Origin of the sequence: Rhodococcus sp. P14 (genome assembly GCF_000256505.1) — a bacterium.
In the GTDB taxonomy this organism is placed as follows: domain Bacteria; phylum Actinomycetota; class Actinomycetes; order Mycobacteriales; family Mycobacteriaceae; genus Rhodococcus; species Rhodococcus ruber.
The window spans coordinates 1-81,293 of sequence record NZ_AJFC01000114.1; the positions used below are offsets into that span (position 1 = coordinate 1).

An 81,293-nucleotide genomic window follows, 5' to 3' on the forward strand; every position below is an offset into this window, starting at 1 on the left:
GATGGGGGGTAACCGGCTCGCGAGTTGTCGCCTTCGCAGGGGGACAGGAAGGCGACACAGAGACACTAGTCCGATAGATAGTTACTCGCGAGTACAAATGATCTTGTGCCGGTCGGGGCCGTTCCGCGGGTCAGGACTGGGCGCTGTGACGGTCGCGTTCGCGCTCGGCGCGCTGGATCTCGACGAGGGATTCCTCGGTGTCGGCCACGCGCAGCACCTTGCCCAGCACCAGGCCGATCGCCACCGAGACGATCAGCCAGGCGACGAGGATCGCCGCAACCCACCACCACATACACCCAGTGTGTACGAAGTTCGTCGCCGATGGGTAACGCGGACGCAAGTGTGACCGATATTGCGTCGCCTAAGGCGAGGTGGTGAAGTATGCCCGCACGACCCCGACCACGTTCGGTGCGGGGAAAACCTCGTCGGGGTTGCCTAGTCCCCCTACCTTGACGGTCCACTGCCGGGTTCCGGTGTCGACCGCGGGGCCATCTGCGGCGAGGACGTAATAATCCGCGCCTTCGCAGTGATACGCGCCGACCATACCGTCGGCTCGCCCGCCCCACGCGCCGCCGTGTCTGCGGAAGCAGTGGGTGCCGTCGTCGAGTTCGATCCACTCGGGCGCCACATCTGTCGCGGCAGGCACTGGGCCGAGGGGCTCTTCGAGCCGGTACTGTAAGAACTCCTGCTTCCATACGTCGATCCCGCAGGTCAGAGATCTGCGGTCTGGATGGATCCAGCAGGTGTGTGCGCTGTCTGCAGTGGAACCGCAGGACACGATATCGGCGCCGCGCGAGGATACCGACGGATAGGGGTACTGGCAGTCGATGACCGTCCGTCGCGGGTTGCGCGCGCTCCACCCGGGCAGTGGGGTACCGGTGCGGTCGACGGCAACGACATCGATGACCTCCGTGTCTGCCACCGGACGGCTCACGATGATTTGGTAGCCGTTGTGATCTATGCTTTCCACCGCGCCGACAATGCCATCGATGACGGTGCGCACCCCGTCCACCACCCACAGGACCGGGGCTACGATGGTCGACAGGATCGGGCCCAGATCCGCTTCCTCGAGTGCAAGTTCGGCACAGTCCAGAGCCATGTTCAATGCGGTGGCGAAGAACTGCGTCAGCTCGCCCGCACCGGCGGGATCCGAGGCCGCCAGTTTGCTGAACGAGCTCAAGCAGGTAGCGCCCTTCATCGCCTCGAGGAACTTCTCGGCGCCGGCGCGCCCGCCCACCCGCTCGATCGCCATCGCGTAGGTGCCGACGCCGAAGTCGAGCGCAGTCAGCAGGTAGCTCGCCGGGTCCGGCTTGATCATCACGCCGTCGGATGCCCGGCGCCCGACGAGGTCGAACTCGATCTCACTGCCCGCGGGTAGCAGCTCGACGCGATTGCCCAATCGGCTCGGTGCGGGACGTAGCAAGTCGGCGGCGTGCCCGATCCAGTCCTTACGGTCCGTGCCGGTGAACTCCAGGCCGGGAGTGTATTCCACCGAGACGCCGTAACCGCGCGCATTCACCGCCTTCAACAGCGGCGACTCCTTGTCCTGGCCGAGACACCAGTACACGCGCTTGCCCTGATCGCTGGTCACATCGAAGCCTGCCTTACGGACCTCGTTCTCGCCGGGGCATGTGGGCGGTGACCCGTATCCGAGGCTCGCGATGTCGTCGAATCGTCCGCGCAGCCACGTAGCCGCCGACGCGCGCACGTCGTTCCAGCGGTCGACCAGCCAGAACGAGAAATGATCGGTCGTGACGATGATTTCGCCGTTTTCATAGCGCACGGCGGTAGCCACGGTCGGTTCGGACTCCGGGCTCTCGGCATAGGTGACCGTCGGAACCGGTTCACCTGGTTCGAGTTCGCCCACCGGAAAACGCAGGGTAGCGTCACCGGTCAGCTCGGCCCCGTCGAGTTCGATCGACCAACCGCTGCGGCCGTCCGGCGTGGTGGCCGCGTCGATGCGCAGCTCGCCGTCCGAGTCGACCGAGGAGCCTGGAATTTCGACCGTCACGCCGCCATCGACAGAACGCCACGTCGTCTGCTGTTCCGGCGAGACCTCGATCTTCTCGACCTCGGGTTTGCCCGAGCAACCGGAGATCACGAGAAACGAACACAGCGCGGCGCCCAATACTGCCCGGAAACCGGTTCGACCCCACTTCATTTCGGGGAGACTAGCCGAAATGTTGCCACCCAGTCTCAAATGAGACGGTCAAGAGTTCTCAACCGCGTCGATTCCGACGAGTTCTACCGACTCCTCGGGGGTGAGGTCATCTATGACGCGAACCTGGTCGCCGAGCGCCTCCAACAGTGTGGGGCCACTACAACTACGATCGAGTCCACCGTGCCCTGGCCGGTCGAGCACCTTACGAATGCCTCCGCAAGAAGACACGAGACCTGCTGTCGTAGGTCTCCGTCAGAAACACGCCCAAGCGCGATGTTGCTCCACTTGTCCCACATTTCGTACCGATCAACCGTAAAGTCCCCGACGTGCCGACCCAGACAATTCGCCGTGCCGGACACGCACTCCTCGTTCCCGCCCTCGCCGCGCTGACCGTGCTGGCCGCAGGTCCTGCCGCCGCGCAGGACCCCGTCGCGCCGCCCGGCGACGTCGTCTTCGGCACGCAGACCCTGGGATTCGGCGACACCGTCGCCTTCCGCGGCCACAGCGACACCGCGACCCTCACCGTCCCGGTGCCGGACGGGCTGCGGCCCGCCGCGTTCGACACGACGGTGCAGATGCCCGCCAACGTCTCCCGCGGCTGGATCGACGTCCAGTCGCAGGGCCTGCTGCTGGCCCGCATCGACCTGCCCGCCGCCGGAACCCTGGTGCCGGTCTCGCTGCCCCTGGAGGCGGCACCGGTCGTGGACCGGGCCGTCACCGTCACCCTCACCGTCCACCTGCTGCCGTTCGACGGCATCTGCCCCGAGGACTGGACGGATCGGTCGGTGGTGCTGCGCGACGGGCGCGTCCGCTACACCGGGGCCCCGACCCCGCCGGCCGTGGTCGCCGACTTCCTGCCGCCGATCCTCGAGTCGCTGGAACTGTCGCTGCCCGCCGACCCCACCCCTGCCGAGTCGGCCACCGCACTCGATCTCACCGCGGCCGTCACCGCCCAGTACACGGGCCGGCCGCTGCGGGTGACCGTGCAGACCCTGCCCGGCGACGACGCGGTGCCGCCCGCCCCGGCCGGGCCGTTCACCCGGCAGATCGCGATCGTCGAAACCGACGGCGCCGGTGCCGCCGCCCTCGTCGACGTGCCCGGCGGCGTCCCGGCCCTGGCGGTGACGGGCAACGCCGACGCGCTGCGCAACCAGGCCCGCCTCGTCACGAGCGACATCTCGTCGGTCGCGGTGGCCTCGGCCGCCACCGTCGGCACGCTGGGTCTGCCGCCGCGGCTGTCCCCCGACGCGACGACCCTCGGCGAACTGGGTCTCGGGGCCCTCACCGACACCGGCGTCGGCGTGGTGGAGGTGCCGCTCGGCATCGACCAGACCCGTCTGGGACGGCCGTCCCACAATCTGCGGATCAACCTGCAGGGCTCCTACACCCCGCTGCCCACGACCGAGGGCGGCCTGGTGTCGGTGACGGTCGGCGACACGGTCGTCGACTCGTGGCCCGCCGACGCGACGGGCCGGCTGGATCGGTGGATCACCGTGCCGGACACCGTGCTCGGCCGGGTCACCGACGTGGTGGTGTCGCTGCGCTCCACCGGCGGCACCCACCAGTGCGGCCTGCAGCAGCCGATGACCCTGACCGTCGACGCCGGCAGCCGCGTCACCACCGAACCCGCCGATCCGCCGCAGCCCGGCGGGTTCCGGTCGCTGCCGCAGGCGCTGCTGCCGAAGGTGAACGTCGCCGCCACCGAGGCCGGGATCGCCGACACCGCCCGGGCCGTCGCGCTCGTGGCCGGCCTGCAGGGTCTGACGTCGGTGCCGCTCGACCCCGAGTGGGTGAGCCTCGACGAGGCCGCCACCGGCAGCACCCCCGCGATCGTCGTCGCCGCGGACGGCCGCGTCCCCGAGCAGCTCGAACTGCCGCTGACCGGCACGCAGGGCCGCACCCTCGACCTCGTCGACCCGGCCACCGGCGACGCCACCACCGTCACCTTCCCGACCGACGTCGAGTTCGCGTCGCTGCAGGTGGCGCGCGACGGCGAGCGCGCCGTCCTCGTCGCCGCCGCCACCGACGTGCCCGCCGAACTCGACCGCACCCTCGGCTGGCTCGCCGCGCAGCCGCAACGCTGGGCCGAGCTCGACGGCGACGTGCTGTTCACCACCGCGGACCGCGACCCCGTCGAACTCGCGCTCACCGACCCCGCCACCGAGTCCACCTCGCAGCAGTCCCTCGCCGCGTCGACGACGTGGGTGCTCGTCGGGGGCGGCATCGTCCTTGCCGCCGGCCTCGCCGCGGCTGTGATCGGCGCGCTGCGATGGCGTCGCGGCCGGCCGCGCCCGCACTGATCGGACCCGCCATGAGCACCGTGACGACCACCGAGCGCGCCGCACTGTTCGCGCACACCAGCGCCCGCTGGGCGATCATCGTCGCCGCGACCCTGATCGGCTACCGGACCACGTGGCTGGCGCTGTCCGAGGAGGTCGCCCGCGGCACCGGCGGCGGCTACGTGGCGCTCGTGCCGCCGTTCGCGGTGCTGGCCGCCGAGGGCGTCACCCGCCGACGGCGCGGCGAACTGCCGATCCACGACCGGCAGACCGACCGGATCGTCGGCGGTGCCGTCCTGCTCATCGCGATCGCCGTCAAGTGGCTCCTGCTGCCGCGCTACGGGCCGAACTACCAGATGATGCACCTCGACGTGCTGTCCGCGTGGCTGTTCGTGATCGGCATGTGCGTGCTGCTGTTCGGGCTGCGGGTCGCCTCCCGCTACTGGCCGGTGTGGCTGCTGCTGGTGGGCACCTCACCGCTGGCCTACCGGGCGATGCTCGTGCAGCTCGGGGGCAGCAAGTTCGCCGCCGGGTTCCTGATGGTGCTGCTGGGTTCGGTCGCGATCGCCGTCGCGGTCGGCCGCACCCGGCGCCGCGCGCTGATCGGCTTCGGCGCGACGATGCTGCTCGGCCTGGCGCTGCTGGTCGTGGTGACCACCCGCTTCCCGGATGCGCGGGTCGCCGTCGCGCAGATCGTGCCGTCGGCGGTGGCCGCGCTCGTCATCGGCGCCGCGTTCTACCTGTACCGGTACCGGGGCCTCGCGCCGCGGACCCTGCCGCCGAACCCGGTGTCGCCGCGGGAGGCGGCCCGCGCGCTGCTGCTCATCGTGCCCGCGACCGTCGTGCTGGCCGCGGCGCCGCTGCCCGATCAGCAGCTCACGCCCGTGTCGGTGGGTCCGCCGCCGAGCGGCACCGTCAGCCAGGTCGTCCCCGTCGGCTGGTATCAGATCGGGTCCGTCGACTACGACTGGCCGCGAAGGTATTTCGGGTCGACGGCACAGCTGCGCCGGCAGATGATCCGCGCCGTCGAGCCGCGCGCCGACTGGGACCGGCTCTCGCGCCCGCGGACCGTCGCGGTGCAGACCCTGCAGGTGCGGCGGGTGGGGGTGTTCGAGGTGTATCCGGTCCACACCATGTACGACCTCGGGCAGGCGCGGGTGAGCCCGAAGATCCGGGTGGACCTCGGCCGGGGTGTGCAGGCCGACTTCTTCACCGTCGTCGACGACGAGCTGCTGCTGACGTGGAGCCTGATGAGTTTCGTGTGGACGCGGGGCGACGCCCTCGCGCAGCGGGTGAGCCTGCTGACCGTCGACAATCACGAGCTCGACGCCCCGTTCCCCCAGCCCACCCCGAACATGGCGTCGAACGCGAGCGCGCTGCTGTCGGTGTTCCTGCGCGGCCGGGCGTCGGTGGAGGATTCCGACCCCGAGTACAAGGACCTGGACATGCTCACCGAGGTGGGCCGTGAACTGGTGGAGGCGCAGTGGCGCGGCATCTAGTCGACGACGAGTTCAAGGCCGCGGCGCTGCACGACGCGGTGTACGGGCTGCGGGAGAAGCGGCCGCTGTCGTCGGCGTCGGTGGCGTTCGTGCCGTGGCAGAAGTGGCTGACCCTCGGCTTGGTCGCGGTGGTGATCCTGGCGCTGGTGTTCGTGACGATCCCGACGCTGACCGTGCTCACGGCGGTGTGCACGGCCGGGTACATCGCCACCCTCGCCGACCGGTTGCTGCTGTTCTCCCGCGGCCTGGCGCGCGACGCGATCTTCACCGTCGACGACGACGAGGCCCGGGCCGTGCCCGAGCAGGACCTGCCGACGTACACGGTGCTGGTGCCCGCCTACAACGAGCCGGAGGTGGTGGGCGATCTGATCGCGGCGATGACCGCGATCGACTATCCGGCCGAGAAGCTGCAGGTGCTGCTGCTGCTCGAGGAGGACGACGCCGTCACCATCGCCGCGGCGCGGGAGGCGGGCCTCGGCGAGATCGTGGAGATCCTGCTGGTGCCGGCGGCGGACCCGCGGACCAAGCCGAAGGCGTGCAACTACGGGCTGCACTTCGCCACCGGCGACGTCGTCACCATCTTCGACGCCGAGGACCTGCCCGAGCCGTTGCAGTTGCGGCGGGTGGCGGTGGCGTTCGACCGGCTCGGCGACGACGTCGCGTGCGTGCAGGCGAAGCTGGCGTTCCACAACGGCACCCAGAACATGCTCACCGGGTGGTTCACCGCCGACTACGCGCTGTGGTTCAACTTCGTGCTGCCCGGACTCATGCGCTCGAATTCGCCGATTCCGCTGGGCGGTACGTCGAACCACATCCGGCGCAGCGTGTTCGACGAGATCGGCGCGTGGGATCCGTACAACGTCACCGAGGACGCCGACCTGGGGGTGCGCATCGCCGAGTCGGGCTACCGTACGGCCGTATTGGACTCGACGACGCTCGAGGAGGCCAACAGCGATCCGATCAACTGGATCCGGCAGCGTTCCCGCTGGTACAAGGGCTATCTGCAGACGTGGCTGGTGCACGTGCGCCGGCCCGTACAACTGTGGCGGGGCATCGGCACCGTGGGGATGCTCCGGTTCACGACCCTGCTCGCCGGGACGCCGATCATCGCGTGCCTGAACATGGTGTTCTGGCTGATCACCATCTCCTGGCTGCTGGGCCAGCCGTTCCTGGTCGAGGAGATCTTCCCCTGGTACGTGTACTTCCCGGCGCTGATCTCCCTGGTGTTCGGTAACTCCGCGGTGCTGTACATGAACCTGGTCGCGTGCCGGGAGACCGGCAACTCGGCGCTGTGGCTCGCGTGCCTGACGGTGCCGCTGTACTGGCTGATGATGTCGGTCGCCGCGATCAAGGGCACCTACCAGCTGATCCGCAATCCCTCCTACTGGGAGAAGACCTTCCACGGGCTGTCCTCATGAGGGGCAGCACCGCCCGGGTGTTCTGGCTGTCCTGCCTGCTGTACGCGGCGGTGGGCCTGTACCTCGCGCTGGATGTGGCCTATTTCCAAGGCGATTCGCTCAGTCGCGTGGCGGCCGCGCGCAGCGCCCTGCACAGCCGCGACCCGCACCTGGCGGCGATCGGATTCGTGTTCACTCCCCTCACGGCGCTGCTGCAGCTGCCGCTGGTGGCGCTGTCGGACTGGTGGCCCGCGCTGACCCGGTGGGGCATCACGGCGGTGGCGCTGTCGGCGCCGTTCATGGCCGGGGCGGTCACCCAGGTGCACCTGTTCGCCCGCGACCGCGGCGCGTCGCCGTGGCTGGTGTGGACGGTGACGGTGCTGTTCGCGCTGAACCCGATGATCGTGTACTACGGCGCCAACGGCATGAGCGAGGCGCCGTTCCTGATGCTGCTGTGCTGGGCGACGCGCCGGCTGGTGCGGTGGATCGGCACCGACGACGTGCACGACCTCGCCGTCGCCGGGATCGCCGTGGGCCTGGCGTATCTGGCGCGGTACGACGCGCTCGCCGTCGGCGCGGCCGTCACCGTCCTCGTCGTCGCGGTGACGCGGTGGCGCACGGGCGGCTGGCGTCCGGCGCTGCTCGACGCGATCCTCGTCGCGTCGCCGGTGGCGTTGTCGTTCCTGGTGTGGGCGGCGACGAGCTGGCTGATCACCGGCGAAGCGCTGCAGCAGTTCTCGTCGTCGTATGGCAACGCGGCGATCCTCGAGCAGAGCGGCGGCGGTTCGGCCGGGGGTCTGGCGGCGCTGGCGTTCTCCGTCGCCGAGATCCTGGTGCTGGGGCCGGCGCTGCCGCTGCTCGCGCCGGTCGTCGCGGTGCTGGCGTGGCGCCGCCGGGACTTCGAGCCGGTCGTGCCGTTCGTGGTGCTGGGGGCGGTGCTGGCGTTCGCGGCCCTGTCGTACTTCCGGGGCATGACGTTCCCGTTCCTGCGGTTCTACCTGGCCGCGGTGCCGCTGGCGGCGATGTGGGTGGTGCAGCTCGCGCCCCGTCGCGGGCAGCTGCGGGCGCGCCGGCTCGGCGCCCACGCGACGGTGCGCCCGCAGGACCGCGGCTCCCTCGCGCCGGTCGGGGCGCTCGCGCTCGCGGTGTCGGTGCCGGTCACGTTCGTCGCGATGGGCGATGCGAACCTCTCGCAGGAGCAGCATGCGCTGCGCACCGTGCTGTTTCCCGACCCGGACGACACGTCGGAGCTGCGGGACCAGGAGAACCGGATCATCGCCTCGTTCGGCACGGAACGCCGCGTCGCCGACTATCTCGACGACCTCGACCTGCCCGACGGCTCGGTGGTGATGGACACCGTGTACGGGTTCGCGGTGCTCACCGCCACCGACCGGCCCGAGCAGTTCGTCGTCCCCTCCGACGCCGACTTCACCCGCATCCTCAACGACCCCGCCGCGAACGGCGTGCGCTATCTGCTGACCGTGCCGAACGAGGGCCGTGGCGTCTCGGATGCGGTGAACCGCCGCTACCCCACCGTTTTCGAGAACGGCGCCGACATCGCGACCCTCGATCTGGAGATCCCCAACGACGGCGACAACCAGCCGACCTGGCGTCTGTACCGGATCGGTTGACGCGCGGCGGGCAGCGTGCCACCATCGCTGCACCGACCCCGAAAACGGGGCGACCCCGGCCGGTGCGCCAACACCGAACCGGGGTCTGGGCACAAGACAGTAGGAGCTGTCATGCACCGTGAGGTGGATTGTATCCACACGCCGATTCCCGGCGCGTATCCCCGCAAGTGGCCGCGTGCCACACGCCCCGACGTGGCGTCGTCCGCTGCGCTGACCTGCGCGAGCCCGCCGACGACCTGATCTGCACCCCGCCCCGCACCCGACCGCCGGGTCCGGGGCCATCGGTGTTTCCCTGCGTGCGTGCGAGGGCCGTTCCGGTGACCGAGGCGCACGCGGTCACGTCGTTTTCCGTGCGGGTCCGACGCTAACCAACCGCATCCGGCAATCCTTCGTCCCGGTGAACGGCACCGGGCACCCGATCGAGTACGGGTCGACACGTCCGACCGGGTCCAGCTCAGCCGCTTGTCTTTTCGGCAGGCGGCCACACGTGCTGGCCGAGACGCGGTATCGGGGCATGGTCCGTGGGTTTGCTTGGGGAAGGGGCCGACGAGTCAGGGACCCGAAGGGTCTCCGTCTGCTTTGCCGTCCCGAAATCTTCTCTGCCGCGCCCGAACACGTGTACTCGATCCGGCGACGCGCACCGGCACGGATCCCCAGTGCCGGGTCTACAGCACCGGGATCAGCGCGGGCTCGGCGGCAGCTCGTGCAATGCGCGCACCAACGGCGCCAGCTCCGGGATCTCGCACGCCTCGCCGAGGGCGGCTTCGAGGGTGGCATCGTGCGTCGGACGCGCACTGTCCAGCAGCTCGCGCCCGGAGGCGGTCAGTTCGGTGTAGATGCCGCGGCGATCGTCCTCGCACAGGATCCGCGTGAGCAATCCGCGCTTCTCGAGACGATTGACGAGCCGGGTCGTCGCGCTGCTGCTCAGCGCGGCCGCACGGGCGAGCTGCGCCATCCGCATGTGCCAGCCGTCCTGCCGGCTCAGCGCGTCGAGCACGGTGTACTCGACCACCGAGAGCTGGTGCCGCTGCTGGAGGGCGCGTTCGAGCTCGGTGTCGAGCGCCCCGTGCAGCGCGGCCAGCGTGCGCCAACCTTGCGCGCGGATCTCCACCGCGTCGTCCGCAATGCCCACGTCGCCTCCTCGCTTCCTGCCCTCGCCGATACTACCCGCTTGCGCATGTATAGAGCGCGTGCAACTATTTATGAGGCGTCTGCAACTACTGCACACGCGCTCTATGCGCTGACGCGCAGACCTTCGAAAGGAACTCGACGTGCCTTCAGGCCTCATCGCCCTCGCCATGGGCGGATTCGGGATCGGTCTCACCGAATTCGTGATCATGGGATTACTACCGGAGGTCGCTGCGGACTTCGCCGTAAGCGAGTCCGTCGCCGGCTACCTCATCTCCGGGTACGCGCTCTCGGTCGCCCTCGGCGCGATCCTGCTCACCGCCGCCCTCACCCGCTTCGACCGGAAACGGGCCCTGCTGTCCCTGATGGTGCTGTTCATCGTCGGCAACCTGCTGTCGGCCCTCGCTCCGTCGTACGAGGTCATGATGGGCGGACGCATCGTCGCGGCCCTGTGCCACGGCGCGTTCTTCGGCATCGGATCGGTCGTGGCTGCGGACATGGTCGCACCCTCCAAGCGCGCCGGCGCCATCGCCATCATGTTCGCCGGCCTCACCATCGCCAACGTCCTCGGAGTTCCGTTCGGCACCCTGCTCGGTCAGCAACTGGGGTGGCGCTCGACCTTCTGGGCGATCACCGCAATCGGCGTGGCGGCGCTCGTCGGTATCACCGCCCTGGTGCCGGCCACTCCCCCTGCCGCCACGCACGGCGGCCTGCGCGGCGAGCTCCACGCGTTCCGCAACAAGCAGGTCTGGTTCTCGATCGCGCTGACCGTCCTCGGCTACGGCGGCATGTTCGGCGCCTTCACCTACATCGCCTTCACCCTGACCGAGGTCAGCGGTTTCGCCACGTCCAGCGTGCCGTGGCTGCTCATCGTCTTCGGCTCCGGCCTGTTCGTCGGAAACTACCTGGGCGGCAAGGCAGCCGACCGAGCCCTCACCCCGGCGCTGACCTGGATCCTCGTCCTGGTGACCGCCGTCCTGGTCGTCTTCGCCGCCACCGCCGACAACCGGACCATGACGATCGTCTCGCTGTTCCTCATGGGCGCCTTCGGTTTTGCGACAGTTCCCGGCCTGCAGATGCGAATCATGAACTACGCCTCCGCCGCCCCCACCATGGCCTCAGGCGCCAACATCGCCGCCTTCAACGTGGGCAACGCCCTCGGTGCCTGGCTCGGCGGACTGACCATCGCAGCCGGCCTGGGCTTCACCTCCCCGATCTGGATGGGTGCAGTCGTCACAGCCGCCGGCCTCGTCGTGCTGCGGATCGCCACGGCGATGGATCGGCCGAGTGCCGAAGCGCCGGCGGACTCGACGCTCGTGAACATCTGACCCTCGCCCGCTGACCTCGCGTCCACCGGCCCGCCGAGGCTCGCCGATCGGACTGGCGTAGCGGTCTTTCAGGCTCTGGAAGAACGACTTCGCCAGAGCGTTCTCGTAACTCCGCGCGGCCGCCGTCCAGCAGCAGTAATTGCGGGCCGCTCGAGTCGTGTATCGCGTAGTGCATCCGCACCTCGCCTGGCGGTGTATGGCCGATCAGTCGTGTTTCGCCTCGTAGCGCAGCAGGACCGTGCCACCCGGGAAGGTGCGGTTCTCCAACAGTCGCAGCGAGATCCATGACGGCAGTGTCGGAAAGAACGGGGTGCCGCCACCCACGGCGGTGGGGGCGACCACGAGCCGGTACTCGTCTACCAGTCCCGCCCGCACGATCGGTGCGGCCAGCGTCGCGCCGGCCACCTCCAGCGTCCCGTCGGTTTCGGCTTTCAGCTTCGTCACCACCTCGACCGGGTCACCGCGTTCCAGGCGGGAGTTCCACTCGACGGACTCCAGGGTGTGCGAGAACACGACCTTGGGCATGTCGCGCCAGATGCGGGCGAAGTCGACGATCAGAGGGGTGGCGTCCGGGGCCTTGTCGGCAGTCGGCCAGTAGGCAGCCATCAGTTCGTAGAGCCGCCGCCCGTAGAACGACAGGGCGGTCTCCCGCTCGAAGTCGTTCCAGTACTGGTGCAGTTCTTCGCTCGGATCGCTCCAGTCGATGTTCCCTTGCGCATCGGCGATGTACCCGTCCACCGACACGTTGAAGCCATAGATGAGTTTGCCCATGCAGATCAGACTGCCCCGGAGGGCGAAACTCATCGCGACGCCGCACAAGTTATTGCCGAATCGTTGTGGACGAACGAGCGTCAGGCGACCTCCTCCCACTTGCAGGCCGGAAGCGCCGCCTCCGGTTCATCGCCGACCGATGCCGGAGTGGCACCGGCGGCAGCGCCGGCTGACCGGACTCGACGAGATCGTGCTCTCGTTCGGTGTCAGAGGATTGGGGCGACCGGCTGTCGGAGTATGGTGCGCAGTCGGTCGGGCGCGGTCCTGCGGAAGTCGGTGAGATAGATCTCGTGATGCTTTCCGGTCAGGCGCAATTCGTTGTCCGGGACGAACTCTTCGTGAAGTTGCGCGAGTACGTCAGCTTCGTCGTCGAAGGGGCCGACGTGCAGTGTCTGCACGCATCGGCCTTCGCGAAGCGTCTCGAGGCGGACGTCGTCGAGGCCCTGCGGCCGATTCCCGGCCCCGGCGCGTTCGACGGCCGCGGCGAACATCGCGTGGTCGATCCAGTCCGGCGTCATTATCATCATGGTCCAGTCCCATCGTGATTTGTCCCGCGCCGCGGTAAACGAATCCATGTCGTCCGCCCACCACAATCCCTCGAGTGGCGGAACGACGTAGTCCTGGTCCAGATCGCGCTTGCTGGCGAACTTCAGCTTGTACGCCACGGGGTACAGAGCGCGGACTGCCCGGTCGAAGTCGGGCGAGGTATTGGGGTCGCCACGGCCATCGACCATGAGGTATTGCATCGTCGGTACGTCGACCAGGCGGAACTTGCCCCGTCGTGCCTGATAGGCGTCGAGGGTCCTTTTGAAATCAGTCTTCTCCGTCATCGGGTACCCGGACTCGCGCTGCGAGCCACGTCCTTTCCGCCTCGAGCAGGCTGAGTGAGTGCGAGAACACCTCGCGCGCGGGCGGCGGAAGATGCGGATCCGCTCTCTGGACCGCGGGCAGCGCGGCGATTCGATCGTCGATCTGGGCTGGTCGAGCGGTCTGGAGAGTTGCGGCGTCAGGTGGAGAGGGTCAAGGGGGCGTGCTGCAACTGTTCCGCCGTGATGAAGGTCAGGAGAATTTGCGTCGGTAGATCATGACCGCTGCGGTGTACGAGGCGACCAGGATGCCGGCACACCAGGCGAGGGCCACCCACAGGTCGCCGGCCACTGGCTGGCCTGTGAGCAGGTCGCGGACCGCGTTCACGATCGACGTCACGGGCTGGTTGTCGGCGAATGCCCGCACCGGGCCCGGCATCGACTCGGTGGGCACGAAGGCGGAGCTGACGAACGGCAGGAAGATGAGCGGGTAGGCAAATGCCCCCGCGCCGTCGACGGTGCTCGCCGACAGGCCGGCGATGACCGCGAGCCAGGTCAGCGCCAGCGTGAACAGGGTGAGGATTGCGGCGACCGTGAGCCATTCGAGGATGTTTGCCCCGGAACGGAACCCCATGAGGACGGCGAACCCGACGACGATGGCCAGTGCGGTCAGGTTGGCGACCAGTGAGGTCAGGACGTGTGACCACAACACCGAGGACCGGGAGATCGGCATCGACTGGAATCGTTCCACGATGCCGCCCTGCAGGTCGTTGAACAGTCGCACCGAGGTGTACGCAACACCCGAGGCGACGGTGATGAGCAGGATGCCGGGCAGCAGGTAGCTCACGTACGCGGCTGTGCCCGTTCCGGCGCCGGTGTAGGCCTGCGCGAACGTCTCGGCGAACTCGACGGGGTCTTCGCCGACGATCTCCCGGAGCGGAGTTCCGTCGGCCGCGGCGCGCTCCCACAGGTCGGCGGAGTCGCCGAGCATCGTCACGAGGGTGCCGCCGTCGGTGAGGCCACCGTAGTAGGTGAGGTACCGCTGGAAGGCCTTCGCGGTGCTTGCGTAGGGTTCCGGCAGCTTCTCGATCCGAGCCTTGTACCGCCTGAACTGCTTCTTCTGCTCGAGTGATCCGGTGAGGAATTCGATCCATCTGGCGGCCATGATCACTTCTCTCCTTCGTGCAGCTGTTCGATACGTTCTGCGAGGAAGCTCCAGTTCCTCCAGAATTCGCTGAGTTGGTCTCGCCCCCGCGCGTTGAGGGTGTACACCTTGCGCGGCGGGCCTTTCTCGGATGGAACCTTTTCCACGTCGACGAGGTCTCGCTGCTCGACCCGGACGAGTAGGGCGTAGACGGTGCCCTCCGCGATGTCCGTGAAGCCCTGCTCGCGTAACTGTGCGGTGATCTCGTACCCGTAGGCGGGCCGTGTCGCGAGGATCGCGAGCACGATGCCCTCGAGGACTCCCTTGAGCATCTCGGTCGCCTGCTTGCCCATCACTCTCTCCCGGTACCTGGTGTCGCTGACTACCGGTACAAAGTAACACTGAGTACTGGTAGGTGACAACACTCAGTAGTGGGAGAATTTTCGACCCTGCCGGACACGCGGAACCTGCCACTGAGGACGACGTGGAGGGGTAGTGAGCTGTTGCGGCTGTTGCGGCACAGGAAGTTCGATCCGAAGCGCCTCGTTCGTTGCGGTCCGGGCCCTGGGTGTGATGGCACACTGGCCGCATGCCGACATCACGTGGGCCCGTCCGTCCGCACCGGACGCTGTCGGTGCTGGTGACAGAGCTGGCGATCTGCGATGGAGAGGTCGCGCCACCTGAAGTCGGGGAGATCGGACAGTACTGGTTGCTGTTCGCCGAGACACCACCGGACGCAGGAGATCCGAGCATCGTCACCGTCGAGGTCGAGGTCGAACCACTCGACGACGGTGTCCCGCTACGACAACCCGCTCCCTCGCCGGCATTTCCCGATGAGGAACGGTGGTGGGAATGGCGACTGTTCCTACGCGGTGACGGGTGGACGGCCACCTGGTACAGCCGACGCCCCACGGTCGGCAGGCAGCGACTGACCGGCCGGTTGTTCGGGGATCTCGGCTATGCCACCACCGGCTCCGCCACGGGCCGGATCCTTCGAGCACGAGTGGTCTCCGACAATTACCAGATGCTCGAACAACCTCCCACCGAACCGAAACGTCACCCACGGTGGATCCCGATCCCCGGCACCCGGACATTCCGGGAAGTGGAGGCGGCGACCGGAGTGTTCCGCGACGACACCAACCCGACGGCAGCCGAGTCACCCACGGAGGACGCGGTTCGCGAATGCGGGGTGCTGGTCGACCTCGATCTCGACGATGTGCCGCCACCACCGGTACGGCCGACCATCGTCCCGGCCGCAGTGTCCGCCCATGACCGTGATGTGTGGGTGGTCGATCGCGAACTGCCCACCGTGATCCGACTGCGAGAACCGAGCACTGTGCGCGAATACCGCTTTCCGGGTGCGATTCTGGCCGGGCTTGCACACCGCCCCCGCTGGGTACATGCCGACGACGACGGATGTTGGGTGGTCGGACGGGACGGAATCTTCCGCTGCAGTCTCGACGGATCCGTCGTCCGGATCGACGAGCAACCAATCATCGGCTCTGCCGCATACAACGGAGTGTTGCTGTCATGGCGACGCACCGGCGAGCACACCTCGGTGAGCCTGCAGTGGCCCGGTGGACGGCATCAGGAGCTCGAGCCGCTCGACGGCCGGATAGGCGCCGTGGACCCTGGCAGAGACGGATTTATGGGTGTGCTGCACCCCGGAACGGACACCGATACCGACGGCGACTTCTCGAGGCTGTTCGTCATCGATGCGGACGGGCACACCCGACTCGGCCCCCCGCTCACCCGGCTGACGGGCACGTTCTTCGTCGGGAACGATCCGCGACGATTGGTCGACCCGCGAGGACGACAGGTACCGATCCGGCCGGATCTGACAGCCGGTGAGGTCGAGAGTGTTCCGATCAGGGGATCTGTGGGCGGAACGGCCGGGCCGTGGGTATGGGTCGTGCATCCCGGGGGTGACCTGAGTGTCGAACCGAACCCCCTCAGTGATTGGCACTGCCTGCTGTCGGTGCTCGACCCGGTCACCTTTGCATTGAAGTGCCGTCTGGCTGTCTTCTCGCCGTACCCGGAGGTGTCGTACGACGGCGAAGGACGAATGTGGATCGTCGCAGGTGGGATGTGGCTGGTCGATCCATCGTCACGAAATCCGGTGCAACGAGTACACCTCGCCTGAATCGTGGGCGTCACCACCCGCGATACGGTCTCGTCGTGATCCAACACGGAATCGTCATCGCGGACCACCACCAATTCGTGCTCGGCACACCCACCGGAGAAACGTACCTGCCGGAGGAAACCGGCAGCGTCATCGAAGTTGGCCCGAATTTCGCTACGGTTATGACCGGCATCGCCTCGGGACCGGTCCGGTTGACCGTCGATGTCCTCGACAGCGAACCCGAGGCCCCGGTCGGTATCGAAGGATGGGGCGTCATTGAGGAAGCCACAGTCGAGTTCACCGCCTCGGCACACGTGCTCACCCTGGACGGAATGAAAGCTCCGGACTTCCGGAAACTGCCGATCAAACGAGGTCCGCATCGATTCCGGGTTTTCGGCCGCGGACGTGATTCCTACACCGGGCAATCCGTCACCGAACCGACGGAAGACTACCTGGTTCAGGTTTGGCAGACGACGCAACCGCGAGAGATGGCGCGGTTGCACAAGTGCGATGCCGCGTGGGACCAGAGCATCGTCACCCATCCCAAGCGCAACTGGTGGGATCCCGATCCGGCCGGCGACGCCACTCTCTATGTCAAGTACGGATACGACCGGATGGCCCAGTGGGCGAAGGACGAAGCCATCCGATGGGGTGGGCGGCCGCCATCGGACAAGCTCCGCGCCAACTACTACGCGATGGGCATCGCCGGTCTCGACCGCCCCCTGGCCGATGCGATCACCCGTGCTCGGTCCCCGAAACTGCGTCGCATCGCGGCCTGGGCAGCACGCCGGGCATATACCACTGCAGGCATCGCAGAGATCGAATGGATTCGCCCGGCACTGGCCGCCTTGGATCGGGACGAGCCATTACCGCACCCTTTCGGGGAACACGAGTCCCAGGCACTGCGGCAGGCATTCGACGACGATCCGGCTATCGACACGACCGTCACCGGCAATGATGTCGAGAATGCCGAGGTATCTGCCGCTCTACGGGGGATGCACGTTGTTTCCACAGCGGTGAAGCCTGATCCGTTGAATGCCGCGTTCCACTGTTTGGACATCGCCGCAAAGACTGAAGACTCGAACTATGCATCGTTGATCAAGGATCTGCGACGTGAGTTCTTCCCGAAGTTGATGCCGGTGGAGCAGTACAAGCGGTGGATCTGACGACAGTCGGGGTGACGCTCAGGCAAAGAGTCGACACTGGTGTGCACCAACCGAGACTCTTTCGCGGCCGAGCTTTCCAATTCTCCTACGCCTCACGTCGCGCCCTCGGGTGCCGATCACCGACCTGCTCGATAGGCCGGCGGTTACGCGTACGGCGGGTCCAGGTATGTCGTCACCGCGAGAATGACGATGACCAGCCCGAAGATGAAAACGTCCCGGCGACGGCTGCGCGTGTTCACCGGGCCTCCATAGGTGGGTTGTTCGAGTGCGTCTCGGTACGCGCTCAGGTGTCGCGGGACGGCATAGGGTTGTAGTCCCGGGCTGAGGATCGCGGTGACGCCGGGCAGGCTGAAGGGTCAGGTGAACGCAGCGCGTTCCGGCACGTCGGCTGCCGGTCGGCGGAGCAGGACGTAGCCGCCGACCCCGAGCAGGGCCGCGGTGACGGTGACGACGCCCAGCGGCACCGCGGTCCCCGGACCGGCGAGGCCGACGAGGGGTGCGGTGAGGCCGCCGAATGCGAAGCGGGCCAGCCCGAGCAGTGAGGCGGCCGAACCGGCGACGTCGGGATAGTTTTCCAGTGCAAGGGAAGTCGACGGCGGTGTCGCGACCGCCACCCCACTGACCATCATGAGCAGTGAGACGACCATCGCGGCCAGGGGCAGATCCGCAGCGGCGGTGAGCAACACCCCACCGGCGCCGGCCACCACCATGATCAGACCGGCGACCAGGGTGCCCCGGACGGACCACCGCTCCGCGGTGCGTCCGGCGAGGAAGCCGAAGACCATGAATCCCAACGAGTTCAGACCGAAAGCGTACGAATAGCCCTGCGGTGACAGGCCGTAGATGCCCTGGAGCACGAAGGTGGCGCCGCTGAGATAGGCGAACAGTGCGGCGTTGACGAACCCCGTGACGAGGACTGCGCCGAGGAACACCCGGTCGGCCAGCAACCGGCGGAACACTCGCCCGGTGTCGGCCACGCCACCGGTTCGCCGGCTGCCGGACGGCAGCGTCTCACGCAGCACAACGGCACTCGCGACGAGGATGACCACACCCACGACGGCCAGGAACACGAAGGTGCCCCGCCAGTCGGTGACCGTCGCCAGCTGTCCACCGATGACCGGGCCGACGATAGCGGCCAGGCCGCCGAGGATCGTCAGCCGGCCGTAGTAGCGCAGCAGCCGGGCGCCGGAATACAGATCCCGGCCGGCGGCCTGGGCGATGACGATGCCGACCGCGCCGGTCAACCCCTGAACCAGGCGCGCCGCGACGAGCATCTCGATGGTCGGGCTCACCGCGCACCAGGCGGACGCCACGATGTAGGCAGCGACGCCGAGCAGCAGCGGGCGACGGCGGCCGAACCGGTCCGAGAGCGGACCCGCGACGACCTGCCCGAGCGCGAGCCCGAGCAGGCACGCGGTGACGGTCAGCTGCGCGGCCGACGTGCTCGCCCCGAGGTCGGCGGTGAGCGCGGGCAGGACCGGCAGGTACAGGTCCATCGAGATCGGGCCGAAGACGGTGAGCAGGCTCAGCACGACGCCCAGCGCCCGACCTCCGGTTCCGGGGCCCGAAACGCTGCCGACCTTGCCCACGGCGACCCGGTGGTCGTCGTGGCGGTCCGAGGTCAGGGAGGCAGGCATGAACGAACGGCTCCTGATGAGTTGTGAGTCGGCCGTGCGGCAGACTCGAGGTGGTGGCCGCCGGTCGGTGGCGGTCGGGGTCAGGGGCGGAGCAGGACCTTGATGGCGCTTCGCTCGTCCATGGCCTTGTAGCCTTCGGCGGCCTTCCCGAGTGGCAACTCGAGGTCGAACACCTTGCCCGGATCGATCTTTCGGTTCCAGATCAGGTCGACGAGTTCGGGCAGGTACTGCCGGACCGGGGCCGGACCGCCGTGCAGGTGCACGTGGGAGAAGAACAGCTCGTCGCCGGGCAGCTGCACGTCGTGCGCGACACCGACGTAGCCGACGTGCCCGCCGGGCCGAGTGGACCGGATGGCCTGCATCATCGACTCCTGGGTGCCGACGGCCTCGATCACCGAGTGCGCCCCCAGCCCGCCGGTGAGCTCCTTGACCCGGGCGACGCCCGCGTCGCCGCGCTCGACGACGATGTCGGTGGCACCGAACTCGCGGGCCAGCCGCTGGCGCGGTTCGTGGCGGCTCATCGCGATGATCCGCTCGGCACCCAGCTGCTTCGCCGCGAGCACCGCGAGCAGGCCGACGGCGCCATCGCCGACGACCGCGACGGTCTTGCCCGGTCCGGCTTCGGCGGCGACCGCACCGAACCATCCGGTGCCGAGGACGTCCGAGGCAGCCAGCAGCGACGGGATCAGGTCGGGGTCGGGCATGCCCGGTGTGGCCACCAGCGTCCCGTCCGCGAGCGGAACCCGCAGGAACTCGGCCTGGGACCCGAGCATGCCCATGATCACCCGGTGGACGCACGAACTCTGATAGCCGGCGCGGCAGATCTCGCAGGTGTTGTCGGACGCGAAGAACGACCCGACGACGAAGTCGCCGACCTCGATGCTGGTGACGTCCTCGCCGATCTCCTCGACGACGCCGACGTACTCGTGGCCCATGGGGATCGGGCCGTCGTAGGTCTCGACCCCGCGGTAGGGCCACAGGTCCGAGCCGCACACGCAGGTCGCGGACAGCCGGATGATCGCGTCGGTGGGTTCGACGAGGGACGGACGGTCGCGTTCCTCGACGCGGACGTCGCCGGGGGCGTGCAGGACTGCTCCTCGCATGACGGTGCTCCTTGATGGTCGAACTCGAGGTCCGGCATGTCTCCGGGCCGACTTCCATGAAACCCCGTGCACCGCCCGCGCGGGAGGTCGCGTTCATGGGGGGTACAAGCGCAACCTCCCTCGGCGACGCACCGGACGTACCGTGGACGGCGTGGACAACCGCGCCGACATCCGCAGCTTCCTCGCCACCCGGCGGGCCCGGCTGACCCCGCAGCAGGTCGGGCTGCCCGCCGGCGGCGGGCGCCGCCGGGTCCCCGGGCTGCGGCGCGAGGAGGTGGCCGTGCTGGCCGGGGTGAGCACCGAGTGGTACACCCGCCTGGAGAAGGGTCACATCGGCGGCGTCTCCGAAGACGTCCTCGAGGCGGTCGCCCGGGCACTGCAGCTCGACGAGGCCGAACGCACCTACCTGTTCGACCTCGCCCGCGCCGCCCGGCCCACCCACCGCGCACCCCGCGCCCGCAAGCAGGCCCAGGTGCGGCCGCGGGTGCAGTGGATGCTCGACTCGATGACCGCCTCCGCCGCATTCGTCCGCAACGGACGCATGGACATCCTCGCCACCAACGCGCTCGGCCGTGCCCTGTACTCGCCGCTGTTCACCGACGACCGCAGACCCGCCAACATCGCCCGGTTCCAGTTCCTCGACCCCGGCGCCCAGGACTACTTCCCGGACTGGGACGGCGCCGCCAACGTCACCGTCGCACTGCTGCGTGCCGAAGCCGGCCGCGACCCCCACAACAAGGACCTGCGCCACCTCGTCGGCGAACTGTCCACGCTCAGCGAGGAATTCCGCACCCGGTGGGCGGCCCACGATGTCCGCATCCACCACGCCGGGAGCAAGCAGTTCAACCATCCCGTGGTCGGGCCGCTCGACCTCGTCTACCACTCCCTCGACCTGGCCGCGGACGACCACTGGGTCCTGGACCTGACCATCTACACCGCCGAACCCGCAACCGCATCCGAGGACCGGCTCAAGGTTCTCGCCAGCTGGGCCGCCACGCACCTCCCGGCCCACCCGGCGACCGAAGCATCCAGCTGACCCGAGCCGTCGCGTCGAGTGCGTCGCCTTGTCTCACCGCTCGACGGTGAACGTCGACTCCGCGCTCAGACCGGTGACGACATCCTGCAGCCGCAGCGTGTACTGGCCCGGGGTGGTTACCCGAAACTTCGTCAGTCCACCGAACGACGACGCGTACCCGTCGGAGCAGCGGGCAGACTTGTGGTCCTCGTGACGCTCCCCCTCCGGCCCGGTGAGGGTGACGGTGATCTGGCAGTGCTCCCCGCCGTACCGTTCGTCGCCGGTACGGGCCGACCACCCGTACGACACTTCGACGGCCGGGTCCGCACCGGTCGACAGTTGATACAGGTACGGTCCGATCTTGCGGCCCGCGCGGACCGGTTCGGTCATCTGGTTGTCGAGTTCGAAGCGGTCGATGGCGTACACCTCCTCGGGCACGTCCGACATGTCCACCGCATCGCCGCCGCGGGCGCGGAGGACGACCGTCGCCGAGTTGCGGCCGGTGAATTCGCCGCCCAGCCCCTCCACCATGGACCCCAGCAAGCCGGCGCTCTTCGGCAGCGAACCGATCCCGGTGACGAAGCTGCCCAACGCCTCCCGCGCGGTGCCGGCCGGCGAGAAGCTGGGTGATTTGACGGCCCACCCACCGGCGGTGGTGGTGCACTCGATCGCCTTGCGGCTCAGGTCCCCTGCCTCCCGGTCGCTCGCCGACACGATGCCTTCCATCGTGATCGGATCGCCCATGCAGTCCAAGGTGGCGACGATGTCGCCGGGGTTGGTCATGTCGAGCAGTGTGTTCCCGCCCCACACCATCGACAGGCCGTGCGCGGCGGCGTCGACCAGCGACATCGCGGCGTGCACGCGCAGGTCGATCGTCCGTGGCACGTCGGAAGTGTCGTACACCAGATCGGTGACGCCCCGCGGGTGCAGCAGAGCACCGTCGCCGACGTCGGACGCGAGGATCGATCCGTAGACGATCGAGTTGCCGGCTGCGCCCACCGACAGTTCGGTGGTCTCCGCCCGCTCCGTGGGCGGCGGCGTCGACCGGGCGATCCAGCCGAGGGAAGAGTTCGAGTGCAGCGACACCACGAGCTTGCCGTCCTCCTCGGCCAGGCAGGGGTAGACGACTTTCTCACCTGGGGTGATCGCATCGTAGGTGACGTCGCCGATCGTCACCGGTTCACCGTGGCACGCTGGTTCGTCGATCGACGTGCCGAAGAAGCCCTCCACGTTTTCCTCGACGGTCTGCCGCATGTCGGAGAAGTCGACGACTCCGCCGCGGAACTCCGACAGGTGGGTCGTCTCGGCGGAGAGTGTTCGGGTTGCCTCGTCCCACGTTGCGGGCAGCAGCTCGGAGACGTCCGGGTTGCGGTCACTGCGCGCGACCACCACGGGCTGCTGATCGTCGGTCAGATCGTCGAACGTGTCCTCACCGTCCGGGATCCGGAACCGGACGGTGAGCGCCGACTCGGGCTGCTGCCCGCCTCCGAGGGTGATCGACGCGGCAGGCCGGCTCAAACGCAATGCCGCGCCGTCGCCGGTGTCGACGGGGTCGAGCGGATCGACGACCAACTCGGTGCCGACCGGCGCCACCCCCGCTGCCCCCTCGACCGTGACCGCCCCCTCCGGTAGTTGCACGGTGAGCTCGACCCCGCCGGCCTCCACCGGCGCCGACGCGACGTGCGCCGGTGCGGAATCGGGGGCCGCCGGTTCGGACGGCGGCGACTCGGTGGAGCATGCCGACATCGACACGGCCAGGACCGTCGCCACCGACCATAATCCCTGGGATCGCCTCATACCGCAGTTCCTCCCCTTCACCGGAGCACCGCGGCCGCGGGCCCTCCGTCGCGCGGGTCTCGGACGTATCCGTTTGGCGGACACGTACGTTCGAACGAACCGACGCACGGTGGCTCGATGTTAGATGACGGCCGGGCGCACGTCCGTGCACTCGCGGGACGACACGGCACATTTCAGCGGCTCCGTGCCGGGAAGCACGCCCCGCACCGGATCGCCGGGCCGCTGTCGGATCGGGGACGTCTCATTCACCCCTCGAACACCTCGTACTTGTTCTGACAAATATTTCCCGTGCCCGAAATGGCGGTCATCCGGTAGCCCGCGGCACTCACCGGGAGACCCTCGGGGAACATCTTCTTCATGACATCCCCTACAGGGACCCTGTTGAAATCCCAGCACCCCGCCTTGTTTTGCCCCAAGAAGGGATTATCCCAGAAGATCTGCGCCCAACACTGAGGGTCCGAGCCATTGATGCTGTATGTCAGCCACCCTTTTGTTCCTGTCATGAAGCCCTTGTCTCTCACCGAGAACAGGGAGGCTTCTCCTGGCGGAACCATCTGATCCGGCGGTTCTGCCCATCCGCCGTGGTCGAATGAAGTCCAGGCAATTTCGAGCTCATGCGACGTGTGATTTGCAACTGCGATAGCGACGCCCCGGTCGCCGTCCAGGACGCCGTAAACGGTTCTCAGCGACTCCGCCATCTGCTTGATCGCAACTGCCACAGCCGCGATTGCCACGATACTCATTGGATTTTTCCTTCCGGGTCCGAGCCTAGGTGTCGACTGCAGGGTCGAATATCCATGTAGTCGCGCGTCTCTCCGATATCGATCCTCGGGCCCGAAGTCCACCGATGTCGATCCCACGTCTGAGGGATTGCGGTCCGGGCTGACATAGTTCGCACGGCTCGGCAGACGACAAGGTCCATCCGCCGTGAAGTAGCCGGACCACTGCAGGAAGGGTGCGGGCTCGCCAGGACGACCGGTCAGGAACGAAAGGCGTCCGCTGTCGAGCACATTTCCGCTCGGATCAGCTGAATTCGGCTCCGGCATAGCCTCTTCGACCCCGAGAGGTCGATGGCCAGGACTCGACCAACTGCTCGACGGCCCAGGTCAGCGGCTCCCGTGTCGCGCCAGCACGTCACGCACCGGATCGCCGGGGCCGACGTCGTAGGTGCACTGGTCACCGCGCGGATCGGGCACGAACGCCCACAGCAGCGCACCGGCGGCACCGGCCTCGCGGTAGCCGGTCAGCGCCTCGTCCACCCGCTGGGCGCGCTCGGTGAGCGACAGGCAACTCCCGGCTTCGATGCCGAGTTCGGCCACCAGGATCGGCTTGGTCACCTGGCCGAGGCGCACCGGCAGCCACGCCGCGTCGTCGTAGTCGTGGTACTGCAGCACGTCGAGGTAGGGCGACTGTGCGAGCTGCGCGTAGCCGTCCCCGGCACTGCCGCACTGATCCCCGCCGATCAGGCCGAGGGTGATCGGGTGCCGCGGATCGGTCTCGCGCACGATGCGGCCGACCGCGTCGATCCACGACCGCAGCAGCTGCGCCGAGTCGGCCGGGCACGAACGTCGGGGCAGGCTGCACACCTCGTCGCCGCACACGCCCGGCTCGGGCTCACCCAGCAGGTCCCATGCGGCGAGCGCGGGTGAGACCCGCCATCGGTCCACGGCCAGCCGCACCCAGTCCGCGAAGCTCACCGCGTACGGCGCCCGGCGCACGGTCCAGCCGTGCTCGTACCAGGCGCGATCCTTGTACAGCTCGTTGCCGCACGCGCCGTCCTGCGGGGACAGCACCGGCATCACCAGCTGCCCGTTCCGTTCCGCGGCGGCGAACACGGCGTCGATCGCGGAGAAGTCCAGGGTCCCCGTGACCCGGTTCAGCGCGAGCGCCTGGAAGGCGTTGAACCGGGTCAGCGACGTCGGCGGCAGGGACGAGAAGTACGCATCCAGATCCACCTGCGCGCCGCAGCCGCCATTGACGTCCCAGTCGGAGGCGAGCTGGTACGCGTTGAGCCCGGCCGGCCACCACGGTTTTGCGTCCAGGGTCAGGCCGCGGTGGTCGACGGCGACGCGCGGCGGTGGCGGCGGCTCCGGCGACTCGGACGGCGGTGGTGGCGCGCACGCGGTCGCCGCGATCAGGCAGGCCACGACCACGGCTGCGCGCATGCGCGAACGGTAGCCCCTTGCCGGCCCGGCAGGAAGACCGTCCGCTGTGTCGACGGCAGGTGAAGACCGGTTCGGGTCCACTTGCCGCGCGAGCCGTCCGCCGGTGGTCGAAACAGAGCTCTGCAATCCGGCACTCGCCACGCACGAAGTCGAAGTCCATAAGTAGCATTAGTGCTACCATCGGGTATGGAGAGTGTGGGGTTGAAGGAACTGCGCCAGCACGCCAGCGACTACGTCAAGCGTGCCGAAGCGGGAGAGACGATGCTGATCACAGTCGCCGGCCGCCCGAGTGCGATCCTCGGCCCGGCCGGCCGGAAGACGTGGTGTGCCTTCGACGAGGTCGCCGGCATCTTTCGAACCGACACCGATCCGACGTGGGAGGCAGACCGCAACCTGATCGACGACCCGATCGCGGACCCGTGGGCATCGCGGTGAGGACGGTACTCGATACGAGCATCCTGATCGCGAGGGATGTTCCGCCCATTGACGGCGAGGTCGCGATCAGCGCCGTGAGTCTGGCGGAACTGCACTTCGGAGTCCTGGTCGCGACCACCGCGCAGCAGCGCGCTCAGCGGTTGCAGCGCCTGGTCGCCGTGGAGCGCGCGTTCGAGCCACTCCCTGTCGACGCCAGTGTCGCTCGAAGTTACGGACAGCTTGCCGCGGCCGTGCACGCGTACGGTCGCAAACCTCGGCCTCGAGCACTCGATCTGATGATTGCCGCCACCGCGCACGCGAACAACGCCCGACTCGTCACCCGCAACGCGGACGATCTCCGCGGCATCGAACACCTACTGGAGGTCGACACCATCTGAAGGACAACCTGCGATCGCTGCAGGCTCCGATCACCGGGACTCGCTCAGTTCAGGAAGCTCCGCAGGCATGCCGGCGTCCTGCAGCGACGAGGACCGACACCGAAATCGGTGGATTGCGGAGTTCGTGTCGACAGCGCGACCGATGCGGCAGCATGTCGACCATGTGTTCCGATGTGGCGGCGAACCTGCTCGACACCGTGCCGGGCCGCATGCTCGTCCAGTGGCACCTGCGCGCCTACCGCACCGCGGATCCACAGCCGTCCGTCACCGAGTTCGTCGAGGCCGACTCGCTCGAGGACTTCGTCGAGAATGCGCTGCGGATCGTCGGCGAGTACCTCTACGGCAACGGCGCCAACGAGATCCTGGATCTGCCCGTCACCTCCCCCGCCGTCCGTGAGATGAGCGAGGCGATCTGCGACGCCCTGCGTGCGCCGAGTCGCGACACGCTGGTCAACCCGCAGGTGCATCAGGGCGCCGTCACCGAACTGAGCGTGCCGCGGGTGCGCAACCGCGCGCGGCCCGGGGCGCTGCCCGACGGCGCGTTCTGGACCGCGACGCCCCTCGACGACGGGACGTCCGACACGTGGGGTGCCAGCGGCGAGAACCTGCGCAGCGCGACCGACCCCGCCCGCTACACGGTGCACTTCGACCCGGACGTCGCACGGATCGTCCGGATCGACACCGCCGACGACTGGGCCGAGCTGATCGCCGCGCACCCGCTCGAATACCGCGGGGCGCACGTCCCGGACTGGCCGTCGATCGCCGAGCGGTGGGACGCCGTGCACCTGTCTGCGCTCGGCCTGCTGTGCGCCCATCCGCGGCTGTCGGAGGTGCCGTACGACCGGTACGAGGCGGGCGGCTACCGCCACAGCCAGTCCGGACCGTGGCCCGGCGTCGGGGACTGGTCGACGGTGAGCACCGCGTGGCTGCGGATCCCCGAGCGGTTCGAGATCCGTCCCACCGACCCGGTCAGGCGACGAGAACCGGGGTGACGGGCTTCGACCGACAAGACGACAGCCACTCCCCGCGCTCGCCCGACCAGACCTGGCGGCCGTCAACGCAAATCGAGATGTAGCCGCAGCGCTTCCTCGAGCGCTGCGAGAGTTCTCGCCCCGAGCCTTCCGACAGGTTCGGTGTCCAGGCGACGCACGGACACCGAACGTACCTGTTCTGCCTGAGCTTTCGCTGCTCTGGTCAGCCCTGACTCGTCGGGTTCCACGAGTACCTGGAACGGAAAGACGTGTGAGGTGTTGGTGGTCAGAGGAACGACGGTGACCACTCCTCTGCCCAGATTCTCGGCGGTCGCGTTGGCGCGGTCGTTGCTCACGACCACTGCCGGCCGGCGCTCGGCCGCTTCGCTACCCTGCGCCGGGTCCGGATCGACCCAGTGGATCTGCGCTCGGCGGATCATTCGGTGTCGGCCGTGGTGACATCCCACGCGTCGTCTGTGTCGACCTCGGCAAAGGCTGTGGCGTAGTCCCGTTCGAGTCCGGCTGCCGCGAGCAGGCGGACAGCGGCCCGGACTCCCGCCGACCGGCCGCGGAGCCCATGATCCCGGATGTACTCGTCGAGGACGTGGGCATCCTCGTCCGGGAGGCTGATCGTGAACTTGACGGTCATACTGCAAGCATGACCGAAGTATGACTGGTGCACATGATGCGATCCGCGGAGTCGGGTGCGATCAGTCGGGGCCGGGCAGGGCGTGTCCCCGCGGCTCCGGCATGGACGCGAGGCCGCGCGGCCCCGAGATCGGAAAGCACCCCGTCGCGCGACTGTGAGGAACTGAAAAGAACTCGCGGCCGCCGCAGGCCGGCATCTACGCTCGGCGCGATGACCGAGATCCGCCCTGCAGAACCCACCGACGTCGACCGCGCGACCCGCACCCTGGTGCGCGCCTTCGCGGACTATCCCTTCACCCGCCACACCGTCGACGCCCGCGACCACCTGCACCGCGTCGAGGAGTTGCAGCGGTTGTACCTGACCGAGATCGGTCTGCGCTGCGGGCGAGTGTGGGTGTCCGACGACGCCACGGCCGTCGCCGTGTGGATCACGCCCGAATCCACCGATACCCCAGAAGCTTTCGCACGCATCGCCGCGCGCGTCTCCGAGCTGTCCGGCGATCGGGCCGACGCGGCGACGGCCGCGGACGAGGCGCTGGCCCCGCTGCGGCCCAGCGAGCCGGCGTGGTTCCTCGCGACCGTCGCCGTCGATCCGGACCGGCAGGGCTCGGGCCTGGGCGGCGCGGTCCTCGCCCCCGGCCTCCGGGAGGCCCGCGAGGCGGGGGTACCGGCGTATCTCGAGACCTCATCGGAGCGGAACGTCGCGTTCTACCGCAGGCTCGGGTTCGACGTCGTCGGCGCCGTGGATCTGCCCGGCGACGGGCCGCGCACATGGGCGATGATGCGCGAGTAACGTCCCGTCACGCGAATCCCGTTCGCTTCGACGCTTCCGTCGGCAACGACACCAGTTGCGCCTTCTCCGGCTCGGCGGGCACGAGCGGTTGCAGCGGCAACGCGACGTCCGGGGCGGTCACCGTCGCCAGGTGCTGCAGCATCACGCCCTCGCGCAGTGCCCACGGACTCACGTCGAGCAGATCGACGTCGAGCGCGCGCATCGCCTCGTCGGCGACGATCGCACCGGCGGGGATCTGCCGGGCCCGGGCGGGCGAGATGCCGCGCAGCAGCCTCGCCCGTTCACGTGTCGGCAGCTGCGTCAGCCGTCCCGCCCAGCGGTGCACGTCGCTGCGGTGCAGGGTGCGACGCACGAACGGACCGCGCCGCTGAGGTGCTCCGCCCGTCAGGCGGGCCAGCTGCTCGGAGGCATGCGGCTTCCCGCCGATAGCCACCATCGAATGCGAAATCGACACGAGAGTGTGCCCATCGGTCTTATTCGCCGACGTCACCGCTGAGCAGGGACGCTGCCGACTAGGCTCGACGCCGTGAGCGTGCGTGCAGGAATCGTCGTAACCGGGACCGAGGTGCTGACCGGGAGGATTGCCGACCAGAACGGACCGTGGTTGTCTCGTCAGCTCCTGACACTCGGCGTCGACGTCGCCCACATCACGATCTGCGGCGACCGGCCCGCCGACCTGATCGCACAACTGCGCTTCCTCGCCGACCAGGGCGTCGACCTCATCGTCACCAGCGGTGGGCTCGGCCCTACCGCCGACGACCTCACCGTCGCTACCGTCGCCGAGTTCTGTCATCGTGACCTGCTGCTCGACCCCGAACTCGAGGAACACATCGCGGGTGTCATCCGCCGCTACCGCCCGGACACCCCGGATCTCGACAAAGGGCCGACGCGTACCGGGATCCGCAAACAGGCGCGGGTCCCCACCGGTGCCACCGCCCTACCGCCGACCGGCACAGCACCGGGCGTGGTGATCCCCGCAGTAGCCGGTGACCGGCCGGTCCCGACCATCGTCGTCCTCCCCGGGCCGCCCGGTGAGTTGCAGGCGATGTGGCCGAGCGCGATCACCTCACCTGCGGTGGCCGAGGTGCTGACCCGAGCCGACGACATGCAGCAGGAGACCGTGCGCGCCTACGGACTGCACGAGGCGCAACTCGCCGAGACACTGCGCCGGGCCGAAGCAGAGATCGCCGGCCTGGATCGACTCGAGATCACCACCTGTCTTCGACACGGTGAACTCGACATGGTGACCCGATTCGCTTCCGGCGACGCGGACGTCTATCGCCGTCTTCTCGATGTTCTCGCCGAACACCATGGACACAAGATCTTCTCGACCGACGGCTCCACCATCGACGACCGGCTGATCGACGCCCTCGACGGCCGGCTGATCGCGACTGCGGAGTCGTGCACCGGCGGGCTCATCGCTGCGCGTCTCACCGCCCGCCCCGGTTCGTCGGCCTATGTCATGGGCGGGGTCGTCTCGTACTCCAACGACGCGAAGTCCGATCTGATCGATGTACCGGCCGAGATGATCGCCACGCACGGTGCAGTGAGCGAGCAGGTCGCCGCAGCGATGGCCGAGGGCGCCCGACGCCGTCTCGGGGCCGACGTCGCGGTCTCCACCACCGGGATCGCCGGTCCCGACGGTGGCACCGAGACCAAGCCGGTGGGCACAGTCTGCTTCGGCGTCGCGATCGACGGACGGCCGACGTACACCGTCACCCGCCGCTTCCCCGGGGACCGCGAACGGGTCCGAACCCTCACCACCACGGCCGCACTGCATCTGGTTGTCGCACAACTCGAACGAGATTGAACCAGCACCCGAACCACCGTTCACTGCGGCCAGGGCGGCAGCAGCCGACGCGTCAGGTTGCCCACGAGAGTGCGCAGCACACTGTCGGCGAACACGAGACCGCGTGGCACCTGACAAAGTCAGCCCCTTCCGTCTGGTGTCTCGGCCTCGACCCCACAGGACACGAGGATCACCGTCGATGTCGATTCCGACAACATTGCCGGGCCGGATCCCGCCGGAGGCGAATTCGGTCGACACGTGAGCCATCCCCGGTAGTGCATCGACCTCGAGACACCAGCGGTATCACGATGGTGGCCGTGCGCTGGGTGTGATGTCCCCAGGGAGGTTGGTCGGTCGGCTCCGCGTAGTACCCCGCCAGCGGGACAACCCGCCCACTCGGCGCGCCTGTCTGAGAACCTGGAGTGCATGGCTGCCCCCACAGCAACTTCCACCGCGCCCAGGAACATGGCATGGATCCCCGGCGGGACATTCTGGATGGGGTCGGAGGAGTTCTATCCCGAGGAGCGTCCCGTGCACCAGGTCCGGGTTGACGGGTTCTTCATGGACGAGCATCCGGTGACCGTCGCCGAGTTCCGGCGGTTCGTGAAGGACACCGGGCACGTCACCACCGCCGAGACGGCACCCGATCCGCGGGACTACCCCGACGCGGAACCCGAGCTGCTGGTGCCGGGGTCGCTGGTCTTCGTGCCACCGCCAGGTCCGGTGCCGCTCGACGACTACCGCCGCTGGTGGGCGTGGACGCCGGGCGCGCAGTGGCGGCACCCGGAAGGGCCCGGCAGCACCGTGGCGGGACGCGACCGTCACCCGGTCACGCACGTGTCGCACTTCGATGCGCTCGCCTACGCGCAGTGGGCCGGCAAGGAGCTGCCGACCGAGGCGGAATGGGAGTTCGCCGCGCGCGGTGGCCTGGATCGGGCGCGGTTCGTGTGGGGCGACGAGTTCGCTCCCCACGGCCGCTACCGCGCCAACACCTGGCAGGGCCGCTTCCCGTGGGAGAACACCGGCGAGGACGGCTTCGTGGGGACCTCGCCCGTCGGCTCCTACCGTGCCAACGGCTACGGACTGGTCGACATGGCCGGCAACGTGTGGGAGTGGACGGCGGACCACTACACCGCGCACCACGGCGCCGACGGTCGGGACACCGCCCCCGCGCACGCCTGCTGCATCCCCAGCAATCCCCGTACGGGTGCCGGCGACGAGTCCGGCCCGTACCCGCGGCGCGTGATCAAGGGTGGCTCGCACCTGTGCGCGCCGAACTACTGCCTCCGCTACCGTCCGGCGGCGCGGCAGGGCGAGTCGGTCGAGACGTCGACGTGCCACATCGGTTTCCGCTGCATCGTGCGCCCGGACAGGTGACGAGGCCGACGACCGCCGCCGGGTCGCGCTCGCCACCCACTGACCGGTCGACTGCGCAGTTGTCGTGACGACACCCCGACGCGGGCAACGACAACTGCGCAGTCACGGACGACCGATGTTCAGCGAGCGGCGCCTCCCCGCGTCTCCCGGCCGTGATCCAGAACGCCAGCACCGCACCGGCGAGCGCGGCGACGGCAGCCACGAGGAACGCGACGAAGAACCCGCGGCTGTCGTAGACGATTCCCGTCCCGTCCGCTGTCACCACGTGCCGGGCCAGTGCTCACCGCGTTCGCGCACTCGGCGAAGTTCCCGCTCGTGCTGTGGGTGCTGCTGTTCGGCATCGGTATGGGCATCGCGACCGCGTCCATCCTGTGTTTCTCTTCACGGTCCGCCGCCGAGCTGTTAGAGTCACCACAATCATTGATTGATCGCTTGATCAGTAAAGGACCCTCTGTCGCAGTGGGAGGCATAGTGACGACGCACAACGATGTGCCGGTGGCGGTGATCGATCGCGCTGCCCGGCTGCTCGAGGCGTTCCGCGACAGCGAACGGCTCACCCTGGCCGAGCTCACCCGCTTGACGGGCATGCCCCGCTCGTCCACGCACCGGTTACTGAACCAGCTCGTCGAGATCGGCTGGGTCCGACGGGACGCACCCGCGTACTCGCTGGGCACGAAGATGCTCGAGCTCGGCTCCCTCGTCCAGCACAACGACGCCCTCCACCGAGCCGCACTACCCGTCATGCACGAGTTGCACGGCCGCACCGGCCTCGTCGTCCACCTGGCGGTGCTCACGGGCACCGAGGTGCTGTACCTGGAGAAGGTCGGCGGACCCTACTCGATGCGCATCCCCTCCCGCGTGGGTGGCCGGCAGCCGGCACACTGCACGGCACTGGGCAAAGCTCTTCTCGCACAAGGGCAATACGATGTGGAAGCCCTCTTCGCCGATCATCCCCTCCCCGCCCGGACCCCGCACAGCGTCACCGACCCGGGCCGGTTGCGCAGCGAACTCGCCCGCATGCGCGAGCAGCACGTCGCGCACGAACGCGACGAGGCCGCGCCCGGCGTCTCCTGTGTCGCGGCGCCGATCGGACCGGCCGGCAAGTGCGTCGGAGCACTCTCCCTCAGCGGTCCGTCTGCATCGATCCGCGCCACCGCCCTGGCCGCTCCGGTGCGCGTGGCCGCACTGACCGCGTGGCGGCGCTTCACCCACCTGCGTGCCGGAAACGCCCGAACTGCGGTGTGACACCGCATTGATCGATTGATCAATAGATGTGGCACAATGGACCGGCCGACGACCGAGTCCCGAGGAGTGCCATGGATCCGCACGAGCGCCGCCGCCAGATCCTGGACAGATCCGCACACCTCTTCGCGTCCAAAGGGATTGCGGCGACGACCATCCGGGAGATCGCCGACGAGGTCGGCGTCTACTCCGGAGCGCTCTACCACTACTTCCCGTCCAAAGAAGCGATCGTCACCGAATTGATCCGCGAGTACATCGACGACCTGAGCGGGCGGTGTCGCGAGATCACCGCGCAGTCCCAGACCCCGGTCGACCGGATCGAGGCACTCGCGTTGCTGGCCCTGTCCACGTCGGAGGACTACCGCGGCGCCACGACGATCTGGCAGCGCGAGGGCGAGTACATGCGCGACCGCCTCGTCGAGGCCGACCTGGCCGAGACCGCCGACGAGGTCGAGAGAGCGTGGCGGGCGGCCATCGCCGACGGCGTGGCCGAGGGGACGTTCCGCGACGACATCGACCCGGACGTGTTCTACCAGCTGATCCGTGATGCCGTCTGGCAGGCACCGCGGTGGCACCGACCGACGTCGGAGCGTTCCAACGCCGATCTCGCTCGCGAGATCACCCGCATCTTCGTCGACGGCTTCCGCCCCCGCGCCGAATGACCGGCCACGGGGGCGTGCGCACATCGACCGATCAGGCCCGGCGTGCGAGGGTCTCGTCGACCTCCTTCTGCCAGTTCTCCAGCGCACGGGTGGTGTCCACCTCGAATTCGAAGCGCTGCACCATGTCCGGGGTGACGTCCTCGACGTCGACGAAGAACTGGCTGTACCAGCGACGCAACTGGTAGACCGGGCCGTCCTCCTCGGTCAGCAACGGATTCTCGATCCGGGTCTTGTGCTTCCAGATCTCGACGTCCTGTTTGAACTGCGTCTCCACGCCCTCGGTGAACATCGTCGCCATCGCAGCGGCCTCCTCGTCCCCGACCCCGTCCACCTTCTTGACGACGGTGCCGAACTGCAGCACGAACGAGTCCTGCGTGACAGGGTAGTGGCAGTTGACGAGCTTGGTTTCGACCGTCACATCCCCGGACACCGTGTAGACGGTGTCGAGCATGAAGGACGGACCGTAGTACATCGCGTCCGAGATGGTCTGAGAATCCGGGAGGTCGAGCTGCACACCCGTCTTGATGTCGTCGCGGCCCGTCGAACGCATATGCTGGGCGGCGACGTGCCCTTCGAAGACATTCTTGAAGTACTGCGGCATCTGGAAATGGACGTAGAAGAAGTGCGCCATGTCGACGACGTTGTCGACGATTTCCCGGCAGTTCGACCCGGTCACGTGGAAGGTGTTCCACGTCCACTCGCTCCAGACGTCGGTCCCGTAGTCGGGGATCTCCGGGATCGTCACGTCCGCCGGCGGCGGATTTCCCTGCGGATCGTTCCACACGAACAGCAAGCCGTTGCGCTCCATGCTGATCCACGACTTCGTCCGGGCAAGTTTGGGTGTGCGGCGGGCGTACGGGACTTCCGCGCACCGACCGTCGCCACCCCACCGCCAGTCGTGGAACGGGCACGCAATCGTGTCGCCCTTGATCTCGCCACGCGCCAGATTGCCGCCCATGTGGCGGCAGAAGGCGTCGAGCACGTGCAGGGCGCCCTTCGAGTCCTCGAAGACCACCAGATCGGTTCCGAAAACCTGTATCTGGTGCGGCTTTCCGTCGTGGAAGGCCTTGGCCAGGCCGAGGCAGTGCCAGCCGCGGGCATACCGCGTCGGGTTGGTCCCCGTCTCGACGCTCCGAACCTCGATGGCCTCGAGTTCGACAGTCATGAAGTCCTCCAAGTGATGTGCTTCCAGGTGCGGCGACGCCGGACCGGCTACGGTTCGATCTGCTGGGGTTCGCCCCGGCGGGAGGGCACGAGCCGGCCGTCGCGCACGGCGCGATCGACCGACTCGTGCAGCGCCCCACAGCGGGGCAGGTAGGTCGTGGTCTTGTCCGCGATTGCCGCCGAAGCGAATTCACGGCACGTCTCGTGGGCCGGTCCGGTCCATTGAATGCTCGTGTGTACCGGGCTGTACTTCGCCACCAGCACCTTGTTGCCACACGTGTGGCACTCGAGCGACTGCATCCGATCACTTCCTTCCTCGGGTACACCGAGCGTAGGAAGTTCCCCGCTCCGTCGCTGCGGGGTGTCAGCTCAGCGGGACACCTGTTCGCTGGGCCGGGCCGGTTCGAGCACGTCGGGAATCTGCACGTTTCTCTCCTTCGGGTGTTCGTCCGTGGATCTGTTCATCGCATGAGCGCCTGGCCGCCGTCGACGGGCAGTGAGTGACCGGTGATGTACTGCGCAGCCGGACTGCACAGGAACACCACCGCCGGGCCGATGTCGGTTTCGGGGTCGCCGAGACGACCGAGGGGTACGGTGTCGAGGTAGGCCCGCGCCTCGTCCGGGCTGTCTTGCGCCCAGACCTCGAGCGCGGGTGAATTCGCGAGTGGGAGAATCGCGTTGACGCGGATTCCGTCGGCCGCCCACTCGCATGCTGCCGTGCGGGTCAGCACCCGGATTGCTTCCTTGGCGGCGGCGTAGCCGCCGTATCCGGACGGGTCCCAGCGCACTCCCGCCGCGGACCCCAGGTTGACGATCGAACCCCGGCCCTTCAGGTGGGAGTGGCATGCCCGCATCAGGCGCAGGGTGGCGGTCGGTCCCGAGTCCATTCCCCGCTGGTAGACCTCCTCGTCCAACTCGAGCAGATGGCCGTGAACGGTGGTCTGGGCGTTGTTCACCAGGATCGACAGTCCGCCGAAGCGCGCGACGACCTGCTCGACCAGACGGTCGATGCGATCCGCATCGGTGACGTCGCACTCGAATGCGGCCGCGCGACCACCCCGCTCCTCGATTTCCGCCGCCACCTTCTCGACCTTCTCCGCCGTCCGGCCGGCGAGGGCCACGCGGGCCCCGGCCGCCGCGAGCGCGAGGGCGATGCCGCGACCGACGCCCTGGCCCGCCCCGGTCACCAGGGCCGTCTCCCCGTTCAGACAGTTCACGTGCGTCCTCCTTCATTGAGTAATCGATCAATCAATCGCCAATGATGCCCCGACGGCACGAACCGGCAGACAACTTCCGCGCACAGTTCCACTGGATGGGAACCTGACAGCTGTGGAAATGGTGATCGCGGTGAACCCCGACCCGGCGTCCAAGCTGGGCTACCTGCTGCGCGTACCCCTCGACGGCGGGCTGGTGTTCCGGACCTCCGGCACCTGGCCGCGCACGAAGGCGCTGTACTGCCACCCCGTGCCGAGCGAGGAGTGGCCCGACGACCCCGAGGTCGTCGAGCGCGTTGCCGTCCGGTCGTGCGCACGCCGCGGCGCGGCGATCGACCTGGTGCTCGACCGCGGTCGCGAGAACCGCTCACAGATCGTGTACACCACCGCCCGCGGACGCGACGTCGTGTTCTGGCAGTCCCCCCGCACCCGCAAGCAGGCCCGCCCCAACGTGCGCACTCCCACCGCCCGCGCCGCGGGCGTCGCCGACCTGCCGATCGTCGTCGACTCGCACGAGCGCTACGCCTACCGGTTCGCCGACCAGCAGGTCGTCCTCACCAAGCGGGCACTGCCGTGCGGTGACTACGGCGTCTTCCACGACGAGCGTCTCGTGGCCTCGGTGGAACGCAAATCGATTCCGGACCTGGTAGGCAGCCTGACGAACGGCACCCTGCGCTACGCACTGGCCGAGCTGGCGGCGCTGCCGCGCGCCGCGGTCGTCGTCGAGGACCGCTATTCGGCGATCTTCGCGCTCGACCGGGTGCGGCCGGCGACCGTCGCCGACGGCCTGGCCGAGCTGCAGGTGCGCTGGCCGAACGTGCCGATCGTGTTCTGCGACACCCGTGCACTCGCCGAACAGTGGACCTACCGGTATCTCGCGGCCGCCTACGTCTGGGCCGAGACCGAGAGCCCGGCCATCGCCCGCATCGCCGCGCCCGCCACCGCGGCGCCGTCGACGGCCGAGGTCCGAGCCTGGGCCCGCACGCAGGGCCTACCCGTGCCGGACCGCGGCCGCCTCCGCCCCGAGGTCTGGCAGGCGTGGCGCGCGGCTCACCCGGACTGATGCGATCGCCGACGATGCACTTCTCGTGACGGCGCGCCGGGCGATGGCACGAGAAGTGCTCACTCACCGGAACATTGGGCGCAACGCTACGGACGGGGCACCGATCACCTGGCGCGAGCACCGGTGTCCGGCACCACCAGGACGTCCGTGGTGGCGTGTCGCAGCACGTGCTGGGCGACGCTGCCGAGCACTGCGTATTCGAGGGCGGAACGCTCCCCGGTTCCGACGACGATCAGCTCGGCGCGATGCTCGGCTCCGATCTCCGGAATCATCGAGGGCGCATGGCCGGATTCGATGCGGGTGTCGGCGGGCTCGGGGATCAGGGTCGCGGCGAGTTCGTCGAGGTGGAGGCGGATCTGTTCGGTGCTGACGTGCCGCAGCTGCGCCAGCGCGGCGTCGTCGGCGCCGTGCAGTCGCATGAGTTGTTCGCCCATCACGACGGACACGTGTACGAGAACGTGGTCGGCCTCGGGGGTCCAGGCTGCGGCGGTGTGGGCGGCCGAGGTGGCGGCACGAGAGGTGTCGACGGCCAGGAGGACGGTCCGGTAGGGGCCGGCCGGTGGATTCTTGACCACCAGTACGGGCGCGGTGCTGGTGCCGACGAGACGTTCGGCGGTGCTGCCCGGCAACGCTCCGGCGAGCCGGCGGGCTCCGTGCGCGCCGACGACCAGCAGGTCGGTGTCGCGTTCCCGGGCGAGGGCGCCGACGGTGGAGGCGACCTCACCGGCCCGGACCACGCCCTCGATGTCCCCGCCGCAGCGGCGCAGATGGTCCGTCAGGAGAGTGTGCGCGCGCCGCGTTGTTTCCGGTGCGGCCGGGGACGGCACGACCTGCACGGCGGTGAGCTGCGCGTGGTGCTCGCGGGCGAGTTGTGCAGCGCGGCGCACCGCGTCGGCCGCGCCGTCGGACAGGTCGGTGGCGACCAGGATGTGCCGAAGAGGGGACGTGTCCATCGTGCTCACGACTCGGCACGTCGGGCACGGATGCGGCGGACCACCCACTTCTCCGCCTCGGCGACGAAGAAGACCGTCAGCCCGACGCCGAGCACCTTCGCCCACTCCACGAGCGTCAGTCCCGCGGAGCCGAACACGGTCTGGAAGAACGACGTGTAGGTGTAGAGCAGCTGCAGCCCGATGCAGGCGGTGATCGCACCCAGCACGTAGCGGTTGCCGAACAGCCCCTCCCGGTTCAGGACCGAGCCCTCGATGCGGCGGCTGTTGATCAGGTAGAACATCTCGGCCACGACGATCGCGTTGACCGCGATCGTGCGGGCCACCTCCACAGTCGTACCCGCTTCCAGCTCCCACAGGAACAGCCCCAGCGCGCCGGCCATCATGAGCACCGACACCATCGCCACGCGCCACACGAAGAACGCCGACAACAGCGACTCGGTGGGCGGACGCGGCGGCCTGCGCATCACGGACGCCTCGGTCGGTTCGAACGCGAGTGCCAGGCCCAGGGTGCTGACCGTGGCCAGGTTGATCCACAGCACCTGGGCCGGGGTGAGCGGCAGCGTCAGCTGGAACAGGATCGCGGCGATCACCACGAGTGCTTCGCCGCCGTTGGTGGGCAGCATGAACAGCACGAACTTCTTGAGGTTGTCGTAGACGCCGCGACCCTCGCGCACCGCCGCGGCGATCGTCGCGAAGTTGTCGTCCGCCAGCACCATGTCGGCGGCTTCCTTGGCGGCCTCGGTGCCGCCGGCACCCATCGCCACACCGACGTCGGCGCGGGTGAGGGCCGGGGCGTCGTTGACGCCGTCGCCGGTCATCGCCACCACGTGGCCGTTCTCCTGCAGTGCCCGCACCAGGCGCAACTTGTGTTCGGGGCTGGCCCGGGCGAACACGTCGGTGTCGGCGACCACGCGCCGCAGCGCAGGTTCGTCGAGTGCTTCGATCTCGGCGCCGGTGACGGGCCGCGAGCCGATGCCCAGTCCCATCTGGGTGCCGATCTCAGCGGCCGTGTCGGCGTGATCGCCGGTGATCATCTTGACCGTGATGCCCGCCCGGTGGCATTCGCGGACCGCGACGACGGCTTCCTCGCGGGGCGGGTCGATGATCCCGACAAGCGCGAGCAGGGTGAAGTCGTGCTCGGCGTCCTCGAAGTCGAGGGTGGCACCGACGGCGTCGCGGTCCCGGTAGGCCAGGGCCAGCACGCGCAGTCCCTGCGTGGCGGTCTCCGTCGCGCGGGTGCTCCAGTAGGCCGTGTCGACGACGGTCCGCGAGCCGTCCTTCTCGAGCTGATGGGTGCACGCCGCGAGCACCTTCTCCGGCGCGCCCTTGAGGAAGATCCGCTCGTGCACATCGTCGTCGGCGCGGTGCAGGGTGGCCATGAATCGGTGTTCGGATTCGAAGGGCACGACGTCCAGACGCGGCCAGGCGTGCTCGGCGTCCTGCTGAGTCAGCCCCGCCTTGCGTCCGAGTACGAGCAGCGCCGCCTCGGTGGGGTCGCCCTCGATCTGCCATGCCCCGTCCACGTCGAGCAGGCGCGCGTCGTTGCACAGCACACCGGCCCGCACGGCCAGATCCAGCGGGGGGACGGATGCCCGATCCGCGACGGTGCCTTCGCCGGCGGTCAGCGCCCCGACCGGGGCGTAGCCGATCCCGCCGACGTCGATGCGGTGGTGCGCGCACAACACCTTCTGCACGGTCATCTCGTTGCGGGTGAGCGTGCCGGTCTTGTCGGAGCAGATCACGGTGACCGAACCGAGCGTCTCGACCGCCGGTAGTCGCCGGATCACCGCGTTGCGCCGGGCCATCCGCTGCACCCCGAGCGAGAGGGTGACCGTCATGATCGCCGGCAGCCCCTCGGGGATGGCCGAGGCGGCGAGCGCGACGACGAGGGTGAACATCTGCGCCGGGGATTCGCCGCGCCACGCGATTCCGAGTACGAACGTCGCCGCAGCGACGACCAGGATGACCACGGCCAGCCACCGGGCGAACCGGCCGATCTGCCGCAGCAGCGGCGTCGTGGTCTTCGGGATTCCGGCGAGGAGGGCATTGATGCGGCCGAGTTCGGTGTGGACACCGGTGGCGGTGACCACGCCGTCACCCTGCCCGAACACGGCAACGGTTCCGGCGTAGGCGGCCGACCGGCGGTCCCCGAGTTCGCTGTCCGCGTGCACCGGGCGGGACGTCTTGTCCACCGGGACGGATTCCCCGGTCAGGGCCGCCTCGTCGACTCGGAGTTCGCGCACGCGGATCAACCGCAGGTCGGCGGGCACCCGGTCTCCGGAGACGAGCCGGACGACGTCGCCGGGCACCAGGTCGGCCGCGGGGAGATCGACGATCCGTCCGTCCCGGTGCACGCGGGCGCGGGGTGCGAGCATCGCCCGGATCGAGTCGAGCGCCGATTCGGCCCGCCCCTCCTGCACAAATCCGAGGAGCGCATTGATCACGACGGCGGCGAGCAGCACCGCCGTGTCGATCCAGTGCTGCAGGAACGCGGTGATGACCGCGGCGCCGAGCATCACGTAGAGCAGGACGTTGTGGAACTGCCGTAGCAGCCGCCACCACCAGCGGTCCGACGGGGGACGCGGCAGCTCGTTCGGACCGTGCTCGGTCAGCCGCCGCTCCGCTTCGTCCGAGCTCAGCCCGGTCGGCGAGGTGCCCAGACGATCCAGCGTTGCGGTGGTGTCGAGCGCGTGCCATTGGTGCATTACTTGCACTTTACCAAATCAGTTGTGGCGGGTGCTGAATCTTCGCGCCGAGGGCGCGCGCACGGAGAGGACCGACCGGGCCGGCAAGGGCTGACGTCCGTCAGGATCGACGGCGCGTGCCGTCTCGTCACGAACCGGCCGAGGACGCCACGTGAACAGCAGCGCGACGGCGAGGAGCAGTTCAGCGATGTCCCCGCCGTAGTACATGAGCTCGCCGGCTCCCCGCAGCTGCGCCGCGGGAACCGGAACCTGGACGAACAGTTCCGCGTACATCACCTGAAAGATGACGGCGTGCGCGGTGATCGCGAGACCGAGCACCACGAGCCGCACCGGCACGGAGGGACGGCGCGGGGCGGGATCCGGGCCGGCGACGACCCACGCGAACAGGCAGCCGGCGAGCAGGAAGTGGACGTGGACGAGCACGTGCAGCAACTCGTTCCGGGTGGTCGCGACGTAGAGCGGCGAGAAGTACAGAACCGCCAGACCGCCGACGTTGAGGGCCAGGGCGACGAAGGGATTCGCGACGAGGTGCACGGGCGAGGAGCGCAGTACGCGGCCGATCGTGCGGCCGCGCGCCGGGGACACCGACCGCAGGACGAGGGTGATCGGGGCGCCGAGCACCAGACCGAGCGGGGATGTCGGGCGCTGCGGGTCAGTGCCGGGCACTGCCCACGGTCTCGTGTGTCCCCGTGTAGTGCATGGGGCTGTCCAACAGGTGCGCCGGCGGCAGGTTGCGGTCGGGGGTGTGCACGACGGGTGCGTCCGCCGGGACGCGGCCCCGGGCCCGGTCCCAGCCGGCGCGAGCGCGCGGATGGTAGCGGTAGCGCCGGGGAACGAGCTTCTCCCCCAGCCCGATCGATCGGCCGACGAGGCGGTGCAGGCGCTGCTCCCGGCGTGAGAAGGTATACCCGAGCAGGTCGCGCACCGCCGGATCGTACAGGCCGATCGTCAGCCAGAGGAACCCGTGGGTCACCGGCGGCCGCAGCACCGCCCATACGCTCGCGGGCATCCACCGCAGGAACGGCGGCCGGCCCAGGTGCGAGAGGTCGAGCACGTCGCGGGTCGCCTTGTTGTCCTCGAGCACCTCGCGGCACATGCGGTCCCAGTAGCGCAGGAAGTCCTCCCAGCTGTCGGGGACGGGCCGCATCGACATCCCGTAGAGCCGGTACCACTGCACGTGCTCGTCGAACAGCCGGTGCTTGTCGGCGAGCGGGAGCGGGCCGTCGAACCATTCGATCGAGACGACGAGGCTGTAGAAGAACGTCGCGTGCGCCCAGTAGAAGGTGTCGGGGTCGAGGGCGTGATAGCGCCGGCCCTGCTTGTCGATGCCCTTGATCGTGTCGTGGTACCCGCGCACCTGGGCGGCGGTCTCCGGGGCGCGCGGACCGTCGAAGACGACGCCGTAGATGGGGTACAGCGAGCGGTACAGGCGTTCCCAGCGCTCGTCGAAGAACTGCGAGTGCTCCTCCACGGCCGCGCCGAGACCGGGATGCATGTTCTGCATCGATCCGGCCCACGGCCCGAACACCATTCCGCGCCAGCCGCCGAAGTACTTCCACGTCAGGTTGTCGGGCCCGAGCGGCACGAGCTCAGTTTGACTACGCACGTTGTCAGTTTGAGGGCGGGGCACGGAGGGTGTCAAGGGCGCGCGTTGACTCATCCAAAATGCGCGCGTAGAGGTAGTCGTTGCCTCAAATGAGAATGCGCGCGTACGGTGCGCCTGCCGTGTCCGGCCTGGGCCGGGCGGTAGGCCCGGACGATGGGGCTGTCGATGAGTCAACGCAAGGCCGTGACCAAGACGATCGCGACGCGGTACGCCCGGGCCGACAAGGCCACCAAGGGTGTCATCCTCGACGAGTTGTGTGCCACGACCGGCTGGCACCGCAATCACGCCCGCAAGGCGTTGATGCAGGCGTTGCGGCCCACCGCGGTCAGGCGACGCACCCCGAGATCACCGAAGTACGGCTCCGACGTGATTGCGGCGCTGCGGTTCTGCTGGGCGGTGCTCGGTGCGCCGGCGGGCAAGCGCCTCGCGGCGGTGCTGCCGGACCTGGTGCCGATCCTGCGTCGGTTCGGCGAGTTGAGCATCGACGACGCCACCGCAGAGTTGTTGGTGTCGATGTCGGCGGCGACCATCGACCGCCGGCTTGCCGAGGACCGGCGCAGGCTCGATCCGAAAGGCAGAGCGCACACCAAGCCGGGGTCGGGTGCTCGAGTCGCAGATCCCGATCCGCACGTGGGCGCAGTGGGGCGACGCCGTGCCCGGGAACGCGCAAGATCGACCTGGTCGGGCACGAGGGCGGCAACGCGGTCGGCGACCATGCCTACACGTTGACGGTCACCGACATCGCCACCGGGTGGACGGAGAACCGGAGCGTGCCGAACAAGGCGCGCAAGTGGGTGCTCGCCGCCCTCGAGGAGATCGCCGGCATCCTGCCGTTCCCGATCCGCGGGGTCGACTCCGACAACGGCAGCGAGTTCATCAACCATCACCTGCTCGCCTGGTGCGCGCAGCGGCAGATCACCTTCACCCGGTCCCGGCCCGGCAACTCCAACGACGGCGCGCACGTCGAGCAGAAGAACTGGGCGATTGTACGGACCGTGGTCGGCTACCACCGCTACGACACATCGGCAGAGTTGTTGGTGCTCAACGGGATTTGGGTTCTTCAATCGAGTCTGTCGAACTTCTTCTGCCCGCAGCAGAAGCTGATATCGAAGGTACGTGACGGGGCGAAGGTGACCAAGAAGTACGACACCGCGACCACTCCGCATCGTCGCGTCGAGCGGCACGATGCCGTCACCGCCGAGGACAAGGCGATCCTCGCCGGCACCTACGTCACGCTCAACCCGGCAGCGATCCAGCGGCAGATTCAGGCCCTGACCGCCGAGCTGCTCACGCTCACCACCGCCAAGGCCGGCCCGGGGCGTACCCCCATCGTCGAGCCCTCCTCCACGCGCGCATCCTTGAATGAGTCAACGAAGCGCACCTCGCGCGCATCTTGACGTGAGGCAATAGGGGGCGCGCGGACTTGCTCGCATCTTCGGAATCGGCCCACGCCAGGCCATGTGCGGATGCCGGAGGGGCGGACAAGTTCGGCCGCAGCGTCGGGAACGGCGATCGGTCGGCACGCAGTGCTTGCTCCTGTCGAACCGCGCTGATGCCGAGCCGGGGATCGACACGTCGATCGACACCCGCGAGGCGCCCTCTTGCCACTCGACGATTTCGGACCTATGGTCAGTCCAATACTTCGGAAGGGGGTCGCGTGACCGTCCAAGTCGGTTTGTCGATCACAGATTCCATACTGGTTCCCGACCCGCTCGCCCGGCGACGACTGCTCGCGTCCGTCGCCGATGCCGGGTTGGACCACATCACGGTCGGGGATCACATCAGTTTCCACGGCGGTACCGGCTTCGACGGGACGGTCTCCGCCACCTCGGTGCTCGCAGCCCACGACACGCTCTCCGTCGTCATCGGCGTCTACCTGCTTGGGTTGCGGCATCCGATGCTCGCAGCTCGACAGATCTCGACCATCGCGCAGCTCGCCCCAGGGCGGTTGATCCTCGGCGCGGGAGTCGGCGGCGAGGACCGATCGGAGATCTCCAACTCCGGAGTGGACCCACGCACCCGGGGTCGCCGCTTGGACGAAACACTCGAGGTTCTCCGGGCATTGTTGTCCGGCGAAGAGGTCACCCACACCGGAGAGTTCTTCACCCTCGACCGTGCCCGGATCCTGCCCGCGCCCCAACCGACCGTGCCGATCGTCATCGGCGGCCGAGGCGACGCCGCGATCCGTCGAACCGCGAAGTACGGCGACGGATGGCTCGCCATCTTTTCGACGCCCCGCCGATTCGGCGAGACACGCACCGCGATTCTCGACGCTGCCGCCCGCGAGAACCGCACGCTGAGCACCTTCGGAGTCAACGTGTGGTGCGGACTCGACGACGACGCCGCCACGGCCGACCGCCTGGTGGGCGAGCAGATGCAGGCCCTCTACCACCTTCCCCGGGACAAGTTCCGGCACCTGGCACCGGCCGGCACGCCCGAACAGGTCGCCGAGTGGCTGCGCCCGTTCGTCGACGCAGGAGCGGACAGCATCACGCTCATCCCCGCCGCAACCTCGATGGAGGCATCCGTCGAGCACGCCGCCGCCGTGCGGAAGCTGCTCGTCGAGAGCTGATCGCCGCACCTCGGGATCCGACTCCGCACACACCGCCTCGCAGCGCAGTTCGTCGGTGAAGCCGACCTGGACGACAAAGATACGAGCGCCGTGACAACGTGATCGTTCGGCGGCGGAACCACCTCGCCGACCACCGCGCCGATCGCCGACGAGCATCGGCCCCAGGGAGTCGGGCAGCGACGGTGGTCAGCCACGGAAGGCGTCGAGCCCCTCGTTCGTGAGACGGACGATCAGGTCGGCCAGCCCGGGGGTGCGGCTGACCTTGGTCGGCCAGTAGGCGATCGAGAAGATCGTGCCCAGGCAGGTCTGGGTCGCCACGGCGACCTCCGCCGGTGTCGCCCGGGGGAGACACCGGGCCACCGCGGTTTCCCAACAGCCGACATAGAGCTTGCGCCGGCGATTGACCTTGCGGCGCCAGGGGTCCACGAGTGACCGGTCTTCACGCTGGGTCACATTGACCAGGTGTCGGTGCCGGATCGCGAACTCGACATGATGGCGGACCAGACGCTCGAAGTCGCTGTCGGCGTCCTCGTCCATGGGCTCCGCGGCGCGGATCAGCTCGTCCATCGCCTCGTCGAACAGGGTGGCCAGGATTTCGTCCTTGCCGGAGAAGTGCCGGTAGATCGCCGGCCCGGTGAGTCCCGCACGAGCACCCAGCTCGTCAACGCTCGTTCCGTGGAATCCCTTTTCGTAGAACAGTTCTGCGGCGATGTCAAGAATCTTCCGGCTCCTGTCCACTCGCCGAGTTTAGCACGATGTGTGAACGATCGTTATACTGCGGGAACGCTTCCGGCCGTGCGACGCGGGCCGAGCGACAGGGACGGCGCATGCCGACGGTCGCGCCTCGAAGGCATGGACGCGCCGGCAACCGACCGCCGTCAGGATGCACCCGTCAGGAGACCGATGACCGCCACCGTCACCCTGCCCACCTACGACCAGGTCGTTCGTCTTCCTCGCGAGTACGGCCCGTTCGTCGTCCCGCCGGACTTCGAGGACGCCAACGGTCACATGAACATCCGGCACTACCTGGATCTGGGTGCCGAAGCGATCGACACCGCGTTCCGCAGGATCGGTCTCACCGACGACTACCGGGCCACACGCAGGCAGGGCTTCTTCACCGCGGAGCATCACCTGAAGTACTACGCGGAAGTGCACGTCGGCCACCGAATCTCGGCCTACTTCCGGGTCGTCGAACGCTCCGACAAGATCATCCACGGCATAGCCCTGCTCGTCGACGACACGGCCGAGGCGCTGGCGAACACACTCGAGGTCGTCGCACCCCATGTCGACCTCACCACCCGGCGCGTCGTTCCGTTCGCCCCGGACGTCGCGGAGGCAGTCGATCGGGAACTCGCGGCCACCGAGGAGGTCGGCTGGCCGGCGCCGCTGTGCGGAGTGATGGGGATCAGGTCGCGGCGGAATCGAGCCGGTCGATGACCGGCACCACGACGAGACCGGCCTTGGCGATACCGAACATCGTCACCACAGCCTCGACGGAGTTCGCGTAGTAGAGCAGAACGCGTTCGCCGGCGGCCAGACCCGCCGGTCGAGCAGGTCGCCCACGGCCATCCGATTCCAACGCTGATCCGCGTAGCGGGCGTGCAGTGTCGTGACGTCGAATTCCATGAAGTTCATTCTCCGTGGATGAGGGCATGGCGGAACGCGCCCGGTCGGGAGCACAGCGACGAGCGAACCCTACGGTCGGTCGGTCCCCCGCGACGCACCTCGAACCGGTCGCGAATGTCGATTCCTGCAGGTAACTCCCGCGAGGATTCGACCGGGATCGTCCTCCGCCCCGGTTCAGCCGTGGGCATACTGCGCGGTTCCCCCCCCTCGGCCTCGGGCCGCAGCTCGCAACCCACCCCTTGAAAACGATCGTTAACGCGGATACATTTGTCATACGGTCGGACCAAACCCGACGACCCCGTCCCCGCGACCTGTTCTCGCGGCGACGGCGAGCCACCAGAGCAGGAAGGGACCAGCAGGTCGATGACTGATTTCACCGCATTCACGGACGTGACGTACGAGGTCGACAACGGGCTCGCCTGGATCACGATCAACCGGCCGGATCGCTACAACGCCTTCCGCGCCCGCACGGTCGACGAGCTCGTCAAGGCCTTCAAGGCGGCTTGGGGCAGCTCGGAGGTCGGCGCCGTCGCACTCACCGGCGCCGGCGAGAAGGCCTTCTGCTCGGGCGGCGACCAGAAGCAGCGCATGGAGACCGGTGACTACGGCCCGTCCGACAGCGGCCTGTTCGAGGTCGAGGCCCTGCACCGTGTCATCCGGGACACCCCGAAGCCCGTCATCGCCGCCGTCAACGGTGTCGCCGTGGGCGGCGGACACGTGCTGCACCTGCTGTGCGACATGTCCATTGCCGCCGAGCACGCCATCTTCGGACAGAACGGCCCGCGGGTCGGATCCTTCGACGCCGGCCTGGGCACCGGTTACCTGGCCCGCGCCATCGGCGAGAAGCGGGCGCGGGAGATCTGGTTCATGTGCCGCCGCTACAGCGCCCAGCAGGCCCTGGAATGGGGTCTGGTCAACAAGGTCGTGCCCGCCGACCAGCTCCGCGCCGAGGTCCGGGCGTGGGCCGACGAGATCCTGCAGCTCTCCCCCACCTCGCTCAAGGTGCTCAAGCAGTCGCTCAACGCCGACACCGAGCACTTCATCGCCCAGGGCAACATGGCCTACTCCACGCTCAAGCTGTTCGGTGAGTCCGCCGAGGCACTCGAGGGCATCAGCGCGTTCAACGAGAAGCGCAAGCCCGACTTCTCGAAGTTCCGCGGCGCCTGACCGCCCCCAGCTCCCGGGCGGCGGGACACCACCGTCCCGCCGCCCGGTGACCTACCTTCCCGATTCTGTCGTCCTCCCCGGTCCTTCACAGAGAGCAGTTGTCGACATGCGCTTCAGCCGAGAACAACAGGAGTTTGCACTCGCGGTCCGCGAGTTCTGCGACGCCGAGTGCAAAACTCTTCAACAACGCGATGCTCTCACCGCGGACGGCACCGTGGCCAACAGCCAGGTCATCCTCGACAAGTTTGCGGGGCTCGGCTGGCTCGCGGTGTCGTTGCCCGAGGAATTCGGCGGTGGCGGCGCCGGGATGATCGAGGAGTGCATCTTCCTTGAGGAGACCTCTCGCGGCCTCGCCCCCATCACCGGTTACTCGACCGGCCTGACCGCCGCCCAGACGTACCTGCGCTACGGGACCGAGGAGCAGAAGCGCACGATCGTCTCGAATATGGCCGCGGGCAAGCTCGAGGCGATCGCCCTGAGCGAGCCCGGGGCGGGATCCGACCTCGGCGGCGTCCGCATCAAGGCCGAACTCGTCGACGACCATTACGTGATCAACGGCCAGAAGACGTGGATCTCCGCAGCCCACGTCGCCGAGCACGTCCTGCTGCTCGCCCGCACCGACTCCTCCGGTTCCAAGCACGAGGGTCTGACCCTGTTCATGGTGCCCACCGATACTCCGGGCCTCGAGATCCACGGTATTGCCACCATGGAGGCCCGCACCTGCAACGACCTCTACTTCACCGACGTGGCCGTCCCGGTCACCGCAGTGGTCGGCACTCCGAACCAGGCGTGGCGCCACCTCATGCGCGGCCTGAGCGTCGAGCGGCTCATCATCGCCACGATGTCGCTCGGTGCGGCCGAACGCGCGCTCGACGACGTCATCGCGTTCGTCACCGAACGCGAGCAGTTCGGTCGCAAGGTCGGCAGTTTCCAGGCGATCCGTCACCGCATCGCCGACCTCGCCACCGAGATCGCCTTCGCGAAGTCCTTCGTCTACGAGGTCGCCGAACGCATCGACGCCGGTGAGGAGGACAATCTCAACCGTGAGGGCTCGATGGCCAAGCTCAAGTGCACCGAGATCGCGAAGAAGACCACCCTCGAAGCCATGCAGATGATGGGCGGCTACGGCTACACCCGCGAATACGGGATGGAGGAGCAGGTGCGTCGATCCCTCGCACCGACGATCTACGGCGGCACCAACGAGATCCAGCGCGAAATCATCAGCAAGAGCCTGGGACTGTGATTCCCGATCCCCCGACCGATAGGACCCCTGGCATGACCACCTCCCCGTTCACGTCCGAGGCTCTCGCCGGCAAGCGAATCCTCATCACCGGCGGCGGAACCGGCCTCGGTCGCGGCGTCGCCCGCCACCTGGTCGACCACGGCGCCGACGTCCACCTCTGGGGTCGCCGGCCCGCCGTCCTCGAAGAAGCCGCCACCGAGGCGTCCGTCTCGCGACCCGGCTCGGTCCACTGGCAGACCGTCGACGTCCGCAACGCCGACCTGGTGTCGTCGGCGATGGACGAGATCTGGACCCTGCACGGCCCGCTCACCGGCGTGATCAACAACGCCGCCGCCAACTTCATCGCCCCCACCGAATCACTCAGCCCGCGAGCCTTCGAGGCCGTCACCTCCACCGTGATGAACGGGTCGTTCAACACCACCCACGCCGCCGGTCGCCGCTGGATCGAGGGCGGCACCAAAGGCGTGGTCCTGTCCACGCTGACCACCTGGGTGTGGAGCGGCTCGGCGTTCGTCGTCCCCTCCGCGATGGCCAAGGCGGCCGTGCATTCGATGACGATGTCCCTCGCGGTCGAATGGGCGCGTTACGGAATCCGCCTCAACGCTATGGCCCCGGGTCCGATCCCCACCGACTATGCCTGGGAGATGCTCAACCCCACCGACAAGAGCGCGGTCGGCGCCACTCAGGCCGACCAGGTCCCGATGGGGCGGATGGGCACCATCGAGGAACTTGCCAACCTGACGATCTTCCTGCTGTCCGACGCCTGCGACTACCTCACCGGCCAGACCATCGCCATGGACGGCGGCCAGATGCTCGCCGGCCCCGGCACTTTCGCCGGTCTGACCTCCATGACCGACGCGGACTGGGCCGCCGCACGCGAACGCAGTAAGGCCGCAAGCGAGACCGCCAAGGCTCAACGCGGCGTCTGAGCTTCCCACCCCGACGGGCCTGACCGCCGGAGACCACTCTCCGGCGGTCAGGCCCTCGGGCGCGTTCCCGCACTCGGCGACACCGCACGTCCGTCAGGAGAGCCATGACCACCGACAACCCCACCGCGCTCCGATTCTTTTCCACCGGCGCCGAAAGACTGTTTCGAGTCGCCGACGTGACCGGGGACGACACCAACGGGTACACCGAAATGGTCACGGGGCCATGGCTTGCCGACGAACTCGGACGACCGTGCCGAGGAACTCTCGGTGTCGCGATGGACGACGTGATGGGACATCTCGTCAATGGAATGACCCCCGAAGGATTCTGGGCCGTGAGCACCGAAATCCATCTCGACTTCGTAGCGGACCCACCGGTCGACGGATCGGTTCTCCGCGCCGAGAGCTGGGTTCTCGGTCGAGGGGCGCAGACGGGGCTGGCCGGTGGTCGGGTCGTCGACGCGCACGGCCGTCTGATTGCGTGCGGGTCCACCCGCCTTCAGACCGTGCCGCTCACCGACCCACCGGGCGCACCCGTGGTCTCCCCCGACGACCTGGACTCTCGACTCCGTGCCCACTCGATCATCGACCTGCTGGGGGCAGAGCACGCGCGGGGGGCCAATGGGATCGAGTTCGGCCCGTCTCCGACGCTCGCGAATCCGATGGGCAACATCCACGGCGGTGTGCTCCTGTGCGCCTCCGAGATCACGGGTTCGGCCGCGCTACCCACCGACGCGGAGTTCCGCACCACCTCGATCCACATCTCGTATCTGCGCCCGTGTCCGTCGGACGAACCCGTCACCTTCGCGCCGAAGGTTGCGCACCGGGGTCGCAGCCTCGGGATCGTCGAGGTCTCCAGTCGCACCACAGCCGGAAAGACGTGCACCACCGCCACCATCACCTGCAGTGCGGTCCACTGACCGGCGGAGGACACCCCTTCCGACCCGCAACAGCCCCAGGGAGTGCTCATGACAGCCTCGGTCGTCGTCGCCGTCGCGGACTGGCAGCGGGACGGCCGCTGCCGGGATGCGGACCCCTCGCTGTTCTTCGGACCGGAGAACGAATCCGGTCACGAACGAGCGCTGCGCGAAACCGAGGCGAAGCGCGTGTGTCAGCCATGCCCCGTGCTTCTCCGATGTCGACAGCATGCACTGGCCCACTTCGAGCAGTACGGCATCTGGGGCGGCCTGACCGAGATCGACCGCAAGCGACACCGACGACCGCTGTGGAGATCCTCGTAGCCAGCGGGGGTGAGGCCGGAACGAACCGATCCCGACGGCGCCCACCGGCTCGTCCCTCGGATCGGCGCCGGTGAGGAGCGCGGCCTGCCCGTCGCCACAACGCAGGGGTGTGCAGTATCGTGCAAATGGTACGACCGAAAGGATCTTTATGGACGCCGTGGTGATGCAGGAGTTCGGGGGACCCGATGTCTTGAGGTGGCAGTCGGTCCCCGATCCGACAACCGGCCCGGGGTGGGTCACCGTCCGACTGAAGGCCGCCGCACTCAATTGGCACGACGTCCTGGTGCGACAGGGCAAATACTCGTCACCCCTGCCCCACATTCTCGGCGCGGACGGCGCGGGTATCCGCACGGACACCGGCGAGGACGTCCTCGTGCTCCCGTCGCTGTGGTGGGGCGATCGTGAAGCGGCCCCAGGGGCGCAGTGGGAGATCCTCGGGGATCACCAGCGCGGCACCTACGCCGAGTTGGTCCGAGTCCCGAAGGACTGCGTCGCTCCCAAGCCCCGCAACCTCACCTGGGAGCAGGCCGCTGCACTGCCCCTGGTCGGACTCACCACGTACCGCGCCCTGTTCACACGCGGCCGACTCCGCGCCGGCGAAAACATCCTGGTTCTCGGCGCCGGTGGCGGCGTCGCGACCATGGCCGTGATGCTCGCGGCCGCCGTGGGTGCGCGCGTCACCGTCACCTCCTCGTCCACCTCCAAGATCGCGCAGGCGCAAGAGCTCGGTGCGACGAACGGCGTGTTGTACACCGACCCGGCATGGCCGGACGCCGCGCGCCGACTCTCACCCCGCGGCCGGGGCTTCGATCTCGTCCTGGATTCCGTCGGGACGTGGGAACAGTCCGTCGCAGCATTGCGGCCGGGTGGTCGATTGGTCGTGCTGGGGGCATCACGCAGCGAACGCGCCACCCTCGACGTCCGCCCGTTCTACTTCGGGCAGTACGAACTGATCGGGACCACGATGGGCAGCCCGCACGACTTCAGGGGCCTGTTACGTCTGCTGGACGCCGAAACCGTTCCCCCACTGCCCATCAGCGCGGTGTTCCCTCTCGCCGAAGCGGCCGCCGCACACAAGCACCTCGAACAGGGAAGCGGGTTCGGGAAGATCGTTCTCTCGAACAGCTGAGAGCCGTTCGCACGCCGGCAGTCCATGCCCATGTCGCTATCATCGAATCCCGATACGACCGGCTGTCGGTCCGAGACGCGATTCGGCGACGACGAGAGGACGCGCAGTGGCGAGTGAACGGCCGGCCCCTGCCGACGACAGCCGCGACGTGATCGACTGGATGCGCGCCGAGTGGACGGAACGGCGGGATTCGGGCGAACTGGAATTCGCCACTACGATGGCCCTACTGCGTACGCACCAGTGGATCGTCCGCGCCATGGATCAGGAACTGCGCTCGCTCCGATTGTCACGCAACGCCTACCTCATTCTGACGTCGCTGCAACTCTCCGAGGACCGAACCCGCCCGCTCGGAAAGCTGAGCAAGTACCTCATGGTCCATCCCACCACGGTATCGATGGCCGTCGACCAACTCGAAAAGGCCGGCCTCGTCGAACGCCACGCTCATGCGACGGATCGCCGGACCGTTCTCGCCACTCTCACCCCAGCCGGCATGGACGTGGTCGAGGAAGCGAACGATCGACTCGCCGGCGCCCGGTTCGGTCTCGCCTCGGTCGACACCGAGACACTGGAATCCCTGATCGCACACCTGCAGCTCGTCCGCCGCGCCGTCGGCGACATCGAGACCGGCCACTGAGCGACTGAACCTTTCGCGGCAGTAGCAGTCGTGTGCCGCGCTTCTCCGGCTCCCGCCCCACACCCCTTGCCAGAACAACTCTATCGACCTACTATTCAAATCTAGAGTTCTTTCCCGGCAGGGAACAGGTCCACCCGCCTTCACATTGCGCGTCAACGCTTCCCTCGCCGTGATCACCCCCGATCGAATCACGCACAGGAGCACTCTCCGATGGTTTCCTTCGCATTCACCGACGAGCACGAGGAGTTCCGAAAGACGCTGACAGCGTTCAGCGACCGCGTTCTCCTCCCCGGCTACCGCGACCGAGCAGCATCGACGGACTTTCCCTTCGACATCCTGAAGAGACTCGGCGACATCGGCCTACTGGGCGTCGGGCTACCCGAGCAGTACGGCGGGACCGGCACCGAAGATCCGATTCTGCTCGGAATCGCCACCGAGACTCTCGCATACGGCGACGTGAACATGGCATCGGCTCCCGTACAGATCGGTCTGGTCGCCTCCCAGCTGGCGCTGTGCCGGGACGAGGTCCAGGAGCGTTACCTTCCACCACTGATTCGCGGCGAACAGACCGTCGCCATAGCCTTGACCGAGCCGGGGTCCGGATCCGACGCGAGCGCCCTTCGCACCACCGCCACCGCCGTGGCGGGCGGGTGGCGCCTGACCGGTGAGAAGACCGCGATCTCGTGGGCGATGAACGCCACCGCGGCACTCGTCTATGCCCGCGAGCCCGGATCGGAGCGGGCGCGGGGCGTCAGCTGCTTCGTCGTCCCGCTCGACGCGGACGGAGTCACCGTCAGCCACATGCCGGGCATGGGTTGCCTCCCGCTGGGCTGGGGAAGCATCCACCTGTCCGACGTCTTCGTCCCCGAATCGCATCTCGTCGGCGAACTCGGCAAAGGCTTCCACTCGGTCATGGAGCATTTCGACTTCAGCCGTGCCGCCCTCGGGCTGATGTGTCTCGGAGCCGCGAAGCAGAGCCTCGAGGAGGCCGCCGACTACGCCCGGCATCGGGAAACCTTCGGGCATCCTCTCTCCGAACACCAAGGCCTCGCATTCCAATTCGCAGAACACGCCACCTACCTCGAGGGTGCCCGCTGGATCTGCTATCGGGCGCTGTGGCTGCGGGAAACCGCTCAACCGCACACCGCCCTCGCGTCGATGAGCAAGTGGTGGCCGCCCGTCGTGGCCAAGAACGCGATCGAGTTCGCCATGCGGGTCCACGGAAACCTCGGTTACTCGACCGAATCACCTCTGCAGCAGAGATACCGCGACGTCACCGCCTACCTCGTCGCCGACGGCACGGCCGAGATCCAGAAGCGCGTCATCGCCAAGGACATCTTCGCCCGCGGCACGGTATCTCTCTGACCCACCACTCCCGAACGGAATACACGAATGAGCACGCCTGACATTGCAGCACCGAAGGAACTGAAGGACAGCAGCGCCCTGGTCGTGGGAGGCACAGCCGGAATCGGCCTGGCGACCGCCGTGGGCCTCGCCCAGTCCGGGGTACCGCGGATCATGATCGTCGGTCGCGGATCGGAACGTGGAGCTGCTGCCCGAGAACGTATCTCGTCCGCCAACTCGTCGTGCGACGTGACCTTCCTGTCCGCCGATGCGACCACCGTCGACGGCGCCGCGCACATCGCGTCCGAGGCCGAACGGGTCCTGGACGGCGTCGACATCCTGGTCTCCACGACAGCCGCCGACACCCGGCCGGAACTCTTCGCGAACATCCCCACCGACGACATCGCACGCATCTTCAACCAACTCGCACTGCCGTGCATGTACCTTGCGAGCGAAATCGTTCCGCACATGTCGGCAAGGAAGTCCGGGGTGATCATCAACGTCGCCTCGGATGCCGCGAAGACCGCCACGCCCGGCGAAGCGGTCATCGGAGCAGCCAAGGCGGCGATCGTCATGTTCACCCGAACCCTGGCTATCGAAGCCAAGCGCAACGGGATCCGAGTCAACGTCCTGACCCCGTCACTGGTCGCCGGAACCGGCTCGACCGAGCGGATCACCTCCGACGGATTCAGCGCCAAACTGTTCGCCAAGGCCGCCCAGCAGGCCCACCTCGGCGTCCCCGAATCCGAGGACCTGGCAGCACTCGCGGTCTTCCTCGCCTCCCCCGCCGCACGGCGGCTCACCGGACAGGCGATCAGCGTCAACGGGGGGATATCCGCGGCCTGAAAATTACCTCCGAAGCGAAGACCCGACCCTGTTTCACCATCAACCACGCCGCTGGGGGTAGGGCGCGTTTGCGCCACTCCCGGCCTCTCATCCCATCGGGGCAACTTCTTCCCCCTCGAGGCTGAGATCGCGTCCGAATCGTTCTCTTCCCCATTCCCGGTCGACATCATGGTTCGACTGACAACTTCGGCCCGCTTCCGCCCTGCGGAGGGGCACCTGAAAGCAAGGATCCGCACATGGACGTCGTGGAGCACAGACGGGCAATCCTTCCCGAGGACCGCTACAGCGCGAGCACTCTGCACGCGTTCCGCTCGAACGGCTACTGGCGTGACGAGAGCCTGACCGAACACGTCGACCGCTGGGCGGAGGTCGACCCGGGTTTCGTCGCCGTCACCGACGGCTATGCAGCGCTCACCCGCAGCGAACTTCGCGCACAGGCGTACCGACTGGCGGCGTCTCTGAGAAGACTCGGAATCTCCGCTGGCGACCGGGTGCAGGTGCAGCTGCCGAACTGGAACGAATTCGTCGTCATCTATGTGGCCGTGGCCCGGATCGGCGCCGTTCTGGTGCCGACGATGCCGGTTTACCGACATGACGAGGTGCGCTACGTCCTCGAGCACTCCGGTGCCAAGATCTCCTTCGTCACCGAGGAGTTTCGCAAGTTCCGCTATGCCGACATGTTGACCGACGTCCGTCGGGAAGTGCCCGGCCTCGAGCACGTCGTCGTCGTACGCGGGGCGGTAGGCGTCGGAGAGCTCTCGTTCGATTCGCTGATCGCCGGCAACCATGTGCCCGGTAACGACGAGCTCGGATCGCCACCGTCGGCCGATGCCGCCCACGCGATCATCTACACCTCCGGGACGGAATCACGTCCGAAAGGTTGCCAGCACACGTTCAACACCCTGTCCTTCACCGTTTACGGTCTCGGTCGTGAGGTGATGGGCCTGAATTCCGACGATGTGGTCTTCATGCCTTCCCCGGTGACGCATGCGACCGGGCTCGCCGTGGGCGTGGCGACACCGTTGATCCTCGGAAGCGGAATTCACCTTCTCGACGTGTGGGAGCCCAACGAGGGACTTCGACGTATCGCGGAGTACAGGACGACCGTCAGCATGGCCGCGACGCCGTTCCTCCAGATGGGGCTCGGGGCGATCGAGGCCGGCGCAGTTCACGACCTGAGCTCGATGCGACTCTGGGTGAGCGCCGGGGCCCCGATCCCGGAAACCCTACTGCGGAATTGGAAGGCGGCGCTCCCCGATTGCACCCTCCTTCCGGTGTACGGCAGCAGTGAGGGACTCCTGGTGACAGCCGTGCGCATCGACGATCCCGTCGAGAGGGTGCTCTCCTCCGACGGGCGGGCCTTCGACGGCGTCGATCTCGAGGTCCGCGACGAAGAGGGGACCGTCCTGCCGGCAGGCGAGGAAGGTCAGATCTTCTACGGAGGACCGGGCATCTTCCTCGGATACTGGCGTGATTCCGAGCGCACGGCCGCGTCGGTCGACGGCCGTGGGTTCCTCGCGTCCGGTGATCTCGGCCGCGTCGATGCGGACGGCTATCTCCGGGTCACGGGACGAATCAAGGACCTCATTATCCGTGGAGGCATGAACATTTCGGCACGGGAGGTGGAGGAGCACCTCTTGGCGCATCCGCGGATCGTCGCGGCAGCTGCGGTGTCGATGCCCGACGCCCGCCTCGGCGAGAAGGTGTGCGCCTTCATCGTCGTCAACGACTCCGCGCCGACTTTGGAGGAGGTGGCCGACTTCCTCCGGAACGAACGCAAGGCCATGATGCAGAAGATTCCGGAAAAGCTTGTGGTTGTGGATCAACTCCCTACCACCGCGACCGGAAAGATCCAGAAGTTCCTCCTCCGCAAGCAGGCAGCCGAATCGGTTACCGACGCCTGATCGGCTACCGCCGCCCGGGGCGGCTCATCGGGAGCCGGCCTCGGACGGCAGGCCACGAAGGAGTTGTGCACTTCGAGATCGCCGGCCACCGCGTATCTGTCCGTCAGCGAAAGGATTCGAGCTGCCTACCGCGAGCCTGTCATCTCAAGGTAGCGGTAGATGGCTTCGGACCGATTCATCGCGCCCAGTTTTCGGAGAATCTTCTTGACGTGTGTCTTCACCGTGAAGATGCTGATCACCAACTCCTCGGCGATGTCGGCGTTGGACGCACCCCGGACAACCAATGCGAAGACCTCACGTTCACGAGCAGTCAGAGAGCCGAGCGCCGGGATATCCAGGTCTTCGTTCGAGCCCCCCGCCGACGCGACGGCCCACCGAGTGGAGTTCTCGTCGACGAAATGCACATCGGCATGCTCGAGAAGCTCGGCTTCCCTGGCTTCCTGCTGCAATCGTTGGATTATCAGGTTCTTCTGTTCGCTGAGGCGATCGGCGAGCATCAGCCGTTCGAACAGCGTTCCGGAACTTCGCGCGAATTCGCCGACCACATCGCGTACCACCGCGTCCAACGCTTCACCGGTGGTGCGGCTTCCGTGCACGAGCCCGATCACACCGGTCGACACGGCGATCGGAGCCACCACGTACGAGCTCGAGGCGAGCATCTGCGCAGCCTCCTGCGTCGGTCCGACGTCGGTGCCCGAGCCGGCGAGTACCGCCGACCGTGTCTCCCAGGCCCTGCCCTCGGCCGATTCGGAGGTGAGGGGTAGGGCGTGCGGCAACTGGAGTACCTCCTCCGTCCTTGACGCGCTGTAGAGTTCGAGCGCTGTCCACGTTCCTTTGTGTACCTCGGACAACAGTATTCGGTCGAGGTGGGCGGTGTGCGCCACTTCTCGGCAGATGAGTTTGCGGAGACCGGCGACCGACTCGGCTCCGCGAAGACGACGGATCGCGCCGGCGAAGTCGTGGGGCGAGAACGCATGTACCGGTCCGGAATGCTCCGTGCGGATTCGCCGGCGCAAGTCCTGGAGGTCGACGATGAGGCGACCGAGTGCCCGTTGCCGCTCCGGGTCGAGGTCGGCAAGCGCGGCGAACGCAGATTCGGTGGCTTCGTCCAGCAGTGTCATTCGAGTGTCGAGTGAATCCGACCGAGTCGTGCAGGGACGCGGACCGACGCCGTAGGTGTTCCGGAGATGGTCGAGGAGGGCGATCACGGCGTGTGACAATTCGCGGTCGACGGCCGCCCGGGCGGCTCTTTGCCCCTGAGATTTCTCCTTCATCGCGGTCGTCGAGCCTGGCTCGAGTAGAGAGCAGCCGCGGCAGCGCGCGTAGGTGCGTGCAGCTTCTTGAGTACCGCTTTCACGTGCGATTTCACGGTGCCCTCGGAAATGACCAGTGCTCGGGCGATCTGGCTGTTCGTTGCTCCGGTGGCGAGATGGGAGAGGATCTCGCGTTCGCGGGGGGTAAGTACCGAGGCCAGTTCGACCACATGGTGGTCGTCGGGCTTGCCAACGGCACCGTCCGCCGGACCGTCGGCACGGCGGGAGAGAATCGCGTCGGCCTTCGAGATCCGATCGAGCATGGCCTGAGTTGCGTCGAACGACTTCTCGATCCGTGCACGCTGTAGTTGTAGCCGATGCTTCAGAACGGCCTGTTCGTAAATGATCGCCAGGATGGTTGCGAACGTGTCCAATCGGTCTCGATCCCCCGGGTCGAGCGCCTCGGTCGAGCCAGGACGATCGGCATGGAGCAGCCCGATGACCTTTCCCCCGGACATGACCGGCGCAGCGACGTACGCCGACGTCCGGGACGCACTGACCATCTCCCTGTGTGTGCGGTTGTCATCGGCCGGGGCCGCAACCAGCGCCGGAACCCGTCGACGTACCAGCTCGGTTTCCAGAGGTGCCTCCACCAACGAGAGTTCGGCGGAGTCTACGTAGTCGGAGAAGTCGAGGGGGGAGCCGTCGAGTTCGGGCCGCAGATAGAGGCGGCGCGGCTGCCACCGAGTGCCCGATACCGCGGAAATCAACGAGCGTGCGAACGGCAACGCGGTGCAGACGATCTCTGGAGCCGACTCGATGATCTCGCGCGGCGGAAGCTCCCGAAGTTGGAGTGCCGCGTCGTGCACCTCGACCACTTCGGCGACAGGACGAATCGCCTCGGCCTTGGCGAACTGCTCCTCGAGGTGTTCGATGCGGACGAGAACTCGACACGCGTCCTCGATGTCCGTTCCGGTCACCCGTCCCTCGGTCAGCGCCCTGGCGAGTCGACGCCGTGCCATGGCCAGCGACACCGACAGCGCGGAAGAGCGCATGTCGCAGGTTCGGTCGCCCAGCAGTTTGCCGGCCGTACCGAGGCACTCGGCGGCTCGCTCTACGAGATGCGTGAAGTCATCCGACTCACCTTCGTCTCGCATCCCGACCTCGTTGTCCACGGCACTCCCACCTCTTTGTGATTGAGATCACCGATCGATGGTACCCAGACGGGGACCTACAGTCCAATGGTATGACCCATCGCTCACGGGATCAAGCTGCGCCGCACGTGCAGCACGCTGTCGCCCCGCCCGCTCATCCGAACACTTTGGACTGTCCTTTACATTGGACTGTCCGTATGCTCTCATCGTGTGACGGAGACCACTCCTCGTGGATTCGTGCGCAGCATCGCCGCCCCGACCACCGATATCAATCACAGGAGCTTCCATGAGCGCAGTCGGCACGACTGGGTTGCAGGCGCCCTCGCGGCACTTGAACCGCTGGTGGTACGTCATCACCGGCTTTGTCACCCTGTTGTTCGGCACCAGCACGGTCAACGTTCTGTTCAACGTCCTCGGCAAGCCCATGACCGAGGAGTTCGGATGGGACCGCAGTGTCATCGCCAACGGCTTGTCCCTCGAGACGGTGATGGTCGGAGTCAGCATCGTCATCCTCGGCTTCCTCATCGACCGCTACGGTCCGAAGATGCCTTCGGTACCGATGGCCTTGGCGTTCGGAATCGGCCTCATGCTGATGTCCGCACTTCCGAACAACGAAATGCTCTTCTTTGCCCTCTGCATCGTGATCGGTGCCGGCGCGGGCGCCGTGAACCCGGTGGCGCACTCCACCGTGGTCAGCGCGTGGTTCCAGGATCGCCGTGGCATGGCGCTGGGCGTCCTCATGGCCGGTCTCGGCGCCTGCGGGGTACTGATGCCCTATCTCGCGAACTGGGTGTTGGGTATGGGCGGCTGGCGCGTCGCCTTCCTCGTCATCGGCGCCGTGTGCACCGTAATCCCGGCGTCGGTCTACGCATTCGTCACCCGGATGCCCGCCGAACACGATGCCGAGCGCACGGCCGCACGTCTGCAGGGCCGGATGGCCGGGGAGTCCCTCCTCACCGTGGCGCGGAAATATCGACAGTTCTGGCTGCTCTCCGTCGCGATCTTCGTGGTGTCCTCGGCCACCTTCGGTCTGATGTCGCAGGTCGTGCCGATGACCACCGACAAGGGCATCAGCCAGGGGACTGCCGTTTCCATCCTGTCCGTACTCAGCCTGGCGTCGATCTCCGCTCGTCTACTCGTCGGCTATCTGCTCGACCGGTTCTACGCTCCAGTCATCGGCTCGATCATCTTCGCTTTGTGCGCAGTCGGAGTCTTCCTCATGATCACCTCGTCGGAGATCGGCCTGCTCTTCGTGGGTTCCCTGCTGATCGGCCTGGGTTTGGGATCCGAGGGCGACCTCGCCGCCTACATGGTGAGCCGATACTTCCCCAAGCACTCGTACGGCCGCGTGCTGGGATTCATCTACTTCCTCTACGCCCAGGGCGCGGCATTCGGCATCTTCCTGCTCGGACAGATCTACGGCGCCACGGGCTCCTACCGTGCCGGCGCGATACCGATCATCGTGCTGGTCGGCATCGGCATCGCCTGCCTGCTGATGATGGGCTCCTACCGCTTCACCCTCGACCACAAGCAGGTCGACGCTGCTGATGAGGCCCAGGAGACAATGACATCACCGGTTTCCAACTGATAACCCGTCGACCAGAAGGAGCACGAATGACCGACGGATTCCACGACGCCTTGGTAACCCGGGCCACCCCGGACATGCCGGAGAAATTCTTCGACCGGTTCATGTTCAATCTTCATCCGGACGGCAGCACCGCACCGTCGGTGATCCTCGGTGCCGGAGTCTATCCGCCGCGCAACGTCGTAGACGGCTTCGTGGTGCTGACCACCGGGTCCGAGCAACGCAACCTCCGCTTCTCCACAGAGCACAACACCACCGACGCCGCGTCCGTCGGACCCCTGCGCTGGGAGACCGTCGCGGACAACACGGCGTGGCGAATCCAGCTCGACGAGAACAAAACCGGACTCGAACTCGACCTCCTCTGGCACGCCCGGGCGCCCTACTGGCTCGGGTCGGTGGATGTGGCGAACACCGACGGAAACGTCACCTCGTTCGACCACCTCTTCCAGCCCGGCCGCTACGAAGGCACGCTCACGTTGGACGGCACCACCACCGATGTCGCCGGATGGTACGGACTGCGGGACCGCTCCCGCGGAGTACGCACCATGTCCGGAGGCCAGGGCCTGCACATCTGGTACCAGGCCCAGTTCCCGGACCGCACGTTCGGATTCCTCCTCGTCGAGGGCCGAAACGGCGGACGGATCCTGCTGGAGGGCGCCGTCATGCACGACGACGGCCGACTCGACGACATCACCGGCGTCCGGCACAACCTGGCGTTCACGGCAGGCAACGACCTGACCAGCGGCACCGTGGAGATCGTGACCGCCGCCGGCGCGACCTACCGCCTCGACGCCGACGCCTCGGCCGGCGGTGGATACATGGCCGGTGGCGGTTACGGCGGACACCACGGAAAGGTTCGCGGTCGCGACTTCGAAGAGTTCGACGTCTATCCCCTCGACGGGACGGTGGGACCGACGACTCTCGACTCCGCCCTGACGGACCGATGCTGCACGTTCGGCTGGAACGGACAGACCGGATACGGCATTTTCGAATTCGCCCTGTCGCGGTCGTCGTCGTACGCCTACCGCCCCTCCTTGGCGTAACACGCCGAGCCCGTGACTACCCCTGCGCCTATCTGAGGGTGCAGGGGTAGCCCAGGGCGGAATCACGTTCAGACTCGAGCTCGCATCCGCACCATGAGATCGGCAGGCCCGGCCATTCGGGTCCCCCTTCGCCTGTCGGTAGGTGATGGACACTCGACGAACTCACTGTGTCGCGGGCGCGGGGCGGGCCGCTCCTCTCTGCCACGACGAGGCCGCGTCGCTGCCGCGCCTCTCGTAGGGAACGAAGTCGGTCCCATACTTCTCCCGCATGATGATGATCTTCTGGATCTGTGCCGTACCGTCGGCGATCTCGACGGACATCACATCACGCAGGCGTTGCTCGAACGGAAGTTCCTGCGAGTAACCGTAGTTGCCGTGCAGGAGGAGACATTCCTTGACCGCTGCGCTCGCGACGAGCGGGCCGTACCACTTCGCCATCGCCGCCTCGATGGTGTGGGGCAGACCGAGGGAGCGTTTCTCGAGCGCCGCGTAGCAGATCATCCGCGCCGCCTCGACCTTGGTGAGGTGTTCGGCCATGGGAAACGACACGCCCTCGAACTTCGCCGGCGGAGCACCGAACGCCGTGCGCCGGCGCACGTACTCGGCTGTCTCGTCGAGGGACGCCCGGGCCGCGCCGAGTCCGGTCAGTGCGAGCAGCGGCCGAGTGAAGTCGAACCCGTTCAGCACGCGGGAGAACGCACGGCCTTCGAGGCCGATCAGGTTCTCCGGTGGCACCTCGGCTCCGTCCAGATGCAGGACCCCGCGACCGAGGATGCCCCATCCCGTATCCGCAACCGTCGACGTGGCAATGCCACGCGCATCGAGCAGCACCAGGAACGTCGACACGCCGGCATCCTTGCCGTCCCGGATGGTCCGTGCGGCGAGGATGATCGCTTCCGCGTCGGCGAGCATGGTCACCGACGTCTTCTCGCCGGAAATGGCGTACCCATCTGCGGTAGCTCGCGCGACGGTCTTGATGTTGGCGGCGTCGGATCCGGTCTCGGGTTCCGTCGAGCCGAACGCGACGTACGTTTCACCCGCAATCAGGCGCGGCAGCCACGCCTCGGCGATCGTCTCGGATGCGTGGTGCCGGATCAACGTGCTCATCAGCATGACGGGGATCGTGATGTTGGCGACGTTGAAGTCCGCGTAGGCGAGTTCCTCGACGGCGACGCCGGCCGCAACAAAGTCCTCCCGCTCGAGAGGGTTGTACCCCTTCCCCGCGAGCAGACCGTTGAGTCCCAGGCCGGCGATCTCGCGATGCAGATCCCATGGGAACGTGGCGGATTCCGTGCACTCGAGATACCGGGTGCCGGGCGTTTCGCCGCGTAGGCCCGCACCGCGTCACGGATCCCGCGCACATCGGAGTTCAGCAACTGTGTCAAGGTGTGGTCCTTCCGCCGGTCACGGGTCGGTTCTCGGCCGCGGCGGACGTCGTCACGACACCAGATCGGCCGAGGACTGCTCGGCCGCGTCGCCCTCGGCCATCGGTGCCGCGGTCAGCGTCCCGGCGGCGATCTGTTCCTGCACACGGAACTTCTGGATCTTGCCCGACGGGGTCATGGGAAGGGACCGGGTGAAGTACCACAGGGCGGGCGTCTTGTGTGCGGCGAGCCTTTCGCGGAGCCAGGACTTCAGCTCCGCCGCGCTGGGGGGCGAGTCGGGGTCCTTCACCCGTACGACGGCGCCGATCTGTTCACCCCATTTCTCGTCCGGCACACCGATGATCGCCACCTCGGCGACGGCGGGATGCCGGTAGAGCAGTTCCTCGATCTCGCGGGGATAGATGTTGAGGCCGCCCCGGATGATCATCTCCTTGAGACGACCGGTGATCTGGAGGAACCCACGGCGGTCCATCACACCCAGATCGCCCATGCGCAGCCATCCGTCCGCATCGATGGTGGCGGCAGTTTCGTCGGGCATGTCCGAGTACCCGAGCATCACCTGGTAGCCGCGACAGCACACCTCGCCCTGCTCACCGACGGGAACGACCTCGTCGGAGAACGGATCGACGATCTTGACCTCGAGTTCCGGCAGCGGCTGTCCCACCGTGGTCGCCTGGTCGACGACATCGTCCGTGATCCGCGTCTGGCTGATCACTCCGTGCATCTCGCTTTGGCCAAACAGGATCGTGAAGTTGCAGTCGAGTTCCTGGGTCACCCGTTCGACGAGCGCCTCGGGTACTGCCGCCGCGCCGGACATGACGGTGTGGATGCTCGACAGGTCACGCGTGTGCCGGTCCGGGTGGTCGAGCAAAGCGATGAGCATCGTAGGCACCATCAACGAGTGGGTGCCCCGGCAGGTCTCGATCATCTCGAGCATCGCGGCCGGCTCGAAGGCCGGCAAGATCACGTAGGTTCCATGGACGGCGAACGTACCGAGCTCGGTGACGCCACCGCCCCCGATGTGGTACATCGGCATGGCATTGACACACACCAGCGGGTCTGTCCGGCCGGCCCGTTCGAACACGAACGCGGCCTCGTTGACAAGACCTTTGTGGTGCAGCAGTGCGCCTTTCGGGAATCCGGTGGTGCCCGAGGTGTACTGCAGTTGCACCGCGTCCGTCGGCGCGACGGCCGGGAACTGCGCGTTCGGATCACCCGTACGCACGAACTCGGCCCACTCGCTGCCGGACACCACTGTGTGCAGTCCGGGCAGAGTCGGCCGGACCTCGTCCAGAATCGCGGACAGATCCGCACCGCGATAGGACTCGCGGAAGAAGAGACCGGCTGCCTCGGACTGCCGCAGGATGTATTCGAGTTCGTGTGCGCGATACGCCGGATTGATGCCGACCAGCACCATGCCCGCCATCGCGATGGCCTGGTGCAGGATCACCCAGTCGGCACTGTTGGGCGCCCACACCGCGATCCGATCCCCGGGGGAGAAGCGTGTGAGCAACGCGTGGGCCGTCGATTCGGTGTCGGCGAGCAACTGGCGGTAGGTCCATTCTCTCCGGTCCGCCGGGTCGGCAACGCCGTCGACGAGCGCGACGCGGTCGGGAACGGTCGCGGCCCCCTCCCGAAGAAGATCACTGAACGTGATGTCTCGAATGCCCGTGCTCGTGGCCGCCGGCCAATAGGACATCTGTAGCGACATGGTGTGCTCCTGCTTTCGGCTGCGCGAGATGGAAGAAAGGAAGACTGCAGGGACCGACCAGGGCCCTGGACCGGGCACCCCGAATTGTAATCGCGGTCACACAAAATATAGTACGCGTCAGGTGCCTTCCGCTACAGATCTGTCAAACATTTTGGAAGACGACACCTCCGGGTCCATCCCCGAAGCACCTGAAGCCGGCCGAGGTTCCCACCTCGGCCGGCTTCTCGCGGCAACCACTATCCCGCGGAAATCCCCCCGTTCGGGCTGACCACCTGCCCGGTGATCCGCCGCGCCTGCGCACTACAGAGGAACAGCACGAGGTCGGCAACATCGCCCGGCTCCGCCACCCCCAACGACGCCAGCCGACTCGCCTTCTCGAACAGCTTCGCACTGAACGGCTCGGACATGACGCGATCGAAGCCACCGGTGTCGCGGATGAGCGACGGCGTCACGGCATTGACTCGGATGCCGTCCCTCTTGGCTTCCATTGCAAGGGTTTTGGAGAACATGACGATCGCTGCCATGGCCGCACCGATCACACTCTCGCCCGGCGTCGGGTGCTTCGCCGCATCGGAGGCAATGTTCACAATCACCCCGCCGCGCTGCTGTCGCATCGCGGGCAGGACGGCTCGGCACATGTTGATCGGACCGAGAGCCTGGCTCAACAGCACCCCCGGAATGTCCTCGGGGTCCATCTCGTGGAACAGTCGCGGGTTGAACGAACCCGTCGTGCTGTTGACGAGGATGTCGGCAGCACCCAGCGAATCCGCAAGTTCCGTCACAACCCGCACGGCCTCCCCCGGAACATTCACGTCGGCCGCAGCGAACAGACACCACACGCCGGGTGCGAGGGTCCGAATGTGCTGTGCCGCTTTCTCGCCACGTTCGACGTTGCGCCCCACCAGACCGATCCGCTGGACGCCCGCACGCACGAACCGACGCGCCACCTCGAGCCCGACACCACTCGTCCCCCCGACGATGTAGATCGTCGACTCGGCCGGTACCGGCACCCGGAACTCACTCGGTTCTCTCATCATCAATCGTTCCTCCGCAGATCGAGCATCACCGGTCGGCCGGCATGCGCATGATCACCGTCCAGGACACCGTCGCAGCTCGCACAGTGCTGACCACCGCCCGGACTTCGCGATGCCATGTTCGTCTCCGTCGCGGCATCGCGAGCGGGCAGGGCTGTTCGGGCGCCGCGATACTCGTCGCGTGCAAGCAGCCCCGCGCCGTAGGCACCGGCGATCTGCGGCTGGTCGAGCACCTCGATCGGATGTCTCAACGCCTGCGATACACACCGGATCGCAGCCGGGTTCTTGGCCACACCGCCGGTCATCACCGCCGGTGTGGCCCTGCCGACTTGACCGACCAGCCCCAGGGTGCGCGCCGCAACCGCACGGTGCACGGACGCGGCGATGTCGGCCTTGTCCTGCCCCTGTGCGAGCAGGGAAATCACCTCGGTTTCGGCGAATGTGGCACACATACTGCTGACCTCGAGGCCGTCGGCACCGGCGAGCGCAAGATCCCCCACCGCATCGATGTCGATCTCGAGCGCGCGGGCCAGCACATCGAAGAATCGACCCGTTCCGCTCGCGCAACGGTCGTTCATGGCGAAACGTTCCACCAATCCGTCGTCGTCGACGATGATCGCCTTGCTGTCCTGGCCGCCGATGTCGATGACGAGCCGGACCCCCGGACGCAGTGCTGCCGCGCCGCGCGCATGGCAGGTGATCTCGGTGAAGGTGCGGTCGGCGCCCGGAACCAATCGGCGGCCGTACCCGGTGCTCACTGTCCATCGAATGGCCTCGCGTGGCACTCCTGCCGCGACGGCGGCACCCTCGATCGCACGGGTGACAGCTTCGCGGCTCACAGCGCCCATCTGCACGACATCCGTCCCGCACAACGCACCGTCCTGATCGACGACGGCAGCCTTCGCGGTCGTCGATCCCAGATCGACGCCCATGACGAACCACTTGTCGGTACTCATCGCACTCGTCTCTTCCGGTACGGTATCGCGCTAGACCGCGGACCTCATCCGCTGCACATCGATCGCCTCCAGCATCGCTTCGAGGCGGCTGTCGAACAACTCGTCGTTGTAGAACGATGCGTCGGCAACGTCCCCCTCGAAGAAGAACGACTTGACTCCTCGCCCGGTCTCGGCGGCCCGGGCGAGCATCGACTGCGGGTTGGTCATCGCCCGGCAGGTCCGGGTGGAGTGGAAGGCGATGCCGTCGATCGCATATTCGTCGAGACGACGCAACAACAGCTCCTGCAGGTTCTTCAGCCCGTGGTTGAGCGGGCAGAGCAGGTAGTGTTGCGCCATACCGAGCAGCGGATTGTCGACGTCGATGAGTTGTGGTTCCTGCCAGAAGGATTCGTGGGTGTACCGGCCTGCCACCACGGCCACGTCGTACTCGGCGAACTTCCTGGTCAGGAATCCGAGTTTGTTCCAGTTCATGATCCCGTCGAAGTAGACCCGGTAGCGCTCGTTCTCCACGGCGCTGACACCGTCGGCGATCCGCTGTTCGATCTCGGTCTTCACCCCGGCGAAGTAGTCCACGAGATCCTGGTTGCCAGGCAGGAAGTTGATCGGCGCGATGCTCGCCACCCAGTCCCAGTAGGTCGCCGGGGTCGGCGCCTGCCGGCAAAGTTCCATACCTTCGAGACGCAACTCCGAAGCTCGCTTGATGTATGACATGCTCTCGCTGAGCGCATCCCAGTCGAACGGCCGGCCGGTCTGGTACTCCAGGAAGTCGACCAGCTCCCGGAGCTGGCCCTCGACGTACTTGCCGACCTCGACCCACTCCTCCCCGCGCATGTATCCCGCGTCGGGTTTGTTGCCCCACAGCATCGGGAGCGAGACGTTGAACAGAGGCAACTTGCGGTCGAACACTCGGTACGTCATGGCGTCCCACTGCTGTCCGGTGCTGCAGCCGGCATATCCGTTCACGAAGAAGTCCGGAGCGGGCAGCTTGCTCGCGAGCTCCTGCTGATCGGTCAGGCCCACGACGCCGGTCTCGCTCCGCCCGCTGTTCTGATGCGTCAGCACGGCGCAGCCGAGGTGCGTGCGGGCGTACGAGCACAGCTCGTTGATGTAGCCGTACTCGGCCCCGGCGGCCTGAGCCGGACCCTCGAGATGCTGGGCGGCCAGTCGTGCAGCGAACGCCTCACCGTGGCACCATTCGAGGCCGGCCGCCTGGAAGAGCGGGTTCAACGCTGCGCCGTTGTACCAGACGACGTGCTTACCGCGCTCCTTCGCGGTGAAAATGTTTTCCCAGTAGTCGGCGACCAGCTTGCCGCCGACGCGGGTACTGGACAGACGGTGGGCCTTGTCCTTGCGCGGTTGTGCAACAGTCATCACGATCTCCCTCGGGTGGTCGAGCAGGTTTCAGGACAGCACCGGCGCGGGGAGCCGGCGGATTCGCTCCACAAAGGTCTCGACCCGGGTCCGGAGTGTTTCCACAGGATTGCCCTCGTGTTCGGTTTCGATGAGGAGCACGGGGGTTCGGTTACTCTCCAGCGCTTTCCGCAGTTCCGGGTAGTAGAGCATGTGAGGTTCGCAGAACTTCGCCATCATCACGATCACGCCGTTCGCGTTGCTTCGAGCGAGTTCGTCGATCAGGTATCGGTCCCAGTCGACCTGAGTGGTCACTCGGGTGGGGCATGGGGCGTTGAGGTTTCGCTCCAGATACCAGGTCGACAGCGCCTCGAACGGATCACCGTTCTCGGGCACATCGGTGGAGATGTAGCGGTATCCGGTGTACAGGTCGTCGTCGACCACGATCACCCCGGTCTCCTCGATCACGTCCAGCAGTTCGGGCCGCGGGGCGTGGCAGAAGTGGCCGGACAGATAGAGCCTGACCACGTCGGGCTGCGCTTCCGCAGCCGGCTCGATCGCGTCGAGAAGGCGCTCGAGGGCAGCGGTGTGTTCGACGATGTCCATCACCATGCTCGACTTCACCAGCACCTGCATTTCGCTTGCGGTGATGCGGAGCCGGCCGGAGCGACGCAGCTCATAGAACTCGCGCAGCAGACGCCGGTTGGCGTTGAACATCCGAATGCTGGCGGTCAAGGTATCGGAAGTGATCGAAACACCCAGGGCGGCTTCGATCTCGGTGGTGAGTTCGCCGATGCGACCCGCCACCCGCGGTCTTGTCCACGTATCGTCCATGGCGCTGGTGAGCTGGGCGAAGTGCACAGGTTTCTCGGGTCGCGCCCATCGGATCACGTCCACCGCGCCGAGCAATTGCACGCAGTGGTCCGCCGCCACGAAGGCGTCGAAGACGTCGAGCTGACCGAGCGCCGCCTGATCGGCGACACTGCGGGTGTATCCGCAGTAGAACTCGGCGAGCAGGTTGCGGCCTTCGGTGATCGGGGTCCGGTTCTCCTGGATGAGCACCGGAAGGGCGCCGGCGGCGTGCACGAGTTCGGAGGGAAAGTTCATCGGGAAGGAACCGATCAAGCTGCGGCCATGGGTCGCCTTCCATGTCTGCGCGTAGGTGACCGGATCGTCGGCCGCGGCGCGCAGCGTCGCCATCAGTTCTGGACTGAGTCTGTTCACGTTTCGCCCTCGGATTCGTCGATGGATGCCGACAGCGACAAGTCGGTGCTTCGCTGCGACGTCGAGCTAGATAATACTTAATTTGGTAGTTAGTATCCAGAGTTGTCAAACATTGATGCCGTTCGGAGGTAGAAGATGACGCGTGTACTCGACGGGTTGCGGGTGGTCGAGCTGGCCGGGATCGGCCCCTCCCCCCATGCCGCGATGCTGCTGGCCGACCTCGGGGCGGACGTCGTGCGGATCGAACGTCCCGGCGGGGTGAGCCAACTCCTGCCCGTGGAGCAGGACGCCGGCCTGCGCAACCGTCGCTCGGTCCGCGCCGATCTGAAAGATCCCGACGATCTGCAGCGCGTGCTGGACCTCGTCGACAATGCGGATGTGCTCATCGAGGGCTACCGCCCCGGCGCGGCGGAACGCCTCGGCATCGGCCCCGAGGTGTGCCGAGCACGCAATCCCCGACTCGTCTACGCCCGGATCACCGGATGGGGACAGGACGGTCCGCTGGCCCCCTACGCGGGGCACGACATCAACTACCTCGCCCTCACCGGGGCGTTGAACGCGATCGGACGGAAAGGCGAACGCCCGCTGGCGCCGCTCAACCTGGTCGCCGACCTGGGGGGAGGCTCGATGCTGGCGATCACCGGCATCCTCGGTGCCCTCTATGCGCGGGAGCGGTCCGGGCAGGGTGACGTCGTCGACGTCGCGATGGTCGACGGCGTCAGCACGCTGATGACGATGTACTGGACGCTGACCGAAAACGGCCTATGGTCCGCCGACCGGGGAACCAACGTCGTCGACGGCGCGGCCCCGTTCTACGACACCTACGAATGTGCCGACGGGCGGTACGTCGCAGTCGGCGCGGTCGAGCCGGCGTTCTACGCGCACCTGCTCACGGGCCTCGGACTCGACCCGGCACACCTTCCCGATCAATACGATCGCACGGCCTGGCCTACGGTGCGCACTCGGTTCGCCGAGATCTTCCGCGGACGCGATCGCGACGAATGGGTGGAGCACTTCGCCCCCCTCGACGCGTGTTTCACGCCGGTGCTCGCCCTGGACGAGGTCGCGGCGCACCCGCACATCGCCGCACGCGGGACAGTCGTCGAATCGTTCGGACAGCGTCAGCCGGCGGCATCGCCACGCTTCGCGAACGCGGCGCCGGCCACGTACTCGGCACCTCGCGTGCCCGGCGCGGACACCGACGCCGTCTTGCGCGACTGGGGTGTCGACGGTGCGGACTGATGTGCGACATCCCGCCGCCCCCGCCCCGCCGGGGTCCGGTGTGGCGTTGCTCCGACCGCCTGCGCGACGATGGACCCATGATTGATCCCGACATCGGATCCGCGTCCGACAAGGACGCAACCCCCACCCGCAGCGCCCGATCCGTGCTTGTGACGGTGCTCGGCGAGTTGGTCGAACCATACGGTCGACCGGTTCGTACCGCGGCACTGCTCCACGTCCTGAAGGGACTTGGATTCGGTGAGCCCGCGGCACGGCAGGCTCTGGCCCGCACGGGATCGTCCGGGTTGATCGCCGCCGAGCGGGTCGGTCGGGAGACGTTGTGGCACCTGACCGACGAAGCGCACCGACTGTTCGCCGAAGGCGACATGCGTGTCTTTCCCCCCGATGTCGACGTCACCCAGTGGGACGGCCGTTGGCTGGTGATCAACGTCCCGGTTCCCGAATCTCACCGCTCGAGCCGCAAGAAACTGTATGCGGCATTGCGGTGGGCCGGCTTCGGAAACCCGACCCCCGGGGTCTGGGTGACCCCCCACGTCGATCGCGCCGCGGAGGCCGCCAGGACGATCGAGTCGCTGGGGTTGACCGACAACACGGTCACCTTCGTCGGCCCAATCGGCCAGCCGGGCATCACCGAGGCCGAACTCGTGCGGCGGTCCTGGGATCTCGACGAGGCCGAGAAGGTTTACGACGAGCTGCTCGCCCGGTTCGACGTGCGCGGATTCGCCTCGGACGACGAGTTGCTCATCACCCACCTGCAGCTGGCCGATTCCCTGCGCCGGATGCCCTACCTGGACCCCCGACTGCCCGAGGTCCTGCTGCCGGACTGGGCCGGACTGCGGGCGGCGAAGCGACTGCGCGACCTGCGTACCGAGTGGACGCCGGCAGCGCACGCTCGCTGGCGTGAGATCGCGGGCGTCGGGTAGGGGCCACCGGGTCGGAGCCCGGCTGGTACCGGCCCGATCAGACCCCGGCTACCGTCAGCCCCGCCGCCCGGTGCGCGGCGTCGAGAAAGGCACGCACCAGGGCGCCGTCGCGGTAGTACTGATCCCCGACGCCGGCCACGGCCCGGCGCCGCCCGTACTCGTACAGCACCGCCAGCTTCCACAGGGCCAGTGCCGTGTACCAGTCGAGGTTCGACAGGTCCGCGCCGGTGGCAGCCGCATACCGCTGGGCCAGTTCGTCGCGGGTCGGATACCCCTCCTCGAGGACCGCGACACCGAGATCTTCGGTCGGCGTGCGTTCCTCCCCCTCGACGGGATACGACGCAAGGAAATACCCCAGATCGAACAGCGGGTCGCCGATCGTCGCGAGCTCCCAGTCCAGCACCGCCGCAATACGTCCCGGCGGGTCAGAAGCGAGGATGACGTTGCCGATGCGGTAGTCGTTGTGGATGATCGCCGCACCGGACTCGGCGGGAACGTGGGCGGCGAGCCACGCATCGATCTCCGCGAACTCCGGCGGCGGCGTCCCGTCCTCGGCAGCCACCAACCGGCCCATGCGGCGCAGATGACGCTCGTTGAAACCGTCCGGCCGGCCGAGGTCACCGAGGCCGGCGGCCCGCCAGTCGACCGCGTGCAGTGCCGCGAGGGTGTCGATCAGCGCCTCACCGATCCGGCGACGGTCGGCCGGCGCGCTCAGCGCGGCCGGGGTCTCGGTGGTGACCACCGGACCGGCGACGTAATCCATCACGTAGAACGGGACGTCGAGCACGTCGCCCGTCTGACCGACGGCAAGAACGGCCGCCACCGGCACGCCGCTGCCGGCGAGTGCACCGACGAGCCGAGCCTCCCGCAGCATGTCGTGAGCACCCGGCGGGACGGGCGGCGGGGGCGGTCGACGGACGATCACCCGACGTACCCCGTCGGACACCAGGAACGTCAGATTGGAATGCCCGTCACCGATACGCGACGTCGTCAGCGGTCCATCTGTGATACCCCGCTCACGCAGAAATCGTTCCAGCGCGCCGAGGGTGTCGGGAGTCCATTCCCAGGTCATATTCTCGCCTCCATCAGATTGTGCCGCCGGCCGCGCCGCCCGGCCCCGATCGCTGCACGCAGTCGTTCGTCGACGTCTACGCCCCGGTGAAACGCGGAGCGCGCTTCTCCTTGAATGCGGCCAGCGCTTCCGGCATGTCAGCGCATCGGGTCAGTAGCGCCTGCCCCCGGTTCTCCAACTCGAGCGCCGCCGCGTACGAGGTCACCTCCTGGTTCCGCTGCAACGCGCGCTTCGACATCCGGATCCCGCCGGGAGAATTCGTCGCGATCGTCTCGGCCAGTGCGACGGCTTCGTCGAAGAGGTTCTCGCTCGGCACCACGCGGTTGGCCAGCCCGATCCGGACCGCCTCCTCGGCGCCGACGAAGCGCGCCGTGTACGCGATCTCCGCCGCCCGGCCCGGCCCGACAAGGCGGGTCAGTTGCCAGGAGGTGCCGAGTTCCCCGACGGACAACCCCACCTTGACGAAGGCCGCGTTGAATTTCGCGGTCGGGGCGACGAGCCGGATGTCGGCGGCGAGGGCGAGCGACATACCGCCGCCGGAGGCAGCGCCGTGGATCGCCGCGATGACCGGGAACGGCAGATGCCGCAGCGCAGCAAGGCCTCCGGTCGCGGTCTCCTGGAATTTCAGGAACTCGCGCACGCCCATTTCGGTGATCACACTGATCTCGTCCAGGTCGAACCCGGCGCAGAACGCCCGCTCGCCCGCACCGCGGATGATCAGTGCCCGCGCGTCGGTGTCGCGCAATGCGTAGGCGGCCGTGTTGAACTCTTCGAACATCTTCACGACCATCGAGTTCATCCGGTCGGGCCGGTTGATCGTGAGAACGGCGATCTTGCCCTCGAGCACCTCGAGGGTGAGGGTCTCCAGCCGGGGTGGCTCGTAGTTGCTCAGCACGGACGTATTTTCCCGCGTGTCCATCTGCGTCATGTCGATCACCGGCCCGTGAACTTCGGGCTGCGCTTGTCCTTGAACGCGGCCAGCGCTTCGGGCATGTCCTCACCACGGGTGAGCAGCGCCTGGCCACGGTTCTCCAGTTCGAGCGCCGCGGCGTAGGACGACACCTCCATGTTCGCGTGCAGTGCGCGTTTCGATAGCTGCACGCCGGCAGGCGAGTTCGCGCAGATGAGGCGCGCCATCACGAGCGCCTCGTCGAGCAGCGACTCGGCGGGAACCACCGCGTTCAGCAGCCCGAGCGACTCCGCCTCGACGGCCTCGATGAATCGGCCCGTGTAGGCGAACTCCGCGGCCCGCGCCGGGCCGATCAGCCGGGTGAGGTGCCAGGAGGCGCCCAGGTCCCCAGCCGAGAGGCCGATTCGCACGAACGCCGCGTTGAACCGCGCGGCCGGCGAGCCGATCCGGATGTCGGCAGCCAGGGACAGGGACAGTCCTCCACCGGCCGCCGCGCCGTTGACCGCCGCGATCACCGGAACGCGGATGTTGCGGATCGCCGAGAGCGCCCGCGCCGCCAGCTCCTGCTGATCGAGCATCCCCATCGGCGTCAACGACGACAGCCCTTCGGCGTCGTCGAGATCGAACCCGCCGCAGAATGCCTTGCCGGCTCCGGTGAGGATCACGACCCGCAGGTCGTCCTCGTGGTCGAGGTGCAACGCCACTTTCTCGAGTTCGACGAACATCGTGTTCGTCATCGAGTTCATTCGTTCGGGACGGTTCAGCGTCACGACGGCGATCCCGGGTTCGGGTCGCTCGAGCGTGAACGTTTCCCATGTCGTGGGCTCGGTCACGGGTTCACTCCTTCTTCGGTCCGGCGGTTCCAGGTGGGCGCCGTGAGTTCGTGTGATCGGTCAGGCTTCGGCGGGGGCGTGTCGTCCCGCGCCCGAGCGCAGCCATTGGTCGGTGCGGTCGGGGTCGATTCCCCAGTCGGTCAGGATCTCGGTGGTGTGCTCCCCCGGAGTCGGCGGACGGCGGTCCACTGCCGCCGCCGTCCGGCTGAATCGGGGCGCGGGGGCCGGTTGGACGAGTCCGTCGACCTCGACGAAGGTCCCGCGGGCGACATGGTGGGGATGCGACGGTGCCTCGTCGACGTCGAGGACGGGCGCGATGCACGGCGTGTGTCCTTCGGCCGCGTCGAGCCACTCCGCGAGGGCGCGGCCCCGTACGGCGTCGCCGAAGACCTTCTTCATCTGCGGCCATTGCGCGCGGTCGTTCTGATCCGGCAGATCGTCGGGCAGGCCCAGCAGGGCTACGAGGTCGGCGTAGAAGTGCGGTTCGAGCGCGCCGACCGAGAGCCATTTGCCGTCGGCGGTCTCGTAGGCGTCGTAGAAGGGTGCGCCGCTGTCGACGAGGTTCGTGCCGCGTTCACGGTTCCACGACCCGCTCTGTGTGAAGCCGAAGAACGGCGTCGCAAGGAGGGCGGCTCCTTCCACCATCGAGGCGTCGATCACCTGCCCGGTGCCCGAACGTTGCCTCTCGTAGAGTGCAGACAGCACTCCCATGGCGAGAAGCATTCCGCCACCGCCGAAGTCACCGATCAGGCTGAGCGGCGGGGTGGGCGGGTGACCGTGGCGTCCGATCAGCGACAGGACACCACTGAGTGCCACGTAGTTGATGTCGTGACCGACGTGCTGCGCGAGAGGGCCGTCCTGCCCGAAGCCCGTCATGCGACCGTAGATCAGCCGCGGATTGCGCTGGGCACAGTCGTCCGGTCCGATCCCGAGCCGCTCGGTGACGCCGGGGCGGAAGCCCTCGATCAGCACGTCGGCGTCCGCTACGAGCGACAGCACCACCTCCGCTCCGTCCGGGTGCTTGAGATCGACGGCAAGCGAACGACGTCCCCGGTGCAGCAGTTCGGTGCGGAACTCTGCATTCGGCCCGACCAACCCTGCGCCGGTGGCGCGGTCGACCCGCACCACGTCCGCACCGAGATCGGCCAGCAGCATGGCGCAGAACGGCCCCGGGCCGATCGAACCGATTTCGACCACCTTCAGACCCGACAGCGGACCCGTGAACGAGCGTTTCGTGCCGTTCTGCGTCATTGCTGCACCTTCCCGAATTTGGTCCGATAATAATACCTTCGCGTTGTTCAGGGAAGCTTCCCAGAACACCCGGAATGCTCCAGCTCAGTCGCGGACCATGCTCGTCTCCCCCGAGCGGTCGGCAGCGCGCCCACGCCGGGACCGAGCCTGCGCACTCACCACCAACACGACGGACACCAGGACCACGACGCCACCGACGACCAGCGCAGGAGTGACCGGCTCGGACAGGACGACGGATCCGAGGGCGACGGCCACCACGGGGTTCACGTACGTGTGGGTGGCCACCAGCGGAAGCGGTGCATGGTGCAGCAGCCACGCGTACGCGGTGAATCCGACGACCGAGCCGAAGACCACGAGGTAGCCGAACGCGCCCCAGGCCCGCAGTCCGATCTCACCTCCGAAGCGCTCGCGGGTAACCACCGACGCCAGCATCATCGCCGCACCGGCCGCCAGGAGTTGATACGTCGCGCCCACGTACACGTCCTGCGGCAACCAGAGCCTCGGCTTGATCCAGGAGCCGAACGACCACGACAGACTCGACAGCACGATGACCGCCACACCGACCAGCGGAAGGCTCGAACGCTCACTTCCGGTCGGCAGCACCAGCACGGCCAGGCCGACGAGGCCCACCCCGACGCCGGCCAGTTCGAGAGCTCGCGGGCGGTCGCCGGACACGGAACGGTAGAGGCAGATCCACACGGGCACCATCGCGACGAGAAGCGCCGTCACTCCGGAGGGCACACCGTGCAACTGGCCCACCGACGTCAAGCCGTTTCCACACGCGAGCAGCAGGACCCCGAGGAACGCGGCCCCGCCGGCCTCACGCCGGGTGACGAGCAGCCGCCTCCAGCCGCCACGGACGGCGAGGAACACGGCCATCAGCAGGGCGGCGAGAAGGAAGCGCGCACCCATCGAGCCGAGGGGCGGCACCTCCTCGATCACCAGGCGGATCGCGAGGTAGATCGACCCCCAGATCAGGTAGACCAGCGACAGTGCGAGTGCGATCGCTCCGCGCCCGGCGGATCCGGACGGCACGGCGCTCAGGCGAAGCGCGGGGTGCGCTTCTCGAGGAACGCGGTGATGCCCTCCTTCGCCTCCCCGCTCTCGAACAGGTCCTGTTCCTGGGCGACCTCGAAGCGGAAGCCCTCGTCGAGCGGCGTGTCGAAGGACGCGTCGACGGTCCGGATGACGGCGCGCTGCGCGGGCAGCGACATCGTGCACAGCTCGGCCGCGAGGGCGAGCGCCGCGTCCGTCGCGCCGCCGGCGTCGACGAGCCGGTCGATCAGCCCGATCGCGTGTGCCTCGTCGGCGGAGATCTGGCGGGCGGTCAGCATGATGTCGAGCGCTCGGCCCCGGCCCACGAGGCGTGGGAGACGTTGGGTACCGCCGGCGCCAGGGATGAGGCCGAGTTTGACCTCGGGAAGCCCGAACTTCGCGTCCGCACCGCCGACCCGCAGGGTGCAGGCCATTGCGAGTTCGAGGCCGCCCCCGAGCGCGAGGCCGTCCACCGCGGCGATCGTGATCCGGTCGGCGGACGCGAGCCGGTCTAGCGCCCCGCGGAGCCGATCGCCGTAGGCGGTGAACGACTCCGCGTCCACTGACGACATGTGCTTGATGTCCGCCCCTGCAGCGAAGAAGCTGGGGATGTCCGATCGGACGACGATCACTTTCACCGAACCGTCGGCATCGGCGGCGTCCAGCGCCGCGTTCAGGCCGTCGATGATCGGCAGGCCCAGGGCGTTCGCGGGCCGGCGCTGGAGCGTGATCGTCATGACACCGGCGTCGACGTCACTCCATGCGACTGCGGGCGTAGCGGTTTCCGACATGCACACCATCCTGTTCGGTCCAACAATGACCCAACCATACTAATTGTTGGACCGAAATGGAAGGTCAGGGCCGACGCGGGAACTTCTCGAACTCAGGCCGGCGCTTCGCCTTGTACGCCTCCCGCCCTTCCTTCGCCTCTTCCGTGGAGTAGAACAGCAGATTCGCATCGTGGGCGAGCTGCTGGATGCCGGCCATGCCGTCCTCCGCCGCATTGAAGCTGGCCTTCATCAGGCGCAGCGCGAAGGGGGAGAGCTCGAGCATCTCGCGGCACCACTGGACGGTTTCGCGCTCGAGATCGGCCAACGGGACTACGGTGTTGACCAGCCCCATCTCCCGAGCCTGCTGCGCGTCGTACTGGCGGCACAGGAACCAGATCTCCTTGGCCTTCTTCACCCCGACCAACTCCGCGAGCAGACCCGCGCCGTACCCGCCGTCGAAGGAACCGACCTTGGGACCCACCTGGCCGAAGCGGGCGTTGTCCGCTGCGATCGTCAGATCGCACACCAGATGCAGGATGTGCCCGCCACCAATCGCATACCCGGCCACCATGGCCACCACCGGCTTCGGCAGTCGGCGGATCTGGATCTGCAGGTCGGTGACGTGGAAGCGCCCCACGCCGCCGGCCTTGCCCGGCTCGGTGAGGTAGCCGGTGTCGCCACGCACCCGCTGATCCCCGCCCGAGCAGAATGCATCGGGCCCCTCCCCGGTCAGCACGATGACACCGATCGAGGAGTCCTCCCGGGCATCGACCAACGCGTCGGAGATCTCCATCAACGTCTGCGGCCGGAACGCGTTGCGCACCTCCGGACGGCAGATCGTGATCTTTGCGATCCCGTCGCCGCTGTGCTCGTACCGAATGTCCGCGTACTCGCCGAGCGAGGTCCATTCCACGAAATCCGTTGTATCGCAATTATTCGTCATATACCGATCATAAGCTCTCCTGCAAACGATCGTTAACGGACCGCGACGCACGACAGCGCGGCCGGATAGGCTCCGGACCGCGCTGTCGGGGTGAGAACCGACCGATGACCGTCAGGCCATCGTCAGACCACCACTGACGGACAAGGTCTGGCCGGTGACGAACTCCGCCTCGTCGGAGGCGAAGAACGCCACGGCGGCGCCGATGTCGGTGGCCTTGCCGAGCCGCTTCATCGGCACCGCGCGGGTCATGCCGGCGATCACCTTGTCGGCTTCCTGGCCGGAGTTGTCGGCGAACTTGCGCAGGGCCGGGGTGTCCGTCGGACCGGGGCACACCGTGTTGGCGGTGACGCCCTTCGTGGCGACCTCCCGCGCGAGGGTCTTGGTGAACGCGATGATGCCGCCCTTGGCACCCGAGTACACCGCTTCGAGCGACGAGCCGACGCGTCCGGCGTCCGAACCGATGTTGATGACGCGCCCCCAGCCCTGCTCGACCATGCCCGGCAGGGTCGCCTGGACGACTCGCAGCTGGCCCTTGAAGTTGATCTCGAGAATCCGGTCCCAGAACGCCTCGTCGGTCTTCACGAACGGCATGAAGTCGTCCCACCCGGCGTTGTTGACGACGATCTCGACGGGGCCGAACTGCTCGGCGACCTGCTTGACCGCCGCCTGCACGGACTCGGTGTCCGTCACGTCGACCGGAACGGCCATTGCCTGGCCTCCGGCCTCGCGGATGGCGGCCGCGGTCTCCTCCGCGGCCTCGAGGTTGAGGTCGGCGACCGCGACGCGGAAGCCCGCGGCACCCAGCGCATCGGAGATTCCCTTGCCGATGCCCTGCGCGCCGCCCGTGACGAATGCGACTCGATTGCTCATGATTTCACTCCGTGTTGTCGGTTCTGATGTCGAAGTCGTACCGGGGACGAGGGCGTCAGCGCACGCCCGCGGCCCACTGGATCGGGCCGGCCACGATCGAGTGGCTGGTGAGCTTGCGGCCCAGCACCTGCTGAGCCTCGCGAGCGGCGTCGATGACCAGGTCGAGGTCGAGGCCGGTGTCCACACCCATTTCGTGGAACATGCTCACCAGGTCCTCGGTGGCGATGTTGCCGGTCGACCCCACCGGGACGGGGCAGCCGCCCAGTTCACCGAAGCTCGACTCGAAGCTCGCGCATCCCGCCTCGAGCGCGGCGAACGCGTTCGCGAGGCCCTGGCCGCGGGTGTTGTGGAAGTGCGCGGTGACCTCGACGCCGGGCAGACGTTCGATGGCCGCGGCGAAGAACTCCGAGGCATAGGCCGGATTGCACATGCCGGTAGTGTCACCGAAGCCGATCTCCGTGGCTCCGGATTCGGCGAATCGCTCCGCCAGGTCCAACACCCGCTTCAACTCCACCTTGCCCTCGAAGGGGCATCCGAACGACGTCGCGATGACCGCGGCGCAGTGCAGGCCCTCGGCGACGATCCGGCGAGCCATGATGTCGTTGTCCGCCATGGTTTCGTCGACGGTGCGGTTGACGTTCTTCTTGTTGTGGGTTTCGGACGCGCTGACGAAGATCGCGACCTCGTGGAAGGTGTCGCGAACCTTCAGCGCGTTGTCCAGGCCCTTGCTGTTCGGCACGAGGACCATCAGCCTCCCGTCGTCGGGCACGTCGATGCGGCTGAGCACCTCCACCCCGTCCGACAGTTGCGGAATGACGTCGGGCCGCACGAAACTGGCGACCTCGATCCGCTTCAGGCCGGCACGACCCAGGGCGTTGATCAGCCGCACCTTGTCGTCGGTCGGGATGGTCTCCGGCTCGTTCTGGAAGCCGTCGCGCGGACCGACTTCTCGGATCTGTACCCGTTGGGGACGCGTCATGGCGTTCACTCCTCGTTTCCGCTCGCTCCGCTACGAAGCAAGGTCGTGCTCGGTCAGTGCGATGTCCAGGTGCTCACGATGTTCCGGGGCTGCGACCGCAATCATTCGTCGGGCCCGTTCCACGAGCGAACAGCCCCGCAGTTCGGCGACGCCGTGCTCGGTGACGACGTAGTCCACGTCGGCGCGCGCCGTGGTGACGGAGCCGAACTCGAGGGCCGGCTTGATCGACGAGCGGCCGCGCGCGGTGGACCGCAGCGCGATGATCGAGCGGCCACCGGTCAGGGCCGCGGCCCGGGAAAAGTCCACCTGGCCGCCGACCGCGCCGACGTAGGCGGCTCCGGCCTGCTCCGCCCCCACCTGCCCGGTGAGGTCGACCTCGATGGCGGAGTTGATCGACACGAGCGCGGTCAACTGCGAGAGCACCTGCGGCGCATGGGTATAGCTGGCGGGACGGAATTCCACCGGCAGATGCGGCAGACGCTCGTACAGGGTGGCCGTGCCCAGCGCCGCCCCGGTGACGTGGCGTCCGACGTCGATCTGTTTGCGCGCACCGGTCAGCACGCCCTTGTCGATCAGCCGCAGCACCGCATCGGAGATCATGCCGGAGTGCAGACCGAGGTCCCGATGTCCTTCCAGGGCCGCCAGCACCGCCGAGGGCAGCGTGCCCACGCCGACCTGGATGGTGTCACCGTCCTCGACGAGGCCGGCGACGTGCCGGGCGATCGCCGTCTCGACGGCGGCGGGCTCACGGTCGGGCGCTTCGAGCAGCGGCCGGTCGGTCTCGACGACCGCCGCGAACCGCGACAGCGGGATCGCGGGTGCACCGTGGGTTCTCGGCATGCGCTGATTGATCTCAGCGATCAGGACGGGGGTGTGCTCGAGTGCGTCGGCGACGTAGTCGACGCCGACGCCGAGCGAGCAGTTGCCGTCGGCGTCGGGAGGAGCGACCTGCACGAACCCGACGTCGCACGGCAGGCGGGGCCCGGCGGA

Annotated in this window: 75 protein-coding genes and 1 pseudogene; 34 read left to right on the plus strand and 42 right to left on the minus strand. The window is 67.7% G+C overall.

Annotated elements, in window-relative coordinates; all coding sequences use genetic code 11:
* Positions 1-130: 130 nt before the first annotated feature.
* Both OEY_RS30815 and OEY_RS0107670 read right to left on the minus strand, forming a co-directional pair.
* Positions 131-292, minus strand: a complete 162-nt coding sequence (locus OEY_RS30815) for a hypothetical protein (RefSeq protein ID WP_017681462.1) — start codon at positions 290-292, stop codon at positions 131-133.
* Positions 293-361: 69 nt separating this feature from the next.
* Entirely contained in the window at positions 362-2,161 is a 1,800-nt protein-coding gene (locus tag OEY_RS0107670) for a hypothetical protein (protein ID WP_237713729.1), read from the minus strand.
* Positions 2,162-2,487: 326 nt separating this feature from the next.
* Between OEY_RS0107670 and OEY_RS0107680 the strand changes: the two genes are divergently transcribed.
* Genes OEY_RS0107680 through OEY_RS0107695 form a run of 4 tightly spaced genes read left to right on the plus strand, consistent with a single transcriptional unit; the run spans position 2,488 to position 8,967 of the window.
* The gene (locus OEY_RS0107680; RefSeq protein ID WP_010593305.1) at positions 2,488-4,461 is read left to right on the plus strand and encodes a hypothetical protein; all 1,974 of its coding nucleotides are present in this window, start codon (positions 2,488-2,490) and stop codon (positions 4,459-4,461) included.
* Positions 4,431-5,939 (plus strand): archaeosortase/exosortase family protein, encoded by a 1,509-nt coding sequence (locus OEY_RS0107685; protein ID WP_010593306.1) that lies wholly within the window; start codon positions 4,431-4,433, stop codon positions 5,937-5,939. Before OEY_RS0107680 ends, OEY_RS0107685 begins: the two co-directional genes overlap by 31 nt.
* Complete coding sequence (locus OEY_RS0107690) at positions 5,924-7,357, plus strand: glycosyltransferase (protein ID WP_010593307.1); 1,434 nt, start codon at positions 5,924-5,926, stop codon at positions 7,355-7,357. The genes OEY_RS0107685 and OEY_RS0107690 overlap by 16 nt, the downstream gene beginning before the upstream one ends.
* The gene (locus tag OEY_RS0107695) at positions 7,354-8,967 is read left to right on the plus strand and encodes an ArnT family glycosyltransferase (RefSeq protein ID WP_010593308.1); all 1,614 of its coding nucleotides are present in this window, start codon (positions 7,354-7,356) and stop codon (positions 8,965-8,967) included. The genes OEY_RS0107690 and OEY_RS0107695 overlap by 4 nt, the downstream gene beginning before the upstream one ends.
* Positions 8,968-9,646: 679 nt before the next feature.
* Here OEY_RS0107695 and OEY_RS0107700 read toward each other — a convergent pair.
* Positions 9,647-10,099: a MarR family winged helix-turn-helix transcriptional regulator gene (locus tag OEY_RS0107700; RefSeq protein ID WP_010593309.1), complete on the minus strand. Its 453-nt coding sequence runs from the start codon at positions 10,097-10,099 to the stop codon at positions 9,647-9,649.
* Between the two features lie 139 nt (positions 10,100-10,238).
* On the opposite strand from OEY_RS0107700, the gene OEY_RS0107705 reads away from it, so the two are divergent.
* Entirely contained in the window at positions 10,239-11,423 is a 1,185-nt protein-coding gene (locus tag OEY_RS0107705; protein ID WP_010593310.1) for an MFS transporter, read from the plus strand.
* A 204-nt stretch (positions 11,424-11,627) separates the two neighbouring features.
* Here OEY_RS0107705 and OEY_RS0107710 read toward each other — a convergent pair whose 3' ends face one another.
* From OEY_RS0107710 to OEY_RS0107725, 4 genes are all read right to left on the minus strand, one after another.
* Positions 11,628-12,194, minus strand: a complete 567-nt coding sequence (locus tag OEY_RS0107710; RefSeq protein WP_029539935.1) for a dihydrofolate reductase family protein — start codon at positions 12,192-12,194, stop codon at positions 11,628-11,630.
* Between the two features lie 206 nt (positions 12,195-12,400).
* Positions 12,401-13,024 carry a GyrI-like domain-containing protein gene (locus OEY_RS0107715; RefSeq protein ID WP_010593312.1) on the minus strand — a complete coding sequence of 208 codons (624 nt, stop codon included), beginning with the start codon at positions 13,022-13,024 and terminating at the stop codon, positions 12,401-12,403.
* 229 nt (positions 13,025-13,253) lie between these two features.
* Positions 13,254-14,165, minus strand: coding sequence for an ABC transporter permease (locus tag OEY_RS0107720; protein ID WP_083846949.1), 912 nt, complete (start codon positions 14,163-14,165; stop codon positions 13,254-13,256).
* A 2-nt stretch (positions 14,166-14,167) separates the two neighbouring features.
* Positions 14,168-14,497, minus strand: a complete 330-nt coding sequence (locus OEY_RS0107725) for a PadR family transcriptional regulator (RefSeq protein WP_010593314.1) — start codon at positions 14,495-14,497, stop codon at positions 14,168-14,170.
* Positions 14,498-14,733: 236 nt separating this feature from the next.
* On the opposite strand from OEY_RS0107725, the gene OEY_RS0107730 reads away from it, so the two are divergent.
* Both OEY_RS0107730 and OEY_RS0107735 read left to right on the plus strand, forming a co-directional pair.
* A complete protein-coding gene (locus OEY_RS0107730; RefSeq protein ID WP_237713730.1) occupies positions 14,734-16,287 on the plus strand; it encodes a hypothetical protein in 1,554 nt (517 codons plus the stop codon).
* 35 nt (positions 16,288-16,322) lie between these two features.
* Positions 16,323-17,432, plus strand: coding sequence for a hypothetical protein (locus OEY_RS0107735; protein ID WP_010593316.1), 1,110 nt, complete (start codon positions 16,323-16,325; stop codon positions 17,430-17,432).
* 356 nt (positions 17,433-17,788) lie between these two features.
* Here OEY_RS0107735 and OEY_RS0107745 read toward each other — a convergent pair whose 3' ends face one another.
* Both OEY_RS0107745 and OEY_RS0107750 read right to left on the minus strand, forming a co-directional pair.
* On the minus strand, positions 17,789-19,069 hold the full coding sequence (locus OEY_RS0107745; protein ID WP_010593317.1) for a multidrug effflux MFS transporter: 1,281 nt from the start codon (positions 19,067-19,069) through the stop codon (positions 17,789-17,791).
* A gap of 80 nt (positions 19,070-19,149) precedes the next feature.
* The gene (locus OEY_RS0107750; protein WP_010593318.1) at positions 19,150-20,172 is read right to left on the minus strand and encodes a zinc-dependent alcohol dehydrogenase family protein; all 1,023 of its coding nucleotides are present in this window, start codon (positions 20,170-20,172) and stop codon (positions 19,150-19,152) included.
* Positions 20,173-20,314: 142 nt separating this feature from the next.
* Here OEY_RS0107750 and OEY_RS0107755 point away from each other — a divergent pair, with 142 nt between their 5' ends.
* Entirely contained in the window at positions 20,315-21,208 is an 894-nt protein-coding gene (locus tag OEY_RS0107755) for a helix-turn-helix transcriptional regulator (RefSeq protein ID WP_010593319.1), read from the plus strand.
* A 33-nt stretch (positions 21,209-21,241) separates the two neighbouring features.
* On the opposite strand, the gene OEY_RS0107760 is transcribed toward OEY_RS0107755, so the two are convergent.
* The 3 genes from OEY_RS0107760 to OEY_RS0107775 form a co-directional block, all read right to left on the minus strand.
* Complete coding sequence (locus OEY_RS0107760; protein WP_157179996.1) at positions 21,242-22,984, minus strand: hypothetical protein; 1,743 nt, start codon at positions 22,982-22,984, stop codon at positions 21,242-21,244.
* Positions 22,985-23,229: 245 nt separating this feature from the next.
* Complete coding sequence (locus OEY_RS0107770; protein WP_010593321.1) at positions 23,230-23,727, minus strand: hypothetical protein; 498 nt, start codon at positions 23,725-23,727, stop codon at positions 23,230-23,232.
* Between the two features lie 363 nt (positions 23,728-24,090).
* Positions 24,091-25,149 (minus strand): mannan endo-1,4-beta-mannosidase, encoded by a 1,059-nt coding sequence (locus tag OEY_RS0107775; RefSeq protein WP_010593322.1) that lies wholly within the window; start codon positions 25,147-25,149, stop codon positions 24,091-24,093.
* A gap of 186 nt (positions 25,150-25,335) precedes the next feature.
* Between OEY_RS0107775 and OEY_RS0107780 the strand changes: the two genes are divergently transcribed.
* From OEY_RS0107780 to OEY_RS0107790, 3 genes are all read left to right on the plus strand, one after another.
* Positions 25,336-25,584 (plus strand): type II toxin-antitoxin system Phd/YefM family antitoxin, encoded by a 249-nt coding sequence (locus tag OEY_RS0107780; RefSeq protein WP_029539937.1) that lies wholly within the window; start codon positions 25,336-25,338, stop codon positions 25,582-25,584.
* Positions 25,569-25,961 carry a type II toxin-antitoxin system VapC family toxin gene (locus OEY_RS0107785; RefSeq protein ID WP_010593324.1) on the plus strand — a complete coding sequence of 131 codons (393 nt, stop codon included), beginning with the start codon at positions 25,569-25,571 and terminating at the stop codon, positions 25,959-25,961. Before OEY_RS0107780 ends, OEY_RS0107785 begins: the two co-directional genes overlap by 16 nt.
* A gap of 161 nt (positions 25,962-26,122) precedes the next feature.
* Positions 26,123-26,953: a hypothetical protein gene (locus OEY_RS0107790; RefSeq protein WP_237713731.1), complete on the plus strand. Its 831-nt coding sequence runs from the start codon at positions 26,123-26,125 to the stop codon at positions 26,951-26,953.
* 62 nt (positions 26,954-27,015) lie between these two features.
* On the opposite strand, the gene OEY_RS0107795 is transcribed toward OEY_RS0107790, so the two are convergent.
* Both OEY_RS0107795 and OEY_RS0107800 read right to left on the minus strand, forming a co-directional pair.
* Positions 27,016-27,372: a type II toxin-antitoxin system PemK/MazF family toxin gene (locus OEY_RS0107795; RefSeq protein WP_010593326.1), complete on the minus strand. Its 357-nt coding sequence runs from the start codon at positions 27,370-27,372 to the stop codon at positions 27,016-27,018.
* Positions 27,369-27,581, minus strand: a complete 213-nt coding sequence (locus tag OEY_RS0107800) for a ribbon-helix-helix protein, CopG family (RefSeq protein WP_010593327.1) — start codon at positions 27,579-27,581, stop codon at positions 27,369-27,371. The genes OEY_RS0107795 and OEY_RS0107800 overlap by 4 nt, the downstream gene beginning before the upstream one ends.
* A gap of 210 nt (positions 27,582-27,791) precedes the next feature.
* Between OEY_RS0107800 and OEY_RS0107805 the strand changes: the two genes are divergently transcribed.
* Positions 27,792-28,373: a GNAT family N-acetyltransferase gene (locus OEY_RS0107805; RefSeq protein WP_010593328.1), complete on the plus strand. Its 582-nt coding sequence runs from the start codon at positions 27,792-27,794 to the stop codon at positions 28,371-28,373.
* 7 nt (positions 28,374-28,380) lie between these two features.
* Here the strand turns inward: OEY_RS0107805 and OEY_RS0107810 are convergent, their stop codons facing one another.
* Positions 28,381-28,827: a Ppx/GppA phosphatase family protein gene (locus tag OEY_RS0107810; protein ID WP_237658121.1), complete on the minus strand. Its 447-nt coding sequence runs from the start codon at positions 28,825-28,827 to the stop codon at positions 28,381-28,383.
* A 72-nt stretch (positions 28,828-28,899) separates the two neighbouring features.
* Between OEY_RS0107810 and OEY_RS0107815 the strand changes: the two genes are divergently transcribed.
* The 4 genes from OEY_RS0107815 (at position 28,900) to OEY_RS0107835 (ending at position 33,443) form a co-directional block, all read left to right on the plus strand.
* On the plus strand, positions 28,900-30,183 hold the full coding sequence (locus OEY_RS0107815; RefSeq protein WP_029539938.1) for a competence/damage-inducible protein A: 1,284 nt from the start codon (positions 28,900-28,902) through the stop codon (positions 30,181-30,183).
* 444 nt (positions 30,184-30,627) lie between these two features.
* On the plus strand, positions 30,628-31,539 hold the full coding sequence (locus tag OEY_RS0107825) for a formylglycine-generating enzyme family protein (RefSeq protein ID WP_029539939.1): 912 nt from the start codon (positions 30,628-30,630) through the stop codon (positions 31,537-31,539).
* Positions 31,540-32,010: 471 nt separating this feature from the next.
* Positions 32,011-32,784 carry an IclR family transcriptional regulator gene (locus OEY_RS0107830; protein ID WP_010593332.1) on the plus strand — a complete coding sequence of 258 codons (774 nt, stop codon included), beginning with the start codon at positions 32,011-32,013 and terminating at the stop codon, positions 32,782-32,784.
* A 71-nt stretch (positions 32,785-32,855) separates the two neighbouring features.
* Positions 32,856-33,443 (plus strand): TetR/AcrR family transcriptional regulator, encoded by a 588-nt coding sequence (locus OEY_RS0107835; protein ID WP_010593333.1) that lies wholly within the window; start codon positions 32,856-32,858, stop codon positions 33,441-33,443.
* A gap of 31 nt (positions 33,444-33,474) precedes the next feature.
* Here OEY_RS0107835 and OEY_RS0107840 read toward each other — a convergent pair whose 3' ends face one another.
* The 3 genes from OEY_RS0107840 to OEY_RS0107855 all read right to left on the minus strand — a co-directional run bounded on the left by OEY_RS0107840 (position 33,475) and on the right by OEY_RS0107855 (position 35,824).
* Positions 33,475-34,608, minus strand: coding sequence for a Rieske 2Fe-2S domain-containing protein (locus tag OEY_RS0107840; protein WP_010593334.1), 1,134 nt, complete (start codon positions 34,606-34,608; stop codon positions 33,475-33,477).
* 47 nt (positions 34,609-34,655) lie between these two features.
* The gene (locus OEY_RS0107845; protein ID WP_010593335.1) at positions 34,656-34,907 is read right to left on the minus strand and encodes a hypothetical protein; all 252 of its coding nucleotides are present in this window, start codon (positions 34,905-34,907) and stop codon (positions 34,656-34,658) included.
* Positions 34,908-35,068: 161 nt separating this feature from the next.
* Complete coding sequence (locus OEY_RS0107855) at positions 35,069-35,824, minus strand: SDR family NAD(P)-dependent oxidoreductase (protein WP_010593336.1); 756 nt, start codon at positions 35,822-35,824, stop codon at positions 35,069-35,071.
* Positions 35,825-35,936: 112 nt separating this feature from the next.
* Between OEY_RS0107855 and OEY_RS0107860 the strand changes: the two genes are divergently transcribed.
* Positions 35,937-36,884, plus strand: coding sequence for an ERCC4 domain-containing protein (locus tag OEY_RS0107860; RefSeq protein WP_029539940.1), 948 nt, complete (start codon positions 35,937-35,939; stop codon positions 36,882-36,884).
* Between the two features lie 104 nt (positions 36,885-36,988).
* On the opposite strand, the gene OEY_RS0107865 is transcribed toward OEY_RS0107860, so the two are convergent.
* Genes OEY_RS0107865 through OEY_RS0107880 form a run of 4 tightly spaced genes read right to left on the minus strand, consistent with a single transcriptional unit; the run spans position 36,989 to position 42,127 of the window.
* Positions 36,989-37,837: a universal stress protein gene (locus tag OEY_RS0107865; protein ID WP_225223195.1), complete on the minus strand. Its 849-nt coding sequence runs from the start codon at positions 37,835-37,837 to the stop codon at positions 36,989-36,991.
* Positions 37,838-37,842: 5 nt separating this feature from the next.
* On the minus strand, positions 37,843-40,542 hold the full coding sequence (locus tag OEY_RS0107870; RefSeq protein ID WP_010593339.1) for a cation-transporting P-type ATPase: 2,700 nt from the start codon (positions 40,540-40,542) through the stop codon (positions 37,843-37,845).
* A gap of 18 nt (positions 40,543-40,560) precedes the next feature.
* A complete protein-coding gene (locus OEY_RS0107875) occupies positions 40,561-41,208 on the minus strand; it encodes a cytochrome c oxidase assembly protein (RefSeq protein WP_010593340.1) in 648 nt (215 codons plus the stop codon).
* Entirely contained in the window at positions 41,195-42,127 is a 933-nt protein-coding gene (locus OEY_RS0107880; RefSeq protein ID WP_010593341.1) for an oxygenase MpaB family protein, read from the minus strand. Before OEY_RS0107880 ends, OEY_RS0107875 begins: the two co-directional genes overlap by 14 nt.
* A 174-nt stretch (positions 42,128-42,301) precedes the next feature.
* Here OEY_RS0107880 and OEY_RS29720 point away from each other — a divergent pair.
* Positions 42,302-43,545, plus strand: a pseudogene (locus tag OEY_RS29720) (integrase catalytic domain-containing protein).
* 260 nt (positions 43,546-43,805) lie between these two features.
* On the plus strand, positions 43,806-44,720 hold the full coding sequence (locus OEY_RS0107895; protein WP_010593344.1) for an LLM class flavin-dependent oxidoreductase: 915 nt from the start codon (positions 43,806-43,808) through the stop codon (positions 44,718-44,720).
* 186 nt (positions 44,721-44,906) lie between these two features.
* Here OEY_RS0107895 and OEY_RS0107900 read toward each other — a convergent pair whose 3' ends face one another.
* Positions 44,907-45,458 (minus strand): TetR/AcrR family transcriptional regulator, encoded by a 552-nt coding sequence (locus tag OEY_RS0107900; protein WP_010593345.1) that lies wholly within the window; start codon positions 45,456-45,458, stop codon positions 44,907-44,909.
* 165 nt (positions 45,459-45,623) lie between these two features.
* Here OEY_RS0107900 and OEY_RS0107905 point away from each other — a divergent pair, with 165 nt between their 5' ends.
* Entirely contained in the window at positions 45,624-46,157 is a 534-nt protein-coding gene (locus OEY_RS0107905; RefSeq protein WP_010593346.1) for a thioesterase family protein, read from the plus strand.
* Here OEY_RS0107905 and OEY_RS30450 read toward each other — a convergent pair.
* A complete protein-coding gene (locus OEY_RS30450) occupies positions 46,126-46,299 on the minus strand; it encodes an AMP-binding protein (protein WP_202637488.1) in 174 nt (57 codons plus the stop codon). The two genes, OEY_RS0107905 and OEY_RS30450, sit on opposite strands and share 32 nt — an antisense overlap.
* A gap of 410 nt (positions 46,300-46,709) precedes the next feature.
* Here OEY_RS30450 and OEY_RS0107915 point away from each other — a divergent pair, with 410 nt between their 5' ends.
* The 10 genes from OEY_RS0107915 to OEY_RS0107965 all read left to right on the plus strand — a co-directional run bounded on the left by OEY_RS0107915 (position 46,710) and on the right by OEY_RS0107965 (position 56,780).
* Positions 46,710-47,513, plus strand: a complete 804-nt coding sequence (locus OEY_RS0107915) for an enoyl-CoA hydratase-related protein (RefSeq protein WP_010593347.1) — start codon at positions 46,710-46,712, stop codon at positions 47,511-47,513.
* Positions 47,514-47,619: 106 nt separating this feature from the next.
* Positions 47,620-48,756: an acyl-CoA dehydrogenase family protein gene (locus tag OEY_RS0107920; protein ID WP_010593348.1), complete on the plus strand. Its 1,137-nt coding sequence runs from the start codon at positions 47,620-47,622 to the stop codon at positions 48,754-48,756.
* Positions 48,757-48,788: 32 nt separating this feature from the next.
* A complete protein-coding gene (locus tag OEY_RS0107925; RefSeq protein ID WP_010593349.1) occupies positions 48,789-49,685 on the plus strand; it encodes an SDR family oxidoreductase in 897 nt (298 codons plus the stop codon).
* Between the two features lie 104 nt (positions 49,686-49,789).
* On the plus strand, positions 49,790-50,602 hold the full coding sequence (locus OEY_RS0107930; protein ID WP_010593350.1) for a PaaI family thioesterase: 813 nt from the start codon (positions 49,790-49,792) through the stop codon (positions 50,600-50,602).
* A gap of 48 nt (positions 50,603-50,650) precedes the next feature.
* A complete protein-coding gene (locus OEY_RS0107935) occupies positions 50,651-50,923 on the plus strand; it encodes a WhiB family transcriptional regulator (protein WP_010593351.1) in 273 nt (90 codons plus the stop codon).
* Between the two features lie 148 nt (positions 50,924-51,071).
* On the plus strand, positions 51,072-52,052 hold the full coding sequence (locus tag OEY_RS0107940) for a quinone oxidoreductase family protein (protein WP_010593352.1): 981 nt from the start codon (positions 51,072-51,074) through the stop codon (positions 52,050-52,052).
* A gap of 106 nt (positions 52,053-52,158) precedes the next feature.
* Positions 52,159-52,686: a MarR family winged helix-turn-helix transcriptional regulator gene (locus tag OEY_RS0107945; protein ID WP_010593353.1), complete on the plus strand. Its 528-nt coding sequence runs from the start codon at positions 52,159-52,161 to the stop codon at positions 52,684-52,686.
* A 210-nt stretch (positions 52,687-52,896) separates the two neighbouring features.
* Positions 52,897-54,051: an acyl-CoA dehydrogenase family protein gene (locus tag OEY_RS0107955; protein WP_010593354.1), complete on the plus strand. Its 1,155-nt coding sequence runs from the start codon at positions 52,897-52,899 to the stop codon at positions 54,049-54,051.
* 27 nt (positions 54,052-54,078) lie between these two features.
* Complete coding sequence (locus tag OEY_RS0107960; RefSeq protein WP_010593355.1) at positions 54,079-54,876, plus strand: SDR family NAD(P)-dependent oxidoreductase; 798 nt, start codon at positions 54,079-54,081, stop codon at positions 54,874-54,876.
* Between the two features lie 236 nt (positions 54,877-55,112).
* Positions 55,113-56,780: an AMP-binding protein gene (locus OEY_RS0107965; RefSeq protein WP_010593356.1), complete on the plus strand. Its 1,668-nt coding sequence runs from the start codon at positions 55,113-55,115 to the stop codon at positions 56,778-56,780.
* Positions 56,781-56,905: 125 nt separating this feature from the next.
* On the opposite strand, the gene OEY_RS0107970 is transcribed toward OEY_RS0107965, so the two are convergent.
* Together OEY_RS0107970 and OEY_RS0107975 are read right to left on the minus strand one after the other, a co-directional pair.
* Positions 56,906-57,901, minus strand: a complete 996-nt coding sequence (locus tag OEY_RS0107970) for a helix-turn-helix transcriptional regulator (RefSeq protein ID WP_234574738.1) — start codon at positions 57,899-57,901, stop codon at positions 56,906-56,908.
* 149 nt (positions 57,902-58,050) lie between these two features.
* On the minus strand, positions 58,051-59,208 hold the full coding sequence (locus OEY_RS0107975; RefSeq protein ID WP_010593358.1) for a LuxR C-terminal-related transcriptional regulator: 1,158 nt from the start codon (positions 59,206-59,208) through the stop codon (positions 58,051-58,053).
* A gap of 265 nt (positions 59,209-59,473) precedes the next feature.
* Between OEY_RS0107975 and OEY_RS0107980 the strand changes: the two genes are divergently transcribed.
* Positions 59,474-60,775 carry an MFS transporter gene (locus OEY_RS0107980; protein WP_010593359.1) on the plus strand — a complete coding sequence of 434 codons (1,302 nt, stop codon included), beginning with the start codon at positions 59,474-59,476 and terminating at the stop codon, positions 60,773-60,775.
* A 26-nt stretch (positions 60,776-60,801) separates the two neighbouring features.
* Entirely contained in the window at positions 60,802-61,815 is a 1,014-nt protein-coding gene (locus tag OEY_RS0107985) for a DUF7064 domain-containing protein (protein ID WP_010593360.1), read from the plus strand.
* Between the two features lie 162 nt (positions 61,816-61,977).
* Here the strand turns inward: OEY_RS0107985 and OEY_RS28180 are convergent, their stop codons facing one another.
* From OEY_RS28180 to OEY_RS0108015, 6 genes are all read right to left on the minus strand, one after another.
* Positions 61,978-63,081: an acyl-CoA dehydrogenase family protein gene (locus tag OEY_RS28180; protein ID WP_325051603.1), complete on the minus strand. Its 1,104-nt coding sequence runs from the start codon at positions 63,079-63,081 to the stop codon at positions 61,978-61,980.
* A 171-nt stretch (positions 63,082-63,252) separates the two neighbouring features.
* Positions 63,253-64,911 (minus strand): AMP-binding protein, encoded by a 1,659-nt coding sequence (locus OEY_RS0107995; RefSeq protein ID WP_010593362.1) that lies wholly within the window; start codon positions 64,909-64,911, stop codon positions 63,253-63,255.
* Positions 64,912-65,147: 236 nt separating this feature from the next.
* Positions 65,148-65,948 (minus strand): SDR family NAD(P)-dependent oxidoreductase, encoded by an 801-nt coding sequence (locus OEY_RS0108000; RefSeq protein WP_010593363.1) that lies wholly within the window; start codon positions 65,946-65,948, stop codon positions 65,148-65,150.
* Positions 65,948-66,901 carry an acyl-CoA dehydratase activase gene (locus tag OEY_RS0108005; RefSeq protein WP_010593364.1) on the minus strand — a complete coding sequence of 318 codons (954 nt, stop codon included), beginning with the start codon at positions 66,899-66,901 and terminating at the stop codon, positions 65,948-65,950. The genes OEY_RS0108000 and OEY_RS0108005 overlap by 1 nt, the downstream gene beginning before the upstream one ends.
* A gap of 30 nt (positions 66,902-66,931) precedes the next feature.
* Positions 66,932-68,272 carry a 2-hydroxyacyl-CoA dehydratase subunit D gene (locus OEY_RS0108010; protein ID WP_010593365.1) on the minus strand — a complete coding sequence of 447 codons (1,341 nt, stop codon included), beginning with the start codon at positions 68,270-68,272 and terminating at the stop codon, positions 66,932-66,934.
* 30 nt (positions 68,273-68,302) lie between these two features.
* Complete coding sequence (locus OEY_RS0108015) at positions 68,303-69,451, minus strand: 2-hydroxyacyl-CoA dehydratase subunit D (protein ID WP_010593366.1); 1,149 nt, start codon at positions 69,449-69,451, stop codon at positions 68,303-68,305.
* Positions 69,452-69,610: 159 nt separating this feature from the next.
* Here OEY_RS0108015 and OEY_RS0108020 point away from each other — a divergent pair, with 159 nt between their 5' ends.
* Together OEY_RS0108020 and OEY_RS0108025 are read left to right on the plus strand one after the other, a co-directional pair.
* Positions 69,611-70,717, plus strand: a complete 1,107-nt coding sequence (locus OEY_RS0108020; RefSeq protein ID WP_010593367.1) for a CaiB/BaiF CoA transferase family protein — start codon at positions 69,611-69,613, stop codon at positions 70,715-70,717.
* A gap of 77 nt (positions 70,718-70,794) precedes the next feature.
* Positions 70,795-71,640, plus strand: coding sequence for a PaaX family transcriptional regulator (locus OEY_RS0108025; protein ID WP_010593368.1), 846 nt, complete (start codon positions 70,795-70,797; stop codon positions 71,638-71,640).
* A gap of 37 nt (positions 71,641-71,677) precedes the next feature.
* Here OEY_RS0108025 and OEY_RS0108030 read toward each other — a convergent pair whose 3' ends face one another.
* From OEY_RS0108030 to OEY_RS0108075, 10 genes are all read right to left on the minus strand, one after another.
* On the minus strand, positions 71,678-72,712 hold the full coding sequence (locus OEY_RS0108030; RefSeq protein ID WP_010593369.1) for a phosphotransferase family protein: 1,035 nt from the start codon (positions 72,710-72,712) through the stop codon (positions 71,678-71,680).
* A gap of 76 nt (positions 72,713-72,788) precedes the next feature.
* Positions 72,789-73,640, minus strand: coding sequence for an enoyl-CoA hydratase/isomerase family protein (locus tag OEY_RS0108035; protein ID WP_051009371.1), 852 nt, complete (start codon positions 73,638-73,640; stop codon positions 72,789-72,791).
* A 5-nt stretch (positions 73,641-73,645) separates the two neighbouring features.
* Positions 73,646-74,455 carry an enoyl-CoA hydratase/isomerase family protein gene (locus OEY_RS0108040; protein ID WP_010593371.1) on the minus strand — a complete coding sequence of 270 codons (810 nt, stop codon included), beginning with the start codon at positions 74,453-74,455 and terminating at the stop codon, positions 73,646-73,648.
* Positions 74,456-74,515: 60 nt separating this feature from the next.
* Entirely contained in the window at positions 74,516-75,706 is a 1,191-nt protein-coding gene (locus OEY_RS0108045) for a CaiB/BaiF CoA transferase family protein (protein WP_010593372.1), read from the minus strand.
* An 84-nt stretch (positions 75,707-75,790) separates the two neighbouring features.
* The gene (locus OEY_RS0108050) at positions 75,791-76,741 is read right to left on the minus strand and encodes an EamA family transporter (RefSeq protein ID WP_010593373.1); all 951 of its coding nucleotides are present in this window, start codon (positions 76,739-76,741) and stop codon (positions 75,791-75,793) included.
* Positions 76,742-76,746: 5 nt separating this feature from the next.
* Positions 76,747-77,532: an enoyl-CoA hydratase-related protein gene (locus OEY_RS0108055; RefSeq protein ID WP_010593374.1), complete on the minus strand. Its 786-nt coding sequence runs from the start codon at positions 77,530-77,532 to the stop codon at positions 76,747-76,749.
* A 64-nt stretch (positions 77,533-77,596) separates the two neighbouring features.
* On the minus strand, positions 77,597-78,454 hold the full coding sequence (gene menB, locus OEY_RS0108060) for a 1,4-dihydroxy-2-naphthoyl-CoA synthase (RefSeq protein ID WP_029539943.1): 858 nt from the start codon (positions 78,452-78,454) through the stop codon (positions 77,597-77,599).
* A gap of 111 nt (positions 78,455-78,565) precedes the next feature.
* Positions 78,566-79,324 carry an SDR family NAD(P)-dependent oxidoreductase gene (locus OEY_RS0108065; protein WP_010593376.1) on the minus strand — a complete coding sequence of 253 codons (759 nt, stop codon included), beginning with the start codon at positions 79,322-79,324 and terminating at the stop codon, positions 78,566-78,568.
* A gap of 55 nt (positions 79,325-79,379) precedes the next feature.
* Positions 79,380-80,303 (minus strand): hydroxymethylglutaryl-CoA lyase, encoded by a 924-nt coding sequence (locus OEY_RS0108070; RefSeq protein WP_010593377.1) that lies wholly within the window; start codon positions 80,301-80,303, stop codon positions 79,380-79,382.
* Positions 80,304-80,333: 30 nt separating this feature from the next.
* A partial coding sequence (locus tag OEY_RS0108075) for an acetyl-CoA hydrolase/transferase family protein (RefSeq protein ID WP_010593378.1) occupies positions 80,334-81,293 on the minus strand: 960 nt, incomplete at its 5' end.

What these genes read in the sequence shown, in the direction of transcription:
- OEY_RS30815 (WP_017681462.1), bottom strand. Translation starts at nt 292, where the DNA reads ATGTGGTGGTGGGTTGCGGCGATCCTCGTCGCCTGGCTGATCGTCTCG.
- OEY_RS0107670 (WP_237713729.1), bottom strand. Translation starts at nt 2,161, where the DNA reads ATGAAGTGGGGTCGAACCGGTTTCCGGGCAGTATTGGGCGCCGCGCTG.
- OEY_RS0107685 (WP_010593306.1), top strand. Translation starts at nt 4,431, where the DNA reads ATGGCGTCGCGGCCGGCCGCGCCCGCACTGATCGGACCCGCCATGAGC.
- OEY_RS0107695 (WP_010593308.1), top strand. Translation starts at nt 7,354, where the DNA reads ATGAGGGGCAGCACCGCCCGGGTGTTCTGGCTGTCCTGCCTGCTGTAC.
- OEY_RS0107710 (WP_029539935.1), bottom strand. Translation starts at nt 12,194, where the DNA reads ATGGGCAAACTCATCTATGGCTTCAACGTGTCGGTGGACGGGTACATC.
- OEY_RS0107715 (WP_010593312.1), bottom strand. Translation starts at nt 13,024, where the DNA reads ATGACGGAGAAGACTGATTTCAAAAGGACCCTCGACGCCTATCAGGCA.
- OEY_RS0107720 (WP_083846949.1), bottom strand. Translation starts at nt 14,165, where the DNA reads ATGGCCGCCAGATGGATCGAATTCCTCACCGGATCACTCGAGCAGAAG.
- OEY_RS0107725 (WP_010593314.1), bottom strand. Translation starts at nt 14,497, where the DNA reads ATGGGCAAGCAGGCGACCGAGATGCTCAAGGGAGTCCTCGAGGGCATC.
- OEY_RS0107730 (WP_237713730.1), top strand. Translation starts at nt 14,734, where the DNA reads ATGCCGACATCACGTGGGCCCGTCCGTCCGCACCGGACGCTGTCGGTG.
- OEY_RS0107745 (WP_010593317.1), bottom strand. Translation starts at nt 19,069, where the DNA reads ATGCCTGCCTCCCTGACCTCGGACCGCCACGACGACCACCGGGTCGCC.
- OEY_RS0107750 (WP_010593318.1), bottom strand. Translation starts at nt 20,172, where the DNA reads ATGCGAGGAGCAGTCCTGCACGCCCCCGGCGACGTCCGCGTCGAGGAA.
- OEY_RS0107760 (WP_157179996.1), bottom strand. Translation starts at nt 22,984, where the DNA reads ATGAGGCGATCCCAGGGATTATGGTCGGTGGCGACGGTCCTGGCCGTG.
- OEY_RS0107770 (WP_010593321.1), bottom strand. Translation starts at nt 23,727, where the DNA reads ATGAGTATCGTGGCAATCGCGGCTGTGGCAGTTGCGATCAAGCAGATG.
- OEY_RS0107775 (WP_010593322.1), bottom strand. Translation starts at nt 25,149, where the DNA reads ATGCGCGCAGCCGTGGTCGTGGCCTGCCTGATCGCGGCGACCGCGTGC.
- OEY_RS0107780 (WP_029539937.1), top strand. Translation starts at nt 25,336, where the DNA reads ATGGAGAGTGTGGGGTTGAAGGAACTGCGCCAGCACGCCAGCGACTAC.
- OEY_RS0107790 (WP_237713731.1), top strand. Translation starts at nt 26,123, where the DNA reads ATGTGTTCCGATGTGGCGGCGAACCTGCTCGACACCGTGCCGGGCCGC.
- OEY_RS0107795 (WP_010593326.1), bottom strand. Translation starts at nt 27,372, where the DNA reads ATGATCCGCCGAGCGCAGATCCACTGGGTCGATCCGGACCCGGCGCAG.
- OEY_RS0107800 (WP_010593327.1), bottom strand. Translation starts at nt 27,581, where the DNA reads ATGACCGTCAAGTTCACGATCAGCCTCCCGGACGAGGATGCCCACGTC.
- OEY_RS0107805 (WP_010593328.1), top strand. Translation starts at nt 27,792, where the DNA reads ATGACCGAGATCCGCCCTGCAGAACCCACCGACGTCGACCGCGCGACC.
- OEY_RS0107825 (WP_029539939.1), top strand. Translation starts at nt 30,628, where the DNA reads ATGGCATGGATCCCCGGCGGGACATTCTGGATGGGGTCGGAGGAGTTC.
- OEY_RS0107835 (WP_010593333.1), top strand. Translation starts at nt 32,856, where the DNA reads ATGGATCCGCACGAGCGCCGCCGCCAGATCCTGGACAGATCCGCACAC.
- OEY_RS0107840 (WP_010593334.1), bottom strand. Translation starts at nt 34,608, where the DNA reads ATGACTGTCGAACTCGAGGCCATCGAGGTTCGGAGCGTCGAGACGGGG.
- OEY_RS0107845 (WP_010593335.1), bottom strand. Translation starts at nt 34,907, where the DNA reads ATGCAGTCGCTCGAGTGCCACACGTGTGGCAACAAGGTGCTGGTGGCG.
- OEY_RS0107865 (WP_225223195.1), bottom strand. Translation starts at nt 37,837, where the DNA reads ATGGACACGTCCCCTCTTCGGCACATCCTGGTCGCCACCGACCTGTCC.
- OEY_RS0107870 (WP_010593339.1), bottom strand. Translation starts at nt 40,542, where the DNA reads ATGCACCAATGGCACGCGCTCGACACCACCGCAACGCTGGATCGTCTG.
- OEY_RS0107905 (WP_010593346.1), top strand. Translation starts at nt 45,624, where the DNA reads ATGACCGCCACCGTCACCCTGCCCACCTACGACCAGGTCGTTCGTCTT.
- OEY_RS0107915 (WP_010593347.1), top strand. Translation starts at nt 46,710, where the DNA reads ATGACTGATTTCACCGCATTCACGGACGTGACGTACGAGGTCGACAAC.
- OEY_RS0107920 (WP_010593348.1), top strand. Translation starts at nt 47,620, where the DNA reads ATGCGCTTCAGCCGAGAACAACAGGAGTTTGCACTCGCGGTCCGCGAG.
- OEY_RS0107925 (WP_010593349.1), top strand. Translation starts at nt 48,789, where the DNA reads ATGACCACCTCCCCGTTCACGTCCGAGGCTCTCGCCGGCAAGCGAATC.
- OEY_RS0107930 (WP_010593350.1), top strand. Translation starts at nt 49,790, where the DNA reads ATGACCACCGACAACCCCACCGCGCTCCGATTCTTTTCCACCGGCGCC.
- OEY_RS0107935 (WP_010593351.1), top strand. Translation starts at nt 50,651, where the DNA reads ATGACAGCCTCGGTCGTCGTCGCCGTCGCGGACTGGCAGCGGGACGGC.
- OEY_RS0107940 (WP_010593352.1), top strand. Translation starts at nt 51,072, where the DNA reads ATGGACGCCGTGGTGATGCAGGAGTTCGGGGGACCCGATGTCTTGAGG.
- OEY_RS0107955 (WP_010593354.1), top strand. Translation starts at nt 52,897, where the DNA reads ATGGTTTCCTTCGCATTCACCGACGAGCACGAGGAGTTCCGAAAGACG.
- OEY_RS0107960 (WP_010593355.1), top strand. Translation starts at nt 54,079, where the DNA reads ATGAGCACGCCTGACATTGCAGCACCGAAGGAACTGAAGGACAGCAGC.
- OEY_RS0107965 (WP_010593356.1), top strand. Translation starts at nt 55,113, where the DNA reads ATGGACGTCGTGGAGCACAGACGGGCAATCCTTCCCGAGGACCGCTAC.
- OEY_RS0107970 (WP_234574738.1), bottom strand. Translation starts at nt 57,901, where the DNA reads ATGACACTGCTGGACGAAGCCACCGAATCTGCGTTCGCCGCGCTTGCC.
- OEY_RS0107980 (WP_010593359.1), top strand. Translation starts at nt 59,474, where the DNA reads ATGAGCGCAGTCGGCACGACTGGGTTGCAGGCGCCCTCGCGGCACTTG.
- OEY_RS0107985 (WP_010593360.1), top strand. Translation starts at nt 60,802, where the DNA reads ATGACCGACGGATTCCACGACGCCTTGGTAACCCGGGCCACCCCGGAC.
- OEY_RS0107995 (WP_010593362.1), bottom strand. Translation starts at nt 64,911, where the DNA reads ATGTCGCTACAGATGTCCTATTGGCCGGCGGCCACGAGCACGGGCATT.
- OEY_RS0108000 (WP_010593363.1), bottom strand. Translation starts at nt 65,948, where the DNA reads ATGATGAGAGAACCGAGTGAGTTCCGGGTGCCGGTACCGGCCGAGTCG.
- OEY_RS0108005 (WP_010593364.1), bottom strand. Translation starts at nt 66,901, where the DNA reads ATGAGTACCGACAAGTGGTTCGTCATGGGCGTCGATCTGGGATCGACG.
- OEY_RS0108010 (WP_010593365.1), bottom strand. Translation starts at nt 68,272, where the DNA reads ATGACTGTTGCACAACCGCGCAAGGACAAGGCCCACCGTCTGTCCAGT.
- OEY_RS0108015 (WP_010593366.1), bottom strand. Translation starts at nt 69,451, where the DNA reads ATGGCGACGCTGCGCGCCGCGGCCGACGATCCGGTCACCTACGCGCAG.
- OEY_RS0108020 (WP_010593367.1), top strand. Translation starts at nt 69,611, where the DNA reads ATGACGCGTGTACTCGACGGGTTGCGGGTGGTCGAGCTGGCCGGGATC.
- OEY_RS0108025 (WP_010593368.1), top strand. Translation starts at nt 70,795, where the DNA reads ATGATTGATCCCGACATCGGATCCGCGTCCGACAAGGACGCAACCCCC.
- OEY_RS0108030 (WP_010593369.1), bottom strand. Translation starts at nt 72,712, where the DNA reads ATGACCTGGGAATGGACTCCCGACACCCTCGGCGCGCTGGAACGATTT.
- OEY_RS0108035 (WP_051009371.1), bottom strand. Translation starts at nt 73,640, where the DNA reads ATGACGCAGATGGACACGCGGGAAAATACGTCCGTGCTGAGCAACTAC.
- OEY_RS0108045 (WP_010593372.1), bottom strand. Translation starts at nt 75,706, where the DNA reads ATGACGCAGAACGGCACGAAACGCTCGTTCACGGGTCCGCTGTCGGGT.
- OEY_RS0108055 (WP_010593374.1), bottom strand. Translation starts at nt 77,532, where the DNA reads ATGTCGGAAACCGCTACGCCCGCAGTCGCATGGAGTGACGTCGACGCC.
- menB (WP_029539943.1), bottom strand. Translation starts at nt 78,454, where the DNA reads ATGACGAATAATTGCGATACAACGGATTTCGTGGAATGGACCTCGCTC.
- OEY_RS0108065 (WP_010593376.1), bottom strand. Translation starts at nt 79,324, where the DNA reads ATGAGCAATCGAGTCGCATTCGTCACGGGCGGCGCGCAGGGCATCGGC.
- OEY_RS0108070 (WP_010593377.1), bottom strand. Translation starts at nt 80,303, where the DNA reads ATGACGCGTCCCCAACGGGTACAGATCCGAGAAGTCGGTCCGCGCGAC.